Below are 113,391 nucleotides of genomic sequence, written 5' to 3'. Positions count from 1 at the left end.
ATTGCGCGGCAGGCTGCTGGAGGTAAAAGGCATAGGGCCGGAAACAGCCGATTCTATCCTTTTGTATGCGCTTGATAAGCCCAGCTTTGTGGTGGATGCCTATACAAAAAGAATTCTGACAAGGCATGGCCTGTTGCCTGAAGATGTGCTGTATGATGAGATGCGTGAATTTTTCATGGACGTGTTACCTGCAGATGTATCACTGTTTAACGAATACCATGCGTTGCTGGTACGGGTGGCAAAAGAGTGGTGCCATAAGTCTGCTCCGAAATGCAGTGAGTGTCCGCTGGGGCCTTATCTTGAGTATGAGGTGCCCTGATGACGCGTAACAAATTTTTTATGGGTAGTTTGTTAGTTGCTGTCGGGCTTGGGCTGGGTTTTGTGCCCGCACCAGTGTCGGGACAGGATATAACGCAGTCCATCAAAGAACAGCAGCAAAGAGCCAGAGAACGCGAAGAGCGGTTGAAAAAACTGTCTCGTCAGGAGTCGAGGCTTAGTAAAGATGTGCAGGCTACCGAAAACCGCATTAAGCGGCTGGAAGCTGCCATTGATAAACAGGAAAAAGAGCTGCACGGCGTAGAGGCTGAACTGCAGAAAGTCAGCAGCAGACTGGATGCTTTGACCAGGAAAACACAGGCATCGCAAGAGGATCTGGCAAAGCTGCTTGCAACGCTCTGGCCGCTTAGCGTGCAGCGCGACAGCACCGGAGTAATCCACCCGGAAGGGTGGGATGCTGCCAGCAGGCGTTATATCTGGACAAAGACTCTGTACGAAAAAGTAGACGCACGGCAGAAAGAGTTGCAGAAACAGCAGCTAGAGGTTGAAAAAACGCTGGAGGAAAGGCAGGCTCTTGCTGAATCTGCCCGGAAAAAGCTGGCTGCGGTAAATGCCGACAAAAAAGACCTGCTGCAGGATAAGTTACAGTACCGTCGCAAACTGAAGTCTGTTAAGCAGGACAAAGCCAGTGCAGAAGCAGAGCTGCGTAATGTGCTGGATGTTATCCGTGGCCTTAATTTTAAATTGGAAAAGCAGCGTGGCGGCAAAGATATTGCCTTGCTTAAAGGAGTGCTGCCCTGGCCTGCAAAGGGTTCTGTAGTAAAAAGATACAAGCCCAAAGCGTCTCCTCCTGTGCGCGGTATCGGGCTTCGCGTAGCAAAGGGCACACCCGTGCAGGCTGTTGCATGGGGCAAAGTTATGCATAATGACGTGCTGCGAGGCTTTGGCAGGGTAGTGATTCTGATGCATGGTGAAGAATATTACAGCCTGTATGCGTATCTTTCAGAAAGCTCTGCACAGGTGGGGGAGAACGTGAAGCAGGGGGATCTGATCGGTACAGCAGGTTTCTATCCGGATGTGAACAGCGATGGTTTGTATTTCGAATTGCGTTTTCATCAAAAAGCAATTAACCCTGAATCGTGGTTAACTTCGTTAAAGTGAGTGCTTTCAGGGTGATCGGAGGATTTATTATGCGTTTGTCCTTGTGGACAGCCACCTTTATTGTTTTTCTGACGCTTACTGTGTCTATCGGACCCGGTAATGCTACGGACGGGTCCGGGCGCTTTGAGTCGCTCAAACGCTTCAGTCAGGTGCTTGATCTGGTTGAGCGTTACTATGTAAGCGATGTTTCGCGTGATGAGCTTATGGAAGGCGCCATCCGCGGAATGCTGCAAAACCTCGATCCCCATTCGGCTTTTCTTGATGCCAGTGAATACCGGGAAATGCAGGAAAGTACTTCCGGTGAGTTTTACGGCATCGGCATTGAAATCACTCAGCAGAATGACCGGCTGATGGTTGTTGCACCCATTGCTGATACTCCGGCTGACCGTGCCGGTCTGCGTGCCGGTGACCTCATTCTTGCCGTGGACGGCAAGCCTACTCAGGATATGAGGTTGGATGAATCTGTCAGCCGCATACGTGGTCCCAAAGGCAGCACTGTGGATTTGACCATTCTGCACGAGGGCGAGAATACGCCTAAAACTGTTACCATAGAGCGTGATGCGATTCCGATCATCAGTGTAAAAGCGCATGAGCTTGAGCCCGGTTACCTTTGGGTTCGCCTGTCCCGCTTTAGCGAGCGGACTACCAGCGAACTTCATGATGCTATCCGTGAAGAGCGCAAGCGCGGACCGATCAAAGGGCTGATTCTTGACCTGCGTAATAACCCCGGTGGCTTGCTTGATCAGGCTGTTCATGTGGCGGATACGTTCCTGTCCAAGGGAACTATCGTGTCCATTAAGGGACGTATAGAGAACAACAACAGAGATTTTAAAGCCACCGCACAGGCTAACGATGTAGAATCTCCGCTGGTCGTTCTGGTGAATGCCGGTTCTGCCTCTGCCTCTGAAATTGTTGCTGGCGCGCTACGGGATCATAAGCGTGGGTTGCTGCTGGGCGAGCGTACCTTCGGTAAGGGCTCGGTTCAGAACGTTATTCCTCTGGCCGACGGTTCCGGTGTTAAGCTGACCATCGCGCTGTATCATACGCCTGACGGTACCTCCATTCAGGCAGAAGGTGTGGAACCTGACATCCAGCTGCCCTTTGTGCAGCCTGCAAAGGACGAAGAAGGCAAGCCTTCCCATCCCTTCGGTGTGATGCGCGAAAAAGATCTGGCAAGACACCTTGAGAATGGCAAGGATAAAACTCCTGATAAGTCGAAGCGTGATCAGGACGCCATTGAGAGCCTTGCCCGTGACAATCAGCTGCGCATGGGCTTGCAACTGGTAAAGCAACTGCCGCGGCTTCAGGCTATTCACTAGAGTGGCAACAGCCGGAAATGGCAATGATTGACAACTGAATATGTAAGGGCGCGGGAAACCGCGCCCTTTGACCGTTGGAGAAAGGGACAAGTACGTTATGACGATGCCGTCAGAACCTTCAGGAAAAGGGACTACTCCCTTTAAGCGGATTCTGCGCAAGATTTCTGCCGTTGCAGGCCGCGCAGAGGCAGGCAAAGAGTCCGACCGGAAAGGCTTTTTTACCAGCCGGCTGTTTTTAGGCCTGGTGGCTTTTGCCTGCGGAGTATTGCTTACCGGCAGTATGATGCTGGTGTACTTCAGCATGACAAGAACAGAGCCTGACTCCCGTATAGCCGAAAAGACTGCAACTGGTGAGGCGCTGCCTTCTGTACGCGATTTGCTTGATCCTTCCAGCCTGCCGTACGAAGAGGCTCTCGGAGGTTCGTTGGAGCAGGCAGTCAAGCAAGTGGACTATGCCTTGCTGCGTACTCTTGAGCGGCTTGAGCTTTCGCGCAGGTCGTTATTGCTGGAGAGTGTGGAAGTCCGCAGCCAGAAGGGCGAAGAATATCATTTTCAGCGGCTTGGCGTGGCTGTAGACGGGCTGCGTGAAAGATTTATTTCAGGGTTGCGGACTGCGCTTGCAACATGGGCTCCCTCTGCAAATTTGCGTAAGGGGCAGGACGATGTTTATCGCGTAATCATTGAAGGTGTGCCCACGCACGAGTTGTCTTTTTTGCCGCTTCGTGATGAGCAGATTGCAGACGGCGAGGACGGCATCCCTGCGCAGGCTGAGAATACTACTAAACCTGCAATGCCTGATTCAGCAGAGCGTCCCATAGCCGGAGAACAAGGAATTCAGCCTCCGCCGGTGGGTGTTGCTCCGCAACCGCTTCCTGCCGGAGCACCCCGTCTTGCCATTGTCATTGATGATATCGGCGAAAGCATGCGCGCTGTGGAACGGCTGACAAAACTCGACTATCTCGTAACTCTTGCTATCTGGCCGCGGTCTTCTCATGCGCGGCGGGCAGCGGAATACGGCTGGAAGCAAGGGCGTGAGATCATGGTGCATCAGCCTATGGAGCCTTTAGGGTATCCTAAAGTGAATCCGGGCCCCGGGGCTTTGTTTGTAACCATGAATGCCGACCAGATTCATACTGTTCTGGCAGAGAATCTGAAGATGGTACCCCATGCTGTCGGCATCAATAACCACATGGGCTCGCGGTTTACTCAGAATAAAGTCGGTGTGAAGGCGGTATTAAGCGAGCTTTACGGTCGTAATATGTTTGTGCTGGACAGCGTCACTCACGGCGGTTCTGTACTGTACAACGAAGCTGTAGCCAGCGGTCTGCCTGCCTATCGCAGGTCGGTATTTCTCGACGTGGTGCGTGACAAAAAAAGTATTGTTCATCAACTGGAAAAAGCTGCGCGTATTGCCCAGCGCGAAGGTTCTGCCATTGCTATCGGACATCCTACAGCCGAAACTCTCGCCGCATTGGAAGAATGGCAGCGCATCCGCAACCGGAATGTTCGGATTGTCAGTGTAATGGGACTTGATAAAGTGGTGCAGGACAGGCAATAAACACTGTCGGCGCGCGGGAAAGTTGCCGCGTGCTGTTTTTGCACACACATATCACACACAACACACTGCATCTGGAGGATCGTAATCATGGCAGAAAGAACTTTCGCCATCATCAAGCCCGACGCAACCAAGCGCAATCTCGAAGGCCCTATCCTGTCAATTATTCAGGATAAAGGCCTGCGTGTTGTTGCCATGAAGAAAATGCAGCTCACCAAAGAGCAGGCAGAGGGCTTTTATTACGTACATAAAGAGCGTCCCTTTTTTGGCAGCCTGACTGATTTCATGACGTCCGGTCCCATCGTTGCCATGGTGCTGGAAGGCGAAAATGCCGTTGCACGCTGGCGCGAACTGATGGGCGCTACCAACCCGGAAAACGCTGCAGAAGGCACCATCCGCAAGCAGTTTGCCGAAGGCCTTGAAGCCAACTCGGTTCATGGTTCTGATGCTGCCGAAACCGCTGCGTTTGAGATGGGTTACTTCTTTAACGCCATGGAGATTACCGGCTAATGAGCAATACGGTTCTGGGCTGCATCGGATGCGGCAATATGGGCGGGGCTATCATGCGCGGACTTGCCGGTGCCGAAGGGGTGACACTGGCAGGATTCAATCGCAGTATGGCCCGGGTGGAAGCACTGCGGGAAGAGATCGACCTTGAGGTGTTTTCTGACGCACTGTCTCTGGCAGAGCGTGCCGACATCATTATTCTGGGTGTTAAACCCGACCAGATTTGTGATGTCATAGAGGCTATTCGTCCGGCATTGAATGCGGACAAAGTGCTGGTTTCCATTGCTGCCGGAGTGACTCTGGGAGCAATGCGCAACGCAGCGGACGGACTTGCTCCTGTGGTGCGCGTTATGCCTAATACTCCCGCAATGGTAGGGCGCGGCATCTACGGCGTATGCCTTGATGACCCTGCATTGCCCGCCAAAGCCGCGCAGACCGTTCAGGACCTGTTCAGTTCAATTGGCAAGGTTGTTGTACTGCCCGAAGAGAAATTCGAGGCATTCACTGCTGTGGCCGGATGCGGCCCCGCGTATGTTTTCCACATGATTGAAGCTGTAATAGAAGCAGCCGTCACTGTGGGATTTACGCGACAGGACGCAACCGACATGGTTAAGGAACTATTCTCCGGCTCGTGCGCTCTGGCAGAGCAGACCAACATGCATCCTTCTTTGCTGCGTGAAATGGTCACTTCGCCTGCAGGAACTACCATTGCCGGAATTAATCACCTCGACCGTACTGCCGTGCGCGGACACATTATTGATGCTGTGCTTGCAGCCTATGAAAAAGGTAAGGCAATGCGCCGCTAGCAGCCGCAACAATCCGGTCATGTAATTCAGACGGGGTGCCTTGGTCAGGGCATCCCGTTTTTTATGGAATGGTTGAAACATTCAATGGGCAAACACAGCTTAAGTGTTGATGCGGCTTCCTGTCGGTATATAGTTAATACGTTCGCCCAAAATAGTTTTCAAAACTCTGTAGGCTCTTACGCCGGTACAGTGTCCGGTATAAAACGTATCTATCGGGCACTGTGCAAGCTGCTTTGCCAATTGAATAATGTCAGACTTGCGGCATTCAAGACCGTTTAGCATCGGGATGCCGACCAGATGGAAGCCGCCCACGACGGCCTTTATTTTCTCGCCTTCAAAAATTGTACGCACTGTTTCGATCATATTTAATACACCAGCATGGGCGCATCCCGTGAAGAGCACTAAGCCATCAGGCTCTCTGATGATTAGAAACAATTCGTGCTCGAAGGTATCCGGCAAGAGACCTTCTTTGTTGCCTGAATATAGGTATTGGTTACCAGCAGGACGGGGGTATCTGTCGCTGGAATTGATAACAGCGAATACGTCGGGAAGTATCTCTGTAGTCTGATTAATAAAAATTAATCTGTTCCGGTAATGCTCCGGCAGAGCAGAGTCGAAACCTATATTGAGCTGAACAGCCAGAAACTTAAACACATAGGATCGGGCTTCACATTCGCGTAAAAACACTTTGGCGTGCTGATTATGATGAAGGAAGTGGGGCAGCCCATTGGCGTGGTCATGGTGTCGATGCGAAATTACTGCGATATCGGCATGTTCAATGTCGATTTCTATCAGTTTTGCATTGTCATAAAATGTGCGACCGCAACCCATGTCGAAGATAATCGAGTTTTTTGCAGTCCGAATATGAAAAGACAATCCTTTTTCGGCGGAGAGAGCGGGGTGGTCGGGTGCCTTTCTATTATCCACCAGTGCATGAACGATCATAATGTTGCCGATAAGGTTTACGCAGCGCAGATGAGAATTGTGTTATAAAATTGGATAAACGGCCGGGGTGTGAGGCATTCGGATTATCCTGAGGGAAAGGCCCCCCCGCTAGCTATCGTTGAAAATTCGTTGAGGGTACTGCCGCCTTCTGGAAAGTTTAATAATGCTTGTAAGAATTGTTTTTACCAAGAAAAATGATAAGTATTTCCTTTGTGTTGGTGTTGTGTCGTGTACCTAATCTGACTGCCTGACTTTGCAGCATGTATCAGCTGACTTGCAGGTCGCAGCGCCTTTTGGGCTACAAAAACAAATCCGCATCGCTTGGGGTGCGGTTCCAGTGGATTTTTCCTGAGCTTTTTTTGAACTTACGCAACAGCACATACAAAGCACCGGCTCCGCCATCTTTCGGTTGAGCGGTGCAGAAGGCTAACACTACTCGTTTGAACGGGTCGCGGGTGAGCCATGTCTGAATTTTTTCGCGCAGAACACCATATCCTTCGGGGCTGTTTTTCCCACGCCCCGGGATAAGCAGAACACAGCGCTTACCCTTGGTGTAGCTGGTTTGAAAAAATTGTATCATGGCGCCGTAGGACTGAATAATATTCTGCCCGTGCAGGTCGAGGTGGCCTTCAGGGCTGTACTGACCAGCACGCATTTTACCCAGCACCACGGGGTCCAGCCCTTCTACATGGGCCTGAATGAACTCGTCAGTATACTCAATCTGAAACTGGACTTTACCTTCAATAAACTCCTGCAGCTGAGCACGCGGATCAAAATCAGCCGTGATTTTTTCGTTCAGCGCCACTTCCGGGTTGATTTCTCGTCCTTTGCTGCTGAGCGGGGCAACTCCGGACATGGCTCTGCTGAACAACATGTCTTCATCAGGTTGCGGCACCGGATTGTTTTTCTGGTGTTTAACCGCAGTCCGTGATTTTTGCTTAGCTTTGGTCTTACGGTCGTCGTTGTTTGCTAAGTGTTTGCTAGCCACGCGCTTGAATGCCTCATGTTCTCCCAGCAGAACTCCGCCGGAATTAGCTTCTTTTTTTATTTTCTTTTTGCCGGATCCTGCAGTCTGTTCCGGCATGCCGGCCTTTGAATGAAAGGACTGCATTGCCAGTGCAAAAAGCTCGGCGTCTTCATCTTCTGGGGATGAGTGTCCGGTAGCAGGGGCATTCTCTTCTTCCGCTTCGGGGAAGTTATCTTGTTCGAGGGCTGCAAAAGGATTGTTAAAAGTGTCAGTCATGCTATTCTCCAACGGAGATTGTTGACACCCTAGGGCTGTGTGTCAAGCAAAGACCGTATTTTGACCCTGATTATCGACTCCGAATGAGTTGAGGGAGAGTGTATATGAAGTTGAGACTGACCACTGTATGTCTGATGATGTTTTGCCTGTTCGCTACGGGCTGTGCATCTGGAGTGAAGTTGTTTGGCGGTCCGGAAGCCTTGCAGGAGTACAAGCTGCAGGGTGAAGGTGATGAGAAGATTCTTGTACTGCCTGTCACCGGAGTGATTGATAACAAGCCTGACCGTGGATTTTTTACCGATAAGCCCGGTCTGGTGCAAAACGTGGTCTCACGTCTGCGTCTTGCAGAGATGGACCCGGACATAAAAGCCGTCATTCTGACCATTGATTCACCCGGCGGCAGCGTTACTGCCAGCGATATGCTGTTTAATGAAATTATGCGGTTCAAGCAGCGGACCGGAGTCCGCGTGGTTGCTTTGCAAATGGATATGGCCACATCCGGCGGGTACTATGTATCCATTGCGGCAGACCGTATTCTGGCGCATCCGTCTACAATTACAGGCAGCATAGGTACAATTTTCCTGCGGCCTAACGTAACAGGCCTGATGGATAAGATCGGTGTGGAAGCTATTGCAACCAAGTCTGGAAAGTTCAAGGACGTCGGTTCGCCTTTCCGTGAAAACTCCAAGGAAGAAGAAGCAATTTTAGAGAATATGGTGATGACGTTGAATAGCCGCTTTGTCGGCCTGGTAAGCCAGCGTCGCGGCCTGCAGGGTAAGGAAGCTTCCTATACCGATGCCCGTGTGATGACAGCCTCCGAAGCTCATAGTCTGGGCTTGGTAGATCGTATCGGGTATTTTGATGAGGCCGTGGAAGAAGCCGCAAAACTTGCGGGCCTGAAGGAAGCCACAGTTGTAGTCTACCGGAGAGAGCCATTCCCCAACGATACTCCTTATAATACCGTAAGCGCCCAGGCTGGTACTGCACCACTGGTACAAGTGCCGCTGTCTCAGTATCTGAACGTACCTGATACAGGATTCTACTATCTGTGGGCACCGGAGTTTGCACAGTAGCCTGCTGTTGTCTTTAATGAACGAAACGGCCCGTGGCGATTGCCATGGGCCGTTTGTATTTGCAGAGACTGTCGGGAATCAGAAAAGCGTATCAAGCACCAGATGTGTGCCGTAACCGACAACAGCAGCAATATAAAATGGCAGGGTCACATCCCAGGGTGTATGGAAGAAAGCCATAGGCAAAAAGATAAGAGGCAAGGGAACAACAAGCATGGCCCACCATGTGTGTGTCCAGCCGCGATGCTTGCCAAGAGAGGGAAGCATCGCAAAAAGTCCCAGCAGTGCAGCCCATTCGTACTCTTTGTTGATGATCAGGATGACATCTACGATTGCCATGATCGCATAAAAGAAGTTCTGCCCTTTGGATTCGGTGTCCGTATCCGGAAACATGGTTGCCATAAGTGCAACCGCAAAAAGTGATGCAATGGTCAGGGGCGGCGCGGAAATAACGTTGAGATAAAGCAGACCGGCAAGCGCGCCGCCTGCTACAACAGTACATCCGGTCAGGTGCCCTTTGTACCCTGGCATGTGAATTCCTGTAGCTTCCGGCATCGCCGGTTAATGGTTGAACTGAACGGTGTCTATCTGTGCAGACTGTGGCGGCAAGATAGAAAAAAGAGCCAGCAAAGGCAAGAATGCGTATGGCAGCGGGGCTCAGAACAGAAATCAGAAGAATACCACTGTCCGTAACAGGTCAGAGTGGATGCCGTGATGATGCTGAGAAAGCGCCTTGTTAGGTGTGTCTTACGCTTAGCAGCGCTGGCTGGCAGCGAGGTAAAAAGAGCACCTGATAAAAGCACATACCTTTTTACTGCGCGAACATAAAGATGCTGTGCCTGTTATTGAGTAGAGGCATTTGGTTTTTTACGGGGGCAGGGTGCTGGTACCAGATAATAAAAACGGCCCGCCGGAACTTCCGGCGGGCCGATGCATTGTCTCAGACAAGGTTATTTGGCCGGTTACATGGCATCGCTGGCATCAAGCTGGTCAATCTGTTCGCGGATGGAGTCTTCCAGTTCTTTCGGAAGCCCCATAATATCCACGTTCAGGAAGCCGCGAACGATGGTCGAGGTTGCTTCGTCCTCGTCCATGCCTCGCGCCATCAGGTATTCGATTTCTTCCTGCGCGATTTTGCCCACAGCGGCTTCGTGCGACAGCTCTACGCCGTCGATGGTGGCATCAAGTTCGGGGATGGCGTGAATGCGTCCACCGCCCAGAATAAGCCCTTTGCACTCCAGATGGCCCTTGGCGGGAACATTGTATCCGCCGATGAAGCCGCGGTTGATCACAGTGCCACCTGTGGTCAGTGTACGTGCGATGATTTCAGCGCGGGTATCGGGAGCGTTCAGGATGATGCGGTTGCCCGCGTCAACATAACTGCCGGGAGGGGTCACCATGACGGAGTTGAAACGCGCTACCGCGCCGGAACCGTTCAGGGTGATGCTGGGGTACATCTGCAGGTCTTTTACGGGCTTCAGCAGCACGTAGTTGGAAAGAAACACAGAGTCTTCTTCCATCACACCGGCAGAGCGGGGGCGTACGGCAGTGTCTTCGCCCCAGTTGTGAATCATCGTAAAGGTCAGCTTGCCGCCTTTTTTTACGTAGAATTCGGAAATACCCATATGGGCAGCTTCTTTGGCTCCATGAGCGGTGGCACAACCGGAAAGGATGTGCAACTCTGCGCCTTCTTCTACAACCACGATGTTGTGCACGTTCTGAGCAAGTCCGCTGTCTTTGATGAAAAGGCAGGACTGGACAGGATCGGTAACCTTTACGCCTTTGCGGGCGCGGATAAAGTAACCGCCGTGCAGGTTGTCGTAGGCAGCTCTGGTGAACTCGTCTTTGTCGGGATCAACCATTTTCCACCAGTATTCAGGCAGGCCGTCAAATTTGTTGTAGGCGTCCTTGATGTCCATGACTTCAAGGCCTTCCTGACGGGTCTGGCAGTGAACGCCGGAGTGGTTCATGTGCATAAAGCTGCCGCCGACCTTGGACTGGTTTACGTCGATACCGGCATAGAGCAGGCGCTGTTTGTCTTCGCTGGAAAGCGAGGTCAGGTCGCTGATCTGGCTGGCCTGTCCGCCGTTAAAGGAATAACGGGAAAGATCAATTTTACCCATGACTACAGGGCCTCCTTGATGGAACCGTTAGTGGGGGTAAGGCAGCGCAGGCACTCTTCGTAGCCGTGCTTGGAGATGTGGTCGAGGATATCACGAGGGCGTGCTTCGCAGCACAGCTGCCCGTTGTACATTACCTGCCCGCGATCTGCGTTGACATACTCAAGAATGTAGCCTGTATGGGTGATGATAAGCCCTGCAGTTTTGCATTGTGCACGGTGCTCTTTCATGCTGCAGCTTGCCGGAGGCACGCCGTCCAGAAGCTGGCGGGCGGTTTTGCCGATGAGTACCATGTTCTCAAGGTCAACGCCGGACTCAGGCTCGTCAAACAGCACCAGATCAGGCTGCTGAGCCATCAGCTGGAGAAGTTCGGAACGCTTGATTTCGCCGCCGGAGAAACCTGCATTGATGTCGCGTTCAAGGAAGTTTTCAAAGTTGACTTTACGGGCCAGTCCGTCCACGTCAACTTTGCGTCCCTGACCGCACATGCTTACCAGATGGCGGGTTTTCAGACCGTGAATGGTAGGCGGGCGCTGGAAAGACATGCCGATACCCAGACGAGCACGCTCGTACATAGGCATATGGGTGATGTCGTGACCTTTGAAGAGAATCTGGCCACCGGTAACGGTATAATTTCCGAAGCCCATCAGCGTCATCAGCAGCGTTGTTTTGCCGGAGCCGTTGGGACCGAACAGAATGAAGGTTTCGCCGTCATTGATGTGCAGGTTGATGCCCTTGAGCACTTCAACATCGCCGATCTTCACACGAAGATTCTTTATCTCGAGCATGAGTGAACCCCACTTGCGAATTTGCCGCGGCGTAGGCGTTTTCCGGAAGGCAACAAGGATATTGTATCCATTGTCTGGCGATGTACGGTGCGTTCAGCACTGTCTCAGGCCCGGGAATCTGCTGGCCCGTAGCGGGCAACTACCGGAGTGCATATGTATTGCTGTGATGGTAGCAGCGCCGTCGGCGGAAGGTTGTTATGCTGCATCCCGCAGGGCAAGTCAACGAAAGCAGTCGCTGACTGCGGGGGATGCAGGCGTACTATTATTGTTATCGGGTGGCAGTGTGCCACGATGTGTTTTGTTTGTCATGCAATTCCGATGTGCTGTGGCAGATTAGTCCTGTCTGGGCAGCTCGATGACACCGCTACGTCTTCGCGGGTCCGGCCTGTAGCAGAAGTAGCATCTGTCGTTGCGGCGGAATGCAGGTAATAGCGCCATACCTGCCAGAAAACCCCCGAGATGTGCCCACCATGCGATGCCGCCGCCTGCCTGTGGCGTGACAATGCTGGTTACGCCGGAGAAAAACTGCGTGATGAACCAGATCCCCATGTAAATGCTGGCGGGAAATTCAAAGAAAAGCGGAAAGATGAGTACCGGAATCAGCGTAAGAACCTTTGAATGCGGGTAAAGCAGCAGATAGGCTCCCATTACGCCTGCAATGGCGCCTGATGCGCCGACTACCGGAATGCTGGAGTCGGCATTGAACAGTATGTGAACGCACGTGGCGGACAGTCCGCACAGAAGATAAAAAAGCGCAAACCCCACAGGCCCCATGACATCTTCGATATTGTCGGCAAAAATCCACAGGGTCCACATGTTCACAATCATATGCAGCCAGCCGCTGTGAATGAACATGTGCGAGAGAAATGGAAAATAACTGTCAGGATAACCACTGAAAAGCGCCCACTCCGGCGATGTGAAGCGCATGGGCACCACGCCGTATAAATGCATGAAGCGGAGCAAGGTGAAGTCCGGCATTCCCTGTTCAAAGACAAATACCGCAATGTTCAATGCCAGAATTGTCCAGACCGCCCAGGGGCGGTGAACTCTGGGAATGGAATCACGAATGGGAAACATTTCTGCTCCGTGTGCAGTTGGTGCCGATAGAGGCTGTGTATCGCATTGTATGTAGCGCTGTAGTTTTATTCCGTAGTTACCGCTTGTTAGCCATGGTGCTTGATGGGATGTTACCGCGTACGTTTTCTTGAAACCGTTTTTTGTTTTTTCCTATTGCACATACATGACATTTTTCTGATTGCGGAGAAAGGAACGGCTTTTGGCTCAATCGTTATGCGTGCGTAAACTCAGCGGGTTGTACAACTGCTTTTTATTTTGTCCACAGTCGGACTGCCGTGCTGACCAGCCTGTCCAGTTTATGTTCGCGCAATGTTTCAAGCGTTCGTAACAATGCCTTTGTTTTGTGTTTTAAATCCTGCTCTGTACCTGTGTTATCGATGATCAGATTGCAGGCCCGCATTTTGTCGGCCTCCGGCCACTGCCATGCATCCATTGAAGCAATGACTTCTTCATTCCAGCCACGGGTTGTACGCAGACGTTCTGCCCGCATTGCAGCAGGTGTGTAGACGCCTACAAGAACATCTGCGTCGCTTTTCCAGCCTGTTTCAAGAAATAACGGGATTTCAGCTGCAGCAAGCGGAGCTGTTTTGTGCATGTTCCAGAATTTTGTCAGATGGTAGCGCACGGCAGGGTGAACAATTTCTTCTATCTCCCTGCGGATGTTACTATCCGATTGCATGGCATGCAGCATTGCTTTTTTATCTACCGGAGCGTTGTCTTCGGGAATGAAACGGTCGCCGAAGCGCCCTCGTAAACCGTGCCACGCGTCCCCACCCGGGGCGTACAACTCGGCTACACATGCGTCGGCACTCCATGTCGGTATGCCTTGTTCTTTAACTAATTGAAGTACGGCCGACTTGCCGCATCCCGGCATTCCGGTAAGCACTACGCGCTGGCTTCGTCTGCCCAGATCGCGAATGATCGCGGTAAAGTCTGCCGGTGGGGGCAAAGTGAATTGTAGCGGTTTGCCGGTAATGGGATGGTCGAAAGCAATTTTCCATGCGTGCAGCATCTGCCGGTTTGCAGTGTGCGCAAGGGAGGGCGTGAGTGACAGTTCGTCTTTATCAGGCATGCCGAAGTATAGGGCATCTCCCCACAGTGAATGACCGATATGGCTCATGTGTACACGAATCTGGTGTGTGCGGCCTGTGTAGATGCGCACTGCGGTAAGCGCCCAACCTGTTCCGCCGCCACCGGCAGGGTCGGCCATAAGAACACGCCATGAAGAGCGGGCTTCGCGCCCGCCACGGATAACCGTCATTCGGGTTTTATGATTCGGGTGTCTGCCTATGGGCTCATCAATTTCGCCTTCTGCCGTAGCCGGAACTCCTTTCACAATGGCAAGGTATTCTTTATTGATTGTTCGGTCAGCAAAAGCTTCACTCAGTCTCAGACGGGCTTCTTCGGTAAGGGCCACCAGCAGAAGGCCGCTGGTGTCTTTATCTATGCGGTGCACAATGCCAGGACGGAAACCTTCCTGCGCCTGCAGTTCAGGAAAATGATGCACCAGACGGTGAACAAGAGTTCCCTCGGGGCAACTGGGAGCAGGGTGAACGGTAAGCCTTGCGGGTTTGTTTACTACGATCATATGTTCGTCGTGGTACAGTACTTCCAGACTGCCTTCTTCAGGTGTTACGCTGGACTCTGCCTGCTCGAAGCTGAAGCTGATGGTCTGGCCGGTTTTAAGCTTGTGTTTCGGGCTGGTGCAGATTGTTCCGTCAATCTGCAGCTGGCCGTCAGTTATTGCCCTCTGAATTTTTGCGCGGGAAATAGCTGAATCTACAAGCATAGCTGCGACAAAACGGTCAACTCGTTCACCGGAAAATGTAGCAGGCACTTCTGTTTCCAGACTAGTCCTGTTTTGTTTAATGTGTGTGTTATCAGTGTGTTGAGTCAATTTTTTATGTTGTCCTTGACGAAAGTGTGTTGCCATACTACACACCTCCGGATAAAGTTTGAACACGAACTAGATGAACTTAAGCAATCTCTAAGGAGACCAAGAGTGGCTGTTTACGTGGTGGACCACCCGCTGGTCAAACATAAACTGGGCCGGTTGCGTCAGAGCGATGTACCTGTAGCCGAGTTTCGCGCACTCTCCAATGAAGTGTGCCGTCTGCTGACATACGAGGCAACCAAAGACCTCGCTACTGAAAAAATTCAGGTCGAAGGCTGGGCCGGTCCTGTCGAAGTAGAGCAGATCAAGGGTAAGAAAACTACCGTTGTTCCGATTCTGCGCGCCGGACTGGGCATGCTTGACGGTCTGCTTGATATGATTCCCGGAGCAAAGGTAAGCGTTGTGGGCATGTTCCGCAACGAAGAAACCCTTGAGCCTGTGACTTATTACAGCAAGCTTGCCAATAACATTGACGAGCGTCTTGCTCTTATCATTGATCCGATGCTGGCAACCGGCGGTACGCTGGTGGCAACCATCGACCTGCTGAAGCAATCCGGCTGTAAGCAGATCAAGGGACTTTTCCTTGTCGCTGCACCTGAGGGTGTGAAGCGTGTTCAGGATGCACACCCCGATGTGGATATTTATATTGCCGCAATGGATGAGCGTTTGAACGAGAATGGTTACATTTTGCCTGGTCTCGGAGATGCCGGTGACAAGATTTTCGGTACCAAATAGGTATCTGCGCGTTTAAACGCACAGAGCATTTTTACAACGGCGGTCTTTTTTCCCCGTTGTGGAAATGCTCTTTTTTTGGGCCAATGGCTGGAATACGGGGTGGCGCCTTCTGCAAAGGGGCCGCCCTTGTTGTGAATAACGGAGCATATGAGATTTTACGGAGGGAGTGGTGAGCGATTCTACGGAATATTCGTTTAGACTGAAAGACAGCCTTATTGGCGCGCAGATGTTGTTTGTGGCTTTTGGTGCGCTGGTGCTGGTGCCGCTGCTGACAGGGCTTGATCCGAACGTTGCCCTGTTTACCGCAGGCGCGGGTACGCTGATTTTCCAGCTGGTTACCAAACGTCAGGTGCCCATTTTTCTGGCATCATCGTTTGCGTTTATTGCACCCATTATTCATGGTGTCGCAACATGGGGGGTCGCAGCAACCATGGGCGGCCTTGTCGCTGCGGGTATGCTGTATGTATTGCTGGGCGGCCTTATCAAAGTGCAGGGTACGCAGATTCTTGATCGTGTTCTGCCTGCCATTGTAACGGGGCCGGTTATCATGGTTATCGGTCTGGGACTGGCTCCTGTTGCGGTATTTATGGCCATCGGTAAATCCGGCGATGGTTCTATCGAGCTGTTTGCCCGTCAGGATGCGCTTGTGGTTTCCATGATTTCTCTGACCGCGACTATTGCGGCATCGCTTTTCGGTCGCGGTGTTATCAGGTTGGTGCCTATCATGTGCGGTATTGTGGCAGGCTACATCGCTGCCCTTGCTTACGGTATGGTAGATTTTACCAAAGTGGCCGAAGCCGCATGGTTCTCTATGCCTAACTTTGTGACCCCCGAGTTTAATATCGAGGCGATCATCTTTATCGTTCCGGTAGCAATTGCTCCTGCAATTGAGCATGTTGGCGACGTACTGGCGATCAGTTCCGTTACAGGTAAAAACTACATCGATAAGCCCGGCGTGCACCGCACAATGATGGGTGATGGTGTGGCAACCATGTTTGCTTCTTTCCTTGGTGGTCCGCCTAACACTACCTATTCGGAAGTAACCGGTGCTGTTGCGCTGACTCGTTCTTTTAACCCCGGCATCATGACGTGGGCTGCTATCACTGCAATTCTGCTCGCTTTTGTGGGCAAGCTGGGCGCCCTGCTGCACACCATTCCTACCCCTGTCATGGGTGGCATTATGATTCTGCTGTTTGGCGCTATTGCTGTTGTGGGTATGAACTCGTTGGTGCGTGCTCAGCTGGACCTTATGGAGCCCCGTAACCTCGCAATCATGGCGATGATTCTTGTGTTTGGTATCGGCGGTATGGCTTTCCATGCCGGTGAGTTCTCCATTAAGGGAATCGGCCTTGCCGGTATCGTAGGCGTAGTTCTGAACTTGATTTTGCCCAGAACCTCTCATAAGAAAGCGCAGTAACAACCGCCTTCATATGCAAGTAAAGCCCGCTCTGTGAGCGGGCTTTTTTGTATGCAGAAAAAGCGGGCTCTGAATCCAGAGCCTGCTAAAGTACGTTATGCTGCGTTACGACGTTTCATATGCGAGACAGTTGCAAGCGTACCTAACCCCAGTAAAAGAAGAACAACAGTCGCTGGTTCTGGCGTCGGTGTGGGTTGCTGAATATGACTGATAGTGAAACTTGTGCCCACAGTCGTCATGGCGTTCTCTTCAGTTACCCAGCCATAATGCTTTTGCGAAGAATCAAGCCCAAGCAGTTCAACATAACTGTCCGGGATCAGATCAAAGCTGCCTGTAAAATCTAAAGTATACCATTCCCCGTCATACTCAAATCCTTCGGTAGTAGCGCCCGGATTGGTCAAGATGAATACATCGGAAACATACCCGGGGGTATTAGGAGTTTCATAAAAATCGAACTCCAATGCAGTGGAAAGAACTTTGGAAGTGCTGTTGTAGGGATCCCGTGCTGAAAGTTCCAAAGCAGCAGTTACTGTTCCGCCAAGAAGCCAATTCCCGAATACGGGTTTGTTCGTATGGCTCATACTCATGGCCGCCGCAGAAGCACCATTTGTATTCACTACACCATGGACAGGTACGCCGAGGGTTATTCCACTGCGGTCCTCTGACTGAGTAGCCCAAGTCGTTGACCCCCACCAAAGCTCAGCGTAAGCGTCCACACCATTAACTGGATTATACCCGCCAGTTGTCAGCCCAGTGTGGGTGACGTTATCTTTCCCTGTTTGCATGGTCCAACTGGAGAAGCCTGCATTATAGGTATAGTTTCAAGAATTAACTACTGCAGCAGAAGCTGGTAACGCCATTGCAATGATCAAAAGAAAACTAAAAACAGTACGATTAACGTATCTCTTCATAATGTGTCCCCCCTACTATCGTTGTTAAGATCGCCCCACCTAATTGGAAGCACACTTTGTGCCAGTTACAAGTATAGTTGTAAAAATGAGCTGCTAACAGTAATGGTAGCTGTTTTATTCTAATAGTTATTAAGTTTACCAACATGTAATACTCATGTACAGGGCGTGCCTGTGTTGTCTTAACAACTTGATAGTAAAAGTAATTTCATCATTGCGCCCTGAAGTAAGATAATTGTACAACGTCGAAAAACTTTACACTCATAATTTGAGATTCTGTTGGGCAAGTTTCATCCGTTGGTTTCCTGCACGATCTTTTTCCACAACCAGTATAGTTCTTTTTGCTTGAAGTTACTCCTACTCCGCTAAACCAATATGACTATCTATCTCAGCAGATTTATACATATCTAGTCTAAATGCGCATTGTGGAAAATTCCCCGGAAGCAAACGTATGCGCAGCTTAGCCGCTTTCCAGTGCTTTGACTTCCCTCGTAAAGAAGGGGCGTATGGACATAGTGCCAATCCTATCTTTTTTATGCTTACACTACACCTGCTAATGCTGATGATTCCGACAACCCTTTGTTGCGACAACATTGTCTCGAAAATGCAATTACGGTCCTCTCTAGCATCATTTAGGTAATCTAGTTTTATAAAAGAGCTTCCTGAACTGTTGAGCTAGTTGAATGATTAATTAATAGAGCATTTTTGTTAGGTGATAGCTATATAGTGCGTATGCATTTGTCAAAACGTATTGTTAAAATTTCTATGTCCTGCTATTAGTAATGTGCGTGAAACTTTTGTTGATGATGAACAAGCATACGGGAGGAGAATATATGAGTGATCTAATTGTTATGCTATTTGATGATGAGTATACTGCGCTCGAAATGCGTGCAAAACTTGTCAAATTGCAACGTGAATATCTGATTGAGATGGAAGATGTGGTTCTTGTCACCAAAGATGAAAAGGGAAAAATTAAATTACACCAAGCAGTAAATCTGACAGCTGCCGGAGCTGTGGGAGGTGGCTTCTGGGGGACTCTTATAGGATTAATGTTCCTTAATCCATTATTGGGATTGGCAGTAGGGGCTGGTGCTGGTGCAATTTCCGGTCTTCTTTCCGATGTCGGCATCAGTGATCAGATGATGAAAGACCTCGCCGAGTCTTTTAAACCGGGCAGTTCGGCACTTTTTATACTGGAACGAAAGGTCACTGGAGACAAGTTCCTAGATGAAATTAAACAGTTTTCAGGGAAAGGCAAAATTTTGAAAACATCATTAACTAAAGACCAAGAAGACGAACTGTGTGCTGCACTGGAAGGGTGTATGTTTACGTAGTTGTGCCCCTGAAATACTTTTTTGATTGCCTGCTAAGCCAGAGGGGTGTTATCCCGCTGGCTTAGTTTTTTCTGTTACGCGGGATAATAAAGTGGGCCGGATCTGCTGCTTCAAATCCGGCCCGATGAGGAGCGTGCCTGCCCTGAAATGAGGGGGGAGGAGGGCAGTATGTCAAACGGCACTGGGGGAATGCCGTGGTGACCAAGTTACTATTTCAACATCGGCTGCACTGATGCAGGGCAAAACTGCGCCTGATGCCTCTGAAAAAGAGACGATAGTGCAACCAACTCAAAAAAAGACCTGCAAAGAAAGTTTAAGGCTCTGACGTTAAGCCCAAATGCCTTTGTGGAAACAGCTTTGCAGGTCAGTCGTTTTCGCTCAGCAAGCAACAGTCCGGCGACAACCGCACCGGAGAATAGTGCCAGCGGTGTAGAAATAAGAACCGCGGCGATAGCTGATGTTACGATAACGGTAGTCAATACAACTGTCTTTACGGGTACAACCGAATTGAGCACGGCCTCGTTATTCTCAAGGTGAGCAGTTGTTTTGTTAATCTGCATGCATGTGTTTTCCAGCAGGAAGGTAAGCTCCTCGGCAGCGAGAAACCTAGGCTGTCGAGTGTTCATGGCTAGTGGCCTCCGTCAGATTTGTTTTTATACATTCTTAAGTGTATGTTTATGGGGGGGGTAACAAGCAACTGTCAATAGAATATTTAATGAGTGTATATAAAAAATAAAAGCACTGGCCGGAACCAGTGCTTTTGTGATGACAGGCTAATGGACTAGCTATTGTATATTGCTGATGATTGCCGCAAAAACGCCTTCAATATCAAGGTCGGTAGTATCAATTATGATTGCATCATCAGCAGGCCGAAGCGGAGCAACAACACGGCTGCGGTCCTGATGGTCCCGTTTACGAATCTGTTCCGTCAACTCTTTCATGTCCGGAGTTTCTCCGGCAGCGATTAATTGATCATAGCGTCGCCGGGCACGCTCTTCGGGGGTGGCATCCAGAAAGAATTTGTAACGTGCTTCGGGAAAAACCACCGTGCCCATGTCGCGACCTTCCGCGATCAGAGATACCTGCGCGGCAAGCTTTTGCTGATTTGCCTTTAAAAAAGTACGGACAACAGGCAGAGTTGCAACTGCAGAGGCCATCAAGGCTACCTCTTCGGTCCTGATTTCGTCACCTACAGGCGTACCGTTCAGGTACAGAATTGTTTTCGCACCGGCACCGCTGAGAGAGAACTCAAAGGCTGTAAGGCGCTGTTCAATTTCCGCAGGTGTAAGCTTTTCAGCTTCTTTGCCCAGTTTCCAACCTATGCTGCGGAACATGGCGCCGGTGTCCATGTAGGCGATGCCCAGCTTTTTTGCAACATTACGTGCCAGAGTGGTCTTCCCTACGCCTGCAGGGCCGTCTAGTGTAACCGTAATACGATCAGCCACGGATTACCTCCTTGAAGGCATCAATGAACAAGGTGTTTTCCTGCGTGCTACCGATGCTTACCCGCAGGCAGTGAGCAAGCTCATAGCTGCGAAGCGGACGGATGATGATGCCTCGTGACAGTAATGCCTCGAAAATTCCCTGTGCATCAAGGGGGCATCTCTCAGGCAGTGCAAACATGATAAAGTTTGCAGCTGAAGGATATACAGTACACCCTGCCTGACGTAATTCAGATGATAGATATTGTCGGCCTTCACGTGTGATCTTGAGCGTTTCTGCGTGGAATACTGTATCTTCCAGTGCCGCGATGCCTGCAAACTCTGCAAGAATATTGATGCTGAAAGGCAGGCGCACCCGTTTGACATAGTCTGCCAGTGCAGGATGCATTACGCCGAAGCCGAGCCGGAGTCCGGCAAGGCCGTAGCTTTTTGAAAAAGTGCGCAGAATTGCAACGTTGGGGAATGCTTCCAGCTTGGGCAGTATAGAGTGCGCGGTTTCATCTTCTGCAAAGTCCATGTATGCTTCATCCACAACAAGCAGACATGAGGAGGGCAGGCTTTTGGCCAGGTCAATTACATCCTGAACGGGGGGGCAATAGCCTGAGGGGTTGTCCGGCGTGGTGATGAAAACAATTGCTGTATTTTCATCCGTTGCTGCAACTAGTGCTTTCCAGTCAAAAGAAAAATCGCTGTTAACCGGCACCTGCCGGAACTCTACACCGCAGAACTTTGTTTGCAGTTCGTACATGCTGAAGCAAGGTTTGAATGCAACAATATTATGTTGCCCGGGTTGAGCTTTTACGCGAATCAGCAGGTCGATTACTTCATCGGAACCGTTGCCGATTACAATAGAATTTTCCGGCACGGAAAACTTGCGCGCAATGGCTTTAACAAGTTTGGGGTTACCGGATTGAACATAGCGAAAAGCCATGTCGGAATGGGAGCGCAGCGTAGCTTGAACCAAAGGAGATGTGCCCAGCGGATTTTCATTGCTTGCCATTTTGATGACCTGCGAAAGGCCATAACGTTCTTTAATTTCATCAATGGAGAGGCCGGGCGTGTATGGCTTGAAAGCCGCTACTTCGGGCCGGATGCTTGTAACGGCTTCCGGAAGCCCGGTATCATCCCGCTTTGCGGGGGTGGTCATGGGGCGCTCCTTTAGTGTGTACTGACTTATCAAATAAAAGGGACGGTTCCGGTGAACCGCCCCAATGAATAATCCAGCTGGCGTTACGGGGCAAGCAGCCCGTAATTGCTACTCTTCATTTTCGGGTCGAATGGTCAACACCGGCATATTGGCACTTTTTACTACTTTTTCTGCTACGGAACCGAAGAGAATGCGGTCAAAACCTTTGCGGCCATGGGTACCCATTATTACCATGTCAACTTTTTCGGTTTCAGCAACGCTGAGAATTTCTTCTGCAGCATAACCGGTGACAACGCGACCGGAAGCCTTAACGTCGGCAAAGTTTTCTGTAACAAAGGCATCCATCGTTTTTTCCGCACCGGTTACAATTTCACCTACAAGGGTTTCGATGGATGCAGTAGGAACATGAAATCCTACATACTGACTAAGCGAGGGGGCCGCGTAAACGACAATGACCTCTGCTCCCAGAGGCTTGGCAAACAGTCGGGCATATTCTGCTACCGCCTTGCTGTGATTGGAAAAGTCAACTGCGCAGAGTATTTTTTTTATGGCGAGCATAGAGCCTCCTTGGCCTTGAATGATGAACGCCTTAAGGCGCGGATATTATTCTTTCTAATAATATAGCGGGTTCAGCTGTCAGGTGCAATAGACATGACGTAAATTCTGCCGTAACAATACAGGCAGGATAGTATGCGAAACGGCATCTTTTGCCGCATTTTTTGGTAGTATTGGCATATATTTTAGATAAATAGCTTTTGGTTGCGGCTTGGCAGGGTTATTGCTTCTAAAAAAACAAAACCCTAACAGCAGGGGCAGGCCATGAAGATTACGAACGAACAACTGCAGGCATTGCAGCAGGAAGAAGCGAAGAAAAAGCAACGGAGTGCTGCTCCGGGCTTTGATTCGTTGCTGGCTGGTAAGCTGCAAGGCACTGAAGGTACCGAAGAAGCGCAGGCCGCGCTGCCGCCTCCCGGAGCGGGAGCGGTTAATCCGCTGTTGATGGTGCAACAGACCACACAGCAGGCGTCTTCGGTTCCGCTTTCCGGCGTGGCAGACTCGCTGGATGGCATGCTGGACAATTGGGAAAATTATTCCCGTATTATTGGTCAGCAAGGGGCTGGCACTGATTTGCGTTCAGCCTACAGCACTTTGGAAAGTATTGGAAATGACCTCGCCCGAATTCGCCAGACGGTGCCTGATTTAGATGCGCGCCACCCCGGTATGGGTCAGATGGTGAATGAACTTGAAGTGATGACCACTACGGAACGCTTCAAAATCAATCGGGGCGACTATTCAGTCTAGGTGTGGTTCAACCTTTAAAAGGCCTCTGTTTGCTGCATAAGCAGGAAGCTGCTTAGCCATGTTTCAAATTGTTGCATGAAATTCTGCAAGCGGAGTGTGACCTGCACCATGCGAGGTGAGCCTGCTTTGCCAAAGGACAAATCTATCCACGCGGTATGGGGGCCAGACGGTCTGGCCCGCCTCCGCGAGGATTGATTTCCAGCAGGTGAGATAAGGCTTCGCTGTATGGGAATTTTTGGTTGCCAGAGCCGTTGCGTCACTTGATGCAACGGCTTTTTTGTCAGGCTTGTTGTTTCGTCGTATACGGGCAACTGTAAGGTGCGGCTGGTAGGAACGCTTTTCGGGCACGATGCCGATAGGCTGTAGCGCCTGATTGACGGATTTTGCCAGAGCTGAAACTTCGTGTTCACCTTGTTTGAGTGCCAGCCACAAGACAGAGGGAGTAGGTGTTTTGGTGTGTAAAGATGGAAAAGTGCCGCCTGCTCCGGGGGTAATTGTGAACGGTTTCCAGCTGATAGTATGGCAGTTGTCGATGATGGACTGAACGTTTTGTGTCGGTATATTGCCGATGAACCGTAATGTCAGATGCCATGTCTCTGCGCAGGCCCAGCTGATCGCGGGCATATTAAGCCCTGTGCATGGTGGCCTGATAATATGATGTTTCATACGCCGTTGCAGGTCTGCCAGTAGCTGCTTGTATTTTTCCGGCATGGCTATTCCTGCGAACAATCTGACGTACTCTTTTGTCTGAACGTTCATGGCTGTTTTCATCGGGTCTGGCTGCGGGGCTGCGAAAGTGTTCATGACTGCCTCTCGGCAACATTTGCGTGTATTTTCTGAATGTGTTTCTGATCCTGTGAAATCAAGGTTTCAAAGGAGTGCTCAGACTTTGATTAGTAACTGCAATCCGTTAATCCCTTGCTCAACTGTCTGAAGTCTTACAGATTCTCTGTCTCCCTCAAATAAAAAGTGCTGACTGGATACAAGGCCGTTCACGCACCAGCCAATCCAGACGGTTCCCACTGGTTTGAGGGGGGAGCCACCAGCAGGACCAGCAACGCCGGATACTGCAATGGCAGCCTGAGTATGCAGCAGCCGGCAGGCTCCAGCGGCCATTTTTTCCACGACAGGGGCACTTACCGCACCATAGCTGACAAGGGCCTCCTCGTTCACACCCAGTACATGCTGTTTGACGGTGTTGGAGTAAGCAATAATACCGCCTGTAAACCAGCTTGAACTTCCTGCCACGGATGTAAGATAAGCCCCGATCAATCCGCCGGTACATGATTCTGCCGTAGCCAGCATCATATCCTTGCCAAGCAGTGTGCTTCCCAGCAATTCTATGGCTTGGGTCAGATTAGTTTTACTCATGATTACTCCTTTAATGAGGCCGTACCATGCGCGATTATGGCAGGCAATGTCTGCAATCGGTTGCTGCATGCGACTGCTGCGGATAGAGTGCCATATCTGACGACCAGAGGAGATACTCTGATGGCGTACGAACGTGATTACACGGAAGCTTTGCAGACAGAACTGCTTACCGAAATGGCAGATAGTTTTTTTGGGGAACGTTGCGCAGTAGAAAAGCAGATGGAAGCTTTGCAGGCTAAGGAGCCGATGCTGCAAGAGTTGTTGCATAATGCGTGCTGTGCTTTGTTGCGTTTGGAATGGCTGCTTGGGCGCCAGCTGCTGGAGCTCCTTTTAGCGGAGCTTGAGATGTCTGTAGATAACAAGTTGTATATGTATGCCGTATCTGACGACGCGTCGGACCGTGGTCAGGTATGTGAAGTAGATACGACGGGCCTAGTTTTGGTGAAGCTTGCCCGAATTTTACCGGTAAGGTGGTTGAAGCAGAAAGCTTACGGGGCGATTGTATGCCGTGCATGGAAATTGTTTGCAGCAGCCTGTGAGCGTTATATGGATGGTCCTGAACTGAATGTTGCCGAGCATGGAGTAAAAGGACGCGGGTTAGGCTATGAAGGTTATATGCAGCGTGTTACGGATATTAACAGGAAAGTACACTTGGTTAATGTAAATCATGCACCATCGTGCATTATCGGTATGATGGAGTCGTTGGACGTTGGCGCCCAGCGTCAGCAGAAAGCTGCCGGTGCTGTACGGCAAGGCTATGCGACCAGTCTGGATGACTCGCTTTGTATGGTGGAAATGACTCCCCCTGCGCAGCTGGTTCCGCTCCCGTTGATTGTTACCGATCCCGGTACGCTGCAGATAGTACGATGGTACGCTGCACAGGCTTTTGTAAAGAGATGAGCAGGGCGTATGTACCCTAGGGCTAAACTACAGCCCGCATATGCCGAAAAGGATATATGTACAGGTACATGGTGTCGCTACAGGCGGCTCCATGCGCATTTAAACATACGAGGGTAGTTCATGTTGTCTTATACCGCTGAATCACAGATATACCGTAATGATAAGAAAACATCGCGGGCTCTGGTATGCGTGATGTTTATGTTTGCGTTTATTGTTGTTCCCTTCCTTGGTTATCAGCCTGCACATGCCGCGGCTCCTCTTAAAGTAGTTTATGGTTTCGACAGAGAGTTTCCGCCGTTTTCCTTTGAAGAGGCACAAGGGGTGCCTACAGGGTTTGATGTGGAACTGCTACAGGCTATTTTGCGGGACAAGCCGGTAAAGCTGATCCTGCGACCGCTTTCGTGGGATCAGGTGCTGGTAGAACTGTCTGCAGGTAATATCAGCGTTACATCGGGAATGGCTAAAACCCCTCAGCGCGAGTTGCTGTACCGCTTTGCAGAACGGCCTACCCTGCCTTCCAGAATCATGCTGTTCACCAAAAATCATAATCGGGTCGGTAACGTCCGTTTGCTGCGGGGGCAGCGGGTAGCAGTGGAAAAGGGCTCGTTGCAGCAGCGGGTGCTGGAAGGATTTGGCGGACTGAACATTAAGCTGTTCAACACGAAGATTGATGCACTGAAGGCGTTGTATAACGATGAAGTTGTCGCTTACGGGGGGCCGGAAAGAACAGCCACTTACTATATAAACAAGCTGAAGCTTGGCGGTATTTCCACCGTGGGAACGCCGTTAAATATTACGGATGTGTTTTTTGCCGTGAACAGGGAACAGACAGCACTGCTCAAGATGATGAACGATGGCATGCTGGAAGTCATGCGAAACGGTGAATACGACAGAATTTACCGCAAATGGTTTGTGCCTGAACTGCTGCCGGAAGAACGGCAGGAACTGATCAAGCAGGCCAAGCAGGCGACGATTAATTCTTATGCTCCGTATTCCCGTGTGGCTTTGGGGGCTGCTGTCCTTACCCATTCCGGTAAAATTTTTACCGGCTGCAATGTTGAAAATCCTATGCTTAACCTGAGTCAGACAGCACTGAAGACGGCAGTGGTGAAGGCCGTTTCAGATGGTGACATCGGAATCAGGGCTATAGTGTCAGTGGATTCCGACGGCAGGGTACTTCCTCCTTCCGCTTCGGACAGACAGTTTTTATATGAGTTCGGACGTGGTATACTTTCTGTTCTGGAACCTGAAAAAGGTGTATATGAAGAAAGAATGCTGTCTGAACTTCTGCCTGAACCTTATGTAAGGCGACCTGAGGAGTTCTAGATCGGCCAGCTTGTGTTACGGAGGTTTGGAATGGACGAAAGACGCAGACGGCTGCGGGTTCCCGCCCAGTATTCTGTCCATCTGGAATATCAGGGCAGTAGAAGTCTAGCTCAGACACTTGATTTGAGTTTACGAGGTGCTTTGTGCATTGCGGGGGCTCCTATGCCGGAAGGTGCAGAGTGCACTTTTCTGCTGACACTGGAAAACGGTATTGTCCTGTCTGTTGATGCACAAGTGGCAAGAGTGGATGCTGATGAGACAGCGTTGCGGTTTACGGGAATGCCTCCGGAAACATACATTCACCTGCGCAACATGATAGAACTGCTGTCGGGAAATGCCGATGACGTTGAGGCAGAGGAAGTGATGCCGTTTCAGTAACTGCCAATGCCGTTTGCTGTGCTGGCTGCTCTTCATTCAGGGTTCTTGCTTTGCGAACTCTGCCAAGTTGTTTATGATGCGGTCTGATACTGTTGCACTATGATATGCAGCAATATCAGGCCGTTTTTTTTGAAGGAGGTGTCATGAAGCGTATTCTTGCTATTGATATCGGTGGAACAAACAGCCGTTTTGCTGCTTTCAGACTGGATGATGGCGGCGTTCTGCATTTTGATGACAGCGTATGGCTTTCCACTCAGGATGCAGGCTCGTTTGACGGATTGCTGAGCGAGCTTGCAGAGAAAGGCTTTTCTCTGCTGCCCAAAGACGCGGATGTTATGGTGGCTGCGGTGGCAGGGGCTATTGAAAAATCCGGAACGTATTGCAAAATATCCAATGCGTCATGGGCGGTTGATCTGGGAACTGTGTGCGGTAAGTTTGCTATCCGGCGGGGCCGGCTGGTAAACGATTTTGAAGCTCAGGCCTTTGCCTGCCTTTCAGACGCAGTGGCAAATGCGGAAACCGTGCTGGAAGGAACCGCTGTTGATGCAGCACCTGTTGCTGTTATCGGCGGTGGGACAGGGCTTGGAAAGTGCCTGCTGGTTTGCGATGGTGTAGGACGATACATCACTGTTCCTTCCGAGGGGGGACATTCTGTTTTTCCGTTTGTAAACCGTGAAGAAATGGAATTTGCAGAATTTGTCCGCAGTACAACAGGAAGGCCTCAGGTTATCGGAGATCTTGTTGTAACCGGTACCGGTCTGCGTTTGCTGCATCAGTTTCATACCGGAGAGAAAATGTCTTCGCGCGAGGTGGCAAAAAAACTGGATCAGCACCCTGTGGTGCTGGAATGGTTTGCCCGCTTTTATGGTCGCGCATGTCATGATTATGTGCTGGAAACCATGGCTCTAGGCGGAGTGTATATTGCCGGCGGGCTGGCTTCCGGTAATCCAGTGCTGGTTATGCACCCTGAATTCGGCCGCGAATTTGTGCTGAGCGACGTTCACGGACATCTGCTTAAAAATGTTCCCGTCAAGCTGAACAGAAACGAAGAGTCGGGACTGTGGGGGGCGGCAGTGTGCGGAGTGCAGATGCTGAAAACAGACAAGCTTTCCGGTGTAGTGGCCTAATTGTACATAACGCAGCCTGAGCGTTGCAATGCAGGAGAGTGTGAATGAAACCTGAGGTGCTGAAGCGCCTTGCGCTGGTTGCTGTAGTTGTGCTGTTTGTCGGTATATTTTTATATAACGACTGGGGCCGTTTTTTTACGCTGGAATATGTAAAGCAGTCTCAGGCCGATTTTGCCGTTTTGTATGCAGAAAAAGGCATGTCGCTTATTGCCGTTTACATGGCAATTTATATTGTGGTCACGGCGCTCTCACTTCCCGGTGCCACTGTGATGACTTTGGCCGGTGCGGCGCTGTTCGGCTTCTGGGCAACGCTTGTCGCTGTTTCTTTTGCCTCTACTATCGGTGCAACTCTGGCTTGTCTTGCCTCCCGTTTTGTTTTTCGTGATTGGGTGCAGCGGCGGTTTGCAGATCGTCTTATGCGCATTAATGACGGCATTCGCAAGGATGGTGCTTTTTACCTTTTTTCTCTGCGATTAGTGCCCGTTTTTCCTTTTTTTCTTATTAATCTGGCCATGGGGCTGACTCCTATACGCGTTACCACGTTTTACTGGGTTTCCCAGCTGGGTATGCTTCCCGGAACTGTCGTTTATGTAAATGCAGGAAGCGAGCTGGGGGCCATCAACTCGCTTTCTGGCATACTTTCTCCGTCACTTCTCTTTTCTTTTGCATTGCTCGGTATCTTTCCTCTGGCCGCTCGTAAGGTTCTGGAAAGGGTAGCCACGTGGCGTGGCAAAAAGGAGAACATTGATGCCTAAATATGACTACGACTTAATTGTTATAGGCGGCGGTGCTGCGGGGCTTACCGTCACTGCCGGCGCATCGCAGCTGGGGGCGAAGGTTCTTTTGGTTGAACAGGACCATGCCCTTGGCGGCGATTGCCTGCACTATGGCTGTGTTCCCAGTAAGGCACTTATCCGGTCAGCCTCTGTCCGGCGGCAAATGCAGCAAGCCTCTAAGTACGGGCTGCCCGATGTCGCGCTGCCGCCTGTTGATTTTGCCGCTGTGGCACGGCGTATTAAAGATATTCAGGCTGTAATTCAGGTGCATGATTCCGTTGAACGCTTTACTGGGATGGGAGCTGATGTCCGGTTCGGGCAAGCTGCCTTTACGGATGAGCATACGGTGGAAGTCAAAGGGCAGGGTGGCGTTTTGTGCGCTACCGGTGCCAAGATTGTTGTTGCTACAGGATCTTCTGCTGCTATACCTCCTGTTTCCGGCCTGACAGAAGCCGGATTTCTGACCAATAAAGAAATTTTTTCTCTCTCCGGGCTTCCGGAGTCGCTGATCGTTCTGGGAGGAGGGCCGATTGCGCTGGAAATGGCGCAGGCTTTCCAGCGCCTCGGAACAGAGGTGACAGTGGTTCAGCGCTCGGATCAGGTCTTGACCCGTGAAGATGAAGATATGGCCGCTATTGTTCAGCAGAGGCTGGAAAGCGAAGGGGTGCTTATTCTGACCGGCACCTCTTTGCAGCATGTAGAGCGTAGCGCGGGTAGCGTACACGTTCGCCTGCTGCATAAAGGGGAAGAAAAACTTCTGAAGGCTTCGGAACTACTGGTAGCACTGGGACGCAAGCCTAACGTTGAAGGTTTGCATCTGGAAAATGCCGGAGTCTCTTATTCTGCCCGCGGGGTGCCTGTTGATGCACGCATGCGGACAAATATACCGCATATCTTTGCTGCCGGAGATGTGACCGGAAAGTTTCAGTTTACGCATGCTGCCGGTTATGAGGGGGGCATCATCATTGCCAATGCTGTTTTCCGCCTGCCTCGTAAGGCGGATTATACAAATATGCCCTGGTGTACATTTACAGAGCCGGAACTTGCCTCTATCGGTATGAACGAGCGCGTGGCAAAAGCCGCAGGGCTGCAATACTCCGTCCGGACAGAGGCCTTCAGCAGTAATGACAGAGCGCTGGCTGAAAGTGAACCGGAAGGGCGGGTAAAAATGCTTCTGAATGCGCGTGAAAAAGTTCTGGGAGTGCAGATCTGCGGCCCTCATGCCGGAGAACTTATAAATCAATGGGTGGCAATCAAAGCCGGAAATATTTCACTTTCAGCTGTTGCAGGGGCTGTACATCCGTATCCTACACTGGGAGAGATTAATAAACGTGTGGCAGGAAGCCTGCTGTCAGAGAAGCTGTTCTCCACAAAGGTACAAAGTGCATTGTGCTTTCTGTTCGGGCATCAGGGCAAGCCTTGCGGAAAGGAATCATAAAAGAGGTACGGCACAAAGAGTAGTTGATAGCTGCCGACTGGCGGTATCGTTAATCAGTTGGACAGTCGGAAAGGGGGGCCTGACTGCACGGAGTACGCTTGCGGTCTTCGCTTTCGGAGATTGAAGTTAAGCAGTTTGGCCCTTTTTACTAAAGTAATGCCCCTTAAAGTCTGTTCACTTCAAGGGGCTTTTTAAGGTCTGCATGTTTCAAGTTCCGGTGACCGGAGTGCAGGCTCCCTGAGAGTTTTTTTGATAGAGTGATACTTGGATAGCGGACTGCAATTCAGGCTAACCACCTGTTGAAAGCCTGCTATTGTAATTTGTCCGTATGTTCGATTCGTTGCATCAATACCCTCCATGATGCGAGCAACGTGTCGCTCTGGAATAAAGCACCGCGTGTTTCATACCTGTTTTCGTTGACAAATCTCAGGGCCTCGGTGGCATGTTGTCCGGTGGAAGCAATAATGGAGGATGAGATGATCGTGTCATCGACAAAAGCAAAGCAGCCAGGCACGTTTCCCAGCATAGGGCTCGTAGAATCCCATTGGACAAATGTGGCTTTCGGGGGGATTGGTGCAAAAGTGTACACCGTTTCAATATCTTGCGGCTGGGCCGTCAATATGCGCATAAAGGCATGATTTGACCATTGATCGGGTGTATGCGTGACAATAGTGCGACCCTCAACAGGAATCTCTATGCCGCTGATGTTTGAAAATCTACCGGATAGTTGCCAGAAGCCTTCCTGAAGTAAAAACGTATGCTGCATTGGAATTTCTCCAAGTGTTAAACAAGATATAAAAAAGGGGACTGAGTTCAGTCCCCTTTATTTTGCTTTGGATTGCGTGGAGGTCTTATGCCTGCTGTGCTGCTATCCAGCTCATGGCTTCTGCAAGGTTCAGTGAGCCTTCGTAGATGGCTTTACCGGTTATGGCTCCTTGCAGGTTTGCTTCACGCGTAAGGGGGTAGAGATTATACACATCATCCATGGTGGCAACTCCGCCAGCCGCAATGACAGGCAGCTCTGAACGGCGTGCGAGTTCTGCCAGCGCTTCCACGTTCACGCCGCTTTGCATGCCATCGCGGTCAATGTCGGTGTAAATGATGAAAGCGGCACCCTGTTCTGTCATGCGGGGCAGCACATCATAGACAGTAAGTCCGGAATCTTCGACCCAGCCTTTTGTCTTCAACTTACCGCCTTCGGCATCCAGCGAAACGCCGATGCGTCCGGGGAACTCTTTGCACATAGCGCCGAAGAGTTCAGGTTCTGTCAGAGCAATCGTACCGATGATAAGACGTTCAACACCGGCATCAAGGTAGGCTTTCGCCGTGGCAATATCCCGAATTCCCCCGCCCAACTGAACGGGTATGGATACACCGGAGCAGATGGTGCGGATAAGTTCTTTGTTTACCGGATCGCCGGAAAATGCTCCGTCAAGATCGATAACATGAAGCCATTTGCCACCTTGGTCCTGCCAGTGCTTTGCCATGGCAACAGGATCACCGGAGAACACGGTTTCCTGATCAGCTCTTCCTTGTTTAAGTCTTACTGCACGGCCGCCTTTGATATCGACGGCGGGAAAGATGATCACAGGCCCAGCTCCTTAATGCCTTGGTACAAGCCTTCTTTGGCAAGGTCTTCCGCAGTGATCCACTTTCCTTTGCGTTCAACAAATTTGCTGAAATTGAGCAGGTTTTCCGCAAGGGTCTGCTGAGTTTCTTCAAAATGGTAGCGGGAGACCAGAGTCTGCCCCTGCACATCCATCAGAAACAAATCCAGCGTGACGCTGGCAGGGCTGGCAGCGGTCATTTGTTTGCCTTTGCGGTCGCGCCAGTCTACGAGCTGTGGAATGAGCAGATAGTCAACATTCATGCAACGGCCCACGTTCAGCCAGTAGCCGAAAGCGCTTGTGGGGTTTTCGGCCTGACGGGCTGTTTCGATTTCCTGACATTGACGGCCTTGTTCGCTGGATACAAATTTACGCGTTGTCGTTTCGCTGAGGATGTAGGCAAAGTTCTTGTCGAGACTACCCAGCACCAGCGGGTCAACGACCTGTTGCTCTTCAGGAATATACCCTGCAAGCAGGCTGGCTGTCGTTGTCGGCTGGGTAAAGCCCGTAATGCCGATATTAATGTCAGGAAGCGGTATGGGGCCCTGTTTGGGGCTGTAACATGCACTGAGCATAAGCAGGCCGATGGCCGCAACTAACAATTTGATTGTAGAAAAGTGAATTCGCATTAATCGAGACTCCCCTTGGTGCTAAGCAGTGCATCGCGTTCTTTAGTTGCTCCGTGGCGAAGAGCAAGTCCTAACCCTTTGAACGCTGATTCCAGAAGATGGTGACCGTTTTTACCATATAACAACGAGATATGGAGATTTATTCGGGCGCCGTTCGCAAAGGATTTAAAGAATTCCCGCCAAAGGTCCGCCTCGTCTCCTGCGATAACAGGGGGTAACAGCTCCTCCCCGCGGTAGACCAGATACGGTCTGCCTGAGATGTCGAGGTTGACTTCGGTCAGGGCTTCATCCATCGGCACCTTGGCATTGCCGACGCGGGAAATGCCTTTTCTGTCTCCCAAAGCCTGAGCAAACGCTTGTCCGAGGCATAGCGCGACGTCTTCCACCGTGTGGTGTGCGTCCACATGCATGTCCCCCTTGCAAGCTATGGTCAGGTCAAAGCCAGCCCAGAACGCCATAAGAGTCAACATATGATCCGTAAACCCATGGCCGGTAGAGACTGAAACCTTACCGCTGCCGTCAACATTAAGGCTGAGCGAAATATCGGTTTCCGTAGTAGTGCGGGCTAGTTCGGCCACACGTTGCGTCATGGTTGCTCCTCTTTCAAATGGTTAGCCAGCGACTATGCTAAGCTTCAGATTCTTCAGGTTCTTCTGTTTCTTCTTCGGTTCTGGATTTTCTGCCGAAAATCTGGGCTACATAAATGCTGACTTCGTACAAAAGAAGCAGCGGGCCTGCCATCAGCAACTGAGAAACAACATCAGGCGGTGTCAGAATTGCTGCAACAATGAAGAAGCACAGCGTGGCAATCTTACGGCCTTTACGCATTTTTTCTGCGGTAAGTATGCCGATGCGTGCACCAAAGAATGCAAAAAGAGGCATCTCAAATATCAGACCGAATGCGATAAGCAATTTTAGAGAAAAGCTGAGGTACTCTCCAAGCTTGGGCATTGCCTGAATAGTTTCGCTGTTGAAGCTCATAAAGAAATCAAAAGCGAATGGGAAAACAATAAAATAACCGAAGCAGGCTCCTGCTGTGAAGAATATAGCAGAAATAGCGGCCATTGGCGCTATGTACTTTTTCTCTTCATCATACAGGCCTGGAGCAATAAAAGCCCATATCTGGTAGAAAATATAGGGGCTTGAAAGGAACATGCCCGCAACGGCGGAAATTTTAAGATAAGTGAAGAACGCTTCGGGCAGCTCGGTAAAAATGAGCGTGCTTGATTCAGGCATTACCGCCAGCAGCGGAGCCACAAGGTAGTTGAAAAGCTGCTCGGCAAACCCGTAACAGGCCAGAAAGCCAATGCCTATGGCAATGCTGCATCGCACCAGACGAAAACGCAGTTCGTCCAGATGCTCCAGCAGAGTCATCGGACGCTCTTCTTCGTCCGCTTCATCCTCATCTTCATCAAAGATAGAATTGGGATGTGGTCGATCCTTCGCCGGTACAGGCGGTACAGACTCTGAAAGAGCCGGGGCGGTATCCGCCCCGGCTTCATTATTAACGTCATCAGCGGCTTCGGCAGACGGGTCATCGGCAGAATCAGGCTCTTCGCGGTCGGACTTCGGGTCCTCTGCTTCCGTGTCCTGATCTGCAGTCGCTGCTGCTTCTGCTTCAGGCTGGTTGTCGGCAGCTTCGGCCTGATTTGCATCATCAGATGCTTTTGCAGCTTCTTTGTTTTCAGAAGCAGCTACATCTTCATTCCGGTTGTCTGCGTCAGTGTTACGCTTCAGCTCGTCGCTCATGCCTTTACCTTCTCTTTCTCAGATTCGGCTTTGGGCTCTGCCTCGGCAGTCACAACAGGCTGCTGCGATTCGACGTCAGGTGCTACAGCAATATCAGGTTTGGAGCTTGCACTTTTTTCAGCTTTGGCCACAGTCTGCTTTTTCGGAGCATCATCGTCTCCGTACAGATCTTTTTTAGCTTCCTGCTTACGTTTTTCGTGCTCTTCAAGCTCTATCTCAGTGTTGATTGTCCGCTGAAAATCCGTAGAAACTCTGCGGAATTCAGCCAGTCCTTTGCCCAGAGTCCTTGCCGCTTTAGGAAGGTTTTTGGGCCCAAGAACGATTAGAGCTACAACAAGGATAACAAGAAGTTCCGTAGTTCCGATGCCGAACATAGTTAGATTTCCGCCTTTAAGCTGATTTATTGCCCGTTATTCCCATTCAATGGTGCTGGGCGGCTTCGACGAAATGTCGTACACAACGCGGTTTACGCCTTTTACCTCATTAATGATGCGACTGGAAATGCGTTCCAGTACTTCAGAGGGAAGCCGTACCCAGTCTGCGGTCATCGCGTCAACACTATCCACCACGCGCAGTGCGATTACATGCTCGTAAGTGCGATCGTCGCCCATAACCCCCACGGTTTTAAGGGGCAGCAGTACGGCAAATCCCTGCCACACTTTGCGATACCAACCAGACGCAGTCAACTCATTCTGTACGATTTTGTCAGCTTTCCGCAGAATATCCAGACGCTCTTCGGTTACCTCGCCGATAACGCGGATTGCAAGGCCGGGACCGGGGAACGGGTGACGCCAGACGATGAAATCAGGCAGACCCAGTTCAACGGCAAGCTTGCGTACTTCATCTTTAAAGAGCTCACGAAGGGGCTCGATGAGCTTCAGCTTCATGGTCTCGGGCAGGCCGCCAACGTTATGGTGGCTTTTGATAACAGCAGAGGGACCCTTGTGCGAGATAGACTCGATAACATCGGGGTACAGAGTGCCCTGAGCGAGATATTTCACGTTGTCGATCTTCTGGGATTCTTCATCAAACACATCGATGAAGGTGTAGCCGATGATCTTACGTTTCTTTTCAGGGTCTTCAACGCCTTCAAACAGCTTCATGAAGCGTTCGCGGGCGTCAATTACAGTCAGGTTCAGGTCGAAGTGTTCGCGCAGGTAGCCGGAAACTTCGTCTACCTCGTTCAGGCGCAGAACACCGTTGTCTACAAATATGCAGTGCAGGCGGTGGCCGATGGCCTTGTGCAGCAGCACGGCAACAACGGTGGAGTCAATTCCGCCGGAAAGTGCGCAGACAACCTGCTCATCGGGGCCGACCTGTTCTGCGATTTCTTTAACTGCGCGCTCGCAGAAGGAAGACATGGACCAGTCTGCTTTGATGCCGGCAATCTTGAAGATGAAGTTGTGCAGAATGTGCTCGCCATCTTCAGAGTGGTGAACTTCGGGGTGGAACTGCACTGCATAGATGCGGCGTTCGTCGTCAGCCATGGCGGCAACTTCCAGCGTTTCGGTGTTGCCGATAACCTTAAAGCCTGCGGGAGCAGCCTTTACTCTGTCACCATGCGACATCCACACTCTGGAGGTTTCGCCGACCTTCAAACCTTCCCACAGAACGTTTTCAGTGCTGAGAGTCAAATCCGCAGGGCCGTATTCGCGGGTTTCGGAGCAGGAAAGTTCGCCGCCGAGGTTGTGTGCCAAAAGCTGCATGCCGTAGCAGATGCCCAGTACGGGGACACCAAGCTCCAGCAGACCCTTATCAAGAGTAGGGGAGTCTTTGCCCAGTACGCTGGCAGGGCCGCCGGAAAGAACAATGGCAGAAGGCTCCATAGCCTTCACTTCTTCCGCGGTGACAATGCAGGGGTGTATTTCGGAATATACTCCGGCTTCGCGGATACGGCGTGCAATCAGCTGAGTAACCTGCGAACCGTAGTCCACGATAATGACTTTATTCTGCTTTTCCATTCTGCTTCCTCCGGTGTGATATAGTGCACACCGCTTGGGAAAGGGTTGTTACTTATCGATATTATAGTTGGGCGCTTCTTTGGTGATGATCACATCGTGAACGTGTGATTCACGCAGACCGGCAGGGGATATCTGAACCAGATTGGCTTTTTCGTTCAGCTCTTTGATGGTAGCTGCGCCAGTGTAACCCATGCCGGAGCGCAGACCGCCCACAAGCTGGTAAATGGTTTCGCCCACGGGGCCACGGTAGGGAACACGACCAACGATGCCTTCAGGGACAAGCTTTTTGGACTTTTCCTGGAAGTAACGGTCCGAGCTGCCTTCCTTCATGGCGTCGATGGAACCCATGCCGCGGTAGATTTTGTAAGTACGGCCCTGATACAGAACTGTCTCACCCGGGCTTTCTTCGGTACCGGCAAGCAGAGAGCCCAGCATGATGGTGTTTGCGCCTACTGCAAGGGCTTTTACCACGTCGCCGGAGTATTTGATGCCGCCGTCAGCAATGATGTGGCGGTCAAATTCTTTTGCCGCTTTTACGGCTTCCATTACTGCGGTGATCTGAGGCACGCCCACTCCGGCAACAATGCGGGTGGTGCAGATTGATCCGGGGCCGATGCCTACCTTGACAGTGTCCGCGCCTGCGGTGAACAGAGCCTTGGCTCCTTCATAAGAAGCTACGTTGCCGGCAACCAGTTGGCAGTTGGGGAACGTGCTTTTGATCATTTCAACAGACTTCAGAATGTTTTGGGAGTGCCCGTGGGCGGAATCCAAAACAAGGAAGTCGGCTCCGGCGCTCAGCAGTGCTTCTGCACGCTTTTCGCACTCGTTACCGACTCCGATAGCAGCCCCGACACGCAGGCGACCTTTGTCGTCTTTGCAGGCCATGGGGTATTTCTGCACCTTATCAATGTCTTTCATGGTGATAAGGCCACGCAGGTGATTTTCTTCGTCAACAACGAGCAGCTTTTCAATGCGGTGCTCGTGCAGGTGGTGACGGGCTTCGTCCAGAGTGGTGCCCACGGGCACGGTAACCAGACGTTCGCTGGTCATTACTTCGCGGACTTTGGTGCCGTCGAGGTTGGTGACAAAGCGCACGTCACGGTTGGTAAGAATACCGACCAACTCGGTGCCTTTGACCACGGGCAAACCGGAAACACGGTATTCTGCCATCACCTGCAAGGCCTGACCAACCGAATAGTCGGGGTCAATGGTCACAGGGTCAATGATCATGCCGCTTTCAGATTTTTTGACCTTTTCGATTTCAAGCTTCTGCTCATCGATGGTCATATTTTTGTGGATAACACCCACACCGCCGTTACGAGCCATGGAGATGCCCATGGCAGACTCTGTAACGGTATCCATAGCGGCGCTGATGATCGGGATGTTCAGCTTGATCTGGCCGGTCAGCATGGTCGAAACGTCCACCTGATCCGGCGTGATTTCGGAGTAGCCGGGAACAAGCAACACATCGTCAAAGGTCAGAGCTTTGCCAAGAATCGTGCTCATGATATTTCTCCAAACAGGTTTCCGTCAGACGGCGGAGCCTAATCGGACAAGGGCGCCGCCTGCGCTATGCCGTATTCCCTCGGGCGGGAAAGCGGTTTAAAATCAAAGAAAGTTAATCGACCTTAGTAGTGCTTTTATGTGTATCATGTCAATAGACATCAGGCGTTCGCTACAGCGTGAAGCGTGTGAATGTGGTGAATTTTCGGGCTTCAGATGAGTGTGCGGTGAAGAAGAGAAAGTTGTACAGCCCGATGGTTTGTCTGCCTGAAATATACCGGATGAAACACAAACGGGCAACAGGACTGAACTCCTGTTGCCCGAGGTTTTATGGGTGGGGTGCTGGCCGGCCGGACCATGGTTATGGTGCAGTGCCGGCTTCATATTTATTTGTCCCCGTGTGCCTTGCGCGCAAGTTCGTCCTGTGCGCGTGCTTTCAGCTCGTCGCTGGCCTGATCTGATGCCAGAATAGCTTCAAGGTGAGGCTTGGCTTTGTCCGGCTGGTTAAGGAAATGCCCGTATAATACCGAAAGGTTGAATCGGGCCATGGGGTCGTCCTGTAACGCAAGAAGCTGTTCAAAGGTGTCGGCAGCTTCCTGATGCTTACCCTGCTGATACAGGGTTATTCCCAGCATATAGAGAGGGCCGGTGTCTCCGGGAGTTGCTATGACAAGCTTGTTCAGGAATGTCTGAGCTCTGTCCCAGTCTCCGGCATCCATGAATCGCTGGGCCAGCGTTTCAAGAACTTCTGTGTTATTGGGGTCTTCCTGCATCATCCGCATAAGCTGAGTAAGCTCATCGGTGGATGCCTGATCCATCATCTGTTCCTGGCTTGCCTGCTGGGGAGCCCTGCCGGGTTTTGTCAGAGAAGGATGATTCATACGATAGATAAAAGACGTGGCAAGCATGACAACAAGGGATACACCCAGCGCTGCCAGTATTGCTTTGGTCACTTTATGGGATGGGCCGAAAGCGGGGCCCTGAGTCGCATTATTTGTCATCGTTGATAAGCTCCATTTGGCGGATACGCTTGTCGAGCTGAGTTTGAGAACGGGCAATAAAGAATACATAGGCGCCCACGCCCAGCCATACTGCGGCGTTGGCCATAAGCAGCCAGTTGGAAGAATCCATGCGGGGCCTCCTTACAGGTCGTCTGTTGTTGCTATTGAATCAAGCCTGTCAGTGTCTGCCAGTTGCCTTGTTCTGATTGCGGTAAGCGCAAACCAGAGAAAGCCGAAACAGGCAACACATACCAAGGCCGTTGTCATCATTTCCGGCTCCAGCCCGCCGCCACGGCTTGCAAATACCGAAGGGTGAATGGAGCGCCATAAGCGTGCGGAAAAGAATACCAGCGGTACATCAATGAAAGCGATAATGCCGAGTACAGCACATACGACTGCGCGGCGTTCGCGTGCAAGCCCCATGGAGCGGAGCATCAGATAACCCGCATATACAAACCACATTACAAGAGTAGTGGTAAGGCGCGGGTCCCATGTCCACCAGACGCCCCAGGAGTGGCGTCCCCAGATAGAGCCGGTAACAAGAGCAAGTGCGGCAAGCAGTACGCCGACTTCAGCAGCGGCACCAGCTAGGTTGTCCCAGAACCATATTCTTTTTTTCAGGTACATGGCACTGGCCACGAATACCGTAAAAAAGCTGATCAACGACCACCATGCCAGCGGCAGGTGGAAGTAGAAAATCTTTTGTACGATGCCCATGGTCTGTTCCATCGGGGCATACACGAAGATGAAGTATTGGCTTATTGCCAATGCCAGACCCGCAAGCAGTGCAGAGTATTGCGGCAGCGCGGTGCGGGGACTGTAAGAGTCGCGCATGTGTACCTCGGTTTTCGTCTTCAAATCAGGCAGCAGGCTGCCCGTATAGTTAGCCTTCCCCGCTGTAAATGAAGGGGAAGAGAATTAGTCCTGCGCCCAGAAAAAGCGCATCAAATGCAGCGGCAATGCCTATCCATGACTCTGCGCCTTCGGGCAGCTGGCCGGAAAAGGCTGCTGCACCGATACGTATACCCGCCAGCAGGGCAGGTATAAGCAACGGAAACAGAATGATACTGAGCATGGATTCCTTTGCAGCCTGTCCCTGTGCCAAAGCACCCAACAACGACCCCAAAGCGATGATGCCGATATCGACCAGCAGCACGATAAGGAGTCCCGTAGGCCACATTGCCGAAACAGTTTGTCCCAGAAAGACAATCGCTGCGGGGATGAAGATCAGCTGAGCGCATAACAGCAGCAGCAGACCGGCAATGCCTTTGCCAAGCCATACGGCCTGGATGGGCATCGGAGCCAGCAGCAGGCCGAAGCGCGCGCCGTTCACTTCTTCCAGACTGTATAACGTATTGAATATAAGAACCTGACAAAATGCGGAGGCCAGCCAGAAGATGGCCGCCGCACCTTGGGGTGACATTACTTCACCAATCTGCTGGGATAAGCTGAATACAAAGATCAGCAACAGTCCCATCAGAAGAGCCTGAGTCAGGCCGGTGCCACGGGTAATTACAAGCCGCAGGTCTTTTGCTGCAATGCGTGTTGCGTTGCTTAGCATACTGCCTCCGGAATGTACTCTGCGGCAGGGCCGTTGTATTGTACGCGTTTATCGCCGATGGCGATGACGGCATCGGCAATGGTAAGGTCGTCCGCCACAGAGTGGCTGATCCATACCAGACCGGCACCGCGCGTGCGGGCTTCTTCTATTTCGCGCCGCAGCATCGCCATAGACCGTACATCAAGTCCTGTTCCCGGCTCGTCGAGCAGGATGAGATCCGGCTGCAGCAAAAAGATGCGTGCCAGATTAAGTCGCTGTGCCATGCCGCGTGAGAAGCTGCCTGCCCGTTCATGGGCAAATCGCTTCAGCTCCACACGGTCGAGAGTGGCAAGCAAAGAGGCTTCATCCGTTTTTGTCCCGTGCAATCCTGCCCAGAACGCAAGGTTCTCACAGGCGGAAAGGTCGGGATAGATAAACGTCTGATGCCCGAGGTAGCCAATTTTATGTTCTTCGGCATTGCACTGCACCCGTCCCGCAGAAGGACGGGCCAGACCGGCCATTATGCGCAGCAGAGTAGACTTGCCTGCGCCGTTCGGGCCGGCCAGCAAGGTGATGGAGCCAGACTCGACAGTCAGGCTGACATCTTTGATTACCAGCTTGGTGCCGTAGAACTTGGCTACTTTTTCCAGCTTAAGCAGCATGTTCCTGCACCGGCTCTGCGTTGTTTTTACGTCTGCGTACACTGCGCATTCCCAGCAGAGGAAGCAGGCTGGCAACAGTGCTGCCGATCCACAGCCAGTTGACAAGCGGGTTGATGCTGACGCGCAGCACTACCTTGCCGTCCTGAGTGACTCCAAGCAGAGTTGCGTATGGTTCACTGCCCAGAGTGGGAATGATAGCCGCTTCTGCGTACTGGTTCTGGCTGAAGTTGTTATAGATACGACGCTGAGGATGCAACGTACCCACAGGCTTGCCGTCTCTGGTTACTTCCAGTTCGGCTTCGATGAAGATCATGTTGGGAGCTTCACCTTCGAACAGGGCTTTGTAAGTAATTGTGTAGTTGTCCAGATTGACGGATTCATTCTGGGCAAGCTCAACTTCTTTTTCCACCTTGTACGGACCGGAGAACGCAACCCCCAGCACCATGAGCAGCAGGCCGATGTGCACACCGTAAGCAGCAAGGGAGGACCTGTTTTTACGCAAGTGCGGCTCCGTGCTGAACAGCAGGATTATGCCTGCAATGGCGGCAATGGCACCGGCTGCGCCCAGAAGGGCCATAGGAATGCGGATACCGGCAAAGAACAGGCCGCCGGCGACAGCTACAAACACAGCGCCGACAATTGCCGCATGCTTTGCGTTGCGCAGACCTTCTTTCCAGCCCAGCCAGGGGCAAATAAGCAGCATCAGAGTCAGCATGACAAAGAGAGGCAGACAGACTCTGTTGTAGAATGCAGGTTCAAGTCCTACGGGGTTCGCGCTCCAGAATTTGGAGAAAACAGGCCACATTGTGCCCATCAGAATGATGACACTGAGGGCCAGCAGAACCCAGGCGACGATGACAAGGAATCCCTCGCGGCTTGCAAGACCGGAGAGAGGCTCTCCCTTTTCTTGCGGGAAGATACGGGGGACAATGATTGCAAGTGCGGTAAAGGCAAGGATGAAGGTCAGCAGGGGCGTGCCCACACCGCCGTCGCCGAACGCATGCAGCGAGTCCACAACTCCGCTACGCACAAGGTACGTTGCAAAGAAGGCCGAGATGGTCGTCAGGGCCATAAGGAATATGTTGGTCTTGTGCAGCTTGTTACGACGTTGCTCAATGATGGCAGTGTGCAAGTAGGCAGAAGCTACCAGCCAGGGAATGAGCGAAGCGTTTTCAACAGGGTCCCATGCCCAGTAACCACCCCATCCCAGCTCCATGTAGGACCACCAGCAACCCAGCATGATGCCGGCTGTCAGTGTTGCCCATGCGATCAGGGTAATGTTACGGCTGGCTTCGATCCATGAAACTTCGTTTTTGGAGTTACGGTTCATAGCCTGCGCCAGCGCAAGACAGCCGGGAACGGCAAAACCACCATAGCCCAGAAACAGCAGAGGCGGATGGAAGATCATGCCGGGGTTCTGCAGCAACGGGTTGAGGCCGTTACCGTCGGCAGGCGCAGGGTTTACTGTCATGAAGGGGTTGCTCCACGTTGTGAGCAACAACATGAAGAACCCCTGAACAATCATGAAGAAAATCCAGAAGTACAGTTTAGTGCCTTGGGAAAGGTGCTTGTACCCGTCTGTGCACATAAAGTAGACGCCCGAAAGCGCTACACATAATGCCCAGAAGAGTAGTGAACCAGCCTGACCGGCCCAGAATGCCGTTACGCGGTAAAACGTAGGCAGCAGTTTGTCAGTGTAACTGCCAATATAGACGTTGCTGAAATCAAAAGTGACAAGGCCATACAGTAGAATCAATGAGGCCAGAGACATCAGGCCTGTGACCAGCAGCTGGCCTTTTTCCATCCAGTGCAGGGCGTTGTTACGCCCGTGCCAAACCTGTGCGATGCTCATGCAGCTGAAGCCCAGAGCAAAAAGCAGACAGGCTGAGAGCAAAAAATACCCCGTAAGGTGCATGTGGTCTCCTTTACAGGATTATTTCATACGGCAGAGCCGCGTTTACGCGTAAAAAAAGAAGGGAAAGAGAGAACGGTTTGCAAAAAAGGCCGGCGGCAGCCGGCCCTGATTGTTTGCCTTATAGCTATTCCCGATTTTCCTTCTGGTACTTCGAGGGACACTTGGTCATCAGAGTTCTGGCGACAAATGTACCGGATTTGGTATCAACTCCGCCTTCCACGATGACTTCTGCACCGGGTTTGAATGTGTCAGGAACGGCTCCTTTGTATTCAACCCACATGGTGCGTATGGTGTTTTCTTTGTCTTCAATCTGGAACTTGACGCCCGGGCCCTCCTTGGTGTGCTCCAGTCCTTCGGCTTTTACTGTGCCGAAAAGACGGACTGAATGCAGGTCATCGGGGGGCATGGCCAGTGCCTCGGAAACGTTCAGGAAGTAGACGCTGTTCTGGGATAAGCCGGAAAAGAGCAGATATCCTACGCCGCCCAGAAAAAGCATAAGGGCCGCGATGTAGATGGTCTTGCTGTTTTTTTTCGGCATGGATTCTCCGTGTGTTACTGGTTCTGAACGGTATCTATAAGAAATGCGGAAACTCGTGGCTTGTTGCACCGCAAATTATTTCGAATGTTATCTGCCTTTACGCAATACGGGCTTTCCCGACGGGAATCAAGACTTCAGGACTCTTTACTATTCGTTAAATTGGCCCTTCTTGTACGTGCAAGTTGTTGTAAATCAACAAATTGATCTGATTCGTCAACTATTTCCTTACCGAGAATTTCTTCTAATACGTCTTCCAGACTAACGACTCCTGCTACTCCTCCGTACTCATCCAGAACCACAGCAAGGTGTACCCGACGCTCAAGCATTTGCGTCAGCAGCCTGTCCAGAGTCAATGACTCCAGCACAAAGGTGACAGGGGTCATGATTTCGCAGAGACGTGTCATATGCCTGTCAGCGGCTACTTCCTGCAAGACGTGCCGTCGCATGACAATGCCGACCATATCCTCGTTGTCGTCCTGCCATACCGGTATTCTGCTGTAGTTCCAGAATCCGGGTTGTTCATGCGCAGCTTCAACCGTCATGTCTGCCTGCAATGAAAATACAACGGTCCGGGGAGTCATTATTTCTTCCACACGCTTTTTATCCAGAGAAAGAATGTTCTGGATAGAAATCTCTTCGTATGGCTTTAATACGCCGGACTTGCGCGAAAGGCTGACCAGCGCCCTGATATCTTCTTCGGATGCTTCCGGTCTGGTTTTTCTTGGCGTGAGCAACTTTGTAATCCATCCGCCGACGATTATGATGGGCGAGAGTGCCCATACAAGAAAATTAAGCGGGGCGGCAACAGCGCTAGCCAGCGGACGGCAATATGTAACTCCCAGAGTCTTGGGGATGATTTCTGAAAAGACCAGAATGACAACGGTAAAACATGCCGCAAAGGTAGCCATATATTCTGCGCCGAAAACTTTGGCAGCAGCAGCACCCGCAATGGAAGCTCCGGCGGTGTTGGCAACAGTGTTCAGAGTGAGCACTGCCGTGATGGGCTTATCTATGTTTGAGCGTAGTGAAAAAAGCAGTTCACCGGAACGTTTGCCCTTTTTACGCAGCTGTTCGATATGGCTCCATGGTACTGAGTACAGGACAGCTTCTGTAACAGAGCAGGAGGCTGAAATGATGACGGCAAAAGAGACAGCCAGAATAAATTCGAGCATAAGGGGTGCGTGACCTCTACTTTACAGGTGGGTGGGATGCAAAAAGAAATTGCAGAAAAAAGCGAGAGTGCGCCATAGAAAAAGAGTATAGCAACGCGTTGTTAAATTTTCAACAAATGAGGCGGCGAATTTCGGCGGTGTTCCTCCCTGATTGCTACGCTTTGTATTTCTGCTTTCGGGGTAGCTGGTTCTTGCAAAAAGCCATGGGGCATGCCATGTAACCAGCCTTGCCGCTTGTTGAGTATAAGCGTGTTTCTGATTCATTTTGTTGCTGGTAACCCCGTTTTTACTCAGGAGATACCGTTGCCTTGTATTGATTCGATTCTTTTGGATCGTGACGGAACCATAATCATTGATAAACACTACTTATGCGACCCTGATGGCGTAGAGCTTATTGCGGAAGCAGGCGAGGCGCTGGCGGCCGCTTGTGCCGCGGGGAAAAAACTGTTTGTCGTGACAAACCAGTCCGGCATCGGTCGTGGTATGTTTTCTGAAGAACAGTACCAGCAGTGTCGTATCCGGTTGGATGAAATGCTGCAGGCAGATGGTGCGGTTGTCTCTGCCTCTGTGCATTGCCCGCATACTCCTGACGCGACACCTGCAAAGTGCCTTTGTCGGAAGCCTGAAATAGGTATGTGGCGCATGCTTGAGTCGGCCTTTAGCCTGAATGCGGGCAAAAGTGTGATGATCGGGGATAAATATGCAGATGTGGCTTTTGGCAAAAATGCCGGTCTGGCCGCAAGTATCCTTGTTTTGACAGGTAAGGGCATGGCAGAAGCTGAAAAGCTGGGGCTGGGTGTACAGGCTGATGAAGCTGCGCAATTGAAAGGGTGGGTCGATATTCGCAAGAACGATGTATCTGCTGCTGTCGGGGATACTTTTTTACCTGATGTTGTCGCTTATAATCTTGCAAGTGCCTTACGTTGGGTGACTACTGTGCTGGAGGATGACGCGTGCGACGCATAGCTGTATGGAATACTGCTTTTCTCGGAGACGCTGTTCTTACACTTCCGCTTATCCGCACTTTGAAAAATGCTTATCCAGATGCAGAAATTGATTTTTGGGTGCGGAAAGGATTTGAAGGCCTTTTTGCCGCGCAGCCGGAACTGGCAGGCGTATATGGTTATGACAAGAACGGTGCGCAGAAAGGGGCCAAAGGCGCTCTTAAGCTGGGACGTGAACTTGCCGCACGTAATTACTCGCTGTTTATTTCTGCACATACCAGTTTCAGAAGCGGGATGATTGCCCGGTGGTCAAGCGCCAAAGTGCGTATCGGTTACAAGTCACCTTGTATCAACAGATATTTTTATACGCACACAGTGTCGCGAAGATTTGCCGAACTGGAAGAAATAGAACGGCTTCTGGAACTGGTTAAGCCGTTGGGTATTTCTGCAGTGCAGGATTGGCCTGAACTGGTTTTGCCGGAGCAGGCAGAGCAGAGCGCAGAACAGTTTGTTGCCCGCTATGTGCGTGGCCCTGTAGTTGGTCTGCACCCCGGTTCTGTGTGGGGAACGAAACGCTGGCCTGCTGCTTCCTACGCAGAAGTCGGTTCACGTGCGGTTGCTGCCGGTGCGCAGGTGATACTGTTTGCAGGTCCCGGTGAAGAATATATGGCGCGTGATGTGCTTGAACGAATCGACACGGCAGGAAAGCAGGACGCGGTTCTTGATCTTTCCGGCAAGTTAACATTACCGGAACTTGCTGCGCATCTAGGGCGGCTGGGATGCTATGTGACCAATGATTCAGGTCCCATGCATCTTGCGTGGGCTCAGCGTACTCCTGTGACTGCGGTGTTCGGGCCTACCGTACGTGCGTTAGGTTTTTATCCCAGAGGTGAAACCTCTGCTGTTTTAGAAGCGGATGTTGAGTGTCGCCCGTGCGGTCTGCATGGCCCTCAACAATGTCCCAAAGGGCATCATAGATGTATGACGGAAATTACTCCGGAAGCAGTCTGGAGTGATGTGAAGTCTAAGCTTTTCGGAGAGTAACACGGTAGCTGTGTTTGAATAGTAAGGCCCGATGCAGGTAGTATCGGGCTTTTTTTGTGCCAACTACATGAGAGTTGTAGCAGGGAGGCGCATGGGCGTGTTTGATGCCGCATGATGCTACCATTGGCTGGTGTTATTACGCCTGATTTTCAAAAAGATTCGGGGGCGGAAAAAATTTTCCGCCCCCGATTTTTGTCCATGAATGGGTGCCCAGGAGGAGTCCTGCCCTAGGGCACCCACATCATGCTTCTGCTTTCTTCCAGGCCCGACTAGAAGAAAACGAATGATACAACTACGAAGATGGGGATCAGGATACCACCGGACCACATCATGTAGCCAAAGAAGCTGGGCATCTTAACACCCTGATCTTCTGCAATGGAACGAACCATGAAGTTGGGAGCGTTACCAATGTAGGTGTTAGCGCCCATGAACACTGCACCGGCAGAGATAGCCAGCAGCGTCTGGGACAGGTCGTTCATCAGGTGTACTGCGTCGCCGCCTGCAGTGTTGAAGAACACGAGGTAGGTCGGAGCGTTGTCAAGGAAGCTGGAAAGAATACCGGTCAGCCAGAAGTACATGGTGTTAACAGGCTGGCCGTCGTGGCTTACCATTTCGATAACGCTGCGCAGGGCTCCGGATTCGCCGGCCTTAAGAATCGCGATGGCGGGAATCATGGAAATGAAAATGCCGGAGAACAGTTTTGCAACTTCTACAATGGGGAACCAGTTGAAGTCGTTCTTTCTGCGGCTTTCGGGGTCGGTCAGCTTCAGAGAGAGACCGGCGATAACAAGCAACAGAATGTCGCGAACGATGTTCTGCAGTTCGACAGGTACGTGGTAGAGGTCGACGCTTACGCCGGGCTTCCACAGGCCGCTCAACAGAACAGAGCCCACAACGCCGACAAGCAGCAGCAGGTTGATTTTACCTTCAAGGCCAAGCTTTTCGCCGGAGTTGTCCACCTCAGGGGTGGGCTTGCCTTCTTTGGCAAACAGCATGGTGTCCAGCACAAAGTACAGTGCCAGCAGAAGAGATGCTACCAGAATCATGGGAACCAGCATATGGCTGGTGGTCCAGAAGAAGGAAACACCTTTCAGGAAGCCGAGGAACAGTGGCGGGTCACCGAGCGGAGTCAGCGAGCCACCGATGTTGGCAACGAGGAAGATGAAAAATACAACAGAGTGCACTTTGTACTTACGGTGAGAGTTTGCGCGCAGCAGGGGGCGGATAAGCAGCATGGCTGCGCCGGTGGTTCCCATCCAGCTGGCCAGTACGGTACCGACAAGCAGCAGGCCGGTGTTCACAAGCGGAGTACCTACCAGTGAACCGGTCAGACGCACGCCGCCTGCAACGGTAAACAGGGATAGCAGCAGGATGATGAACGGGATGTATTCAAGGAAAAGGGTGTGGATCAGCTCGTACAGTGCAAGCGAAAATCCGAAGTTGAGAGTAAAAGGAACTATGAAGGCAAGCGCCCAGAAAGCGGAAACCTTGCCAAAGTGGTGATGCCAGAAGTGCGGTGCGGCAAGCGGGAAGATAGCGATGGAGAGCAGCATGCAGGCGAAGGGGATTACCCACATTACGCCAAGCTGAGCCCCGTCAAGATGGGGGGCACCATGACCGCCTGCTGCCAGTGCAAGACAGGGTAGCAGAGATACCGCAATAATGGTCAGTACTGCGGTAAAAAGTTTAGAAAAGCTCCAACGGTTCACCGTTCCTTGCCTCCTTGTTTGAAAAAAAGCTGCCGAACTGAACTTGGGGAAGACTGGCAGCTACTAAAATAAGCGTTAAATGAAACCAAAAAACCGCCTGTATCTAAAAATGGTGAAACAGGCGATACTTGCGGTTTGCCCAGAGCAATCGCAAATGCCTTTGAAGTTCTACCGGACGTATGGACACTTTTCAATAGACTATAGTGTTAATAACTGAAAAAAAGTCAGCATGTTGGGAAATAGTTGTTGTTTTTTGGTGTGTTGCGTTAGACATCGTGAACAGCCGATATTTTTTATGTGCTGCAAAAAGTTGCACAAGCCGGTTGTCTATAAAACCGTGCGGGGTGACAGGCGGGGCATAACACTGTATGTAACGCGGGCCCGTACAGCGGGTAGATCAGTTATTACGACAACAATTGGTGGTATTATTATGACGAAAGAACGCACTTCAGCCCGTGTGCAAAAAATCGAACGAGTTCTCTCGCTCCGGCAAAAGGATCTTACGCTCGTTCTTGCCAATATTCACGACCCGCATAATGTTTCCGCCATTTACCGCAGCTGCGATGCTTTTGGTGTGCCCGAGGTGCATCTTTACTACACAGATACACCGTTTCCTTCGTTGAGCGGACGTTCTTCCGCTTCTGCGCGTAAATGGGTAGCAACTAAACGGCACGATGACCCCGCAGAGCTTGCTGCTGCTCTTAAAGTAAAAGGATGCCGTATCCTTGCAACCAGCTGTTCACCCGATGCCCGCCCGCTTAATGAATGGGACATGGTGCAGCCTACTGCGATTATTATGGGCAATGAGCACAGCGGTGTGGATAAAGAGTTGATGGATATCATCGATGGAGAAGTGTACATCCCGATGTTTGGTATGATTCAAAGTTTTAATGTTTCCGTGGCGGCTGCGGTTATTCTCGCCGAAGCGTCAAGGCAGCGCCAGCTTGCAGGAAAGTACGATGTTCCTACATATCCGGATGAAGAGTATTCGGCACAGCTTGATGCGTGGCTAAATAAGTAATCGCGCAGACCCCAAGGCACCGTCAGGTGTTATGTGCGAAAGAAGAAAAATTAAGCAGTCTGGTCCGGAGGCAAAGAGCGGCCTTCTGCCTAAACTGTAAAAACAAAGCCCCGCATCGTGTTCGGATGCGGGGCTTTGTTTTGATCCGGCAAGTTAAAGCAGGCCTAAATCGCGCAGCCAGCCTTCGTACATATTCTGCAGGTCAGACTCTCCGGCCTTTCGTGCCCAGTTTGCAAGCCCTGCGGCTTTTTTTGTCAATGCCCCCACATCTTCAAGTAATGAATCGATATGTTCGACTTTGGCGATTGCCTGTTCTGCTAGATCGGCGTTGCCTGCCATTGCGGCAGTCGATGCCAGCTGGCGGTAGTGGGGCAACATAGGGAAAAAGTACGTCTGCAGCAGGCACACGCCGCTTGCCTCTACAAACATGCCTGACTGTTCCAGATAGCTGGCAAGCAGAACGTATCCTGTCTGCCACAAAGGCTCTTCCTGCAAGCTCTGCCAGCAGACTCCCGCATCAAAGCCGTTTTTCAGGCGTTCATTCAGTTCTGCCTCACGTTCATCAGGCAGCGTTACATACGATTCAAGCCAGGGTGTTATCGCAAAACGGTAGCCGTCCCGGGCTGCGTACTTGTGCATATCCGGTCCGAAGCACCCCTTGCAACGTTCGTTTAACAGCGCCGCATTTAAATCGTCATCATCACCACGGCCCGGAGTCTGACTTTCCAGATGGTACACTTTGCTTTGCGGAATACAGGTCAAACGCTTACCTAACTCGCGAATGCGGGAGCATAACTCAAGATCTTCACTGCCGTTTTTGTAGCCTTTGTAAAATCCGCCGCACGCCATGAAGAGTTTGCGGGGCAGCATGAGGCATGCCCCTGTAATGGCTTGCAGATTCCGACGTACTTGTACCACGGGATGGCTGGCAGGAAAGTTTGCATACAGATGCTGGGTGCGCAGGGCAGGGGTGAATGCTATTCCCGCATGTTGAACACGGTCGGAGTCGGGATACAGCAAAAGAGGACCAACGGCTCCCAGCCGCGGGTCTTCGTCGAAAGACTTCATCAGCGGAGCAAGCCAACCATTGGTAAGCAGGGTGTCGTTATTCAGAAACAACAGTTTTTCACCAGATGCCGCTTCTGCGCCCAGATTGCATGCAGGGCCGAATCCCAGATTGCTTTCCAGCCGGATGCGTTTGAACTTGGCTCCGAAGAGCGTTGTACCCAGTGATTCCAGTTGAGAAACTGTCTCATCGTCGGAGCCGTTGTCTGTGACAATGACTTCATAAAAATTGCCGGGGGTATGCTGCCTCAGGCTTTCAAGACAAGCTTTTGTAAGATTCCATTGATTCCAGACAGGGATGATGACGGAGAGTGGTGAGGAACTGGCCATGATTATGAATATATCCTGCAGAGAGCTGCGTGTTTGCGTAAAAGATCTGTTGTTGCCGCAAGTAATGTTTTCTGGCGCATGGCCGCAATTGCTGCGGCAGAATAGCTGTGTTCCAGTTTTATCTTGTTGCCCATGATGTGCCCGCGCTTTGCGTTACTGACCGCCTGCCTCATGCTGGAATGCTGCATATGGGCGATGCGCACACTGCCGGTAAACATGGTGGTAAATCCGGCCTGCGCACAGCGCAGGTCACGCTCAAGGTCATCAAACTGGGTCGGGGTATACCGGACGTCAAAGCCGCCGCACTGTTCAATTGTACGTATGTTAATAGCGTGGCAGCAGCCCGAAACAGAAAGGCACGGACGGGTGTGCATGCTGGAAATTATTGAACGGGAACCGGCTGCGTTGCTATATATGAGTACGTTTTCCGCAAGGTCAACAAAACTTCGCTGGCCTACCTCTGGATCTACTGTGAAGTCATCGGCGCTTTGCACTGCATGGGGCGGAGTGTGGTCCAGAATTGCGCAGCCTACTGTTGCGATATTATTATCTTCATAGGCGGTGCCCATGAGCTGAGTCAGCCATGTTTTCGGCATTACGACATCGTCATCCAGAAAAACAGCCCATTCGCGCTGTCTGACTTCAGGAAGCGAAAGCAGCCAGTTGCGTGCGGCAGGTGCGCCGATGTTGACTGGCAGTGTGACAGTGCTCAGCCCGCTGTCCGGCCATTGGTTTGCCATGCTCTGCAGCATGGTTTGCATATCCTCTGTAGTACTGCTTGAATCCGCAGAAAATTTGTCAGAGCCGTTATCTAATACAAAAACTGGCGCGTTGCCTATGTCAGATACACGTAATGTTTCCAATGTCTGGCACAGCAACTGAGGTTTGTTCCATGAATATAGCAAAATGGCCGGAGGGCTTGTTTGCAGTTTTTCAGAGGGCAGTTTTTGCGGTGACATCAGGCTGTACAGAGCTTGTGTTACTGCAGGATGCCAGTGGTGCGTTTGCCAAAGTGCGCTGAGAGTTTTTTGTGCTGCTTCGGTATGCTGTGCTTTTAATGCCGCTTCTATGCGCATCTCAGTAACCCACAGGTCAAACGCCTTGCCGCAGGCTTCTTGTAAGTTGGCAAGCCCATGCAGGGATACGGCATAATCTGAGGGTGAACTTTGTTTTGCGCTTTGGACTATCCATTCCGCCTGCATACGCTGGCGGATGAGGGCTGCACCGTTAAAGTCTGGCAGGGCGGCAAGTACTTCCTGCCAGCGATCCGGCTGGGATGTGCTGAGGCATAATTCAAATGCTTCGCCCAGCCAGAAACAGCACTGGGATTCATTTCGCATTCTGTTTATCAGGCTATGCCCTGCCGCATACGGGTCTGCTGCTATTTGTTCACGCCACAGTGCAAAGTCTCCCGGAATGGCGTTGCGTTGCAAAATGGCTGCAGCTAACCCCGCGGCATCTTGTTGATCAGGATTATTCTGAACGAGCGCAAGCATGTGGCGGCAAAGTTTCCTGTCCAGCGGGTGCTTTTGCCATGACCAGACAGTGTGAGTGTTGATGGCAGAAATTGCTTGTCGGGTAGCTGTGCCCGCGGCGACTGCGCGCAACCCTTGATCAAGGTGCATCAATCGTATTGAAAGTCCTTCAACTCCAAGCGTCCATAGCGGAAGCGTGTCGCAAAGCTGTTGCAGGAGTGTGGTGCGAGAGTCGTTCATTCTGTAACCGCGTCTGACCGTACTGGTAATGCTTGCAGCCTTTTGGCTGATAAGGAGTGAAAGAACCGTTGCAGTACAAAGCCTGCAAAGGTAACTTGTTATTTTGTAGCTGGTTGGGCTGTAAGTCAACCATGAGTAAGGAATGAGCGAGTAGTGGGTTCCGGAAGCATAGGCGCAGGCAGAAATATGTCCGACAAGAAGGAGGCAGGTGTGACTTTTAACTGGAACGCAGTTGAAGAACATGGGGGTGCAGAGCTGTTTGACGAGCTTGCCAAAGGCAGTACAGGCAAAATGCATCGTCTGAATGTCGGGGATATGGCCCTGAGAGCCGCAATGCAGAAAGGACAGGAGGATGCTGCCGGGCGGAACTTTTTGTTGGAACTGGGAAAAAAACTTGTTCTAGCCGCATGGGAAGCAGAACCTCTTGATGGTGGCACTGCCTCGCAGTTGCTGGCACTGGATAGCATGCAACCTTTTTTAAGCCCTTCTGTACGAAATGCAGCCGCTGCCGTGAAAGAGAGCTGGAAGCAGCCTGAAGACTTACGATATCTGAACAGATTGCTGCAAAAGCGTGATGCGGAACTGACGCTTTCTTATTTAGACAAACAGGCGACAAAAGATTCTGCAAATACGTTCTGGATGCAGCAACATCTTGCCGTGGCTGCCTATGAAGGGATGTTTGATCGTGGTATGGCGGCTATTGCGTCGGCAACACTTCCTGAGCCTGTCAAGAAGAGGCTGCTGGCAGACTGGAAATTTTTGCAACGTGATTTCGAAGGTGCTGCTGTATTATATGAACAAGCTTGGTCAGAAAGCTCGCCTGAAGTCACAGAGCACCTTATACGCAGGGCAGAAGCGCTCATACGTGCAGGTGCGCGGGATGATGCCACCCGGGTATGGAAGTCTGCCCTTGTTCGGCGCGGGTGGGACAGCAGCCTGACGCTGAGGTTGCATGATGTGCTGACGGGCTTTGATATGAAAAAGACAAAGCCGGAAGGACGCGGTGCTGTTCTGCTGTATACATGGAATAAGGATTCGGCGCTGGATATAGCCTTGGGCAGTTTGTTTGCTTCCGAATTGTATGATGCCGGAATTGTTGTGCTGAACAATGGTTCCACGGATGAAACTCCTGCAGTACTGCAAAAGTGGCAACAGACTTTCGGCGAGCGGATGCATGTGGTTACGCTTCCATGCAATGTCGGAGCCCCTGCCGCACGTAACTGGCTTATGCATCTTTCAGAGCTTGACGATTGCAGCTGGGTAGCCTACCTCGACGACGACGTTGATCTGCCGGTCGATTGGTTGGGCCGTCTGGGAGCGGTGAAGCAGGAGTTTGCTGATGCTGCCGCCTGGGGTTGCAGAGTGGTTGATCATGCCAATCCGGCGCTCATGCAGGCTGTGGATATGCATGTGGACCCCGCACCGGAACAAACGCCCGAAGAGATTGCATCAAGCGGAGAACGACGTTTTACGGTGTCGACGCTGCACCATCAGGATATGGATTTCGGACAGTTTGCGTATGCTCGCCCTTGCGCAACTGTCACTGGCTGCTGTCATATGTTCTCCCTGAAGGCTCTGCGGGCCGGCGGTGGTTTCGATTTGCGCTATTCTCCTTCGCAGTATGACGACCTTGAGCATGACTTGCGCCATGTATTACAGGGCAGAGTGCCGGTATATCAGGGGCACCTTGTGGTACGCCATATGAAGCGCAGCGGTAAAGCCGCTGTGAGCAGCATGCCGGAACACGGCAATGCTTCCAGTAATCTGTATAAATTACATATGCGGTATACCATAGAAGAGTACGATATAATGCGGCGCAACAACGCAGCCGCGATAAAACAAGATTTGTTACATAAAGTTTCGGTCCTTGCCGGTTAAGGGCGTCTGAAACTCAAAGGATAGTATTTAATGGCTGATTTTTCACATAAAACGACTGTTCTCGTGACATGCCCGTTGGCGGCAACGTCGTTTCTGGCTGCGGAACTGACTGCTCTTGGCTTCAAGGTGCAGAAGGAACTGCCCGCCGGAGTAGAGGTAAAGGCAGATCTGCATGATTGCATGCGCATGAATCTGCACCTGCGGTCAGCGAATAGAGTTCTGTATCAGGTTGCTACTTTTCGCTCTCGTGATGCACAGGCGCTATACAGAGCCGCTTCCAAGATTCCGTGGGAACGGTTTATTCAGCCCGATGGGTACCTGAGCATTTCTTCTTCAGTAGAGAACGAAACTATCCGTGATACGCGGTTTGCTAACCAGCGTTTGAAAGATGCAATTGTAGACAGAATGCGCAGTCGTTTCGGCAGAAGGCCGGATTCCGGACCGGAGCAAACCGGCGTAGTGCTTTTTCTGCATTGGCGTGACGACTGGTGCAAGTTGTACATAGATACCTCGGGTGAGCCGCTTTCACGCAGGGGCTACAGGCAGAATCCGTGGAAGGCACCGATGATGGAGACATTAGCTGCTGCCGCTATTCTGGCAACGGGCTGGCAAGGCAAGGGGCACTTTATTAATCCCATGTGCGGCTCCGGTACGCTTGCTATTGAAGCCGCTTTGCTTGCCATGAACTCCGCCCCCGGACTGCTGCGTGACTCTTATTGCTTTATGCAGTTGCCGGAATACGACCCTGCCCGTTGGGATGACCTGCTGGATAAGGCGGAATCTGCTGAAAGGGGAGAAATCCGCGGTCGTATTGTAGCTACGGATATTGATCCGCAGGCTGTAGAAGCAGCACGCAGCAATGCAAAGCGCGCCGGTGTTGATAGCTTTATTGAATTTTCAGTTTGTGACTTTGCTCAGACTGATATTCCAGAGCCAACAGGGCGCGGGGATATTGTGATGATGAACCCTGAATACGGTGCACGTCTGGGCGAAGAGGAAGTGCTTGAATCGGTTTATACAGGTATTGGTGACTTTTTTAAGAAGCGCTGTCACGGTTACAATGGCTATGTTTTTACCGGCAATATGAAACTGGCGGGCAAAGTCGGTCTAAAGGCAAACCGCCGCATTCCGTTTCATAATGCCCGTATTGAATGCCGCCTTCTGGAATATGAACTGTACTCTGGTTCCAGAAAGCCGCGTTAGCAGGGATAGTGAACAGACGTTGTCTGTGCCGTCTGTTTTGAACTTGTTCAGATGACTGAAAAAAGGCCGGAGTTGAATCTCCGGCCTTTTTGTTTGTTGTATTAGCAGGTCGTCAAGACCAGATGGACATTGGCAGACACGTTGCTGCACTGGTTTCCCCTTCGAAAAGCAGGGATTCCGCAGCAAGAGTGACCGCAGTATGCGTTTGGGTAAGCTGCTCTGGCGCTATGCCCCGAACGCCGCGTCATAACGTGTTTTGAACTCTTCAGCGGTAAAGTTGTGTTCTTGCGTTCCGTAATGCTCTATGCAGAAACTTGCACAGGTCGCACCAAGCTTTGCAGCTTCAGCAACGTCAAGTCCGTCAGTGAGGCCTTTCAGCAGACCGGCACGGTAGGCGTCGCCTGCACCGGTAGGATCGAGAACTTCTTTTGCGGCTGCAACGCCGACCATCACAGGCTCGCCGTTATCGATACGGGAACCTTGCTCGCCCAATGTTGTGATGATGTAATTTGTCATGTTCAGCAGTTCCGCTTTAGTGCGACCTGTTGCTTTCATGATCATTTCCAGTTCGTAGTCGTTGGTTACAAGCATGTGTGCACCGTTGATGCATTCCAGCATCTTTTCGCCGGTAAGAGCGGTAATCTGCTGGCCGGGGTCGAATATGTAACGCATGCCCATTTCACGGAATTTGCGGGGCAGTTCCACCATATCATCAACGTTACCGGGGGATACGATGGCAATGTCGTCAGCCGGAGAGGCTCCATTGAATTCATAGTCGCAAGGGTGGCTCATTGCTGCGGGGTTAAAGCCGGTAATCTGGTTGTCGCTCTGGTCGGTGGTAATGTAGGCACCGGCAGTGAACTGATCTTCCATACGGCGGATACCGTCCATGGGCAGATCAAGTTTGCTCAGCGCCTCTTCATAACGGTCAAAGTCTTTGCCGACCGTTGCAAGAATTTTGGGCTTTTCACCAAGCAGGGCCAAAGTGTAGGCAATGTTGCCCGCTGTGCCGCCGCGCTTTTCTTCCAGTCTGTCGATAAGAAAGCAGACGTTAAGAATGTGTATTTTATCCGGCAGAATATGGTCGGAAAATTTACCTGGAAAGTTCATGATCCGGTCATAAGCGAGAGAGCCGGAAATATAAATGGACATATGCTTAACGCTCCTTTCGTACTTCGTTATCAATCCATGAAAGAAAAGGGGGCAACCCGTCGGTAATGGGCAAGGCTACGGCACAAGGCACATCATAGCTGTGCAGTTCTTGCACAGCGGCTAGAACTTCCGGTGCTTTTTCATCAGAAGTTTTTGCGATGAAGGCGATTTCCCCTTCACTCTGCACTTTGCCGTCCCACCAGAAAATGGAATCAATGCGACCGAGAATATTGACGCACGCTGCCAGCCTGCGCTCCACAAGAGTACGGCCTATTCTTTGTGCCTCTTGCTCATCCGACGCAGTCATGTAGATTATTTTTGCCATGGGGGAACCTCGCTGTTGCAGTGGCTGCCTGCTTTGCGACAACTTTTGTACCGTAAAGCGAAACTAACGGCAATAATTCCGGAGCGGTTGAATCGGATGTGTCATAACGCAGTCTTTACATTGCATGCGGCTAATCACTATGCCATATGACTGTCTTGCAGAGATTCCTGTTTCAGGTTGAAATCCGCGAAAATAAAATGAGTGACCAAGATGAGAAAAAAAGAACGTGCAGCAGCGTTTTTAGCCCTGCTGAATCAACGATACCCCGCTCCCGCAACGCACCTTGATGCGAAAAATCCATGGGAGCTTCTGGTGGCAACCGTGCTGGCTGCCCAGTGTACAGACGAACGTGTGAATAAGGTTACACCGAAGCTTTTCCGCCGCTGGCCCGGTCCTGAGCAGCTGGCGGAAGCTATGCAGGGCGAGCTGGAAGAAGTGGTGCATTCCACAGGATTCTATCGCAATAAGGCCAAAAACCTGATTACGACAGCACAGATGGTGACCACGTTGCATGGCGGAGAAGTGCCCCGCACCATGGCAGAGTTGGTGGCACTGCCGGGGCTGGCCCGTAAGACAGCAAATATTGTGTTGTGGGGCGGTTACGGCATTAACGAAGGGCTGGCCGTGGATACCCATGTTAAGCGCATCGCCTTCAGGATGGGATTCACCAAGTCAGATAATCCTGTGATTGTGGAAAAAGATCTGATGCCGCTTTTCCCGCGTGAAGAGTGGGGTGATGTGAATCATCGTATGGTTTGGTTCGGAAGGCATGTATGTGATGCCCGCAAGCCGTTGTGTTACGAGTGCGAGATGCTGGATTTTTGCCCGCAGAACGGTGTGAACGATACGAAAGCTGATTCCGGTAACAAGAAAAAAAAGAAAGCGGCAGGGAAAGAATAATAATGCTGAAAAGTACGTTTTGTCACCTTCAGGGCATCGGGGCAGGTTCAGAGCAGAAACTCTGGGATGCGGGTGTTCATTCATGGGAACAGGCTCTTGATGCCCCTGCCTCTGCCTTAGGCCGCAGTGCCGATAAAATCCGGCGCGGAGCGGAAGAATCTTTGAGCCGGTTACAATCCGCTGATGCTGCGTGGTTTGGCGCTAAACTGCCAGCTAACCAGCAGTGGCGCCTTTTTGATTCTTTCCGCACCCGTGTTGCGTATGTTGATATCGAAACCACAGGCCTTGCATGGCCTGCTGCGCATATTACGACTATCGCCCTGTACGATGGCGAACAGGTTAAAACGTATGTGCATGATCGAAATCTTCATGAATTTATGGACGATATCAGAGCATATGACCTCTTGGTAACGTTTAATGGCAAATGTTTTGACGTGCCGTTCATCGAACAGGCTCTGGAGATGCGGCTCGATATCGGGCATATTGATTTGCGGTATGTTTTCAGAGCGCTTGGCGTATCAGGCGGACTGAAGCGGATTGAACATTTTTACGGAATGGACCGTGGCGAGCTGGAAGGCGTTGATGGCTATATGGCAGTATTGCTGTGGAAGTTATTTCGCAGGACTGCTGATGAAAAAGTGCTGGAAACACTACTTGCCTACAACGTGGAAGACGTGCTGACTCTGGAACCATTGATGCATCAGGCGTATAATGAACATTTGGTGTCCACGCCGTTTGGTATCAGCGGCAGTCTTACTATTCCTTCGCTGGCAGCCAACCCATTTTCGGCTACACCGCAGGTTATTGCTGCGGCACGGTCGGGAGGCTCTTTTGTCTGTTAAAAAAGGAATAATATTATAACTCTTGTAACCCTTTCTCTACCTGTGCATAGTATATGGATAGGGGGTGACTTATGTCACAAAGCAATATCCTACTTGAATCCGGTACTAATGAGCTGGAAATAATCGAATTCATTATAGAAGAGACAGGCGCAGACGGGCTTCCGTATAAAGGCTATTACGCCATGAACGTAGCTAAGGTGCTGGAAATCATCAGGCGCCCTGCAGTTATCGGATTGCCCGGAAATCATCACCCCGCAGCTTTGGGCACATTTTCTTCGCGTGACAAGGTTCTGCCGCTTATTGACCTTGCTGTGTGGTTGCAGAAAGGGTCAATCGATTCTCCGAATGCCAAGGTTATCGTTTCGGAATTCAGCGGAACCATTACGGCTTTTCTCGTCTCCGCGGTTACCAGCATCCACAGACTGAGCTGGAAGCAGATTGAAGCGCCGGACCAGTACCTGCAGCACTTCAGTAATGAGTCAATAACAGGTGTTGTGCGGTTTGATGATCGCATTGTTTTTCTGCTGGACATGGAGCGTATTGTAGCCTCAATGAATCCGCATATCGACCTGCAGTCTCATGCGGAAGCTATCCAGCGGGAAGAAGTTTCCGGAGACAGTCTGCGTACCCTTATTGCGGATGACTCTTCTTCTATCCGGAATATGATAGGGGCCACACTGGAAAAAGCCGGCTTCATTGTAACGGCGACCAGCAGCGGGCTTGCAGCCTGGAATCAGTTGGAAGCGTGGAAGAGGGAAGCTCAGGAATCGGGCAAGCCCATTAGTGATTATGTGACTCTGGTTGTTTCGGATATCGAAATGCCGGAGATGGATGGCCATAACCTGACACGCAGAATCAAAGAAGATCCTGTGCTTAATCAGCTGCCGGTAATGTTGTTTTCATCTTTGATTACAGATGCGCTGAGACATAAAGGTGAGGCTGTGGGGGCGGATGATCAGGTTTCAAAGCCAGACTTGCCTTCATTGACTAAACGCGCTCGCAATTTGATTACAACGTATTTCGGTATCTGATTTTTGTTGAAAACGTATATGGTGCAGAGAGTGTGAGACACGACAGTATTTTTACGACCCCTTTCAAAGGGGTTTCCCTTAGTGAACAGGTTACTAATCCAAATATTAGAGTGGGGCGCAACAGTTTTTATTCCGGTTATTACCATGGACACTCTTTTGACGACTGTGTCCGCTACCTTCTGCCGGATTCCGATGATGTGGATAAGCTGTACATAGGCAGCTTCTGTTCTATCGGTACCGGTGCAAGCTTTATCATGGCTGGCAATCAGGGCCACCGCACAGATTGGATAAGTACATTTCCTTTTTATTGTACGACTGAAGGGCGTAATGCCGGTGCCGCGGACGGCTATCTACCTCTGGGGGATACCGTGGTCGGTAATGATGTGTGGATAGGTGCTGAAGCCATGATTATGCCGGGAGTGCGGATAGGACATGGTGCTGTTATTGCTGCCAGAGCAGTTGTTCGGTCCGACGTGCCTGACTATGCAGTTGTTGCAGGTTTGCCTGCAAAGCAAGTTAAGATGCGCTTTGAGCCTGCTACTATTGCCATGCTGCTGGAATTACAATGGTGGAATTGGCCAACAGATATGCTGACGGCCGCAATGCCGCTTTTGACATCCCCCAATGTTGAGGAACTCTATCGTTTTTGGAAAACATATGATAATGAGCGGGCGAAAGTACTGCCCTGATGCGGACATGACCGTCTGCACCCGTGCGGACAATGCATCAATTCATTGTTATATATAGGCTAAAGGAGTTCAAATGCTGAGCGGACGTTTTGATTGTGACCTGACAATGGCTGAATGCATAGGCCATGCAGTGCTCTGGATTATTATCTCTATACTGACCCTCGGAATCGGGGCCTTTGTTTACCCTTACGCGCTTGCCAGATTTGTGATCAGCCGTACCTACGTTGTTTCTGCCGGAAGGAGAGTAGGCAGGCTGAAATGCGAACTGGAACTTGGCAGCCAGCTGGGCCATGTTATTTTATGGTTCATTCTTGCTGTACTGACATTCGGTCTGGCCTATTTTGTTTACCTGTACAGGGTAGGAAAGCTGGCCGCGGACAGAACTGTCATCACGCCTGTATAACCAAAGAAAAGTCAGTTTATTTGCCTGATACTAAAAAAGGCCGGAGCAAATGCTCCGGCCTTTTCATATTGCATTGTAAGGCTGTTAAACCTTTGCGGCTGCCCGCAGGTCTGCTGCGGCATCGGTGCGTTCCCACGAAAATTCGGGAAGTTCGCGACCGAAGTGACCGTAGCATGCTGACTTTTTGTAAATGGGACGACGAAGGTCGAGGCGCTTGGTGATGTGGTAGGGGCGCAGGTCGAACACTTCGCGCACGGCTTTGGTGAGCACTTCGTCAGAAATGTCACTGGAACCGAGAGAGGTGCACAGAACTGAAACGGGCTCTGCAACGCCGATGCAGTAAGCAATCTGTACTTCGCACTTGGGTGCGAGGCCGGCTGCAACTACGTTTTTGGCAATGTAGCGGCCCATGTATGCGCCGGAACGGTCAACCTTTGAAGGGTCCTTTCCGGAGAAGGCGCCGCCGCCGTGGTGGCCCATACCGCCGTAGGTGTCCTGAATAATCTTACGACCGGTCAGGCCGCAGTCACCCATGGGGCCGCCTACAACAAAGCGACCGGTAGTGTTGATGAACACTTCGCAGTCTTTTTCGTCAAAGAAGCCCGTGGGTTCCAGCACAGGGCGGATGACATGGGCTTTCACTGCGTCGATGATGTCAGTCTGGCTGGCCCACTCTGCATGCTGGGTGGAAACAACCACGTTGTTGATACGTACAGGCTTGCCGTCTACGTATTCAAAAGACACCTGTGTTTTGCCGTCGGGGCGCAGGAAGTCTACGGTGCCGTCTTTACGCACTGCAGTCAGCTGCTGCGAAAGCTGGTGAGCCCAGTAGATAGGAGCAGGCATAAAAGTGGCAGTTTCATCGCAGGCAAAACCGAACATCATGCCCTGGTCGCCGGCGCCCTGATTTTCAGGATCTTCACGGTCAACACCCTGAGCGATATCAAGCGACTGCTTGTCGATGGAGGAAATAACTGCGCAGGTCTGCCAGTCAAAGCCCATAGAGGAATTGCTGTAGCCGATTTCCTTAATGGTTTCACGTACTACATGGGGCAGGTCTGCGTAGCCGCGGGTGGTGATTTCGCCGGCAATAACTGCCATGCCGGTTGTGACCATAGTCTCACAGGCAACGCGGGAATCAGGGTCCTGCTCCAACAGCACGTCAAGGACAGCGTCGGAAATCTGGTCGGCAACTTTGTCGGGGTGTCCTTCGGTTACCGATTCTGAAGTGAAGTGATATTTGCCCTTGAAGGGAATCATGCTTGTTCCTCCTGAGTTTTTTCCTGCCGTGTCGGCTGTACTTTTTTGCGTTTTTTCGACTTGTCGTTTTCAGAACTCAGAATACCGCCTGAAATGAGCAGCTTGAAGGCATCTTCAACGTTCATCTCCAGAGGTGTGACATCGGCTTCAGGAACCATCAGGTAAAAGCCGGATGTCGGGTTCGGTGTTGTGGGTACGAAAACGTTTAATACTTTAGTTGCTGTCTTTTGCTGGATTTCGCCTACTGCGACACCTGTGACAAAAGCCATTGTATATAACCCCTTCCGCGGATATTCGATAAGCACAACACGCTGAAAATCGCGGGATGAGGTAAAAATTGTTTCAACAAGCTGTTTGATACCGGAGTACAGCGAGCTGACCAGCGGAATACGGGCCATGATAGCATCGCCCAGCGCCACAAGCCTGCGGCCCAGAAAGTTGCGGGCCAGAAGGCCGGTAATCAGCAGCACTGCAATCAGCAGTATAAAACCCAGCCCCGGAACAGCCACAGGCAGGTACTCTTCGGGCCGATACTGCGCAGGAAGAAGCAATAACAGTTTATCAACCCATCTTACAGCAACGCGTAGCATCAGAAATGTTGCTACAATAGGCGTAAGAACAAGTATGCCTGCAAACAGGTTTGCCTTGATGAAGCGGCGTATGGCGGCCCAGAAGCCGCCTGTCGGTTCAGATGCGGGCATGCTCAATCCTGATCTGCTTCTGATTGAAGGCTTACACCAGTTTCAGATTGTCAATAAGCCGGGCTCTTCCCACCTTTACTGCAGCTGCGCACAGGGCGTCTCTACCTACAGATTCCAGCGGTGCCAGTGTTTCGGGATGGACTATCTCAAGGTAGTCCACGCTGCCCGTAGGCAGATGCTGTTGCCAGTAGCCTCGTATAGCGGCACGAAGCTTTTCTACATCCCGTTCACCTTGTGCAACCAGATCGCGGGCATGTTGTAGCCCCAGTTGCAGTGCCGGAGCCTGTTTGCGTTCTTCGGGAGTCAGATAAATATTGCGTGAACTCATGGCCAGCCCGTCTTTTTCACGGATAATCGGGCTGCCTTCTATGCTCACCGGAAGGCACATGTCTTTTGCCATCCGCTTTAAAATGGCCAGTTGCTGCCAGTCTTTTTCGCCAAAGACTGCCAGTCGGGGCAGGGTGAGCGTCAAAAGTTTCATCACAACCGTGCATACCCCCCGAAAATGGGTAGGCCTGCTGATGCCGCAAAGTCCTTTTGCTAGCTCCGGCACTTCAACCCAGGTGCCGTGCCCTTGCGGAAACATTTCTTCCGCCTGCGGCGTAAACAATACGTCAACACCCATGCGGGAAGCGACTTCCGCATCACCTGCCAGATCGCGGGGATAGGCTGCAAGGTCCTCATGCGGGCCAAATTGTGTCGGGTTGACAAACAGACTGACGATAACTTTGTCAGCACGTTGCCGTGCATAATCCATCAGGCTTTCATGACCGGTGTGGTAGTAGCCCATAGTGGGAACCAGCGCAGTTTTTACGCCGCTGCAACGCCAGTCAAGGCAGAGCCGTTGGAGTTCATCCTTGGATGTGATTATCTGCATATCAATGTATCCGCATATAGTTGTTGTTTGTTTGTAATCTGTGTGGCCCTTGTTGTAAAGAGAAAAGAGCAAATAGGTTATATACCGGCGCGAGTATAGCTGCTATTGCTATCATCAGGACGTCTAACAGGGTAGATTGTATGAAAACTCCTTTTTCTCAAGGCTCGCTGGATAATTTTTGTGCGCTCTACGCCGTTATCAACGCGTTGCGTTCCCTGCATAATTTAAGCTCTTTTCAGTGCAGAAGAATCCTGCACGAGACATTACTACGTTATTCAAAAGATTATGATTTTTTTTCAGGGGTTGTTACTGGCTCTATGGACTACGAGCATGTAGTGCATGAGATGCTTTCGCATTACTGCGCCGAGCTGTTTCCTGTGCGGGCATATCTGCCATTTAAAAAAGCTCCTGCTTCTGAAGATGCTTTGTGGGACGCAGTTGCCCGTTGGCTGACTGGCGTATCCAGAAGGGCGGTTCTTTTGCGGTTCATGCGGTTTACTCCTCAGCAGGATGCAGCTGTCATCCGGCATTGGACGGTGGCCGAAAGATTACTGGGTGACAGTATGTTTCTGTACGATTCAAGCCGTGAGCCGACAGCTCTGCACTCTTTGATGCGCCATCAGGTTACAAGTTTTAGGGAAAATGTCACCGAAGAGCGTTTCGTATGGGTTCTGCCGCAGTCCTGCATTTTTCTGGAAGGGGCTGATATGCCTGCAAAGGGCGGATTTGTAATCAATCATTACGATCTTTAATGCTTTTTTCCCACATTTCCAGCTCCTCCTGCGGCATAGTAAAACTATGTTCTTTTTGCGGAAAGGTCCCCTGAATCACTTCGTCTCGGTATTGTCCGATAGCCTTTACTGCCTCTTGCCGTAGTTCCGCGTAGCGCTTGACGAAGCGGGGAGTGAACTTGTCGTATAACCCCAAAAGATCGTGAAATACGAGAACTTGTCCGTCGCAGTCGGCACCGGCTCCTATACCTATAGTGGGGATGGAGATGGACTCTGTAATGTGTCTGGCTACAGGGGCGGGGATGGCCTCCAAAACCAGCGCAAAGCAGCCTGCTTCTTCCAGTGCTTTTGCATCTTCCAACAGTAACCGTGCTGCTTCAGCAGAACGCCCCTGCACTTTGAACCCTCCAAGCGCAGCCACCCGTTGCGGCGTAAGACCTATATGTCCCACAACAGGTATGCCCGCCTGCGTAAGAGCCTTGATTTGCGGTGTTACACTTAAGCCACCTTCAAGCTTTACAGCTCTTACGCCACCTTCGCGGAACATGCGCGCTGCATTACGCATGGCGTCTTCCACACCTGTCTCATAACTCATAAAAGGCATGTCACCTACAACAAGCGCCCGTTGTGTCCCGCGTGCAACTGCCCGACAGTGGTGGATCATTTCATCCATAGTGACAGAAAGAGTATCGTCGTGCCCCAGTACTACCATTGCCAGAGAGTCTCCCACCAATAACATGTCCATTTCTGCCGCATCAGCGATGGAGGCAGTCGGATAGTCGTACGCCGTAAGCATGGTGAGGCGTCTTTGTTTTTTTGATCCACGGATGTCCGTAGCTGTCAGTACTTTTAGCTGCGTATGAGTGCTCATCGGGTCTCCCTTCAAAGTTTGTAAGAGTTTACATTGTAAAACAAATGGTATGTCGAGCCAACACGTTTTTGGATTGTTCTGTCTTTCTATGATGTGAAGCGATAATAATAGGCTGTTCTGTGGCATATATCGTGCATGCAGAACGCTGTGTACGTATGGGGCGGCGTGTTTTGCCTGCTATGTGGCGGCAAAGCTGTATTTGTCCGGTGTCAAAACAATGACGCCTGACGGTATTGCCTGCTTTGGTGTCTGCTTTCCGGTTGTTTGAATGTGACCCGGCAAGTGCCGAAGTCTGCGATTAGATGAGGAGGAGAACAGCATGTCGATGGTGATCAACCATAACCTTATGGCTCAGAACGCCGCAAGGAACCTGAGCTCGGCGTATGGTAATCTTTCAACGTCGGTCAGGCGTCTTTCTTCAGGATTGCGCGTAGGAACAGCGGCGGATGATGCGGCGGGAATGGCAATCCGTGAATTGATGCGGGCCAATATCTCGGCCATGTACCAAGGGGTACGAAACGCGAATGATGCGATTTCTTTGCTGCAGACGGCAGACGGAGCACTTTCTGTTATCGACGAAAAGCTTATCCGTATGAAGGAGCTTGCAGAACAGGCAGCCACCGGTACCTACACTTCCGACCAGCGTCTTCTTATTGACTCGGAATATCAGGCCATGGCGTCTGAAATTACCCGTATTGCCAATTCTACGGATTTTAACGGAATCCAATTGCTCAACGGGAACCTTTCCGGAGATGTCCATGACGGCAGCGGGCTTGTTTCAACAGGCAAGATGAAAATCCATTTCGGAACTGCCAATGATTCCGCAGAAGATTACTACTACATACAGATTGGCACTTCTACCGCTTCCGCGCTTGGTGTGGGCAATCAGGCTGATCCTGCGCATGGCGGGTTTGCCATTTCCACCCAGTCTGCGGCCCAGCAGGCCCTTGTTGCCATTAACAGTGCTATCATTTCCAAGGATAATATTCGCGCAGCGCTTGGCGTGTTGCAAAACAGGCTGGAAAATACCATTACAAACCTGCAGGTGCAGGCTGAAAACCTGCAGGCAGCCGAATCCCGTATTTCCGACGTAGATGTTTCCAGTGAGATGACAGAGTTCGTCCGGCAGCAGATTCTGACACAGTCCGCTGTGGCAATGCTGTCTCAGGCTAACTCTCTGCCGAGGATGGCTATGCAGTTGCTAGGCGGATAACCAGCATTTGTTAAGCGATATTTTGAAGGCCGGCTCAGAAGATGAGTCGGCTTTTTCTTTTAAATCAGTCAGTTATATTATTCTGAGCTGCTTTGTCCGAAAAAAATGGACAGGGGCTCTAATGTTCCTCCGCCAGAAGCCGAATAGGTAGTCAGGGAGAGCATCTTGCGGCTGCAAGGAAGCGGCCTAAGCAGGTTTGCTCTGAAAAATGCACTAATATTCATGGAGGAATATTATGTCTTTGGTAATCAATCACAACTTGATGGCGACGAACGCTGCCCGTAACCTTAGCCAATCCTACGGTAACCTCAGCACGTCCGTACGCCGACTGTCTTCAGGTCTTCGCGTTGGTACCGCAGCAGATGACGCCGCCGGTCTTGCCATTCGCGAAATTATGCGCGCCGATATCGCCGCGCTTAATCAGGGGGTTCGTAACGCTAACGATGCTATTTCGCTTATCCAGACTGCAGACGGTGCGCTTTCCGTTATCGACGAAAAGCTCATCCGCATGAAGGAACTGGCGGAACAGGCAGCCACGGGTACCTATACTTCTGACCAGCGTCTGATTATCGACTCCGAGTATCAGGCAATGGCATCGGAAATTACCCGTATTGCAAACGCTACCGACTTTAACGGAATTTACCTGCTTAACGGTAACCTTTCCAGCAATACGCACGACGGTAGCGGACTTGTTTCCACTGGTAAGCTGAAGGTTCACTTCGGTACCGCTAACGACTCCGCAGAAGACTACTACTACATCCAGATCGGCACCTCTACTGCATCCGCTCTTGGTGTTGGTAACCAGGCAAACGCAACCAGCGCCGGTTACACCATTTCTACCCAGTCTGCTGCACAGAACGCACTGGTTGGCATTGAAAACGCTATCGTTTCCAAGGATACCATCCGTGCAAACCTTGGTGCTCTCCAGAACCGCCTGGAAAACACCATTTCCAACCTGCAGATTCAGTCTGAAAACCTGCAGGCAGCCGAATCTCGTATTTCCGACGTAGACGTATCGCAGGAAATGACAGAGTTCACACGTCAGCAGATCCTTACCCAGTCTGCGGTTGCAATGCTGTCGCAGGCTAACTCTCTGCCCAGAATGGCTATGCAGCTGCTTGGCGGTTAATAGCTTCTTTCCCGGGGAATCGGAGAACACTGGCCGGAAAGCCGAAAGGCTTTCCGGCCTTTTTATCGTCTGCCTGATTTACAACGTCTGCCTGTTTCGGCAATGTAAGGTATCGCTGTTTAGAACAAGGTGGAGATTCTTATGCGCATTTCTGTTACTCAGGACAACTTCCCGTTGATGTTGTCCCTTGTCTTTATTGTTTTCTTTGCTTTACTTGGAATTGCTCCGGCTTCTAGAGCTGTCTGGATTGCAGAAGTTGTTCCGGTTCTGTTCGTATTTTTGCTTCTGGCCTGCACCTATAAAGTGTTCCGTTTTTCCAATGTCGCTTACGGACTGATGGCGTTCTGGATTTTCTGGCATACTATCGGTGCTCATTTTACATTCAGTGAAGTTCCTTTTGGTTTTGTATCCGACCTGTTTGGTTTTGAGCGAAACCACTTTGACAGGGTCGGGCATTTTTCAGTCGGGTTTTATGCCTATGCAATGTGTGAGCTTCTGCTTCGTCGCAAGCTGACCGGTCCGATCATTGCTACCTTGTTTTCACTTTTCTTTATTATGTCCATTGCCGCTGCGTATGAAATTATCGAGTGGTGGTATGCAGTAGCTGAAGGCGGCGAAGCAGGCCTTGCCGTTCTTGGCAGTCAGGGAGACATCTGGGATGCCCAGAAGGACATGCTGGCTGACACGTTGGGGGCTTTGTTCTCGCTGGCACTGTTCTGGATAATGGGCAGACGGTGGGGCAGTCGTCCGTAGTTTGAACAGGCTGTTCGGTAACACTTTTTAATCAATTGTATAATTCGGGTGCTCCGGCTGCTTCGTATAAGGTGCTGCCGGAGTACTTTTTACCTTTGTTGCAGCCGGGCAGGGGTGTACTTGAGCGCCGAAATGCCGTATGGAGTCGTTCCGCACTGACAGTGCAAATAATATCCGGAGGCCTTTTCTCCATGACGCATTGCAATCCGCAACTTAACCTGCAAGGCCGTGACAAGCTGACACGCCTTGCGGATTTTCTTTTTGAAGCAGGCATGCTGCGTAAGACTCCCCGTTCGGGTTACCAGTTTTTGGGAACGGGCAGTGAGAACGTGGCAGAGCATTCTTTTCGTACCTCTGTAGTGGGATACGTTCTTGCCTGTGAAGCGGAGGCCGATCCCGCACGTACCGCTCTGATGTGTTTGTTTCATGATTTTCATGAAAGTCGTATCGGTGACTTTAACTATGTGAACCGGATATACAATACCTGCAATCCCCGCGCTGCGATGGAACATGCACTGGAAGGCACCGGACTCGAGTCCGGAATCCTAGACCTGCTGGATGAGCTTGAGCGCGCCGAAACCCTTGAGGCAAAGCTTGCACAGGATGCTGATCAGATTGATCTGATTCTGAACCTTAAGCAGGAGCTTGATCTGGGGAATAAGTACGCCGGAAAATGGATGGAAGGCGCTTTGAAGCGTCTGCGTACAGAAGCTGGTGCAACTCTTGCGGCAACCATTGCCCGGACTGACCATACTGACTGGTGGTTTATAGGGCCGGATAAATCATGGTGGGAGCGAAAGAACGGTACGCATAAGTAACTTTTTGGGCGCAGGAAGCCGTTACAAAGCGTAACGGTGTTTCGTTTTATTTCAGAGTGCGCTGCCGTGCTTGACATATATATGATTGCACGGCAAAGACCCGCACAGCTATACACCTGCAGGGCAGGAGGAAATCGTGGCAGATCCCGATCGTTATAAAAAAATGTTCCCTGTTTCCTGGGAGCAGCTTCATAGAGATACCAAAGCCTTGTCCTGGCGGCTTATCGAACTTGGCCCTTTTAAAGGTATTGCAGCCATAACCAGAGGCGGGCTGGTACCTGCAGCCATTCTGGCTCGTGAGCTTGAAGTGCGCCTTGTCGATACCATCTGTATTTCCAGCTATGACTGGAAAGCGCAGGGCGGACTGAAAGTTCTTAAAGGGATTGAAGGCGACGGTGAAGGCTGGCTGATCGTTGATGATCTGGTTGATACGGGAACCACGGCCAAAGCTGTTCGCGAAATGCTGCCCAAAGCACATTTTGCCACTGTATATGCAAAACCTGCAGGCAGACCTCTGGTGGATACATTCATCACAGAAGTCAGCCAGGATACTTGGATTTTGTTCCCCTGGGACTCTGAGGTCCAGTATGTTCAGCCCCTTGTCAATATGAGGGAAGAAAGGTAAGAAAATTTTTTCCGGTTTACCGGAGTGTAGATGGCTTGGGCGGTGTTCACGGGGAACGCTGCCCGCTATGTATATTGGGATGTCCCGCATCACCTAGGAGAACGTGCGATGCGCAAGCTTATGTTGCTTGTCATGGCTGCCATGCTTGTTTTTGGCGGCCTGACTGGTTGTGAACAGGAAAAGCCGGCGGAAGCTCCCGCCAAGGCCGAATCCGCGGCCAAACAGGAAACCGCTCCAGCAGCACCTGAAAAGGCTGAAGACGAATTTAAAATCGGTTTTGTTTACGTAAGCCCCATTGGTGACGCCGGCTGGTCGTATGCTCATGATCTGGGCCGTATGGAACTGGAAAAGATTCCAGGTGTTACCACCTCTTACGTTGAGTCCGTACCGGAAGGTGCCGACTCCGAGCGTGTTATCCTGAACATGGCCCGTAAGGGCTTTGATATGGTGTTCACCACCAGCTACGGCTACATGGACCCCACCCTGAAGGTTGCCGGTCAGTACCCCGACGTTACCTTCATGCACTGCGCAGGCTATAAGACTGCTCCTAACATGAGCGCCTACTTCGGCCGTATCTATCAGGCTCGTTACCTGACCGGTATGGTTGCCGGTGCCATGACCAAAAGCAATATCATCGGCTACGCTGCTGCATTCCCCATTCCCGAAGTTATCCGCGGTATCAACGCGTTTACCGTTGGTGCCCGTGCTGTTAATCCCGATGTTGAAGTTCGCGTGGTATGGACCAAAACATGGTACGACCCCGCAACTGAAAAAGAAGCTGCCAAGTCTCTGCTTGACGTAGGCGCAGATATTATTGCTCAGCACCAGGACTCTCCCGGTCCTCAGGAAGCTGCTCAGGAGCGTGGCGTCTACTCTGTAGGCTACAACTCCGACATGAGCGCTTTTGCTCCTAAAGCTCACCTTACCTCTGCCATCTGGAACTGGCCTGTATTCTACAAGCACGTTGTTGAAGGCGTTCGCAACGGCACATGGAAGTCCGGTCATTACTGGTGGGGCCTGAAAGAAGGCGTAGCTGACATTGCTCCCTTCGGCGACATGGTTCCGCAGGATGTGCGTGACAAAGTACTTGCTGCCAAGGCTGACATCATCGATGGCAAGCTTGCCGTGTTCTCCGGTCCTATAAAGGATCAGAGCGGCAAGGTGCGTATTGCTGAAGGTGAAAAGGCAACCGACGAAATGCTGCTTGGCATGGACTGGTTTGTCGAAGGTGTAGTGGGCACCACTGAATAGACCCTGCATCGCTGGAGTCAATGCCCGATGATGGGTTATAGAGTCGTTAAACGACAGGAGCCCCTTAACTGGGGCTCCTTTTTCATTTTTCTTGTCGCCCTTGTAATTTCGCTGTCTCTGAGCGGAGCCATGCTGGTTGTTCAGGGAAAGCCTTTTCTCAAGGGACTGTATTTGTTGTGGGATGGCGGTTTCGGACAGGTGTATGCGCTGGAAGATACCCTGCTTAAAACCATACCGATTTTTCTGTGTGCACTCGGCGTTGCCGTCTGTTTCAGAATGCAGATATGGAACATCGGAGCAGAGGGACAGTTTGCACTTGGTGCCATAGGCGCAACATGGGCTGTTCTTACGTTCCCTGCCGCACCAGCGTGGATTCTTATGCCGCTAATGTTTTTAAGCGGAGCGCTGGCTGGTGGTTTCTGGGCGTTTATTCCGGCCTTTCTGCGTCTGCGTCTGGGGATGAACGAAATCATCACCACTCTGATGCTGAATTACATAGGCATCCTGTTGCTGCAATTCCTAGTGTACGGGCCGTGGAAAGACCCTGCGAGTTTCGGCTTTCCTGTTACCCCGATGTTCCCTGAATCCGCTATTCCTGATGCCATTGTGGGCCGTATCCACTGGGGTTTTGTGTTGTGCTTTGTCGTGGCCGGACTGCTGTCTGTGTTTCTGCGCCGCACACGCTTGGGCTTTGAGCTGATGGCCGGTGGCGAAAACCCCAGAGCGGCCAGATACGCTCGTATGCCTTATGGCTCGCTGGTGGTTCTTGTACTAGTGCTCTGCGGTGGACTGGCCGGATGGGCCGGTGTTCTTGAAACCTCCACAACACTGCACAGACTTCAGTCTAACGTTGTGGCTGGCTATGGTTTTACCGCAATCGTAGTTGCATGGCTCGCACGGCTCAGAATTCCCACAATCGCTGTCTTTTCATTCCTGCTGGCCGGTCTTCGCGTCGGCGTGGAAAATCTGCAGCTCGAGCTGCAGGTGCCTGCCGCATTTGGTGGTATAATCGAAGGCTTTATTCTGCTGACAGTACTGGCCGGGCAGTTTTTTGTCTGGTTTACGCTGCAGCCGCGCGGCAAGGGGGATGAATAACCATGTACGCAGAATTGCTGATTCCTATCCTTGCAGCGACCATTCAGTCCGGTACGCCTATCCTGTATGCAACGCTGGGTGAGATGTTCACCGAGCGGGCAGGGGTGCTGAACCTTGGCGTAGAAGGCATGATGATTCTTGGTGCCTTTTTCGGCTTCTTGTTCACGTACTGGACAGGCAATCCGTGGATCGGGGTTCTGATGGCGGGACTTGCCGCAGGCAGCCTTGGTCTTTTGCACGGTCTTGTCTGTCAGGTATTTCAGGGCAATCAGGTTGTGTCCGGTCTGGCGTTAACCATTCTGGGCGTGGGACTTGCTGACTATCTGGGCACTCCCTACGTTGGTATCACTACAGAAGGCTTTGCCCCCATTGCGGTTCCTGTACTGTCTTCCATCCCGGTTATCGGCGATATTTTCTTTAAGCACGATGCGCTGGTATATCTGTCGTACGTTATGCCTCTGGTCTTCTGGCTGGTAATCAGCAGAACCCGTTTAGGTATGGGGCTGCGCAGTGCCGGAGAAAACCCTTCAGCCTCTGCGGCGGTCGGGCTTAATCCTGTACTGCTTCGCTGGCTGGCGATTTTTGTCGGCGGATTTCTGGTGGGGCTTGGCGGAGCCTATCTTTCGCTGGCGTACACTCATCTGTGGACAAACAATATGACCGCAGGGCGTGGCTGGATTGCCGTCGCACTGGTTATTTTTGCCTTCTGGCGTCCCGGTAGAGCTGTATTCGGTGCGTATCTGTTCGGCGGCGTTATGGCATTTCAGTTGCGTCTGCAGGCGCTTGGCGCAACGTTACCTTCATCTTTACTGCTGATGTTGCCTTACGCGCTTACGGTAATTGTTCTGCTGATTTCGTCCATGCGTGGCAGGAGCGGGAATGCACCTGCTGCACTTGGTGTAAACATTGAGCCGAACGAATAGGGGGCCCCGTGACAGAGCAAAAACCGCTGAACAAGCGCACTGCCCGTGATAGATATGTAGACCTGCCGCCTGTTGTCAGGCTGGAGGGGATATCTAAGTCGTTTGGCAAGGTAAGGGCCAACCACGACATCACTCTGGATATCCGCCCCGGGATGATCAAGGCTTTGCTGGGTGAAAACGGTGCCGGTAAATCGACTCTCATGTCGATTCTTTCCGGTCGTTTTCCGCAGGATTCAGGCACCATTTTTATTGATGGCAAACCTGCCCGTCTCATGTCACCCAAAGATGGATTGGCTGCCGGTATCGGCATGGTGTATCAGCATTTTATGCTGGTGGAATCCATGACAGTGGCAGAGAATGTCATGCTCGGGCAGAAGGGGAGCTTCCTTCTGTCGCCTGCCAAAATGGAGCAGGCCGTTGCCGAACTTGCCGATCAGTATGGTCTGGAAATTACTCCTTCCGCGTTCGTTTCAGAGCTGTCTATGGGCGAAAAGCAACGTGTGGAAATTCTTAAGCTGTTGTACCGCGACAGCAGGGTGTTAATTTTTGACGAGCCTACAGCCGTCTTGACTCCCTCTGAAACAGAGCAGCTTTTTGAAGCCCTGTGGCGTATGGCAGACCATGGCAAATCTATTGTTTTTATCAGTCACAAGCTTCAGGAAGTTCTGAGCGTGGCAGATGAAATTGCCATCTTGCGCCGCGGCGAAATTGTAGATGAGTTTCACGAGTCTGATGTGCCAAACCAGACGGTTCTTGCAAATCGTATGGTTGGACGCGATGTTGTCCTGGCTGTTGATGCCAAGCCTCTCCCTGTCGGGGATCAGGTTCTCAATATTGACGGGCTCAGCGGTGAAGGGCTGCAGAACATTCATCTCGGACTTTTCAAAGGCGAGATTGTTGCTGTAGCCGGTGTGGCTGGTAACGGCCAGAAAGAGCTTGTCGAGGTAATCTGCGGTCTGCGAAAGCCGGAACATGGCTCGGTGCAGATTCTGGATAAACCATGGAACAAGTTCTACCCGCATCCGCCAAGACGTGGGAAGTCGCTCGCTTATATTCCGGAAGACAGGCAAGGCCTTGCTACCTGCAAGTATCTTAACCTTGTGGATAATTTTCTGCTTACCACTCGTCATGCATTCTGCAAAAAAGGATTTCTTAACCGCGTGAAAGCGGTAGAGACAACCCGTAACATTGTGAAAGAATTCAATGTGCAGCCTGGCCATCTGGATGCCTCTGCGCGTGCTCTTTCCGGTGGTAATCTGCAGAAGCTCGTTATCGGCAGAGAGTTCTTCCGCGATCCGGATATCATCGTGGCTGAGAATCCTACTCAGGGGCTTGATGTATCAGCCACTGAAGAAGTCTGGAGTAGGCTGCTGGAGGCTCGTTCCGGTGCCGGTATTCTTTTGATTACCAGTGAACTGAATGAAGCGTTGCAACTGGCGGATCGAATTGCCGTGATGTATCGTGGTCGATTTGTGGATATTTTCCCCAAGACGGATACTGCCAAGGTGGAAGCTATCGGCCTGATGATGGCGGGTATTACTCCCGAATGATTCTTTTGAGTCGTTTCTGTAAAACAGTCTGGCCGCCTTCGGGTGGCCATTTTTATGTGTTATACCTTGTAGTCAGAGGATATAGTCATTATCACGCATAGACGAAGCATGCTTCTTTTCATAGTATCAATAGCCTGGAGGATTGTAGCATGCATGGCAATAGCAGCCATTCACAATATGAAACGGTATCCGCAGTCAGCCGAATTACCTGGATAGGGCTGTGGGCTAACCTGGTTCTTGCCACGATAAAAGTCGTGGCAGGCAGCATCGGTCATAGTCGGGCCGTTGTTGCAGACGGTCTTCATTCGCTTTCTGACTTGGTTACCGATATTGCAGTGCTGGTAGGAGTGCGTTTCTGGAGCGCTCCGGCGGACGAAAATCATCCGCATGGCCACCAGCGTATGGAAACTATAGTGGCAGTTTTCATCGGAGTATTGCTGGCTGCCGCGGCAGTGGGCATTGCGTGGGATGCTATAGCCACTATTGACAAAGGTCAGGAGCAGAAGCGTGGTCTGATTGCACTTGGTGCCGCGTTACTGTCCATTGTGGTTAAAGAGGTTATGTACAGGTGGACTCTGCGTGAGGGGAGGCGGTTACGCTCGTTGGCGCTGGAAGCCAACGCATGGCACCACCGGACCGATGCCCTCAGTTCCATTCCTGCTGCGTTGGCAGTGGGACTCGCCTGGTTTATTCCTTCATGGGGGCTTGCCGACCTTGTCGGGGCACTGATTGTTTCTGTTTTTATTTTGTACGCCGCATGGGGAATCTGCAGACCGGCGCTTGAAACGTTGATGGACAGAGGCGCAGATGCAGAGACTACACGGAGGCTGGAAGAAGTTGTTTGCTCCGTACAGGGCGTGAAGGATGTTCACTCCTTACGCACACGGTACCTTGGCAGCAGCTTGCAAATTGATATGCACATTCGTGTGGACGGACTTATTTCTGTGGATGCCGGGCACAATATTGCTTTGGGGGTCGAAGATGCCCTTTATGCTCTCGGACCACATATTATAGACGTGTTGGTGCACGTTGACCCTTGGATGCCGGATGAACATTCAGATGCCACAGAGTGTGAGCCTGAAGCCGAAGATCTTACACCGTAAGTCATTCTGCGATTAGTTTTTAGCATTATCTCGTGGTGAAGACGTAGGCACCTGGGCTCTGCGCAGAACCGGTTCGCTTGTCTGTCGAATTATTTTAGGGCTGGAAACAATAAAAGAACGGCCGATCAGGTAGTGATCGGCCGTTCTTTTATTGATTAGTTGCTGCCGCAGCTGCCTCCGCTGCATCCCCCGCAATTACCACCGGGTTTGCCCTTAAAGGTGGGCGTGTTTGGTGTGAATTGCATTTTGGGCCCACCTCCGCCCTTGGCAAGAGTGCCGGGCAGTCTGTTGGGGCCTGTGCCGGGAATCTGACTGGGCATGGACATCACCTTGTCCACGTTGGAGCTGCCGCAAGAAGGACAGATCACTTCGCTGAAGTTGCCACGGACAAGTTCTTCAAAACGGGAGCCGCAATCATTGCATTCAAATTCAAAAAGAGGCATCTGCAGATATCCTGTAATTATTGCTAATATAAAACAAATTAGCAGCCGCTTAACAGCCGCACCGCGATGTGGTGCTTAATGTAAGTCTTTTGCTCTCAGGGGCAACCCCTGAATGAGAAATTCATACCGGAGAGTGAGGATAAATGAGAAGCGCGAAATAAGTGGCGGAAGCGTATAGGAGTCGAACCTACCGACGACCTTTCAGCCGTCCACCGGTTTTGAAGACCGGGCGCCACACCGGTGACGATACGCTTCCGTAAAGGGGAATTCTAATTTTTGTTGCAGTAGCAAGCCCTTTGGGGTGACGGGCATGAGCTCGTCGAAGACTTGCAGTGAATGCACGCCGCTATTTACAATACTACCTCTCAAAAGTACACAATGTTTTTTACTGTGCCCTCAACTCTGAGGATTTTGACGGAATAGGAGGTAATTTTCCAGAGGATGAGAACGCTGCGCCGCAATACTGTTCGCAGCGCGGATAACAGCTTGGCAGGCGCAGGCCGCCTGCGTGCCTTTAGTTCTGCGCTTTTTTGTTACGAGATGAATCCACTGCCGTTGTCATTCGAATTCTGCAAGCAGCATGCCGTCAGTCTCGTTAGATGAATATTTTATGTCTTTGGTATGTTGCTGAAATACTTGGCAAGAGTGCTGAATACAATCCGGGCTTCTTCTATCAGCTGTTTTGTCAGTTCAGTTGCTTGTTTCTGGTCATGAACCTTCAAAGCTTCATCCAGTTGAATGGTAACTTCTTGCAAGTTAATCGCTCCAACTGTTCCTGCGGCACTTTTTAGTGTATGCGCAATGGCTTCTGCTTCATCCAGTTGTCCATCGCCAATTAATGACGTAAGGCGGGTCGGGTCTTCTTTGTGTTCTGTAAAAAAAATCGAAAGGGCACGCAGGTATCTGTCTTTTCTGTTGCCGCATCGTTTTAACCCTATCGTATGGTCAAACCCTTCAAGGCTTGCCAGCGTTAGTTGAACATCCGGAGCGGGAAACCTGTTCGGCTTTTTCGGGGCAGATACCTTAACCCACTGCAATAGTGTCGCAAAGAGCTGTTCCGGGTCAACGGGTTTAGTAATATGGTCTTTAAAGCCGGATTCCAGACTCTTTTCACGGTCACCTTTTAGCGCATGCGCAGTCATGGCAAGTATGGGGACCGATTCGTAGCCCTCAAGCTTTTGAATTTCACGTGTCGCAGTAAAGCCATCCATCTCAGGCATTTGTATGTCCATCAAAATGACATCAAACTTTTGTATTTCGCATAAATCGACAGCTTTTCTACCATTTTCAGCTAATGTGACAATCAGACCTTCATCTTGAAGCAACTCTGAAATAACCTGTTGGTTAAGCAGGTTGTCTTCAGCAATCAGCACACGTCCTCCTTCAATTGCCTTCAACACCCCTGTTTCAGTATAGGCGTTAATTTTTTCAGAAACTACACGGGTTCCAAATACATCCGTGATGGCATCAAAAAGCATTGAAGGGCTGAACGGCTTCATAATATTGCTGTCAGCCATTGATGTGTCGAATTGCTTGCCCGTTTTTGAATCCGTATTGCTGGAAATTAAAATTATTTTTGCTGAATGGGAACTGTCGTGTGAATCCCTAATGACATTGATTGCATCCGTCGGGGCGATATCTAGTGAGTGCCAGTCAATTAAGTACAGTTCGAATTTGTTGTCTTGTGTCTGAATAGTAAAAAAGTCAGCAAGGTTGTGTACAAGTGTTGGCGCCATACAAAAATACTTTAAAAGCTGGTCAAGAACCTTACTGGTTGCTCTGTGGCTACAGGCTACAAGTGTAGGCATGCCAACGAAAGCTTCCGGCAGGCGGGGCAGCGTCTCTTCTTTTCCTTCCGGTAGGCTCAGCGGCAGTTCCAGAATAAAGCGCGATCCTTTCCCAAGCTCACTTGTGGCGTGTATTGTGCCTTCCATCAGCTCTGCCAGCCGCTTGCTGATTACCAGCCCAAGGCCGGTGCCGCCGAATTTACGGGAAATGGAGGCATCAGCTTGTGTGAAAGGCTGAAAGAGCGTTGAAAGCTGCTCCTCAGACATCCCCACACCCGTATCAGTGAAGATAAAAAGCAGTACAACCTGACGACTGCTTCTGGTCTGAACCTGTACCTCAACAAATACTTCTCCCTGTTGCGTAAACTTAATTGCATTGCTTCCCAGATTGAGAAGTATCTGATTTATGCGCAATGGGTCACCGATGAGGCGCAGCGGAATGGTGTGGTCAACTGAGATAGCCAGATCAATAGCTCTTTCCTCAGCTTTAGAGCTCATCATTGTAGCCAGATTGGTTACAAGCTCATCTGTTTCAAACTCGACATTTTCAATGGTCAGCTTTCCTGCTTCAACACGTGAAAAATCGAGAATGTCGTTAATGATGCCGAGCAGAGATTTTGCAGCAGATTCAAGCTTTGTAAGGTATTCAAATTGCTTATAGGAAAGGTTGGTTCTTTTCAGCAGGTGCGCCATGCCAATGACCGCATTCATCGGGGTTCTTATTTCGTGGCTCATGTTGGCTAAAAATTCGCTTTTAGCCATGTTGGCAGCCTCTGCTTGTTTCGTTGCACGGGCCAGTTCCTGCGTTCTTTCTTCTATCTGAAGTTCAAGGTCCTGCTTTGAAAGAGTGATTGCTTCTTCATTTTTTTTCAGCCTGTCAATGCTTGTCAGCAGTGCAAAGAATCCTTCAACGTTATCCTCTTGAAACGAAGGAACATAAAGAACCTCCACCCATCCCATGCCGGAATCTGAGCGCTCCGGCAGGTTTATCTCATAATGGACGCGTTTGCCCTGCAACGCCCGTTCTGCATGGGGCAGGGCTAACTCATAAGCGGGGCGAGGCAAAATATCCGACATATGCTTGCCGATAATTTCATGCGGGGCGCGATGAAAAGCCTTGGCGTATGGCTCATTGACAAATACGTAGCGGAGGTTCCGGTCCATATATGCAATAAGTGCGGGCAGGCGGTTCAAAACTTTCAGATAGAGATGTTCGTTTTCGGTCGCCATGGGTGCTCTCCTAACTATTCAAGTCACTATACCTGTTAGGCAGGTTAGTTTGGATTATTAACAACATCATTCTGCTGATGCGCACATGATAGTGGAAAGTGTTTCAGCCTGTTGGCGAGATCGGTCCGTACTGGTCGGCTGTTCAATAGTATGCCATTCAATCGCAATGCATACGGCAACAGCGAAGTTGTCTGCGTATTGCTGTTAGTTACCGCATAAAAGAAAAGTGCGTTGTCGTGCGGGGATTTATTTTTCGTACCAAGAAGAGAGTTGACGGACGCTTCACTTTATGCGTTTTTTAGGCTCTCACGCACTCAAGTTTCGGAAAAGCCCGAAAAATGACGTTGCAGTCATTGCCAAACCGTGCTTGTGACCTTAAACTTCTTAGCTCGAAAGCAATAGTCCGTCCTGAACGGAATGGAGGTTAGTAGCGTTGAATCAGTTCTCGCGCAATTTGGTATTATGGGCTGTCATCTCTTTGTTGATGGTGGTTCTTTTTAATTTGTTCAGCCAGCCCCCCGGGCCTCAGTCTCAGATGACCTACACTGAGTTCCTTAGTAAGGTTTCTCAGGGGGAAGTCGTTCAGGTCACTATTCAAGGTGATAAACTTAAAGGGCAGACTGTAGAGGGTAATTCCTTTCAGACGTATGCTCCTAAAGATCCCGCTCTTGTTGACCGTCTGATCAAGCAGGGAGTGCAGGTTAAGGCAGAGCCGCAGGAAGAAGCACCTTGGTATATGACGCTGCTTGTTTCGTGGTTCCCCATGCTGCTGCTTATTGGCGTGTGGATTTTCTTTATGCGCCAGATGCAGGGCGGGGGAGGAAAGGCGATGTCCTTCGGCCGCTCCCGTGCACGGATGATTTCGCAGGAAGGAGCCAAGGTCACATTCGAGGATGTTGCGGGTGTTGACGAAGCCAAAGAAGAGCTTTCTGAGGTTGTAGACTTTTTGAGTAATCCCAAAAAGTTTACGCGTCTTGGCGGACGTATTCCTAAAGGTGTGCTTCTGGTTGGCCCTCCCGGCACTGGTAAGACTCTGCTTGCCCGTGCTGTTGCCGGTGAGGCTGGCGTTCCCTTCTTTTCCATTTCCGGTTCTGACTTTGTGGAAATGTTTGTGGGCGTTGGTGCTTCGCGTGTTCGTGACCTGTTTGTTCAGGGCAAGAAGAACGCGCCCTGCCTTATCTTTATCGATGAAATCGACGCTGTCGGTCGCCAGCGTGGTGCTGGTCTTGGCGGCGGGCATGATGAACGCGAGCAGACACTGAACCAGTTGCTGGTAGAGATGGACGGCTTTGAGTCCAACGAAGGTGTTATCCTGATCGCGGCTACTAACAGGCCCGATGTTCTTGACCCTGCACTGCTGCGCCCCGGGCGTTTTGACCGTCAGGTTGTAGTGCCCCGACCTGATTTACGAGGTCGTAAACGTATTCTGGAAGTGCATAGTAAACGCACCCCTCTGGGGCGTGATGTTGATCTTGAGGTTCTTGCGAAGGGTACCCCCGGCTTCTCCGGTGCTGATTTGGAAAACCTTGTGAACGAGGCAGCCCTGCAAGCTGCTAAGCAGAACAAGGACCAATTGGCTATGGCTGATTTTGAAGCAGCCAAGGATAAGCTGATGATGGGTAAGGAACGCCGTAGCCTTATTATGACCGAAGAAGAAAAGCGTAATACTGCTTACCATGAAGCAGGTCATGCTCTGGTTGCCCGTTTATTGCCGAAACTGGACCCGATACACAAAGTAACGATTATTCCCCGTGGCAGAGCCCTTGGTGTAACTGTGTCCTTGCCTGAGGGAGACCGTGTTTCTGAATCTCGGGAAGCTCTGCATAACAGGTTGGCCATGATGCTTGGTGGACGAGTCGCAGAAGAGATGATTTTTGTCGACTTTACCTCTGGCGCAGCCAGTGACATTGATAGCGTTACTAAGCTCGCACGGTATATGGTGTGTGATGTTGGTATGAGCGACGCCATCGGACCTATGAAAATAGGAGACCAGGGCGAGGAAGTGTTTATCGGCCGTGAGTGGGCTCATTCTCGCAACTACAGCGAAGAAACAGCCCGTATGGTTGATGCGGAAGTCAAGCGCCTCATTGACGAGGCTCGTGAAAAAGCACGTACTTTGCTTCAGGAGAATATTGAAGCCCTGCATCGCATCGCAGAAGCTTTGCTTGAGCGTGAAACAATTAATGCTGAAGAGCTCGACAAGTTGATTGCAGGTACGCCGCTTCTTCCTGTGCCTGAGATTAATGCAACGCAGCACGCAGGAAGCGCTCAGGGCCCTACGCCTGCTGCCTCACCTGCCGCGCCCGCATCTGGAACCGAAGCGGAAGCAGAACAGACAGCTCAGAAGCCTGCTCAGGAAGAAGACTTTCTGCTTGAGGCAGAAGAGTCTGAAGCTGCGAAAGAGCAGAATGCTGATGAAAAAGAGGATGAAACCTCTGACCGGAGGGAGAAGTAGCGTGCTTCCCCCCATCCAATGGGAGATATCGGGGGGCAGAGCCATTGGGCCTGCCCCCTTTTTTATTTTCGGTATTGTTAACGTTACGCCTGATTCGTTCTATGATGGTGGCAGGCATGATGCGTTGCAGAGTGCTGTTGACCACGGCATGCGGCTTGCCGCTGAAGGTGCGCACGTGCTGGACATCGGCGGAGAATCTTCGCGCCCTTATGCTCCCCCTGTTTCTCTTGAGCAGGAACTGGAGCGGGTTGTGCCAGTGGTGCAGGCGCTCGCAGGCAAAAGGGCTGATAACGGGCTTCCGTGGGCGTTGTCCGTAGATACTTACAAGGCCGGAACCGCAGCTGCCGTATTGGCTGCCGGTGCGGAAATTATCAATGATATCTCGGCGTGTGCATTCGATCCGGAGCTGAAAGACGTTTTGGCTCAATACAAGCCTGGCTATATTTTAATGCACAGCCTCGGGCGTCCTGAAAACATGCAGAACGCGCCGGCGTATTCTGATGTGGTTGAGGAAATTCTGGACTTTTTCGAGAAAAAGCTGGAAGAATTAATCGGGGCCGGAGTTCCCGAAGAACGTATTGTTCTGGACCCCGGCATCGGGTTTGGTAAACTATTGGAACATAATCTGGCTATCCTTAAAGGGATGCCGCGCTTTTTAGAGCTGGGACGCCCTGTAATGGGGGCGTTATCTAATAAGTCCATGTTCGGTCAGCTGTTAGGCCTTGACGCAGGAGAACGGCAGACAGCCACACAGGTGACGACGGCACTGATTGCCGCCAAGGGAGCGCGATTCCATCGTGTTCATGAAGTAGTCGAAACTGTGCGGACTCTCCGGTTGGCCGAGGAGCTTTTTTAAGGAAAAAGGATTTGTGAACGATTATGGTATTGCTGGCAGATTTTAGTATTACGTGGCGTGATATTCTGGATATCACTCTCGTTTCTTTACTGCTGTATCGTGTTATTCTGATGATCAGGGGAACACGGGCTGTAACAGCAGTTTACGGGCTGATTATTCTGCTGTTTGCCTACTTCATGTCTCAGGAACTCAGCCTGTATACGCTTAACTGGCTGCTTGAAAATTTCCTTGGTTCACTTTTTCTTGTTATTATCATTCTTTTTCAGCAGGACATCCGCAATGCGCTTTCTGCAATGGGAGCGCGTAGCTTTTTTCGTCGTAAGGTAGTTGAAGAAGAATCCTTTAATGAAATAATCGGGGCAGCCCTGTATCTTGCCCAGCGCCGGATCGGCGCTCTTATAGTGATTGAAAAGAATGTGCCGCTGGGTGATATGGTCGGTCGCGGTATACGCCTGAACGCCAAGCTGACCAAAGAATTGCTTGTCACCGTCTTTTACCCCAATACCCCTTTACATGATGGTTCTGTGATTATCCGTAATAATGAAGTTGTTGCAGCAGGCTGTATTCTTCCGCTTACTCAGCGGGTGCAGGAACGACGCGACTATGGTACCCGTCACAGGGCTGCGATGGGAATTACGGAAGAGTCGGATGCCATTGCCGTAGTTGTCTCAGAGGAGAGAGGAGCGGTCTCTGTAGCCCTTGGGGGCAAGCTGACTGCAGAACTTGATGCTGCGCGCCTGAAGCGTGTGTTGCGTAAGGCGCTGGAGAAATAATATGACGCGTCGCGGTCTATATGCGCTGCTTTCTTTTCTGATCGCTTCTACTCTCTGGTTTATGGTAACCGGCCGTGAACGAGTTGAAACATGGGTCGATATGCGTATCGAGATGACCGGTATGCCTGCGGATATGGTTATTCTGAGTGGGCTGCGCAACAAAATCAGCGTGCGCATCAGCGGCCCCAAGGGACTGATTCGGGGGGTGACCGGTCGTGAATTTTCGTATCCTCTGGATTTAAGCGTGCTTAAAAAGGGTACGAATGTTATCAGCTTTGCTTCTGAAAAGATGCCCTTGAAGGGGGCGTTTCAGGTGATGGAAATTGATCCTCCCCGTCTGCAGCTTGAGGTCGATGCCCTGCTTAAACGCAGGCTTCCTGTCGTTCCTCAGCCGCAAGGAGCCTTAGCCCCAGATGTGGAAATCAGCGCGCTGATTCCGCAACCGGATACAGTTGAGATTGTAGGAGGGGAGTCGCTTGTCTCTTCTATGGAAGGTGTGGACGCCGTTGTTCGCTTTGCAAATGCTACTGCTAACAAAGTGATGGATGTGGCTGTAGCGTACACACTGCCGGAGGGAGTAGATGCTTCGCCGCGAAGCGGGCAGGTGCGCGTAGTCACCACTCTGGTGACAAATGAGCTTGCACTTAAGAGGCGGGTGTCACTGGAATTGCCTGAAGGTGTTGCGGGAAAATTGCATAACCGATATGTAAAGCTGGTTGTGCAAGTTCCCCGGTCTAAGGCAAAGGATCAGGAATATCTGAATAATATCAGAGCGGTGCTGGAAGTTCCGGAAAATATGTCTTCCGGTAAGCACGAACTGCCGTACAGAGTAGAACTGCCGGACTCCGCTATCATGGTAGAGGCGAAGCCGGAAGCGCTCTCCGTAAGCATCAGTAATAAATAACGGCCTTTATCAAGATAATATCGTATGGCATTGTCGGCATGACAACTGCTTGAGGTAGTGAGGGATTGCTTAGATGGCTACTCGTCTTTTCGGAACTGATGGCCTGCGGGGGCAGGTTAATATATACCCTATGGTTCCTGATATGGCTCTCCGTCTGGGGTTAGCCGCGGGAACTTTTTTTCGTAACGGAAATAAACGCCACCGCGTGGTGATTGGTAAAGACACCAGACTTTCCGGCTATGTGTTTGAAATGGCTCTTACTTCGGGGCTGTGCGCAGCTGGGATGGATGTTTTTCTGGTCGGGCCTCTGCCGACTCCTGCTGTTGCATTCCTGACACGTAACATGCGTGCAGACTTGGGCGTTGTAATCTCGGCATCCCATAATCCTTTCCATGATAACGGTATTAAATTCTTTGATAAAGAAGGCTTTAAACTTCCTGATTCTCAGGAAGATGCCATTACAGAGATGGTGCTGAATCTGGATCATAAGTGGGACTATCCTGAGCCGGAACGTGTAGGCAGGGCATTCAAGATTGATGACGCTCCCGGGCGTTACATTGTATATTTGAAAAACAGTTTTCCGAGCCATCTTACTCTGGATGGTATGAAGGTGGTGCTCGACTGTGCCAATGGAGCGAACTACAGGGTTGCTCCGCTGGCTCTGGAAGAGCTGGGAGCCGATGTAGTAAAAATCGCTACCAGCCCTGATGGTGTGAATATCAACCACCACTGTGGTTCATTATACCCTGAGCTTGCCTCCAGAAGAGTGCTTGAGACAGGGGCCGACATCGGCCTTGCTCTGGACGGCGACGCTGACAGACTGATTGTTGTCGACGAAAAAGGCACTGTGCTGGACGGCGATCAGATTATGGCCATTTGTGCCATGGATATGATGGAAAAAGGTCGCCTGCCCGGCAACCAGCTTGTTGCTACCGTGATGAGCAATATGGCGCTGGAAGTGTTTATGAAAGATCGTGGCGGTTCATTGCTGCGTACTGCCGTGGGCGACAGGCATGTGGTTGAGGCCATGCGCCGCACCGGTGCGACAATGGGCGGCGAACAGTCCGGTCACCTTGTCTTTATGGAGTACGGCACCACCGGAGATGGTTTGCTTGCGGCGCTGCAGTTGCTTAAAATCATGCGGGAAAAAGACAAGCCTCTTTCCGAGCTTGCAGGTCTGCTTACTCCCTTCCCTCAGCAGCTTCTCAATGTGCATGTACAGCGCAAAATTCCTTTTGAAGAATGCCCTGAAATTGGTATCGCCGTTGAAAAGGCAGAAAAAGAACTGGCCGGTCGCGGGCGGGTGTTGCTTCGTTATTCCGGTACAGAATCTGTGGCCCGCGTGATGGTAGAAGGCGAAGATGATACGCTGGTGAGCAGGCTGGCTGCTGATCTTGCGGAAACAGTTCAGCAAAGCCTGCGGTAAGATATTTTCTGCGTCAGCATAAGGAGATTGTGATGCTGGTTCGTAAAGTTGTTATTCCTGTCGCCGGTTGGGGCACCCGTTCACTGCCAGCTACAAAAAATATTCCTAAAGAAATGTTGCCTGTCTACAACAAGCCCATTGTGCAATATGTTGTGGAAGAGGCCATGCGTTCGGGTCTTACCGATGTTGTTTTTGTGACTAACCGTGACAAAACGATTATTGAAGATCATTTTGATTACAACCTACAACTGGAAAGTGTGCTGGAACGCGCCGGAAAGACGGAAATGCTGCAGCAGGTTCGTGATGTTGCTGAAATGGTCAATATCCACTCTGTCCGCCAGAAGCGTCAGCTTGGTCTGGGGCATGCTGTTCTTTGCGCCCGTGAAATTGTTCAGAATGAACCCTTTGCCGTAATGGTGGGTGACGACCTGCAATTCGGTATGGAGCCGGGCATTCAGCAGTTGATCAATGTTGCTGTAGCAGAAAGGTTGCCGGTTGTGGGCGTGATGGAAGTTCCTGCGGATAAGGTCAGTCGTTACGGCATTATTGACGGCGAAGAAATTTCGCCCGGTATCTTCCGTGTGAATGACCTTGTGGAAAAGCCTGAAATCAGCAAAGCGCCCTCGCGTCTGGCTATTGTTGGGCGCTATATCCTTACACCGGATATATTCAGGGCGCTTGAGAATGTGGAGCCCGGACACGGTGGTGAGATTCAGCTGACTGATGGTCTTAAGAGCCTTGCAAACGGACGTGGCTTGCTTGCCGTTAAAATGCGGGGTATGCGTTTTGACGCTGGCGACTGGGCAGAGTACCTTACCGCAAATATTTACTTTGCATTACAGGACGAAGAGTTGCGCGACGAACTGGTGGAACGCCTCCGGCCTCTTCTGCCATATAAATGTTGACGCTGACCGGTCTGTCTTTATGATGCTCTGCGGGTGGCTTTGCCGCCCGCTTTTCATTTTTTAACGCTTCCTTGTGTATTCATGACAGAGCAAATCAAGATCGTTGCTGTTGCGTTGATGGCGCAACCTTACTCAACGCTTCATTACCAGTTGCCGCACTGGTTGCCTGATGCCGTCTGGCAGGTGGGTGTGCGCGTTGCTGTGCCTCTGGGGGCACGTGGAACGCTACGTGCGGGCATAATCACGCAACGTGATTGTCCGTCTGATGTCGTGCCCGAAGGGGTGGAACTGAAGTCTGTACTGTGGCCGTTGGAACAGCAGCCTCTTGTAGGCGGCGATTATCTGGAAATGGTTCGCCAGCTTGCTTTGCGGCAGATGGTTTCAACAGGTCATATTCTCGGGATACTGCTTCCCTCTGGACTGCGAAGTGCGGCTGTCCGCCTGCGAGTGCGTGCTGGCGGTAAGCCCAGGACCCTGCGCTTGCGCGATATTTTGAAAATGGCTGACTCGGAACGGGCTGTTCTGGCCTCTCATTGGATGTCAGGAAGAGTAGAGGTGCTGGAACCGGAGACTGACGAGGCGGAAAACGATATCTGTCATGTTACTCAGGATCCCCCGTGGCCTGTCCGCCCTGCTGCCAAAAAGCAGATAGAGTTGCTGGAATATCTATGGGAGAACGGCCCGCTTTCCCGCAGGCGGCTGGTGCATGATCTTGGTACCTCAGCGCAGACTCCTCTGGTTACTCTGGCAGAGCGCGGTCTTGTCCATGTAGGCCCGCTAGAAGCAGAAGCAGCTGCGGAGTGTGCATGCGGAATTGATACCGAGTGTCACGCCGCCGTGCTTGAAAATACTCTTTTCGAGCTGACAGAGCCGCAAAAAGAAGCTTTGGCGCAATGCACTGCCGCAGTGGAATCAGACAAGCCGGAAACCCGTCTGCTGTTTGGCATTACCGGTAGCGGAAAGACAGCCGTATACCTTGAGCTTGCCCGTGCCTGTATAGAGCAGGGGCTTTCCGTCATGTTGCTGGCTCCTGAAGTTGCGCTGGCTTGTAAGCTGTACCGTGACGTGCAGACCCGTTTTCCGGGGATTCCGGTTGTGCTGTATCATGGGTATCAACCTGCGCAGGAGCGGGAGCAGGCGTTTTTAAACCTTGCTGCAGAGGCCAGAAAGGGCGGTAATACGCTGATCATCGGTACCCGTTCCGCTTTATTTTTGCCAGTAGCGCGACTCGGAGTGGTCGTGCTGGACGAAGAGCATGATGCTTCCTTTAAACAGGATGAACGCCTTTCATACCAGGCCAAGGAAGTTGCATGGTTCAGAGTGGCGCAGCATAAGGGCGCGCTGGTGCTGGGGTCTGCAACGCCGGATGTAAAAACGTTCCACGCGGTCCGTGAAGGGCATATGCCCGGCATAGTGCTTAACGAGCGAGTCGGCGGCGGCACATTGCCCACTGTTGAACTTGTGGATATCAAGGATCATTCTGCATCCGAAAGTATTCTTGCCCCGCAGACGTTAGCCCGTATCAAGGAAACTGTGCAAAAGGGAGAGCAGGCCGTCATTCTGTTGAACCGCCGTGGCTATGCCCCTCTGATGTATTGCCTTGATTGCGGAACCGTAGCACGTTGCCCCAGTTGCGAAATAGGGTTGACCTATCATAAAGGCCGCGAACGGCTTGTTTGTCATTACTGCGGGCATTCTGTGCCGTTCCCTTCGCCTTGCAGTAAATGCAAGGGCGTGCACTATCTGCCGATGGGCGAGGGCACCGAGAAGATGGAAGAAACGCTTTCCACTTTGCTGCCGCACGGCAAAAAGGTGCTGCGTCTGGACAGAGACAGTGTTCGCAGGCCGGGAAGAATGGAAGAAATACTTGCAGCTTTTGCAAGAGAAGAATCCAATATTCTTGTGGGCACCCAGATGCTTTCCAAGGGACACCATTTTCCGTCTGTAACTTTGGCTGTTGTTGCAGATGGCGACATCGGCCTGAATATGCCTGACTACCGTGCGACTGAAAGAACGTTTCAGTTGCTGGTTCAGGCCGCAGGCCGCGCCGGCAGAGGAGAGCGCCCCGGCAACGTGTTGATTCAGACCCGCGATCCGAAGCATTACTGCTGGGATTTTATACGTGACTGCGATTATGAAGGTTTTTTTGAAAGAGAACTTGATGCCCGGAGAAAACGCAGGTATCCGCCTTTTGTCAAACTTGCTTTAATCAGGCTGAGTTATCCTGTGGACTGGCTGCAAGGTCAGGAGAGGGTCAATGCTCTGGCTATGTCTGCCAGAGCTTCCGGACGGGAGCTTGGAGTAAGTGTTCTGGGGCCTGCACCGGCTCCACTACCTATATTGCGAGGACGCAGGCGCTTTCAATGTCTTCTGAAATCTGCGGAATGGAAAGAAATTCGAATGCTGTTCCATGCGGCAAAACAGGCGGTTCCCGCTTCTTCAAAGCTACGCCTCAGTCTGGATCTTGACCCTGTGAATATGTTGTAATTCTATATAAAGAGGAAAGCTCGATGATTTATACAGTATCAAAGTGTGTTGAATGTCCGATGCAGTTTGCAGGTGAAACTCCTGTCTGTCAGGCTGATGTGCAGGCGAAGAGGGAAATTCCTGCTGATGTGGAGAACAGGCCGGAATGGTGTCCGCTTAATCAGAGTTCCTTTGCTGTAGATGATCGTGAGTGTGCTGTTTGTCCTTTCCATCATCGTCAGGAAATGCGCCGCTGCTCAGTTGCAACACCGCGTTTTCGCCCGATGGCGGAAGAGGAAGTCCGCCCTTCATGGTGCGTATTGCGAAGAGAGCGCTTTATAATCAAGCTGCCTCGTTAACTTTATTAAGTACGTTGCCACTTGTAGTATAGTCGGGTATTATTCTCGCAGGATTAGGTATAAAAGAACCCATGCGGTGTATGCGTAGTGCATTAAGCTGACGTTTCGCGCTTGTAGCTGAGAGGGTTGGGTCCACATGTTGTATGAGTCAATCACTGTTCTAGTTGTCGATGACGAAGAAATGGTGCGCGAAAACCTGGAAGTCTATCTGGAAGATGAGGGATTTCAGGTGGTAACTGCCGGCAGCGGTGAAGAGGCTGTTGCCCTGCTGGCCACAGTGACACCGGATGTAGGTATTATCGACATGCGCCTGCCCGGCATTAGCGGCAACGACTTTATCATAAAAGCACATTCTATTAATCCTGCCCTCAAGTATCTCATCCATACCGGCTCCACAAATTACAAGCTTCCTGTCGAGTTGATGAATATCGGCGTGACTCACGATGATATCTACATCAAGCCTTTGCAGAATATGGATATGCTTGTTAAGGGAATCGAGCGCCTGCTTGCCAAGTGAGTATGGAATGGATGCTGAAGCCCCTCTGAAGATTTTAATTATTGACGATGACTCTGCCATCCGGCGGAGTCTTTCCTCTTTTTTTGAAGACGAAGGCTATATGGTTCTGCTGGCCGAGGATGGTCAGCAGGGGATAGACGCCGCTTTGTCCAGCCTTCCCGATGTAATCCTTGTGGATCTGCGTATGCCGGGGATTAGTGGCATTTCTGCACTTAAAGTTTTTGCAGAAAAACTGCCAGATACCCCCGCCATAGCTGTTTCCGGCGTTGGCGTGCTGGAAGATGCTTTAGACGCTGTCCGTAACGGGGCCTGGGATTACGTTGCAAAGCCGATTCTGGATTTCAGCAAGTTGAGGAAAACTGTTGCTGATGCCTGCTCGCGGGCTCGAATGCTGCGCCACAATAAAGGCTATCATGAGCATCTTGAGCGCGAGGTTGCAAACAGAACCAGAGAGCTGGCTCAGGCCAAGGAAGAGGCCGAGCTGGCCAGCACGGCAAAAAGTCAGTTTCTTGCAAATATCAGCCATGAATTGCGCACACCGCTTAACGGGATTATCGGGCTTACTGATTTACTGCTGACAGCTCCCGACAGTGCTGACGGGCGTGAGTACCTAGAGATGGTTAAGCAGGCCGGTCAGGAACTGCTTGCTATTGTTAACAACCTTCTGGATATGTCCAGTATAGAGGTTTCCCGCCTTGTTTTGCGGGAGGCGCCTTTCTCTTTGCGCAAGTGCGTAGGGGAAGTTAAGCGCATTCTGGAAGTGCAGGCCCGCTGGAAGAACCTTGGCTTCACTATCTATTTTGATGGCGATGTGCCTGACCAATTTGTAGGTGATTCCGGCAGGTTGAAGCAGATACTGAACAATCTGTTGGTCAATGCGATCAAATATACCGATAAAGGTGAAGTTTCTTTGCGAGTTGCTGCTGGCGGCAATGCTGCAGACGAAGGCTCCTTTGAGGTGTGCTTTTATGTGCAGGATACGGGAGTAGGTATTGCTCCTGAAAAATACGATGTTATTTTTGAGCCTTTTGTGCTTGGCGAAAGCTTTATGACGAAAAAAAATGGTGGTGCCGGTCTGGGGCTTGCCATTTCACGGGAGCTTGCGCGTAAGATGGGAGGCGATGTGCGGGTCAGCTGTCTTGCCACAGGGGGCAGCTTGTTTGAGTGCAGAGTGCTTTTGCAAGCAGGAGGCCAGTCCTCCGCCAAAGCTGCTGCGACTGTGGGGGCGTTGAAGCAGGCAGAAAGGCCGCTGCGCATACTTGTTGCCGAAGATGACATAATCAACCGCAAGCTTGCCGTATTTTTCTTTGAGCGGCTGGGGCACGCCATCCGTGCAGAACAAACGGGAATTGGTGCACTACAGGCTTTGGCTCAAGAATCTTTCGATCTGGTGCTTATGGATGTGCAGATGCCGGAGATGGACGGGATAGAGGCAACCCGGGCCATCAGAAATTCAGTTGGCGGCAGAATTCCACATGCTATTCCAATTATTGCAATGACAGCTCACGCCATGAAAGGTGATAAGGAACGCTTTCTTGCTGCAGGCATGGATGCTTATATTTCCAAGCCGGTAGACTTTCCCAAGCTTATTGAGATTATCAATCGACTTGTAAAGTGAAGTGACACTGCATTGTAGTGCACATGATGCAACACTTTGAATCTTTTTATTTCCTTCATAATCCGTATTTTTAAAGTATAATAAGCTGTATTATCCGCAAATTATGCTTTCCGCCCTGTTGTGTTGCGCTGTTCGTAATCAGTTGCATTTTTCCGCTTTCTTACGTAAATCCCCTCTGATGTTCTAGAGGAGCTGGCATGCAGTAAGGCCACCTGTTCAAGGTGGTTTGCGAGGGAATTCTTGCTGTGATGCTTTTTTTGCCGTGCGAGGGGAATCAACGGCGGGGCTTTTTTTGTGCTCTGCCGGAATTCCAGCGGCGTTACTTTGTAAGGGGGAATAATGAAGCGACATTTTCTCACTCTTGCTCTTGGCCTGTGTCTGCTGCTGGCCGGAGCACAATCTGCTATGGCTTCCGGTTTTGCTCTGTATGAGTGGAGTGCCCGTGGTAATGCTCTTGGTGGTACCCTTGTGGGCCGTGCTGACGATGCTTCTGCCATCGCCTTTAACCCTGCCGGTATTACTCAGCTGGAAGGTACCCACATTCAGGCTGGTTTCAGCGCCATTCGCCCCATGGCGGAGCTTAGCATCGGCAATGAAACAACCAAAGGCGCTGACAATACCTGGTTGCCGCCTCATGCTTATGTAACTCATAAGCTGAATGACAAATGGTCGATTGGTGCCGGTGTATTCTCCCGTTTTGGTCTTGGTACTGAATATGAAGAAGACCATTGGCCCGGAAGCCAGAATATTTATTACGCTGCTATCCAGACCGTCTCTTTCGCTCCTACCATTGCCTACAAGATCAGCGACACGCTTTCCATTGGCGGTGGTATTGAGTTCATGCACGTCAGCCTTGAGATGAAAAAAGACAAGTTCTTTGGTCCGCAAGGCATGCGTGATGCTACTCTTGATGCTGAAGGTGACGGCGTAGGTTTTCATGCAGGTCTGCACTGGAAGCCCAATGACCAGTGGCGCGTTGGTTTGTCGTACAGAAGCCAGATTGAAATCGGCGCTTCCGGTACCCAGAAGTTTGATCCGGCAGTAAACCTTGGCTTTGGTCCGGTTTCCTCCTTGAGTGCAAGCGGAACTGTTGTTCTGCCTGACATGATTGCTGCTGGTATCACTTATTACCCCATGCAGAATCTGAGCATTGAAGTAGCTGCCATGATGACTCGCTGGAGCACCTACAACGAGTTTCGGGTGACAAGCAACGACTTGCCCGGTGACGGCGTGCTGTTAGACGATAAAAAAGACTGGAACGATGTAATGCGTTACAGCGTTGGTGTTGAATACGGCTTTAACGAGTGGCTTGATTTGCGCGCAGGTTATGTGTTTGACGAATCGCCTGTTGAAGCAAAGTACGCAGACTACATCGTACCCGGTAATGATCGTCACCTCTTTAACGTGGGTGCCGGCTTTAAATGGAACCGCTGGACTGCTGACGTATCGTACACCTACCTGTGGATGAAAGGACGTGACTTTGCTGAAAGTGAAGCCGTTGCAGCCACCAGAGGTTCTGCTCACGACAGCTACGCCCATATCTACGGCATTACTGTAGGTTACCAGTTCTAAGCTGTTTTCTGGATAGCATTTCCGGTGCGCCCCTCGCGCCAGCGGCAGCTTTTCCTTGATTCTCTGGCCGGTTCAGGTATGTCCTGAACCGGCCTTTTTTATGGGAGAGTTTATGCATATTGTTTTGTTCCAGCCGGAAATACCGCCGAATACTGGTAATGTTGCCAGATTGTGTGCGGCAACTAAAACGACGCTGCATCTGATAGAACCGCTTGGCTTCAACATTGATGACAAACACGTTAAGCGTGCCGGTCTTGATTACTGGCCGCATGTTGATCTGCATGTGTGGCCGGGGTGGTACGCTTTTATGAGAGAAGTCGGCAGCCATGTGCGTCTTGTTCTCACCAGTGCTCGTGCCGGGACAGCTATTCAGGATTTTGCTTTTAGTTCAGGCGATGCTCTGGTGCTCGGGCCTGAGAGTCGAGGTCTGCCGGCGGATATGGTTGCTGAGCATGAACATGTGGTTCGCATTCCCATCTGGGGTGAAGTCCGTAGCCTGAATATGTCGACAGCAGCAGGTATCGTGTTGTATCAGGCACTTGCAAATGCCGGAGAGTTAACAGGACGTTAGGCGGAGAAGGGCAGATTTCGCTCTGTACTTTTTTGACGGGCTGCTCTGGCAGTAAAAATACCAACTACAGGGAGCACTCTTATGGACTGGTGGATGATGTTGTTACCTTTTGCTGCTGTTGTGCTGGATTTGCTGTTGGGAGACCCGCGCTCTTTGCCTCATCCTGTGCAGGCTGTAGGAAAAATAGCTGACTTTGTCGAAAAGCGTTTTCGGGCTTTCGGGGCAACAAAGAGAAACGGCTCACTGGCACTTTGTATTGTCATTTTAGTCACCGGTGGTGTGGTCGGGGCTGGAGTCTCTCTTCCCTTTCTAGGGGCTGTTCTCTCTCTTTATTTTGCATACTCCGGCCTTGCGCTGGGTAGCCTGCTGAAAGAAGGTGATTCTGCTTTATCCGCAGTGCAATACGGCACCATTGAAGAGGCCCGCCAAGCTGTAGGGATGCTGGTCAGCCGTGATACCTCTGATATGAATCGTGACGATTTGTATCGTTCACTTGCGGAAAGCATCAGCGAAAATAGCAATGATGGTTTTGTTGCTCCGTTCTTTTATCTTGCATTAGGCGGCCCTGTCCTGCTTTGGGTGTATAAGGCTGTCAGCACTCTTGATTCCATGTGGGGATATAAGAATGAACGCTGGGCAAATTTCGGCTATGCTGCTGCCCGCCTCGATGATGTCTTTGCTTACCTTCCGGCTCGGTTGTCTGCATTTTTCATGTTGGTGGCTGCACGCCTGATGCTTATTCCAACCGCTTTCGACATGCGCGGTACATGGAATCGTACTACAGAAGATGCCAAGTTGATGGACAGCCCTAATGCAGGTTGGCCCATGGCAATGGCTGCCTGGATAGTTTCCCGCAGAATGGGGGGAATTACTAAGTATGACGGAGTTGCCGTGAACAAACCTCTTCTCGGCCCTGTAACAGGCACATGGGACGCAGATGACATCCGTCTGTTGCTCAAGCTGGTGCGTATCAGTTGCGTACTGGGCGCATGGGTGTTGTGGCTGCTGGCTCTGTGGATTCAAGCCGCTATCTGGTGATTTTTATGCTGAATTAAAAAAGCGATGCTGCCGTCTGCAAGCATCGCTTTTTTTGTTGTGAATTATTCTGTCGTGTTCTGGAAGGGAGGTCGTCAGCTGTTACGCCTCTCAGCACGAGCGGTTTTATATTTGTGCAACACCTATCAGGCGGTTGCAGGCTTACGCAACATTTACAAGTTTTCTGGCGTAATACTTTTTAAGGCTAATCCGGCGGCTCGTCCGGATGCCCATGCCCACTGCAGATTGTAACCGCCCAGCTGACCTGTGACGTCCAGAACTTCTCCTGTAAAATAAAGTCGCTTCCGGAGCTTGCTTTCCATTGTTTTTGACGAAATGTCAGTGGTGCTTATGCCGCCACATGCCGCTTCAGCTTTGTGCATACCCTCAGTACGGTCTGGTACGACAGTGTGCTTGTGAACCGCATCAACAATATGTTCGATTGATGCGCGTGAAAGCTCGGCTATGTTCATTTCAAGCAGAGGCTCAAAGCCCGTCAGCAGGCGGTACATAAGCCTGTCGGGCAACAACTTGCTGAGCAGGTTGCGGACTTTTCCTTTGCCTCCTTGCCGTAACAAGCCTTCGACATCTTCGGCAGGCAGAAAATTGATTTCTATCGGCAGTCGGGGGTGCCAGTAGTTTGAAATTTGCAGGGTGGCCGGTCCGCTGATGCCTTTATGAGTAAATAGCAACGCTTCGCAAAACGTTTTCCCTTGGCAGCTGATAGCTACAGGCAAGGAAATGCCGCTTAGGCCATGCAGCGGCCACGACGAGTGCATGACAAATGGCACAAGGGCAGGGCGGAAAGGAATAACGTTGTGCCCGAACTGCTTTGCAATGCGGGCGCCGATATCCGTTGCTCCTATTTGCGGCCATGAAGGCCCGCCTGTTGCCACAACAAGTGCACGGGCGCTATAGGTGCCGCCGGAGCTTACAACTTCAAAAAAAGGTTCGCGCCAGCGTACTTCTTCAATACTTTTGCCATAGTGTATGCGGCAGCCTGATGCGAGGCAGTCTCCAAGCAGTATGTCTACAACGTCAGAGGCACTGCGTGTGCAGAACAGACGTCCTTCTTCCCGCTCTTCATAAGGAATGCCTTGTTCGGCAAGCTTTGAAATTGTATCCCATTGGGTGCAGCGGGCCAGCGCTGATTTGCAGAAATGCGGGTTCTGGCTGATGAAGTTGGCAGGTGTGACTTCCATGTTGGTGAAGTTGCATTTGCCACCACCGGAGACAAGAATTTTCCTTCCGGCCTTTTCTTCGCCTTCAATCAGCGTTACGGAATGTCCACCGGCTGTTGCAAGTGCGGCACATGTCAGGCCGGAAGCTCCGGCACCAAGAATAAGTATATCGCTTTTGATCATAAAAATGGCTCTGTGACAGATTGAGAACGCAGACCTAGCCTGTTCGGGCTTGTTTGTCACCCCGCCGAAAGAGAGAAAAATGCCTGTTTTACCTGTTCCAACTTATCGGATGAGAGGACTGCTGGGCAATGGTCATGTTCAGACTATTCTGCCCGCACTATGCAGACCCATGCCCCAAGTTGTTTATCAGCGCGAGCGCCTTGAAACTTCTGATGGTGATTTTCTTGATGTGGATTTTGCGTATGCGATGAATTGCTCCGCCCGGTGCAGAAGCAGCAAAGTTGCCGTTGTTTCGCATGGTCTGGAAGGACATTCGCACCGTCGCTACGTCCGCGGCATGGCACGTGTTCTTAATGAACAGGGTTGGGATGTTGCTGCATGGAATTTCAGAGGATGCAGCGGAACACCAAACCGTATGGCGCGAATGTACCACAGTGGAGATACGCAGGACCTGCAGACAGTTGTAAGCCGGTGCGACTCATACGGATATGAAACGATAGCTCTGATAGGTGTAAGCATGGGCGGTAACCAGATTTTAAAATATCTGGGAGAAGCTCCGGAGCTTGTGCCTTCGGCAGTGGTGGCGGCCTGTGTTTTTTCTGTACCGTGCGATCTTACAGGAGCTGCGGTAGAGTTGGCAAAGCCGGAAAATGCGGTCTACATGCGGTATTTTATGCGCTCGTTAAAGGAAAAGGTGCGTGCAAAGCATGCGCGTTATCCCGACCTGATACCAGTGGATGGACTGGACTCCATGCGGTCCTTTGCTGAGTTCGACAACACATACACGGCGCCTTTGCATGGATTTTCAGATGCGCAGGACTACTGGACACGTAGTTCGTGCAAACCGTTCCTGTCCGGTATTTCGGTTCCTGTGTTGCTGGTTAATGCCTTAAACGATCCTTTCCTTTCTGCATCATGTTACCCGTACAAAGAAGCATGGCAGAACAAGTTTCTGCATCTGGAAACTCCCCATACAGGCGGGCATGTCGGTTTTATTCAGCTGAATAAAAACAACGTGTATTGGTCAGAGGAACGGGTCATACGCTTTTTTGACATGCTGGGCGTCTAACAGTACTTGCAGATTTTAGTTGCAGACGCAATGAATGCCCTTGGTTGATAACTGTGCGTGTGTACTTCTGCACAGGTCAATTGATGATGCGTTCGGGAACTTCTGCTCCCGCCAGCAATGCATCCTGATCAAGCTTGTGTGATTCGTTTACCAGATGTATGCAGCGGGTGCTGGATTCTGCAATGGTGTTCATGATTTTTCTATACCGGACGTGATCTTCTTCCGTCAGAGTGTACGCATAGCCGTTTCGTTCCAGCATGTTGAGCAGCTGCAGTGAAGCTGAGGCCATGTGTTGGTATTCTTCAATCATGGCCTGTCGCAGCGGCATATCCAGTAAGTCTTCCATACGCTTGGTGCCAAGTGCTTCACGAATGCGCCCGAGTAACTCATGTTGTTCGTCAAAGTTGCAGGCAGGCGCGCTGGTGCGGGTAGTAAGTTTGTCTGACATTGCTTTTCCTTATTGTGCTGATAGGTTGCAGGACAGGAAAAGCAAAAAACAGACCGTTCGCTTAACGCGTTGATTTAGTATCGCATTTTTTGAATGTGCTTAAGCCATGTGCCAAAAAAATAACGCGGCCCGACCTGAACAGTCGGACCGCGATTTTTTGTGCGACGAAAGGGCTGAAAGCTTATTTTTTCAGCGCGGCTTTCTTTTTAGCACCCAGCGAAGAGTGACGCTTTTGGGCCGAAAGTTCGACCTTGCGCAGCCTGATGGAGAGCGGAGTAACTTCCACCAGCTCATCCTCTTTTACAAAGTTCAGAGCATACTCAAGGGTCATGGGGCGAACGGGGGTAAGGACAACGTTTTCGTCCTTGCCGGAGGCTCGCATGTTGGTAAGCTTCTTTTCTTTGGTGGGGTTAACGTCAATGTCGTTGTCGCGGTTGTGTTCGCCCACAATCATACCTTCGTAACAGGGTACGCCGGCAGGTACGAACAGGCGTCCGCGAGGCTCAAGGTTGTACAGGCCGTATGCAACCGTGTTGCCTGCGCGGTCTGCCACAATGGAGCCGGTGTAACGGGTGGGGAACTCTCCGCGATGCGGCTCGTATCCGTCAAGGTACGAGTTCATGATACCGGTACCCTTAGTGTCAGTCAGAAACTCGTCGCGGTAGCCGATAAGGCCTCGCGAAGGTACGCTGAACTCCATACGTACGCGGCCGGTGCCGTTGTTGATCAGATTGACCATGCGGCCTTTGCGGATGGAAAGCTTTTCCGTCACAACACCCATGAAAGGCTCATCGCAGTCTACCCACAGACGCTCGATGGGTTCCAGAACAGTGCTGCCATCTTTTTTGAAGATAACTTCAGGACGGCCTACGCAAAGCTCAAAACCTTCACGACGCATTGTTTCGATGAGAATCGCCATCTGGAATTCGCCGCGACCTTTAACAATGTAGCTGTCTTTGTCTTCGGTTTCTTCCACTTTTACGGCTACGTTGCTCAAGGTTTCCTTGTACAGACGCTCACCGATTTTGCGGGATTGAACGATTTTTCCTTCACGGCCGGCCAGAGGCGAGCTGTTGATGGAAAAACGCATGGCAACAGTAGGCTCGTCTACGTGAATGCGCTTAAGCGTACGCGGATTTGCCTTGGTGCAGATGGTGTCGCCGATGGTGACATCTTCGATGCCTGCAATAACAAGAATGTCACCAGGGGTAGCGGACTGCACTTCGCTGAGAGAAAGACCATCATATACCTGCATTTTTGTGGCACGCAAGGGAAGCTTGCTGTCTTCGCCGATGCGGAGCAGCTCTTCCTTGGCCTGTGCAGTACCGTGAATGATACGGCCTACAGCCAGTCTGCCGAGGTATTCGGAGTAGGCAAGGTCAGAAACCAACATCTGGAAAGGTTCTTCAGGATTGTGTGCCGGTCCGGGGATAACTTCGATAATCGTTTCAAACAGCGGCTCAAGGCTTTCCTGAGGATCGTCAAGATTGCGCATGGCCACGCCATCTCGTCCGATGGCATAGAGAACGGGAAATTCGATTTGCTCTTCGCTGGCGTCAAGATCGATGAAGAGGTCGTAAACTTCGTTCAGTACCTCTTCAACGCGGGCGTCTTTACGGTCAATTTTGTTGATGACCACAATAACTTTCAGCCCTGCTTCCAGTGTCTTTTTAAGAACAAAACGGGTCTGGGGCAGGGGACCTTCAGATGCGTCAACGAGCAGAATGGCGCCGGTTGCCATTGAGAGAGAGCGTTCAACTTCGCCGCCGAAGTCGGCGTGGCCGGGGGTATCAATAATATTGATTTTTACCCCTTTCCAGTTCACGGCGCAGTTTTTGGCTGCAATGGTGATGCCTCGCTCACGCTCTAGGTCCATGCTGTCCATGATACGGTCCTGAACTTCCTGGTCGGAGCGGAAAAGACCGGCCTGACGAAAGAGAGCATCAACCAGAGTGGTTTTACCGTGGTCGACGTGGGCGATAATAGCTACGTTACGCAGCTGATCATTTATTACTGTGGTCACGTTTGTATCCTTGCAGGTATGCATAAAAAAGAAAAAACGCCTTGCAGCTGTTGTTGCGCATGGTTGCGTGCCGTGCGGAACTGAGACTGGAAGAGGCGGTTTCTTGGCGAACAGGGCTGTATAGTGCAATCGCGCAGATCAGGCAAGTGCTGAGTTCACAGGTTATAGCGATGCTATGACGATTTCCCCTGCTTCAGCGTTGTAGTAAATCTGGCTGTAGGCAGTCGTTTCAGTCACTTGAAGGCTTAAATGACCCGACTTGATTGTGGTGCCGGGGTGTATTGTTTTAAAAACTTTAAGCTTCGGTTGCGGCAGTTTTTTCGCGGCTTCTTTTTCTTGTTCGATCTGTTGTTCGATTTGCGCCAGTTCCTGCTGCGCCGCAATGCGGGTTTTTAAAATTGAGGCAACTGCGGGGCGTTTTTCGGGCGGGGTCCGCTCAAGCAAGGCTCGCGGGTCCTGCCCGCCAAGGCCGGTATCAATGCGTGTGATCAGGGCTTTCAGTTCTTTGCGGCGTGCTGCACGTTCAGGTGATTGCGACTCCGTTTCCAGCCCCAGAATGATTGTGGTAGGCACACCAAGGTCAGACCCCAGCTCATTAGCCAGAATATTACCACCGGCCTGAATGGTGCTGCCCATGATGCGGCCTCGGCCTTTGATGACTTCGACGTTGTTGCGGGCAAACACAGTACAGTTTGAGAGCTCATGGGCGATTATGATGTCTGCCTGCGATTCAAGTTTCGCGCCCTTGGCAAATGTGGCGGAAATGTTTCCTTTGGCTTTTATGAAGCCTGTCTGGTCCATAACAATGCCGCCGTTTACTTCAACATCACCGCCGCAGGTTATCTCCGCGTTTTCAATGATGTCGTCCACACGTACATGGCGGGGGGCGGATACCCTGAAGCCGGAAAGCACTGCGCCTCGGATGTGTGCAGAGCCTCGTTCAAGCTCGATATTGCCTACGCTCATATTCAGGTCGCCGCGTGTCTGAAACACTTCGGTTACAGACAGGTGGTTGCCTTTAAAAATAACCATACCTTCAATTGTGGAGGCAAACTCGCTGCCTTCCAGCGCTTCCACGTTTTCTCCCAGTTGTAACCTGAATACAGCCCCGTCGTGCGAAGGAAGGACTCTGCCGAAGACATCTTTGCCGGGTTTGCCTTTTTTGGGTGCGTGCAGTTTGCCGAGTTTGGTGTTGTTGCTGACAGCTTTGAGCATTCCGCGTGCGCGAAAATCAATGCTGCCGTCTGCCGCTTCAACGCCTACGCTGGATCTGTCATCCTGAATGTATAATTCAAACCAGCCGTCTTTGCCGCTTTGCGGATGTACTCCCCGGCAAAGCGGGACATTGGGGACTTCTGTGCCTGTTTTGGAGGCACTTGTTAACGCTGCCATAAAAACATTAACTTCCAGTGGCTGCGTAATGTCTTCTGCCTTCAACGCCTCGGAAATACGTTCCGGAGTGATATCTTTCCCTTTGAAGTCTTTGGCAAAAACAGACCCCGTTACAACCATCAGATCAGGAGAGATATGTAGCAGCGGCCGCATGTGGATGCGGTTCTTTTTTACGCTGATAATGCCATATCGGGATGCCCGAATCTGTAGTGCGTTCGTGTCGATGTAGCAGTAACTGTCCTCTGCAAAGCCGACATCTTGCCCCTGCTGGTCTCCGGGGGCTTTGATTACTGTTCCGTTAACGCCTTTACCCGGAACGGCGTTGCGTGCGGGAATGATCGTGCCGACTACATCGCTTGGAAAAACAGGAAGGCGCAGGTCGCCTGCGGGCTTCAAAGAAGCATTTTTAGCTGGTTCCGGCGGGGTGCCCCTGGCTACCACGATGCCACGAGGATCTTCATTTTTGTTAAGAGCGGCATTTATCTGGGTCAGTACACCCACAAGAGGCGGCGTAATGACTCCTGCCTGACGTAGCGCATCGCTTAGCTCTGCCGAGGTGATGTGAGAGCTGCCACCCTCGGCAATTGACCAGTCGGAAATTGTCGCCGAAAGGGCGTCTTCCGAAATTGTTATGGATATGCTAGCGTTACGGGCAGTCATACAGTTGAATAATACTCGTGTTTATAGGCTGTCGCGGGAATGTTGTAATCGTGCGATTTAACAGGGGGTTGCTATGGTATACTGTAAGCCAAGCAGGCCTGTATTGCAAATAGTTTGCTAGTCCGCACAGCCAGACGTATTTCGCCTAAGGAGTATACCATGCCTTATATACCACAAGATCGCAGGGATGTGTTTGATTCTTTTCTGCTGGAGTGCTCAAAGCATGTACAGACAGAGGGAGAGTTGAATTACTGTATCTATAAGCTTGCAACTTTGCTAATAGATAACACTGGAGAGAGTTACGCCAACTTGAGTATGTGCTCCAGTGCCATGGAACATGCCAAGCTGGAATGGTATCGTAAGCGGGTTGCGCCTTACGAGGATAAGAAGATCATTGAGCACGGTGAGATTTAAAGGGAGAACGCAGATGGTCGATAATAAAACTCTGAATGATAACGAGCCGGAAAAATCAGAAGAACAGGCAGCGGGCTTTACAGACGAGCAGCGCTGCAAGCAGACCACGAGCAGATGGCCGCTTATTTTTTCTCTTCTGGCCGTAATTGTTGCTGCTGTATTCGGTTTTGGAATTTCCAGCAACATTATGGGGGTGGACAAGCAGCTTGCGCAGGAGATGAAAACTGTCGCGCTTCTGGAGCAGAAAGTGCAGCAGCTGGAAGGGCTGGTCAAGCAGGTAGGCACAGCGGAAATGGTCCGCAACGAACTTAACAGTGCTGCCGCTGACGAAGTCCTCCGCAGGGTTGCTGCTTTGAAAGAGGGCGTTACCGATGACGCTCTTGTGACTACGCTTGATGAAGTTGAGGCTTCACTCCAGAAGGTTAAGGCTGCTTTCGATGCAAAGCGTTTAGCCCCCCCTGTTGAGAAATAGCATTAGCTCTTTCGGGAAAAAGAAACAGCTCCGCAACTTTTGGCTGCGGAGCTGTTGTTATTGATATGGTGAAATTGTCGTATCATTAAGGTCTGTGGCTACCGCCTCTATCAATGAGGCAAGCCTGCCGCCTGCCAGATTAGCGACCCGTATGACCTCTTCAAGTGGTGCATCCTGCATGCAGTCCGGCAGGTTTTTGTTTGTCAGGCATGAGATGCCGAGTACCCTCAGCCCCATATGCCGTGCTGCGATTACTTCAAGTACGGTGGACATGCCGACAGCATCAGCTCCGACTGCTTTGTACATGCGGGTTTCCGCCGGTGTTTCCATTTGCGGTCCTTGCACGCCTGCATAGACGCCGCGCTCCAGCCTGATGCCGAGTTGAGTCGCTTTTTGCATGGCAAGTTCAATCAGCTCGCCATCGTACGGGCGGCTCATGTCCGGAAAGCGCGGCCCCCATTCGTCATGGTTGTAGCCGGTAAGCGGGCTTTTTCCGGTAAAGTTGATGTGGTCAGTTATGGCCATAAGGTCGCCGGGAGTCCATGCCGGATTCAGCGCGCCAGCGGCATTTGTAATGATAAGCGTTGTTACGCCCATGGCAGCCATGGTGCGAACGCCCATGCAGACATCTTCCGGGGAATATCCTTCGTACAGATGGCAGCGCCCTTGCTGTAACATGACAGGAGTACCGCCGAGGGTGCCCAGTATGAACTGTCCTTTGTGCGAGGCTACTGTAGACTGCGGAAAATCAGGAATATCAGCGTAAGATATTGTTGATTGAATGCTGACAGCGTCCACAAGCCCGCCAAGTCCGGTTCCCAGGACAATACCTACTTTAGGAGTGAATGCTTCATTTTTGTTTTTTTTCAGGAATTCCGATGTGTTCTGCACTCTGGCGGGATTTTGCATAACTCTCCAGAATATTGTATTGATTAAAAGTAGAAAAGGGACGCGATCATGCTGCCATGATCGGTCATTGTGAACCTGCGTGTTTTACGGCCGGTCATTCTTTCTTTTACCTGTTGCGGAGCTTAGACCGAACATATGGACATAGCAACTCTTTTCGGGATTATTGCGGGTTTCGGGCTTGTCATTTCTGCTATTTTCATGGGTGGAAATTTTGCAGATTTCGTCAATTTGCCCGGCCTGATGATCGTTTTTGGCGGTACGGGAGCGGCGATACTTGTCACCTTTCCCATTGAAGAAGTAATGCAGGCCATCAAAGGGGGCATGCGCGTTTTCGGCGGGCACGCGGTTAAAGCCGGCGATGTCGTAAACACCATGGTGCGTGTGGCTGAAATCAGCCGTCGTGAAGGGCTGACTGCACTGGAAAATATTAAAACAGAAAATGCACTGTTAAAAAAAGCTTGCCAGCTTATTGCCGATAATGCCGACCCGGACCTTATCCGCGATACTGTGATGATTGAAATTGCCACCATGCGCAGACGGCATAATGTATCTATTGCGGTATTCAACAGGCTTGGGGCGTTTGCGCCTGCCTTCGGTATGATAGGTACGTTGATCGGCCTTGTTCAGATGCTGGCAAAGCTGAGCGACCCGAGTGCCATCGGGCCCGCAATGGCAGTTGCCATATTGACGACTTTTTACGGGGCCTTATTGGCCAACCTGTTGTTTTTGCCCATAGCGGGAAAGCTGAAGGCAAGAACGCTGCAGGAAGAAGTGCACCTTTTTATTATTTTTGAAGGTGCAAAGTCGATTCTGGAAAACAACAACCCGCGGCTGGTGCACGAAAAGCTGTCTTCGTTTGTGTCTCCACAGGAGCGTAGAAGTGTCAGATAATAATCTGCCTTTTTCCTTAATTGAGCCGGAAGAAGACGAACGAACTGACGAGTGGATTGTTACGTTTGCAGATCTGGCAACACTGTTGCTGGTGTTTTTTATCCTGCTTTTTTCCATGTCGATCATTGATGAACAGCGATTTACTGATTCATTTACATCGGTTCGGCAGGTCTTTGGCGGAAAGGATAAAAATCTGCTTACTTCCACTGTCCGGTCAGACGATGCTGCGCTGCTTGAAAGTGTGCGGTTGCAGAAGCAGCTTATCGAAGCACAACGCAAAGTGTACTCCGACGTGCGCACCTTTTTGAACCGGAAAGGTGTGGAAGGGGTTATCGGTGCTGTTTTTGATGAAGGGACAATTACTGTAAAAGTGCCTGCGGGCGTATTGTTTGAAAAGAATGAGGTAGAGGTGTCTGCCGAGGGCATGGCTTTGCTGACGGACTTGAAAGACTTCTTTTTAAAGAAAAAGGATCAGTCCATTAACATCCGCGGCTATACCGATGACAGTGTGCCTGCACCGGGAAGCAGATTCAAAGACAATTGGGAAATCTCTGCGTTGCGCGCAGTAAACGTGCTTCGCTTTTTTCTGAAGTCTGGTATAGAGCCGGGACGGCTGACTGCTACAGGCCTTGGGGACCTGGCTCCGCTTTTTCCCAACACAAGTGAAGAGAACCGGGCCAAAAACAGGCGCGTAGAGTTTGTTCTTGAAAGGCGCGTAGGGAAGTAGCTGTCATGAGCGGAGAACTTGATCTTGTTTTTACGGGCTCTGGCGGACAACGTCAGGCGTTTAGAACCCGCATAAAAGGGCTTGAGGCTTTTTTAGAAGGACGCGGGTTGTTCCTGCCTGTCAGGGACATAAGTGGCAATGGCTGCTCTGTTGACGCAGAGGGCCAAGACTTTGTAGTAGGCGATGACTTTCAGGTTGATCTGTATGTGAATAAAAAGCTGTTTCTTGCCGGATTGGCCGCAACGGTGGTCCGGCGATTGCCCGATGGCGCACTCGGTTGCAGCTTTGACAGGCTTGACCGGCGACAGGAAGCGCGGCTGGATAAGCTTATTCTGGAAGTCCAAAAACGACAGATTGCCACAAAGAAGGCGTCTGTATGTGATGAAGAGTTGGAAAAATAAACAGTCGAGGGATATTGGTGCAGAATACCGATCATAAGGTGCTGGTGGCGAATCGAGGGGAAATAGCCATCCGCATCGTTCAGGCCTGCCGTAAACTTGGCCTGAATTTTGTGTGCGTTTATACGGCTGAAGACGCCGAGTCGGGGCATGTGCGTATTGCACGTGAACTCGGTGGCGAAAAAAGCCTTTTTCGCGTTTCTTCATACCACGATGCAAACGAACTGCTTTCCGTAGCGGATGAAGCCGGCGCAACTGCCGTGCATCCCGGCTACGGTTTTTTTGCTGAAGACTATAGATTCGCGCGGCGTGTTTCGCAGCGCGAACGTAAACTGATATTCATTGGCCCTTCATGGCGGGTTATCCGCGAACTCGGTGATAAGATTAACACCAAGCGTCTTGCACGTAGCCTTGGCGTTCCTACCGTTCCCGGTTCTGACAAACCCATCTATGATGAAATGGAAGCCGAAAAAGTAGCCCAGTCGCTCTTTGAATTTCAGGAAGAGCAGGGCGTTGAGCGCCCGCTGGTTCTGGTAAAGGCTTCCGCAGGTGGTGGCGGCATGGGTATCGAGGAAGTTCACAGCCTCGACCTTTTCCGTTCCGTATATCGCCGTATCCGCAACTATGCTCTTCGTCAGTTCAATGACGAAGGTGTTCTTATCGAGCAACGCGTAAATGACTTCAACCACCTAGAAGTTCAGATTGTTTCTGACAGAAGTGGTAAAAATCCGGTCCATTTCGGTACGCGTAACTGCTCCATTCAGTCTACCGGCCTTCAAAAACGTGTAGAAATCGCACCGGGATTTGATTCCTCGTCTTTTTCATATGGTTTTGATGCTGATCAGCTGCTTGAAGATATCACCAACCATTCTTTGGCCATGGCCCGTAAGGTCGGCTACGACAACGTGGGGACATGGGAGTGGATTGTTTCACGTGACGGGCGCCCCTTCCTGATGGAAGTAAATACCCGTATTCAGGTTGAAAACGGTGTGTCTGCTGCCATCGCCCGTATCCACGGCAAAGATGGTGTAGACATTATTGCAGAACAGATCAGAGTCGGGCTTGGTGATCCTTTAGGATATACTCAGGGCGACATTACCTTTGAGGGAGTGGGCATCGAGTATCGCATTATCGCGGAAGATCCTGACTCGCGCTTTACCCCGTGGGTAGGGAGAATCGAAAACTTCCGCTGGAACGAGTGCGACTGGCTTTCGATGCATACGCATGTTCCTACGGATAAGCCGTACGACATTCCTACGGAATTTGACCCTAACCTTGCCCTTGCCATTGTGTGGGGGAAAGACCTTGCAGAAGTGAAGGAGCGCGGCATTGAGGTGCTGGACTCCATGACTCTGGACGGTTCTAATCAAGCTGGGGCTATGCGTACGAATATTGACTTCTTGCGTAAAAAGACTGCGGATATTCTGAAGTTTTAAACACTGTCAGTTATGGCCAGCGCTTTGCAGCAGCCTTGTTGTTGCTGAGGTTCTGCCATGGCTTTGTTTCTTTGGGGTACCGTACTGGTCTGGCTGTCATGACTGACAGCGTATATGCGGCAACTTTGAAAAAAGAGAAGGCCGCAGCCTAAATAAGGCATTATCCCCGTAAGCGGGGAGGAGCGATATGGATCTTGATAAGAAATTGCATCAGCTGAATGACCGTCTGAACTACATTCGGGACGTGTTTACTGACAAGCAGGAAGAAAATCTCCGCCTGCTTGAAAGCAAGCTGCATGAACTGATGCTGAGGGAAAAACATCTGTCTGCTTCCGAGCAGCAGTCTGCTGTGGCTACTGTTGAGGATCTGTTCGATTTTGTGGAGCGCAAGCTTGAAGAAGAGCTGACTCCCATGGACAGAGTGCGTATTGTGCGTCATTCGCAGCGTGTGTGTCTGCGTGATCTCCTTGAAAACGTATACGACAACTACACCGAAATCGGTGGAAAGGACGAAAACAGCATCGACCCCAGTATGCTGATTGCCCGGGCCTACATCACCCGTCGTAGCGGCAAAAAGACCTACCACCAGCCTGTTATGGTTATCGGGCAGGAAAAAGGCCACGGTGAAGAGTTTCGTAACGGGGGCTCTGTAAAACCGTGGGGTAACGCCAAGGCGTTGCACTATATGAAGGTTGCTGAAACGGAAAACATTCCGATTCATACCTACGTATTCACTCCTGGTTCGTTCCCTATCGAAGATGCTCCCGGTGCAGCACAGCAGATTGCACGCAACCTGTATGAAATGGCAGGGCTGCGCGTACCTGTTGTTGCTGTCTTCTCTGAAGGCGGTTCCGGCGGTGCGGAAGCTATCGGCCTTGCCGATACCCGTCTGATGCTGTCTCACGGCTATTATTCGGTTATTTCGCCAGAAGGCGCAGCCGCCATTGAAGGTCGTCTGAGAGACGGCCAGAGAGCGACTCCGGAGCTTATCGAAAAGTGCGCTCGTCAGCTGCGTATCACTGCTGCTGATAACAAGCGCATGGGCTACATTGACCATGTGATTGATGAACCTTCTCTTGGTGCGCGCCCTTATCACTATGACTTCTTCCGTTCTGTGCGGCAGGAAGTTATCCGCGCTACCGACGAAGTCATCCTGAGCGTTAAGGGCTTTGCTCCTTTCCGTGCTATGGCTCTGCGCCGCAGGCGCGGTAAGAAGGGCGCTCCTCTTGATTTTGACAACATTTATGTTCGCTGGAGTCTGTCCTCCAACGCCCGTGACCGTCTGGTCATGAAGCGTCATCGCAAGTTCCGTCGCCTTTCACGTCAGGCCTGCCTCGACAGACGCCCCGCACATCGCAAAATATGGGAATGGGGATACGATCTCGGCTGGGATGTATACTCCTATTTCAAGTATGATCTGTGGCGTAAGCACCAGCAGCGTATTGTCTATGCCGTGGAAGAAGTGGACGCGGAAGCTCGTGTGCTGATGACCAAGCTACTCAGCCCGTGGCGTAAGATCAGCAGTTCTTTACCCGGCACCAACAAGGCTGCAGAGGATAAAGAAAAAGAGCTGACCATGCTTTCGCAGTGGGATCAGGAAGATCAGCGTAACGGCGAATGGCGCTATGTCAGCCCCAGAGCTAAAGACGATCGCACTGTCACCTGCCCCAATGCCGCAACGCATGGCTGCCTTGACCTGTGGGCACCTGATCTGTTCGGTGAATTTGCCGGTGTCTGCAACTACTGCGGACACCATTTCCCGATGGAAAACAAATGGTTTGTCCACAATATCTTTGATAACGGCTCGGTGTTTGAATTTAACTCCGAGCTGGAAGCCGCCAACCCCCTCGGGTTTGAAGGCTTTGATGTCAAGCTAGATCAGGCCAAGCAGAAAACCGGTCAGAAATCCGGTTGCGTGACCTTTGAAGCGCGTATCGACAATATTAAAGTTGTTGTTGCCATGCTTACTGCTCCGTTCCGTGGCGGCTCTGTAGGCGCTGCAGAGGGTGAAAAGTTTATCCGTGCAGCAGAGCGCGCCAAGAAAAAACGTTTTCCTTTTATCGCCTATGTTCACGGCACTGCGGGCATCCGTATTCAGGAGGGCACCAACGGTGTTCTTCAGATGCCGCGTTGCACCATGGCTGTGCGCCGTTACATAGAAGAAGGCGGCCTCTATCTGGTTGTGTACGACACCAATTCGTACGCAGGACCTCTTGCAAGCTTCCTTGGTTGTTCGCCGTACCAGTTCTCTATCCGTTCCGCGAATATCGGTTTTGCCGGTCGCGGTGTTATCAAAGAGACCACCGGTATGGATATCCCGCCTGATTACCACAACGCTTTTAAAGCGCTTAGCCGTGGACATATTCAGGGTATCTGGGACCGCAGAGAAGCAAGGCATAACCTGCGTCAGGCTCTTTTGACCATGGGCGGACGCAACCTTTATTACCGCTAGAAGCCAACTGGAAGATAATTGGGGGCCCGTAAGGGCCCGCAACAAGGATAACGGGTGACAACCGTGCTTGATATTTCGAAATTGCTCGAAGAGATAAAAGCCTCTCCTTACGAAGAAGAGACTATTGTGGCTCCCCATACCGGCGTGGTGACTTTTGCGCCTGTCAAAGAAGGCAAAAAAGTTCGCGGACCGTCCGGTACGTGGAAAGAGGTTCCCGGAACACTGCTGGCGTCTATTGAGCGCGAGCGTAACGTAAAGCCGATTCATGCTTTTGAAAAAGGCTCTGTAAAACAGATATTCCGTGAGCACGAAGGAACTTTTGTCGAGGCTGGAACACCGCTGGTCAGCATCCGTCACTACCTTTCCAAGCAGGAAGTGCTAGGTATTATTCTGAAGAAGGCGCTGCATCTTTTTGCTGCACCGGAACGGGCAAAGTATTACTTTACTCCTGAAATAGATAAAAAAGTAAAAGTTTCCGGTCCGAAATCGGTTACTGTGCAGAACGGGATGGAACTGTTCATCATGTCCCGCATGAAGCGTGAAACTCCATTGCACTATGAAGGCCCTGAGGGCGTTATTTATGCAGTGTACTTTCAGCATAATGAAAACGTGGACGCAGGGCAGCCGCTTATCGGCGTATGCCCCCCTGACCAGCTTTCTACTATTGAAGAAGTGGTCATGCGCGTTCAGACCGAGTGGGTAGAAAAGGAGTAACCAATGGGAAAAGTGCTGCAGATCAGAGTGATGGCGTATACGTTCGACCATGAAGACGTAAAGCGCACATGGCCGTTGTTGTATGCTCAGGTATGGGGTGACTCCGAACCTAGGCCTGAAGAGGCCAGAGGTGTGCTGGATCTTGTGCGTGAGCTGGATGACGGTTGCCGGTTTGCTCCCTGGGATAAGCAGATAAAGCTTCTGTTAGAGCCGGGAGTGCAGAAACTGGCCGGTTTGATGCAGCAATTGGAAGACGCTCTGGGCGACTGGGACCCCAAGCTGGCAAACTCACTGAGTGACCGGTTGGAAGAAGCTCTTACAGAGCTTGAAAAAGAACTCGCGAAAGCGTAGGAAGACACAAGATACAGTAAGGAGACTTCTCATGTCGCTCAATAAAGTGATGCTCATAGGCAGGCTGGGTGCCGATCCCGAGCTTAAATATTCCCAATCCGGAACTCCTGTGGCGCGTCTGCGTATTGCCACAAGCGAAACGTATACCGATCGCGAAGGCAACCGTCAGGAAACTACCGAATGGCACACCGTGGTTGTGTTCCAGCGTCAGGCTGAAAACTGCGCCAACTACCTGTCTAAAGGTAGCATGGTGTACGTAGAAGGCAGCCTGCAGACCAGACAATGGCAGGACCAGCAAGGTCAGAACCGTTACACCACCGAGATTAAGGGACAGCGTGTGCAGTTCCTTGACCGTCGCGGTGACGGCGCAGGTGCGCCTGCACAGGGTGGCGAGCGTCGCTCGTTCCAGCAGCCGCAGCAGCAGCGCGGAGGCCATCAGGCTCCCCCCGCAGACAACGGTTTTGATGACATGGGCCCTGCATTTCCGTCTGAAGTCAGCGGTATGGATGACGTTCCGTTCTAGTGAATACCGGACTATCCGTAGTAAATAAAAAGGCGAAGCCACCTGGTGGCTTCGCCTTTTTTGTATTTGTATGCATCAGGCTTGGCAGGAGAGGGCTTGAGTCGCTCAGCCGCCAGTCTGTTTTGCTTTTTAGTTTCTAGCGTCTGGCAATAATCCATACGGCATGGACTATGCCGGGAATATAGCCCAAAAGAGTCAGCAGAATGTTAAGCCAGAACGCTCCCCCAAAGCCTACTTGCAGGAATACACCGAGGGGAGGAAGCAGGATGGCAATCAGAACACGTAAAAAATCCATAAAATGCTCCTAAGTGGTAAGTGTGTAGCGGTTATCGGAACGCATATCTAACGTAGCGTGCTGTGGAAAGAAAATAAAATACACCTATTCGCTGCATGAGTGGAAGCCATGGCTGATCACCTTTATGTTTGCAGTTAAGGGAATTTAGGACTTCTGGCTTCGTAGGCATCTTCCTTTTGTATGTGTTTTAGTAATACGTCAAAACTTTTTCTAACAAGATTTAGCTCTTTTATTAACACTAAAGGTTCGTGAGAGAACCAGTCCTCTTTGCTGCGGTTCAAACGATTGGGGTCCCTCCAGATTCGGATTTCCAATTCACCCTCAATAACTACAACTGCATAGGTTGCTGATCCGTCTGTAAATAACACGCATTGAGGAAGATAAACCTGCTCCCCTTTAAAAAGTTCATACCACTGCGGTTGATGATACCAGCCGACATTCCATAGTGGTGCTTTGATTGAACAGCCGATAGAATGGTGTTTGTTAAAGAGAACGGAGTTCACTTCGTTTAAAGAAATAAGCCTTGAGCGTTTTTTTGCAGAGAGTAAATATAACAGGTTGTCGGTGACAGAAAGCCGATCATCATTGCCAGTTCTATTTTTATATAGTCTGTTTTGCTTGTAGTAAATTCGCATTTAAATCTGCTTTGTAAATATCTCTATGTGTCGAGTAGCGTTTCATTTGTTTGAAGCTGCTGTTTTGTTAGCTCGGCATTATGCACTGGCAAGCGGATGGTAAACTTTGTCCAGTTACCGATGGAGGAAGTAACCTCCATTTCTCCTTTGTGCTCATTTGTGATGATAAAGTAAGAAATAGAAAGTCCTAATCCTGTGCCATATCCTATTGATTTTGTTGTAAAGAATGGTTCAAAAATGCGTTTTCGGACCGCGTCGTTCATGCCCGGGCCGTTATCTTCAATGCTAATTACAACATGATCAGCTTCCGTGTGGAGACGAAGAACTATTTCTGGTGCTCTTTCAGGAATGCCTTTTTCATGCAAAGCTTCTGCCGCATTTTTTAAAATATTAAGAAACACCTGTTGCAGTTGGTTGCCATCACACGCTATTTGAGGAGTATTAGGTTCATAATTGCGAAGAATTGTAATCTGGCGGAAATCGTAATGCTGTTTCAGATTATAATCAGTTGAAGCTAGCTGTACTGTTGCTTCCAAGAGTTCTTCCACCGAATGATAGCTGAAGCTCCTGCTGGTTTTACGGCTGAATGCGAGCATGTTTTTAACTATTGTTGAAGCTCGCTCAACTGATTCCAGAATACCTTGTACCATTCTGGGAATTTGCCTTTGCTCAAGGTAGGCATGCACAGCATCAAGCGAGACATTACAGTCCTGCGCGGCTTTTCTGTTGGCTGCATTGTCCGAAAGTAATCTGCTGTTAAGATTTTGGGCAGCGCCGCTGATGCCGGATAGAGGATTATTGATTTCATGAGCCATGCCAGCAGCCAGCCCGCCGATGGATATCATTTTTTCTGATTGAAGCAGGTATTCTTCTGTTTCCTTTCGCTCGGTGATGTCCACATGTGTGCCGATGACACGTACAGGGAGGTTGCTAGTATCTCTGGCAGCTATTTGCCCGCGGGATAATATCCAGCGCCAATTTCCGTCTTTTGTGCGTAATCTGAACTCGGTGGAAAATGTATCCGGTATCCCTTGCGGAGGTATCTTTTTCAGGTAGTCAGCAATGATAGCTTCAGAACGTTTTTTGTCTTCAGGGTGCAGAAGCGAGCGCCAAGCCTCAAAACTTGCCGGAAACTCATCAGGAGTAAAGCCTAACATTTCATAGTAACGAGGGCTGAAATATACAGCATTACGTTTGACATCCCAGTCCCATACGCCATCGCGTACTGCGGTTAGGGCCAGAGCAAGGCGGGCCCGGCTTTCAGAAATTTCCTGTTCTTGTTGCATTACCTTACGCAGGCCCCGTGAGGTAAGGTGAAATACTAAAAAGGCGGTGATAATAACATAAAACCAGCCTGTCCATGTTTGTAGTGTCGTGTATGTTTCCTGATCAGAAACGAAAAAAAGCAGCAATGCATCAGATAGGGTGATCCATAAGAACCCAAAAATAATATAGATAAGAGAAACTGTTAAGGAGGGCTTAAGCCATTTGTATTTTTTCATGGCGAGATA

The 113,391-nt window shown here is 51.0% G+C and carries 110 protein-coding genes, 1 tRNA gene and 1 pseudogene (1 of these 112 cut by a window edge); 62 read left to right on the top strand and 50 right to left on the bottom strand.

Going from position 1 to position 113,391, the window contains the following annotated elements; all coding sequences use genetic code 11:
• The 6 genes from ACK5LI_RS06750 to proC all read left to right on the top strand — a co-directional run.
• A protein-coding gene (locus ACK5LI_RS06750) for an endonuclease III domain-containing protein (RefSeq protein WP_416947496.1) crosses the window boundary here: on the top strand, positions 1-319 show its 3' end. The gene continues 344 nt to the left of window position 1, outside the view; only the last 319 of its 663 coding nucleotides appear in the window; the start codon falls outside the window, past its left edge; the stop codon is at positions 317-319.
• A complete protein-coding gene (locus ACK5LI_RS06745; protein ID WP_416947494.1) occupies positions 319-1,437 on the top strand; it encodes a murein hydrolase activator EnvC family protein in 1,119 nt (372 codons plus the stop codon). The genes ACK5LI_RS06750 and ACK5LI_RS06745 overlap by 1 nt, the downstream gene beginning before the upstream one ends.
• A 29-nt stretch (positions 1,438-1,466) precedes the next feature.
• Entirely contained in the window at positions 1,467-2,756 is a 1,290-nt protein-coding gene (locus tag ACK5LI_RS06740) for a S41 family peptidase (RefSeq protein WP_416947492.1), read from the top strand.
• Between the two features lie 97 nt (positions 2,757-2,853).
• On the top strand, positions 2,854-4,314 hold the full coding sequence (locus ACK5LI_RS06735; RefSeq protein ID WP_416947490.1) for a divergent polysaccharide deacetylase family protein: 1,461 nt from the start codon (positions 2,854-2,856) through the stop codon (positions 4,312-4,314).
• Positions 4,315-4,401: 87 nt separating this feature from the next.
• Complete coding sequence (gene ndk / locus ACK5LI_RS06730) at positions 4,402-4,821, top strand: nucleoside-diphosphate kinase (protein WP_416947487.1); 420 nt, start codon at positions 4,402-4,404, stop codon at positions 4,819-4,821.
• Positions 4,821-5,624 carry a pyrroline-5-carboxylate reductase gene (gene proC / locus ACK5LI_RS06725; RefSeq protein WP_416947485.1) on the top strand — a complete coding sequence of 268 codons (804 nt, stop codon included), beginning with the start codon at positions 4,821-4,823 and terminating at the stop codon, positions 5,622-5,624. Before ndk ends, proC begins: the two co-directional genes overlap by 1 nt.
• Positions 5,625-5,723: 99 nt before the next feature.
• On the opposite strand, the gene ACK5LI_RS06720 is transcribed toward proC, so the two are convergent.
• Together ACK5LI_RS06720 and ACK5LI_RS06715 are read right to left on the bottom strand one after the other, a co-directional pair.
• Positions 5,724-6,569 carry an MBL fold metallo-hydrolase gene (locus ACK5LI_RS06720; RefSeq protein ID WP_416947483.1) on the bottom strand — a complete coding sequence of 282 codons (846 nt, stop codon included), beginning with the start codon at positions 6,567-6,569 and terminating at the stop codon, positions 5,724-5,726.
• A gap of 298 nt (positions 6,570-6,867) precedes the next feature.
• Positions 6,868-7,812: a Smr/MutS family protein gene (locus ACK5LI_RS06715; RefSeq protein ID WP_416947481.1), complete on the bottom strand. Its 945-nt coding sequence runs from the start codon at positions 7,810-7,812 to the stop codon at positions 6,868-6,870.
• Between the two features lie 104 nt (positions 7,813-7,916).
• Here ACK5LI_RS06715 and sppA point away from each other — a divergent pair, with 104 nt between their 5' ends.
• Positions 7,917-8,885 carry a signal peptide peptidase SppA gene (gene sppA, locus ACK5LI_RS06710; protein ID WP_416947479.1) on the top strand — a complete coding sequence of 323 codons (969 nt, stop codon included), beginning with the start codon at positions 7,917-7,919 and terminating at the stop codon, positions 8,883-8,885.
• Positions 8,886-8,963: 78 nt separating this feature from the next.
• On the opposite strand, the gene ACK5LI_RS06705 is transcribed toward sppA, so the two are convergent.
• The 5 genes from ACK5LI_RS06705 to coaE form a co-directional block, all read right to left on the bottom strand.
• On the bottom strand, positions 8,964-9,413 hold the full coding sequence (locus ACK5LI_RS06705) for a metal-dependent hydrolase (RefSeq protein ID WP_416947477.1): 450 nt from the start codon (positions 9,411-9,413) through the stop codon (positions 8,964-8,966).
• A gap of 431 nt (positions 9,414-9,844) precedes the next feature.
• Complete coding sequence (locus tag ACK5LI_RS06700) at positions 9,845-11,005, bottom strand: SufB/SufD family protein (protein WP_416947475.1); 1,161 nt, start codon at positions 11,003-11,005, stop codon at positions 9,845-9,847.
• A 2-nt stretch (positions 11,006-11,007) separates the two neighbouring features.
• On the bottom strand, positions 11,008-11,790 hold the full coding sequence (locus ACK5LI_RS06695) for an ABC transporter ATP-binding protein (protein WP_416947473.1): 783 nt from the start codon (positions 11,788-11,790) through the stop codon (positions 11,008-11,010).
• Between the two features lie 333 nt (positions 11,791-12,123).
• A complete protein-coding gene (locus tag ACK5LI_RS06690) occupies positions 12,124-12,867 on the bottom strand; it encodes a rhomboid family intramembrane serine protease (RefSeq protein WP_416947471.1) in 744 nt (247 codons plus the stop codon).
• A gap of 250 nt (positions 12,868-13,117) precedes the next feature.
• Complete coding sequence (gene coaE / locus ACK5LI_RS06685; protein ID WP_416947469.1) at positions 13,118-14,704, bottom strand: dephospho-CoA kinase; 1,587 nt, start codon at positions 14,702-14,704, stop codon at positions 13,118-13,120.
• 165 nt (positions 14,705-14,869) lie between these two features.
• Between coaE and upp the strand changes: the two genes are divergently transcribed.
• Positions 14,870-15,496 (top strand): uracil phosphoribosyltransferase, encoded by a 627-nt coding sequence (upp, locus tag ACK5LI_RS06680; RefSeq protein ID WP_416947467.1) that lies wholly within the window; start codon positions 14,870-14,872, stop codon positions 15,494-15,496.
• Positions 15,497-15,662: 166 nt separating this feature from the next.
• Positions 15,663-16,913, top strand: coding sequence for a uracil-xanthine permease family protein (locus tag ACK5LI_RS06675; protein ID WP_416947466.1), 1,251 nt, complete (start codon positions 15,663-15,665; stop codon positions 16,911-16,913).
• Between the two features lie 95 nt (positions 16,914-17,008).
• Here ACK5LI_RS06675 and ACK5LI_RS06670 read toward each other — a convergent pair.
• A pseudogene (locus tag ACK5LI_RS06670) lies at positions 17,009-17,719 on the bottom strand (THxN family PEP-CTERM protein); the annotation flags it as partial.
• A gap of 935 nt (positions 17,720-18,654) precedes the next feature.
• On the opposite strand from ACK5LI_RS06670, the gene ACK5LI_RS06665 reads away from it, so the two are divergent.
• A complete protein-coding gene (locus ACK5LI_RS06665; RefSeq protein ID WP_416947464.1) occupies positions 18,655-19,155 on the top strand; it encodes a DUF1269 domain-containing protein in 501 nt (166 codons plus the stop codon).
• Positions 19,156-19,364: 209 nt separating this feature from the next.
• On the opposite strand, the gene ACK5LI_RS06660 is transcribed toward ACK5LI_RS06665, so the two are convergent.
• From ACK5LI_RS06660 to ACK5LI_RS06645, 4 genes are all read right to left on the bottom strand, one after another.
• Complete coding sequence (locus ACK5LI_RS06660) at positions 19,365-19,781, bottom strand: hypothetical protein (protein ID WP_416947462.1); 417 nt, start codon at positions 19,779-19,781, stop codon at positions 19,365-19,367.
• A gap of 159 nt (positions 19,782-19,940) precedes the next feature.
• A complete protein-coding gene (cmk, locus tag ACK5LI_RS06655; protein ID WP_416947460.1) occupies positions 19,941-20,600 on the bottom strand; it encodes a (d)CMP kinase in 660 nt (219 codons plus the stop codon).
• Complete coding sequence (gene hisC, locus ACK5LI_RS06650) at positions 20,593-21,744, bottom strand: histidinol-phosphate transaminase (RefSeq protein WP_416947458.1); 1,152 nt, start codon at positions 21,742-21,744, stop codon at positions 20,593-20,595. The genes cmk and hisC overlap by 8 nt, the downstream gene beginning before the upstream one ends.
• Positions 21,745-21,852: 108 nt before the next feature.
• On the bottom strand, positions 21,853-22,302 hold the full coding sequence (locus tag ACK5LI_RS06645) for a universal stress protein (protein WP_416947456.1): 450 nt from the start codon (positions 22,300-22,302) through the stop codon (positions 21,853-21,855).
• A gap of 261 nt (positions 22,303-22,563) precedes the next feature.
• On the opposite strand from ACK5LI_RS06645, the gene ACK5LI_RS06640 reads away from it, so the two are divergent.
• Positions 22,564-23,046 carry a hypothetical protein gene (locus tag ACK5LI_RS06640; RefSeq protein WP_416947454.1) on the top strand — a complete coding sequence of 161 codons (483 nt, stop codon included), beginning with the start codon at positions 22,564-22,566 and terminating at the stop codon, positions 23,044-23,046.
• Positions 23,047-23,109: 63 nt separating this feature from the next.
• On the opposite strand, the gene thpR is transcribed toward ACK5LI_RS06640, so the two are convergent.
• Both thpR and ACK5LI_RS06630 read right to left on the bottom strand, forming a co-directional pair.
• Complete coding sequence (thpR, locus tag ACK5LI_RS06635; protein ID WP_416947452.1) at positions 23,110-23,850, bottom strand: RNA 2',3'-cyclic phosphodiesterase; 741 nt, start codon at positions 23,848-23,850, stop codon at positions 23,110-23,112.
• A gap of 78 nt (positions 23,851-23,928) precedes the next feature.
• Positions 23,929-24,417: a CinA family protein gene (locus tag ACK5LI_RS06630; RefSeq protein ID WP_416947449.1), complete on the bottom strand. Its 489-nt coding sequence runs from the start codon at positions 24,415-24,417 to the stop codon at positions 23,929-23,931.
• Positions 24,418-24,537: 120 nt separating this feature from the next.
• Here ACK5LI_RS06630 and ACK5LI_RS06625 point away from each other — a divergent pair, with 120 nt between their 5' ends.
• From ACK5LI_RS06625 to ACK5LI_RS06600, 6 genes are all read left to right on the top strand, one after another.
• Positions 24,538-25,317, top strand: a complete 780-nt coding sequence (locus tag ACK5LI_RS06625; protein ID WP_416947447.1) for a hypothetical protein — start codon at positions 24,538-24,540, stop codon at positions 25,315-25,317.
• A gap of 120 nt (positions 25,318-25,437) precedes the next feature.
• Complete coding sequence (locus ACK5LI_RS06620) at positions 25,438-26,643, top strand: cytidine deaminase (protein WP_416947445.1); 1,206 nt, start codon at positions 25,438-25,440, stop codon at positions 26,641-26,643.
• A gap of 30 nt (positions 26,644-26,673) precedes the next feature.
• On the top strand, positions 26,674-27,021 hold the full coding sequence (locus ACK5LI_RS06615) for a PilZ domain-containing protein (protein ID WP_416947443.1): 348 nt from the start codon (positions 26,674-26,676) through the stop codon (positions 27,019-27,021).
• Positions 27,022-27,164: 143 nt separating this feature from the next.
• Positions 27,165-28,148: a glucokinase gene (locus ACK5LI_RS06610; protein ID WP_416947441.1), complete on the top strand. Its 984-nt coding sequence runs from the start codon at positions 27,165-27,167 to the stop codon at positions 28,146-28,148.
• Between the two features lie 44 nt (positions 28,149-28,192).
• Entirely contained in the window at positions 28,193-28,903 is a 711-nt protein-coding gene (locus tag ACK5LI_RS06605; protein ID WP_416947438.1) for a TVP38/TMEM64 family protein, read from the top strand.
• Positions 28,896-30,362, top strand: coding sequence for a dihydrolipoyl dehydrogenase family protein (locus ACK5LI_RS06600; protein ID WP_416947435.1), 1,467 nt, complete (start codon positions 28,896-28,898; stop codon positions 30,360-30,362). Before ACK5LI_RS06605 ends, ACK5LI_RS06600 begins: the two co-directional genes overlap by 8 nt.
• Positions 30,363-30,672: 310 nt before the next feature.
• Here ACK5LI_RS06600 and ACK5LI_RS06595 read toward each other — a convergent pair whose 3' ends face one another.
• The 16 genes from ACK5LI_RS06595 to ACK5LI_RS06520 all read right to left on the bottom strand — a co-directional run bounded on the left by ACK5LI_RS06595 (position 30,673) and on the right by ACK5LI_RS06520 (position 44,639).
• On the bottom strand, positions 30,673-31,128 hold the full coding sequence (locus tag ACK5LI_RS06595) for a hypothetical protein (protein WP_416947433.1): 456 nt from the start codon (positions 31,126-31,128) through the stop codon (positions 30,673-30,675).
• 85 nt (positions 31,129-31,213) lie between these two features.
• A complete protein-coding gene (gene hisA, locus ACK5LI_RS06590) occupies positions 31,214-31,951 on the bottom strand; it encodes a 1-(5-phosphoribosyl)-5-[(5-phosphoribosylamino)methylideneamino]imidazole-4-carboxamide isomerase (protein WP_416947431.1) in 738 nt (245 codons plus the stop codon).
• Positions 31,948-32,598 carry a hypothetical protein gene (locus tag ACK5LI_RS06585; RefSeq protein WP_416947428.1) on the bottom strand — a complete coding sequence of 217 codons (651 nt, stop codon included), beginning with the start codon at positions 32,596-32,598 and terminating at the stop codon, positions 31,948-31,950. The genes hisA and ACK5LI_RS06585 overlap by 4 nt, the downstream gene beginning before the upstream one ends.
• Entirely contained in the window at positions 32,598-33,188 is a 591-nt protein-coding gene (hisB, locus tag ACK5LI_RS06580; RefSeq protein WP_416947426.1) for an imidazoleglycerol-phosphate dehydratase HisB, read from the bottom strand. The genes ACK5LI_RS06585 and hisB overlap by 1 nt, the downstream gene beginning before the upstream one ends.
• Before the next feature lie 37 nt (positions 33,189-33,225).
• A complete protein-coding gene (gene tatC, locus ACK5LI_RS06575) occupies positions 33,226-33,972 on the bottom strand; it encodes a twin-arginine translocase subunit TatC (RefSeq protein ID WP_416947540.1) in 747 nt (248 codons plus the stop codon).
• Positions 33,973-34,343: 371 nt separating this feature from the next.
• Positions 34,344-34,721, bottom strand: coding sequence for a Sec-independent protein translocase protein TatB (gene tatB, locus ACK5LI_RS06570; RefSeq protein ID WP_416947424.1), 378 nt, complete (start codon positions 34,719-34,721; stop codon positions 34,344-34,346).
• A 36-nt stretch (positions 34,722-34,757) separates the two neighbouring features.
• On the bottom strand, positions 34,758-36,308 hold the full coding sequence (gene guaA, locus ACK5LI_RS06565) for a glutamine-hydrolyzing GMP synthase (RefSeq protein ID WP_416947422.1): 1,551 nt from the start codon (positions 36,306-36,308) through the stop codon (positions 34,758-34,760).
• A 48-nt stretch (positions 36,309-36,356) separates the two neighbouring features.
• Entirely contained in the window at positions 36,357-37,814 is a 1,458-nt protein-coding gene (gene guaB, locus ACK5LI_RS06560) for an IMP dehydrogenase (RefSeq protein ID WP_416947420.1), read from the bottom strand.
• A 383-nt stretch (positions 37,815-38,197) separates the two neighbouring features.
• Positions 38,198-38,812 (bottom strand): tetratricopeptide repeat protein, encoded by a 615-nt coding sequence (locus ACK5LI_RS06555; protein ID WP_416947418.1) that lies wholly within the window; start codon positions 38,810-38,812, stop codon positions 38,198-38,200.
• Positions 38,802-38,942, bottom strand: coding sequence for a CcmD family protein (locus ACK5LI_RS06550; RefSeq protein ID WP_416947416.1), 141 nt, complete (start codon positions 38,940-38,942; stop codon positions 38,802-38,804). Before ACK5LI_RS06550 ends, ACK5LI_RS06555 begins: the two co-directional genes overlap by 11 nt.
• Before the next feature lie 11 nt (positions 38,943-38,953).
• The gene (locus ACK5LI_RS06545; RefSeq protein ID WP_416947414.1) at positions 38,954-39,646 is read right to left on the bottom strand and encodes a cytochrome c biogenesis protein; all 693 of its coding nucleotides are present in this window, start codon (positions 39,644-39,646) and stop codon (positions 38,954-38,956) included.
• A 49-nt stretch (positions 39,647-39,695) separates the two neighbouring features.
• The gene (locus tag ACK5LI_RS06540) at positions 39,696-40,373 is read right to left on the bottom strand and encodes a heme exporter protein CcmB (RefSeq protein WP_416947412.1); all 678 of its coding nucleotides are present in this window, start codon (positions 40,371-40,373) and stop codon (positions 39,696-39,698) included.
• Positions 40,367-41,014 carry a heme ABC exporter ATP-binding protein CcmA gene (ccmA, locus tag ACK5LI_RS06535; RefSeq protein ID WP_416947410.1) on the bottom strand — a complete coding sequence of 216 codons (648 nt, stop codon included), beginning with the start codon at positions 41,012-41,014 and terminating at the stop codon, positions 40,367-40,369. Before ccmA ends, ACK5LI_RS06540 begins: the two co-directional genes overlap by 7 nt.
• Entirely contained in the window at positions 41,004-42,929 is a 1,926-nt protein-coding gene (locus tag ACK5LI_RS06530) for a heme lyase CcmF/NrfE family subunit (protein WP_416947408.1), read from the bottom strand. The genes ccmA and ACK5LI_RS06530 overlap by 11 nt, the downstream gene beginning before the upstream one ends.
• 124 nt (positions 42,930-43,053) lie before the next feature.
• Entirely contained in the window at positions 43,054-43,467 is a 414-nt protein-coding gene (locus ACK5LI_RS06525) for a cytochrome c maturation protein CcmE (RefSeq protein ID WP_416947406.1), read from the bottom strand.
• Positions 43,468-43,601: 134 nt separating this feature from the next.
• Positions 43,602-44,639 (bottom strand): hemolysin family protein, encoded by a 1,038-nt coding sequence (locus tag ACK5LI_RS06520; RefSeq protein ID WP_416947404.1) that lies wholly within the window; start codon positions 44,637-44,639, stop codon positions 43,602-43,604.
• A 303-nt stretch (positions 44,640-44,942) separates the two neighbouring features.
• On the opposite strand from ACK5LI_RS06520, the gene ACK5LI_RS06515 reads away from it, so the two are divergent.
• Complete coding sequence (locus tag ACK5LI_RS06515; protein WP_416947402.1) at positions 44,943-45,605, top strand: D-glycero-alpha-D-manno-heptose-1,7-bisphosphate 7-phosphatase; 663 nt, start codon at positions 44,943-44,945, stop codon at positions 45,603-45,605.
• Entirely contained in the window at positions 45,593-46,627 is a 1,035-nt protein-coding gene (gene waaF / locus ACK5LI_RS06510) for a lipopolysaccharide heptosyltransferase II (RefSeq protein ID WP_416947400.1), read from the top strand. Before ACK5LI_RS06515 ends, waaF begins: the two co-directional genes overlap by 13 nt.
• A gap of 269 nt (positions 46,628-46,896) precedes the next feature.
• On the opposite strand, the gene ACK5LI_RS06505 is transcribed toward waaF, so the two are convergent.
• Positions 46,897-48,336 carry a sodium:proton antiporter gene (locus ACK5LI_RS06505; RefSeq protein ID WP_416947398.1) on the bottom strand — a complete coding sequence of 480 codons (1,440 nt, stop codon included), beginning with the start codon at positions 48,334-48,336 and terminating at the stop codon, positions 46,897-46,899.
• Between the two features lie 430 nt (positions 48,337-48,766).
• Here ACK5LI_RS06505 and ACK5LI_RS06500 point away from each other — a divergent pair, with 430 nt between their 5' ends.
• Entirely contained in the window at positions 48,767-49,357 is a 591-nt protein-coding gene (locus tag ACK5LI_RS06500) for a TrmH family RNA methyltransferase (protein WP_416947396.1), read from the top strand.
• A gap of 153 nt (positions 49,358-49,510) precedes the next feature.
• Here the strand turns inward: ACK5LI_RS06500 and ACK5LI_RS06495 are convergent, their stop codons facing one another.
• Entirely contained in the window at positions 49,511-50,752 is a 1,242-nt protein-coding gene (locus ACK5LI_RS06495) for a glycosyltransferase family 2 protein (protein ID WP_416947394.1), read from the bottom strand.
• A 2-nt stretch (positions 50,753-50,754) separates the two neighbouring features.
• Complete coding sequence (locus tag ACK5LI_RS06490; protein WP_416947392.1) at positions 50,755-52,467, bottom strand: glycosyltransferase family 2 protein; 1,713 nt, start codon at positions 52,465-52,467, stop codon at positions 50,755-50,757.
• A gap of 186 nt (positions 52,468-52,653) precedes the next feature.
• On the opposite strand from ACK5LI_RS06490, the gene ACK5LI_RS06485 reads away from it, so the two are divergent.
• Positions 52,654-54,345 (top strand): glycosyltransferase family 2 protein, encoded by a 1,692-nt coding sequence (locus tag ACK5LI_RS06485; RefSeq protein WP_416947389.1) that lies wholly within the window; start codon positions 52,654-52,656, stop codon positions 54,343-54,345.
• A 30-nt stretch (positions 54,346-54,375) separates the two neighbouring features.
• A complete protein-coding gene (locus ACK5LI_RS06480; RefSeq protein WP_416947387.1) occupies positions 54,376-55,548 on the top strand; it encodes a THUMP domain-containing class I SAM-dependent RNA methyltransferase in 1,173 nt (390 codons plus the stop codon).
• A gap of 225 nt (positions 55,549-55,773) precedes the next feature.
• Here ACK5LI_RS06480 and ACK5LI_RS06475 read toward each other — a convergent pair whose 3' ends face one another.
• Together ACK5LI_RS06475 and cutA are read right to left on the bottom strand one after the other, a co-directional pair.
• Entirely contained in the window at positions 55,774-56,700 is a 927-nt protein-coding gene (locus ACK5LI_RS06475) for a carbohydrate kinase family protein (RefSeq protein WP_416947384.1), read from the bottom strand.
• Positions 56,701-56,704: 4 nt separating this feature from the next.
• A complete protein-coding gene (gene cutA / locus ACK5LI_RS06470; RefSeq protein ID WP_416947382.1) occupies positions 56,705-57,025 on the bottom strand; it encodes a divalent-cation tolerance protein CutA in 321 nt (106 codons plus the stop codon).
• Between the two features lie 210 nt (positions 57,026-57,235).
• Here cutA and nth point away from each other — a divergent pair, with 210 nt between their 5' ends.
• From nth to ACK5LI_RS06445, 5 genes are all read left to right on the top strand, one after another.
• The gene (gene nth, locus ACK5LI_RS06465; protein WP_416947380.1) at positions 57,236-57,925 is read left to right on the top strand and encodes an endonuclease III; all 690 of its coding nucleotides are present in this window, start codon (positions 57,236-57,238) and stop codon (positions 57,923-57,925) included.
• A gap of 2 nt (positions 57,926-57,927) precedes the next feature.
• Positions 57,928-58,767, top strand: a complete 840-nt coding sequence (locus tag ACK5LI_RS06460) for a ribonuclease H-like domain-containing protein (RefSeq protein WP_416947378.1) — start codon at positions 57,928-57,930, stop codon at positions 58,765-58,767.
• Positions 58,768-58,838: 71 nt separating this feature from the next.
• Positions 58,839-59,798 (top strand): chemotaxis protein, encoded by a 960-nt coding sequence (locus ACK5LI_RS06455; protein ID WP_416947377.1) that lies wholly within the window; start codon positions 58,839-58,841, stop codon positions 59,796-59,798.
• A gap of 32 nt (positions 59,799-59,830) precedes the next feature.
• On the top strand, positions 59,831-60,487 hold the full coding sequence (locus ACK5LI_RS06450) for a CatB-related O-acetyltransferase (RefSeq protein WP_416947375.1): 657 nt from the start codon (positions 59,831-59,833) through the stop codon (positions 60,485-60,487).
• A 73-nt stretch (positions 60,488-60,560) separates the two neighbouring features.
• The gene (locus tag ACK5LI_RS06445) at positions 60,561-60,890 is read left to right on the top strand and encodes a DUF6693 family protein (RefSeq protein WP_416947373.1); all 330 of its coding nucleotides are present in this window, start codon (positions 60,561-60,563) and stop codon (positions 60,888-60,890) included.
• Between the two features lie 84 nt (positions 60,891-60,974).
• Here the strand turns inward: ACK5LI_RS06445 and metK are convergent, their stop codons facing one another.
• Genes metK through panC form a run of 3 tightly spaced genes read right to left on the bottom strand, consistent with a single transcriptional unit; the run spans position 60,975 to position 63,728 of the window.
• Positions 60,975-62,150: a methionine adenosyltransferase gene (gene metK, locus ACK5LI_RS06440; RefSeq protein WP_416947371.1), complete on the bottom strand. Its 1,176-nt coding sequence runs from the start codon at positions 62,148-62,150 to the stop codon at positions 60,975-60,977.
• Positions 62,147-62,851, bottom strand: a complete 705-nt coding sequence (locus ACK5LI_RS06435; protein ID WP_416947369.1) for a DUF502 domain-containing protein — start codon at positions 62,849-62,851, stop codon at positions 62,147-62,149. Before ACK5LI_RS06435 ends, metK begins: the two co-directional genes overlap by 4 nt.
• Before the next feature lie 31 nt (positions 62,852-62,882).
• Positions 62,883-63,728, bottom strand: a complete 846-nt coding sequence (gene panC / locus ACK5LI_RS06430) for a pantoate--beta-alanine ligase (protein WP_416947366.1) — start codon at positions 63,726-63,728, stop codon at positions 62,883-62,885.
• 140 nt (positions 63,729-63,868) lie between these two features.
• Between panC and ACK5LI_RS06425 the strand changes: the two genes are divergently transcribed.
• A complete protein-coding gene (locus ACK5LI_RS06425; protein WP_416947364.1) occupies positions 63,869-64,480 on the top strand; it encodes a hypothetical protein in 612 nt (203 codons plus the stop codon).
• On the opposite strand, the gene panB is transcribed toward ACK5LI_RS06425, so the two are convergent.
• The gene (gene panB, locus ACK5LI_RS06420; RefSeq protein ID WP_416947362.1) at positions 64,461-65,330 is read right to left on the bottom strand and encodes a 3-methyl-2-oxobutanoate hydroxymethyltransferase; all 870 of its coding nucleotides are present in this window, start codon (positions 65,328-65,330) and stop codon (positions 64,461-64,463) included. The genes ACK5LI_RS06425 and panB overlap by 20 nt on opposite strands.
• Positions 65,331-65,649: 319 nt before the next feature.
• On the opposite strand from panB, the gene ACK5LI_RS06415 reads away from it, so the two are divergent.
• From ACK5LI_RS06415 to ACK5LI_RS06370, 10 genes are all read left to right on the top strand, one after another.
• Entirely contained in the window at positions 65,650-66,543 is an 894-nt protein-coding gene (locus ACK5LI_RS06415) for a flagellin (protein WP_416947361.1), read from the top strand.
• 235 nt (positions 66,544-66,778) lie between these two features.
• Complete coding sequence (locus ACK5LI_RS06410; RefSeq protein WP_416947359.1) at positions 66,779-67,672, top strand: flagellin; 894 nt, start codon at positions 66,779-66,781, stop codon at positions 67,670-67,672.
• A gap of 141 nt (positions 67,673-67,813) precedes the next feature.
• Positions 67,814-68,425: a DUF2238 domain-containing protein gene (locus ACK5LI_RS06405; protein ID WP_416947357.1), complete on the top strand. Its 612-nt coding sequence runs from the start codon at positions 67,814-67,816 to the stop codon at positions 68,423-68,425.
• A gap of 191 nt (positions 68,426-68,616) precedes the next feature.
• Positions 68,617-69,243, top strand: a complete 627-nt coding sequence (locus ACK5LI_RS06400) for an HD domain-containing protein (protein WP_416947355.1) — start codon at positions 68,617-68,619, stop codon at positions 69,241-69,243.
• Positions 69,244-69,406: 163 nt separating this feature from the next.
• Positions 69,407-69,868, top strand: a complete 462-nt coding sequence (gpt, locus tag ACK5LI_RS06395) for a xanthine phosphoribosyltransferase (protein WP_416947538.1) — start codon at positions 69,407-69,409, stop codon at positions 69,866-69,868.
• A 108-nt stretch (positions 69,869-69,976) separates the two neighbouring features.
• Positions 69,977-71,119 carry a BMP family ABC transporter substrate-binding protein gene (locus tag ACK5LI_RS06390; RefSeq protein ID WP_416947536.1) on the top strand — a complete coding sequence of 381 codons (1,143 nt, stop codon included), beginning with the start codon at positions 69,977-69,979 and terminating at the stop codon, positions 71,117-71,119.
• A 27-nt stretch (positions 71,120-71,146) separates the two neighbouring features.
• Complete coding sequence (locus ACK5LI_RS06385; RefSeq protein WP_416947353.1) at positions 71,147-72,214, top strand: ABC transporter permease; 1,068 nt, start codon at positions 71,147-71,149, stop codon at positions 72,212-72,214.
• A gap of 2 nt (positions 72,215-72,216) precedes the next feature.
• Positions 72,217-73,137 carry an ABC transporter permease gene (locus tag ACK5LI_RS06380; protein ID WP_416947351.1) on the top strand — a complete coding sequence of 307 codons (921 nt, stop codon included), beginning with the start codon at positions 72,217-72,219 and terminating at the stop codon, positions 73,135-73,137.
• Between the two features lie 8 nt (positions 73,138-73,145).
• The gene (locus ACK5LI_RS06375; RefSeq protein WP_416947349.1) at positions 73,146-74,687 is read left to right on the top strand and encodes an ABC transporter ATP-binding protein; all 1,542 of its coding nucleotides are present in this window, start codon (positions 73,146-73,148) and stop codon (positions 74,685-74,687) included.
• Between the two features lie 149 nt (positions 74,688-74,836).
• Complete coding sequence (locus ACK5LI_RS06370; RefSeq protein ID WP_416947347.1) at positions 74,837-75,790, top strand: cation diffusion facilitator family transporter; 954 nt, start codon at positions 74,837-74,839, stop codon at positions 75,788-75,790.
• Positions 75,791-75,945: 155 nt separating this feature from the next.
• On the opposite strand, the gene ACK5LI_RS06365 is transcribed toward ACK5LI_RS06370, so the two are convergent.
• From ACK5LI_RS06365 to ACK5LI_RS06355, 3 genes are all read right to left on the bottom strand, one after another.
• A complete protein-coding gene (locus tag ACK5LI_RS06365) occupies positions 75,946-76,233 on the bottom strand; it encodes an FmdB family zinc ribbon protein (RefSeq protein ID WP_416947345.1) in 288 nt (95 codons plus the stop codon).
• A gap of 162 nt (positions 76,234-76,395) precedes the next feature.
• Positions 76,396-76,489: transfer RNA gene (locus ACK5LI_RS06360), tRNA-Sec, on the bottom strand.
• 352 nt (positions 76,490-76,841) lie between these two features.
• Positions 76,842-79,250 carry a response regulator gene (locus tag ACK5LI_RS06355; RefSeq protein ID WP_416947343.1) on the bottom strand — a complete coding sequence of 803 codons (2,409 nt, stop codon included), beginning with the start codon at positions 79,248-79,250 and terminating at the stop codon, positions 76,842-76,844.
• 433 nt (positions 79,251-79,683) lie between these two features.
• Here ACK5LI_RS06355 and ftsH point away from each other — a divergent pair, with 433 nt between their 5' ends.
• The 13 genes from ftsH to cbiB all read left to right on the top strand — a co-directional run bounded on the left by ftsH (position 79,684) and on the right by cbiB (position 94,710).
• Positions 79,684-81,705 (top strand): ATP-dependent zinc metalloprotease FtsH, encoded by a 2,022-nt coding sequence (gene ftsH / locus ACK5LI_RS06350; RefSeq protein ID WP_416947341.1) that lies wholly within the window; start codon positions 79,684-79,686, stop codon positions 81,703-81,705.
• Complete coding sequence (folP, locus tag ACK5LI_RS06345) at positions 81,677-82,561, top strand: dihydropteroate synthase (RefSeq protein WP_416947339.1); 885 nt, start codon at positions 81,677-81,679, stop codon at positions 82,559-82,561. Before ftsH ends, folP begins: the two co-directional genes overlap by 29 nt.
• Positions 82,562-82,584: 23 nt before the next feature.
• A complete protein-coding gene (gene cdaA / locus ACK5LI_RS06340; protein ID WP_416947337.1) occupies positions 82,585-83,334 on the top strand; it encodes a diadenylate cyclase CdaA in 750 nt (249 codons plus the stop codon).
• Between the two features lies 1 nt (position 83,335).
• Positions 83,336-84,238: a YbbR-like domain-containing protein gene (locus tag ACK5LI_RS06335; RefSeq protein WP_416947335.1), complete on the top strand. Its 903-nt coding sequence runs from the start codon at positions 83,336-83,338 to the stop codon at positions 84,236-84,238.
• 73 nt (positions 84,239-84,311) lie between these two features.
• Positions 84,312-85,664: a phosphoglucosamine mutase gene (gene glmM, locus ACK5LI_RS06330; protein ID WP_416947333.1), complete on the top strand. Its 1,353-nt coding sequence runs from the start codon at positions 84,312-84,314 to the stop codon at positions 85,662-85,664.
• A gap of 32 nt (positions 85,665-85,696) precedes the next feature.
• On the top strand, positions 85,697-86,569 hold the full coding sequence (gene galU / locus ACK5LI_RS06325; RefSeq protein WP_416947331.1) for a UTP--glucose-1-phosphate uridylyltransferase GalU: 873 nt from the start codon (positions 85,697-85,699) through the stop codon (positions 86,567-86,569).
• 81 nt (positions 86,570-86,650) lie between these two features.
• Complete coding sequence (priA, locus tag ACK5LI_RS06320; RefSeq protein ID WP_416947329.1) at positions 86,651-89,056, top strand: replication restart helicase PriA; 2,406 nt, start codon at positions 86,651-86,653, stop codon at positions 89,054-89,056.
• A gap of 23 nt (positions 89,057-89,079) precedes the next feature.
• Positions 89,080-89,394 carry a hypothetical protein gene (locus ACK5LI_RS06315; RefSeq protein ID WP_416947327.1) on the top strand — a complete coding sequence of 105 codons (315 nt, stop codon included), beginning with the start codon at positions 89,080-89,082 and terminating at the stop codon, positions 89,392-89,394.
• 136 nt (positions 89,395-89,530) lie between these two features.
• Positions 89,531-89,911, top strand: coding sequence for a response regulator (locus ACK5LI_RS06310; RefSeq protein WP_416947325.1), 381 nt, complete (start codon positions 89,531-89,533; stop codon positions 89,909-89,911).
• Between the two features lie 7 nt (positions 89,912-89,918).
• A complete protein-coding gene (locus ACK5LI_RS06305) occupies positions 89,919-91,529 on the top strand; it encodes a response regulator (RefSeq protein ID WP_416947323.1) in 1,611 nt (536 codons plus the stop codon).
• Positions 91,530-91,868: 339 nt separating this feature from the next.
• Entirely contained in the window at positions 91,869-93,101 is a 1,233-nt protein-coding gene (locus tag ACK5LI_RS06300; protein ID WP_416947321.1) for an OmpP1/FadL family transporter, read from the top strand.
• Between the two features lie 112 nt (positions 93,102-93,213).
• Positions 93,214-93,672, top strand: a complete 459-nt coding sequence (locus ACK5LI_RS06295) for a tRNA (cytidine(34)-2'-O)-methyltransferase (protein ID WP_416947319.1) — start codon at positions 93,214-93,216, stop codon at positions 93,670-93,672.
• A gap of 81 nt (positions 93,673-93,753) precedes the next feature.
• On the top strand, positions 93,754-94,710 hold the full coding sequence (gene cbiB, locus ACK5LI_RS06290; protein WP_416947317.1) for an adenosylcobinamide-phosphate synthase CbiB: 957 nt from the start codon (positions 93,754-93,756) through the stop codon (positions 94,708-94,710).
• Positions 94,711-94,880: 170 nt separating this feature from the next.
• On the opposite strand, the gene ACK5LI_RS06285 is transcribed toward cbiB, so the two are convergent.
• Positions 94,881-96,071 carry an NAD(P)/FAD-dependent oxidoreductase gene (locus ACK5LI_RS06285; protein WP_416947315.1) on the bottom strand — a complete coding sequence of 397 codons (1,191 nt, stop codon included), beginning with the start codon at positions 96,069-96,071 and terminating at the stop codon, positions 94,881-94,883.
• 79 nt (positions 96,072-96,150) lie between these two features.
• Between ACK5LI_RS06285 and ACK5LI_RS06280 the strand changes: the two genes are divergently transcribed.
• Entirely contained in the window at positions 96,151-97,140 is a 990-nt protein-coding gene (locus tag ACK5LI_RS06280; RefSeq protein WP_416947313.1) for a YheT family hydrolase, read from the top strand.
• Between the two features lie 76 nt (positions 97,141-97,216).
• Here the strand turns inward: ACK5LI_RS06280 and ACK5LI_RS06275 are convergent, their stop codons facing one another.
• The 3 genes from ACK5LI_RS06275 to ACK5LI_RS06265 form a co-directional block, all read right to left on the bottom strand.
• Positions 97,217-97,588, bottom strand: coding sequence for a hypothetical protein (locus ACK5LI_RS06275; RefSeq protein ID WP_416947311.1), 372 nt, complete (start codon positions 97,586-97,588; stop codon positions 97,217-97,219).
• Between the two features lie 181 nt (positions 97,589-97,769).
• The gene (typA, locus tag ACK5LI_RS06270; RefSeq protein ID WP_416947309.1) at positions 97,770-99,611 is read right to left on the bottom strand and encodes a translational GTPase TypA; all 1,842 of its coding nucleotides are present in this window, start codon (positions 99,609-99,611) and stop codon (positions 97,770-97,772) included.
• Between the two features lie 162 nt (positions 99,612-99,773).
• Entirely contained in the window at positions 99,774-101,663 is a 1,890-nt protein-coding gene (locus tag ACK5LI_RS06265; RefSeq protein WP_416947307.1) for a FapA family protein, read from the bottom strand.
• A gap of 159 nt (positions 101,664-101,822) precedes the next feature.
• Here ACK5LI_RS06265 and ACK5LI_RS06260 point away from each other — a divergent pair, with 159 nt between their 5' ends.
• Entirely contained in the window at positions 101,823-102,077 is a 255-nt protein-coding gene (locus ACK5LI_RS06260) for a DUF6899 family protein (RefSeq protein WP_416947305.1), read from the top strand.
• A 13-nt stretch (positions 102,078-102,090) separates the two neighbouring features.
• Positions 102,091-102,549, top strand: coding sequence for a hypothetical protein (locus ACK5LI_RS06255; RefSeq protein ID WP_416947303.1), 459 nt, complete (start codon positions 102,091-102,093; stop codon positions 102,547-102,549).
• Between the two features lie 57 nt (positions 102,550-102,606).
• Here ACK5LI_RS06255 and ACK5LI_RS06250 read toward each other — a convergent pair whose 3' ends face one another.
• Positions 102,607-103,458 (bottom strand): purine-nucleoside phosphorylase, encoded by an 852-nt coding sequence (locus ACK5LI_RS06250; protein ID WP_416947301.1) that lies wholly within the window; start codon positions 103,456-103,458, stop codon positions 102,607-102,609.
• A gap of 135 nt (positions 103,459-103,593) precedes the next feature.
• Here ACK5LI_RS06250 and ACK5LI_RS06245 point away from each other — a divergent pair, with 135 nt between their 5' ends.
• From ACK5LI_RS06245 to ACK5LI_RS06210, 8 genes are all read left to right on the top strand, one after another.
• The gene (locus ACK5LI_RS06245; RefSeq protein WP_416947299.1) at positions 103,594-104,349 is read left to right on the top strand and encodes a motility protein A; all 756 of its coding nucleotides are present in this window, start codon (positions 103,594-103,596) and stop codon (positions 104,347-104,349) included.
• Entirely contained in the window at positions 104,339-105,076 is a 738-nt protein-coding gene (locus ACK5LI_RS06240; protein ID WP_416947297.1) for an OmpA/MotB family protein, read from the top strand. Before ACK5LI_RS06245 ends, ACK5LI_RS06240 begins: the two co-directional genes overlap by 11 nt.
• A gap of 5 nt (positions 105,077-105,081) precedes the next feature.
• Complete coding sequence (locus tag ACK5LI_RS06235) at positions 105,082-105,477, top strand: PilZ domain-containing protein (RefSeq protein WP_416947295.1); 396 nt, start codon at positions 105,082-105,084, stop codon at positions 105,475-105,477.
• A gap of 17 nt (positions 105,478-105,494) precedes the next feature.
• Positions 105,495-106,910 (top strand): biotin carboxylase N-terminal domain-containing protein, encoded by a 1,416-nt coding sequence (locus ACK5LI_RS06230; RefSeq protein WP_416947293.1) that lies wholly within the window; start codon positions 105,495-105,497, stop codon positions 106,908-106,910.
• Between the two features lie 187 nt (positions 106,911-107,097).
• Complete coding sequence (locus tag ACK5LI_RS06225; RefSeq protein ID WP_416947291.1) at positions 107,098-109,362, top strand: acetyl-CoA carboxylase carboxyl transferase subunit alpha/beta; 2,265 nt, start codon at positions 107,098-107,100, stop codon at positions 109,360-109,362.
• 63 nt (positions 109,363-109,425) lie between these two features.
• Positions 109,426-110,076 carry a biotin attachment protein gene (locus tag ACK5LI_RS06220; protein WP_416947534.1) on the top strand — a complete coding sequence of 217 codons (651 nt, stop codon included), beginning with the start codon at positions 109,426-109,428 and terminating at the stop codon, positions 110,074-110,076.
• 3 nt (positions 110,077-110,079) lie between these two features.
• Positions 110,080-110,427 carry a hypothetical protein gene (locus tag ACK5LI_RS06215; protein WP_416947289.1) on the top strand — a complete coding sequence of 116 codons (348 nt, stop codon included), beginning with the start codon at positions 110,080-110,082 and terminating at the stop codon, positions 110,425-110,427.
• Between the two features lie 31 nt (positions 110,428-110,458).
• On the top strand, positions 110,459-110,950 hold the full coding sequence (locus tag ACK5LI_RS06210) for a single-stranded DNA-binding protein (protein WP_416947287.1): 492 nt from the start codon (positions 110,459-110,461) through the stop codon (positions 110,948-110,950).
• Positions 110,951-111,086: 136 nt separating this feature from the next.
• On the opposite strand, the gene ACK5LI_RS06205 is transcribed toward ACK5LI_RS06210, so the two are convergent.
• From ACK5LI_RS06205 to ACK5LI_RS06195, 3 genes are all read right to left on the bottom strand, one after another.
• On the bottom strand, positions 111,087-111,245 hold the full coding sequence (locus tag ACK5LI_RS06205) for a YqaE/Pmp3 family membrane protein (RefSeq protein ID WP_416947285.1): 159 nt from the start codon (positions 111,243-111,245) through the stop codon (positions 111,087-111,089).
• A 134-nt stretch (positions 111,246-111,379) separates the two neighbouring features.
• Positions 111,380-111,880 carry a hypothetical protein gene (locus ACK5LI_RS06200; RefSeq protein ID WP_416947283.1) on the bottom strand — a complete coding sequence of 167 codons (501 nt, stop codon included), beginning with the start codon at positions 111,878-111,880 and terminating at the stop codon, positions 111,380-111,382.
• A 23-nt stretch (positions 111,881-111,903) separates the two neighbouring features.
• Positions 111,904-113,382: a two-component system sensor histidine kinase NtrB gene (locus ACK5LI_RS06195; RefSeq protein ID WP_416947281.1), complete on the bottom strand. Its 1,479-nt coding sequence runs from the start codon at positions 113,380-113,382 to the stop codon at positions 111,904-111,906.
• Positions 113,383-113,391: the final 9 nt, after the last annotated feature.

The organism is Oleidesulfovibrio sp., from assembly GCF_047973035.1.
Lineage (GTDB): Bacteria > Desulfobacterota > Desulfovibrionia > Desulfovibrionales > Desulfovibrionaceae > Oleidesulfovibrio.
This window is presented reverse-complemented; position numbering and strand designations above follow the sequence as displayed.

Excerpts from the sequence above, each read along its gene's own strand:
- ACK5LI_RS06745 (WP_416947494.1), top strand. The coding sequence starts at position 319 with ATGACGCGTAACAAATTTTTTATGGGTAGTTTGTTAGTTGCTGTCGGG.
- ACK5LI_RS06740 (WP_416947492.1), top strand. The coding sequence starts at position 1,467 with ATGCGTTTGTCCTTGTGGACAGCCACCTTTATTGTTTTTCTGACGCTT.
- ACK5LI_RS06735 (WP_416947490.1), top strand. The coding sequence starts at position 2,854 with ATGACGATGCCGTCAGAACCTTCAGGAAAAGGGACTACTCCCTTTAAG.
- ndk (WP_416947487.1), top strand. The coding sequence starts at position 4,402 with ATGGCAGAAAGAACTTTCGCCATCATCAAGCCCGACGCAACCAAGCGC.
- proC (WP_416947485.1), top strand. The coding sequence starts at position 4,821 with ATGAGCAATACGGTTCTGGGCTGCATCGGATGCGGCAATATGGGCGGG.
- ACK5LI_RS06720 (WP_416947483.1), bottom strand. The coding sequence starts at position 6,569 with ATGATCGTTCATGCACTGGTGGATAATAGAAAGGCACCCGACCACCCC.
- ACK5LI_RS06715 (WP_416947481.1), bottom strand. The coding sequence starts at position 7,812 with ATGACTGACACTTTTAACAATCCTTTTGCAGCCCTCGAACAAGATAAC.
- sppA (WP_416947479.1), top strand. The coding sequence starts at position 7,917 with ATGAAGTTGAGACTGACCACTGTATGTCTGATGATGTTTTGCCTGTTC.
- ACK5LI_RS06705 (WP_416947477.1), bottom strand. The coding sequence starts at position 9,413 with ATGCCAGGGTACAAAGGGCACCTGACCGGATGTACTGTTGTAGCAGGC.
- ACK5LI_RS06700 (WP_416947475.1), bottom strand. The coding sequence starts at position 11,005 with ATGGGTAAAATTGATCTTTCCCGTTATTCCTTTAACGGCGGACAGGCC.
- ACK5LI_RS06695 (WP_416947473.1), bottom strand. The coding sequence starts at position 11,790 with ATGCTCGAGATAAAGAATCTTCGTGTGAAGATCGGCGATGTTGAAGTG.
- ACK5LI_RS06690 (WP_416947471.1), bottom strand. The coding sequence starts at position 12,867 with ATGTTTCCCATTCGTGATTCCATTCCCAGAGTTCACCGCCCCTGGGCG.
- ACK5LI_RS06665 (WP_416947464.1), top strand. The coding sequence starts at position 18,655 with ATGAGTGATCTAATTGTTATGCTATTTGATGATGAGTATACTGCGCTC.
- ACK5LI_RS06660 (WP_416947462.1), bottom strand. The coding sequence starts at position 19,781 with ATGAACACTCGACAGCCTAGGTTTCTCGCTGCCGAGGAGCTTACCTTC.
- hisC (WP_416947458.1), bottom strand. The coding sequence starts at position 21,744 with ATGACCACCCCCGCAAAGCGGGATGATACCGGGCTTCCGGAAGCCGTT.
- ACK5LI_RS06645 (WP_416947456.1), bottom strand. The coding sequence starts at position 22,302 with ATGCTCGCCATAAAAAAAATACTCTGCGCAGTTGACTTTTCCAATCAC.
- ACK5LI_RS06640 (WP_416947454.1), top strand. The coding sequence starts at position 22,564 with ATGAAGATTACGAACGAACAACTGCAGGCATTGCAGCAGGAAGAAGCG.
- thpR (WP_416947452.1), bottom strand. The coding sequence starts at position 23,850 with ATGAACACTTTCGCAGCCCCGCAGCCAGACCCGATGAAAACAGCCATG.
- ACK5LI_RS06630 (WP_416947449.1), bottom strand. The coding sequence starts at position 24,417 with ATGAGTAAAACTAATCTGACCCAAGCCATAGAATTGCTGGGAAGCACA.
- ACK5LI_RS06625 (WP_416947447.1), top strand. The coding sequence starts at position 24,538 with ATGGCGTACGAACGTGATTACACGGAAGCTTTGCAGACAGAACTGCTT.
- ACK5LI_RS06620 (WP_416947445.1), top strand. The coding sequence starts at position 25,438 with ATGTTGTCTTATACCGCTGAATCACAGATATACCGTAATGATAAGAAA.
- ACK5LI_RS06615 (WP_416947443.1), top strand. The coding sequence starts at position 26,674 with ATGGACGAAAGACGCAGACGGCTGCGGGTTCCCGCCCAGTATTCTGTC.
- ACK5LI_RS06610 (WP_416947441.1), top strand. The coding sequence starts at position 27,165 with ATGAAGCGTATTCTTGCTATTGATATCGGTGGAACAAACAGCCGTTTT.
- ACK5LI_RS06605 (WP_416947438.1), top strand. The coding sequence starts at position 28,193 with ATGAAACCTGAGGTGCTGAAGCGCCTTGCGCTGGTTGCTGTAGTTGTG.
- ACK5LI_RS06600 (WP_416947435.1), top strand. The coding sequence starts at position 28,896 with ATGCCTAAATATGACTACGACTTAATTGTTATAGGCGGCGGTGCTGCG.
- ACK5LI_RS06595 (WP_416947433.1), bottom strand. The coding sequence starts at position 31,128 with ATGCAGCATACGTTTTTACTTCAGGAAGGCTTCTGGCAACTATCCGGT.
- ACK5LI_RS06585 (WP_416947428.1), bottom strand. The coding sequence starts at position 32,598 with ATGCGAATTCACTTTTCTACAATCAAATTGTTAGTTGCGGCCATCGGC.
- hisB (WP_416947426.1), bottom strand. The coding sequence starts at position 33,188 with ATGACGCAACGTGTGGCCGAACTAGCCCGCACTACTACGGAAACCGAT.
- tatC (WP_416947540.1), bottom strand. The coding sequence starts at position 33,972 with ATGACTCTGCTGGAGCATCTGGACGAACTGCGTTTTCGTCTGGTGCGA.
- tatB (WP_416947424.1), bottom strand. The coding sequence starts at position 34,721 with ATGTTCGGCATCGGAACTACGGAACTTCTTGTTATCCTTGTTGTAGCT.
- guaA (WP_416947422.1), bottom strand. The coding sequence starts at position 36,308 with ATGGAAAAGCAGAATAAAGTCATTATCGTGGACTACGGTTCGCAGGTT.
- guaB (WP_416947420.1), bottom strand. The coding sequence starts at position 37,814 with ATGAGCACGATTCTTGGCAAAGCTCTGACCTTTGACGATGTGTTGCTT.
- ACK5LI_RS06555 (WP_416947418.1), bottom strand. The coding sequence starts at position 38,812 with ATGACAAATAATGCGACTCAGGGCCCCGCTTTCGGCCCATCCCATAAA.
- ACK5LI_RS06550 (WP_416947416.1), bottom strand. The coding sequence starts at position 38,942 with ATGGATTCTTCCAACTGGCTGCTTATGGCCAACGCCGCAGTATGGCTG.
- ACK5LI_RS06545 (WP_416947414.1), bottom strand. The coding sequence starts at position 39,646 with ATGCGCGACTCTTACAGTCCCCGCACCGCGCTGCCGCAATACTCTGCA.
- ACK5LI_RS06540 (WP_416947412.1), bottom strand. The coding sequence starts at position 40,373 with ATGCTAAGCAACGCAACACGCATTGCAGCAAAAGACCTGCGGCTTGTA.
- ccmA (WP_416947410.1), bottom strand. The coding sequence starts at position 41,014 with ATGCTGCTTAAGCTGGAAAAAGTAGCCAAGTTCTACGGCACCAAGCTG.
- ACK5LI_RS06530 (WP_416947408.1), bottom strand. The coding sequence starts at position 42,929 with ATGCACCTTACGGGGTATTTTTTGCTCTCAGCCTGTCTGCTTTTTGCT.
- ACK5LI_RS06525 (WP_416947406.1), bottom strand. The coding sequence starts at position 43,467 with ATGCCGAAAAAAAACAGCAAGACCATCTACATCGCGGCCCTTATGCTT.
- ACK5LI_RS06520 (WP_416947404.1), bottom strand. The coding sequence starts at position 44,639 with ATGCTCGAATTTATTCTGGCTGTCTCTTTTGCCGTCATCATTTCAGCC.
- ACK5LI_RS06500 (WP_416947396.1), top strand. The coding sequence starts at position 48,767 with ATGACGAAAGAACGCACTTCAGCCCGTGTGCAAAAAATCGAACGAGTT.
- ACK5LI_RS06495 (WP_416947394.1), bottom strand. The coding sequence starts at position 50,752 with ATGGCCAGTTCCTCACCACTCTCCGTCATCATCCCTGTCTGGAATCAA.
- ACK5LI_RS06490 (WP_416947392.1), bottom strand. The coding sequence starts at position 52,467 with ATGAACGACTCTCGCACCACACTCCTGCAACAGCTTTGCGACACGCTT.
- ACK5LI_RS06485 (WP_416947389.1), top strand. The coding sequence starts at position 52,654 with ATGTCCGACAAGAAGGAGGCAGGTGTGACTTTTAACTGGAACGCAGTT.
- ACK5LI_RS06480 (WP_416947387.1), top strand. The coding sequence starts at position 54,376 with ATGGCTGATTTTTCACATAAAACGACTGTTCTCGTGACATGCCCGTTG.
- ACK5LI_RS06475 (WP_416947384.1), bottom strand. The coding sequence starts at position 56,700 with ATGTCCATTTATATTTCCGGCTCTCTCGCTTATGACCGGATCATGAAC.
- cutA (WP_416947382.1), bottom strand. The coding sequence starts at position 57,025 with ATGGCAAAAATAATCTACATGACTGCGTCGGATGAGCAAGAGGCACAA.
- nth (WP_416947380.1), top strand. The coding sequence starts at position 57,236 with ATGAGAAAAAAAGAACGTGCAGCAGCGTTTTTAGCCCTGCTGAATCAA.
- ACK5LI_RS06460 (WP_416947378.1), top strand. The coding sequence starts at position 57,928 with ATGCTGAAAAGTACGTTTTGTCACCTTCAGGGCATCGGGGCAGGTTCA.
- ACK5LI_RS06455 (WP_416947377.1), top strand. The coding sequence starts at position 58,839 with ATGTCACAAAGCAATATCCTACTTGAATCCGGTACTAATGAGCTGGAA.
- ACK5LI_RS06445 (WP_416947373.1), top strand. The coding sequence starts at position 60,561 with ATGCTGAGCGGACGTTTTGATTGTGACCTGACAATGGCTGAATGCATA.
- metK (WP_416947371.1), bottom strand. The coding sequence starts at position 62,150 with ATGATTCCCTTCAAGGGCAAATATCACTTCACTTCAGAATCGGTAACC.
- ACK5LI_RS06435 (WP_416947369.1), bottom strand. The coding sequence starts at position 62,851 with ATGCCCGCATCTGAACCGACAGGCGGCTTCTGGGCCGCCATACGCCGC.
- panC (WP_416947366.1), bottom strand. The coding sequence starts at position 63,728 with ATGCAGATAATCACATCCAAGGATGAACTCCAACGGCTCTGCCTTGAC.
- ACK5LI_RS06425 (WP_416947364.1), top strand. The coding sequence starts at position 63,869 with ATGAAAACTCCTTTTTCTCAAGGCTCGCTGGATAATTTTTGTGCGCTC.
- panB (WP_416947362.1), bottom strand. The coding sequence starts at position 65,330 with ATGAGCACTCATACGCAGCTAAAAGTACTGACAGCTACGGACATCCGT.
- ACK5LI_RS06415 (WP_416947361.1), top strand. The coding sequence starts at position 65,650 with ATGTCGATGGTGATCAACCATAACCTTATGGCTCAGAACGCCGCAAGG.
- ACK5LI_RS06410 (WP_416947359.1), top strand. The coding sequence starts at position 66,779 with ATGTCTTTGGTAATCAATCACAACTTGATGGCGACGAACGCTGCCCGT.
- ACK5LI_RS06405 (WP_416947357.1), top strand. The coding sequence starts at position 67,814 with ATGCGCATTTCTGTTACTCAGGACAACTTCCCGTTGATGTTGTCCCTT.
- ACK5LI_RS06400 (WP_416947355.1), top strand. The coding sequence starts at position 68,617 with ATGACGCATTGCAATCCGCAACTTAACCTGCAAGGCCGTGACAAGCTG.
- gpt (WP_416947538.1), top strand. The coding sequence starts at position 69,407 with ATGTTCCCTGTTTCCTGGGAGCAGCTTCATAGAGATACCAAAGCCTTG.
- ACK5LI_RS06390 (WP_416947536.1), top strand. The coding sequence starts at position 69,977 with ATGCGCAAGCTTATGTTGCTTGTCATGGCTGCCATGCTTGTTTTTGGC.
- ACK5LI_RS06385 (WP_416947353.1), top strand. The coding sequence starts at position 71,147 with ATGATGGGTTATAGAGTCGTTAAACGACAGGAGCCCCTTAACTGGGGC.
- ACK5LI_RS06380 (WP_416947351.1), top strand. The coding sequence starts at position 72,217 with ATGTACGCAGAATTGCTGATTCCTATCCTTGCAGCGACCATTCAGTCC.
- ACK5LI_RS06370 (WP_416947347.1), top strand. The coding sequence starts at position 74,837 with ATGCATGGCAATAGCAGCCATTCACAATATGAAACGGTATCCGCAGTC.
- ACK5LI_RS06365 (WP_416947345.1), bottom strand. The coding sequence starts at position 76,233 with ATGCCTCTTTTTGAATTTGAATGCAATGATTGCGGCTCCCGTTTTGAA.
- ACK5LI_RS06355 (WP_416947343.1), bottom strand. The coding sequence starts at position 79,250 with ATGGCGACCGAAAACGAACATCTCTATCTGAAAGTTTTGAACCGCCTG.
- folP (WP_416947339.1), top strand. The coding sequence starts at position 81,677 with ATGAAACCTCTGACCGGAGGGAGAAGTAGCGTGCTTCCCCCCATCCAA.
- cdaA (WP_416947337.1), top strand. The coding sequence starts at position 82,585 with ATGGTATTGCTGGCAGATTTTAGTATTACGTGGCGTGATATTCTGGAT.
- ACK5LI_RS06335 (WP_416947335.1), top strand. The coding sequence starts at position 83,336 with ATGACGCGTCGCGGTCTATATGCGCTGCTTTCTTTTCTGATCGCTTCT.
- glmM (WP_416947333.1), top strand. The coding sequence starts at position 84,312 with ATGGCTACTCGTCTTTTCGGAACTGATGGCCTGCGGGGGCAGGTTAAT.
- galU (WP_416947331.1), top strand. The coding sequence starts at position 85,697 with ATGCTGGTTCGTAAAGTTGTTATTCCTGTCGCCGGTTGGGGCACCCGT.
- priA (WP_416947329.1), top strand. The coding sequence starts at position 86,651 with ATGACAGAGCAAATCAAGATCGTTGCTGTTGCGTTGATGGCGCAACCT.
- ACK5LI_RS06315 (WP_416947327.1), top strand. The coding sequence starts at position 89,080 with ATGATTTATACAGTATCAAAGTGTGTTGAATGTCCGATGCAGTTTGCA.
- ACK5LI_RS06310 (WP_416947325.1), top strand. The coding sequence starts at position 89,531 with ATGTTGTATGAGTCAATCACTGTTCTAGTTGTCGATGACGAAGAAATG.
- ACK5LI_RS06305 (WP_416947323.1), top strand. The coding sequence starts at position 89,919 with ATGGATGCTGAAGCCCCTCTGAAGATTTTAATTATTGACGATGACTCT.
- ACK5LI_RS06300 (WP_416947321.1), top strand. The coding sequence starts at position 91,869 with ATGAAGCGACATTTTCTCACTCTTGCTCTTGGCCTGTGTCTGCTGCTG.
- ACK5LI_RS06295 (WP_416947319.1), top strand. The coding sequence starts at position 93,214 with ATGCATATTGTTTTGTTCCAGCCGGAAATACCGCCGAATACTGGTAAT.
- cbiB (WP_416947317.1), top strand. The coding sequence starts at position 93,754 with ATGGACTGGTGGATGATGTTGTTACCTTTTGCTGCTGTTGTGCTGGAT.
- ACK5LI_RS06285 (WP_416947315.1), bottom strand. The coding sequence starts at position 96,071 with ATGATCAAAAGCGATATACTTATTCTTGGTGCCGGAGCTTCCGGCCTG.
- ACK5LI_RS06280 (WP_416947313.1), top strand. The coding sequence starts at position 96,151 with ATGCCTGTTTTACCTGTTCCAACTTATCGGATGAGAGGACTGCTGGGC.
- ACK5LI_RS06275 (WP_416947311.1), bottom strand. The coding sequence starts at position 97,588 with ATGTCAGACAAACTTACTACCCGCACCAGCGCGCCTGCCTGCAACTTT.
- ACK5LI_RS06265 (WP_416947307.1), bottom strand. The coding sequence starts at position 101,663 with ATGACTGCCCGTAACGCTAGCATATCCATAACAATTTCGGAAGACGCC.
- ACK5LI_RS06260 (WP_416947305.1), top strand. The coding sequence starts at position 101,823 with ATGCCTTATATACCACAAGATCGCAGGGATGTGTTTGATTCTTTTCTG.
- ACK5LI_RS06255 (WP_416947303.1), top strand. The coding sequence starts at position 102,091 with ATGGTCGATAATAAAACTCTGAATGATAACGAGCCGGAAAAATCAGAA.
- ACK5LI_RS06250 (WP_416947301.1), bottom strand. The coding sequence starts at position 103,458 with ATGCAAAATCCCGCCAGAGTGCAGAACACATCGGAATTCCTGAAAAAA.
- ACK5LI_RS06245 (WP_416947299.1), top strand. The coding sequence starts at position 103,594 with ATGGACATAGCAACTCTTTTCGGGATTATTGCGGGTTTCGGGCTTGTC.
- ACK5LI_RS06235 (WP_416947295.1), top strand. The coding sequence starts at position 105,082 with ATGAGCGGAGAACTTGATCTTGTTTTTACGGGCTCTGGCGGACAACGT.
- ACK5LI_RS06225 (WP_416947291.1), top strand. The coding sequence starts at position 107,098 with ATGGATCTTGATAAGAAATTGCATCAGCTGAATGACCGTCTGAACTAC.
- ACK5LI_RS06215 (WP_416947289.1), top strand. The coding sequence starts at position 110,080 with ATGGGAAAAGTGCTGCAGATCAGAGTGATGGCGTATACGTTCGACCAT.
- ACK5LI_RS06210 (WP_416947287.1), top strand. The coding sequence starts at position 110,459 with ATGTCGCTCAATAAAGTGATGCTCATAGGCAGGCTGGGTGCCGATCCC.
- ACK5LI_RS06205 (WP_416947285.1), bottom strand. The coding sequence starts at position 111,245 with ATGGATTTTTTACGTGTTCTGATTGCCATCCTGCTTCCTCCCCTCGGT.
- ACK5LI_RS06200 (WP_416947283.1), bottom strand. The coding sequence starts at position 111,880 with ATGCGAATTTACTACAAGCAAAACAGACTATATAAAAATAGAACTGGC.
- ACK5LI_RS06195 (WP_416947281.1), bottom strand. The coding sequence starts at position 113,382 with ATGAAAAAATACAAATGGCTTAAGCCCTCCTTAACAGTTTCTCTTATC.